The following is a 115,343-nucleotide window of genomic DNA, read 5'->3' on the forward strand; positions in this document are numbered from 1 at the left end:
GTGATCGAGGTTCCGTACGCGAGATACCGTCCGCTCGGGAGTTCGTCCGACGTCGGCGGGCGGCAGTCCCCCGAAACGCCGTGCAGGGCGACTGGCGCACCGGCCTCGAATCGGAGTCGGCAGACCCGGGGGGAGAACGCGCCCGCTCGCTCCGTCTCGTCGTCGAGTTTTCGAAGCCGTTCCGGAACGGCGAACTCGAACGTCGTCGGCGTCGGTCCGATGGTGACGAGTTCCGACGACTGAAACTCGCCCCAGAACGGCCGGGCAGCCGCTGATTCGGCCGCCGAGAGCGTCACACGGACGGTCGCGTCGTCGCGGTTCGGGACGAATCGAACCTCGCACCCTGTCGGGTGACGAACGCGTTCGCGCGCGTCGACGTTCAGGTCGTTCCCGACGGACGTCGGGACGCGACACAGTTGTGTGCCGTCGGTCGCCCAGTCGGCGGGAATCGTCTCCGCGACGTTGTGGAGCGACACGGAGGGATGCGTATCGGAGTACATGGCGGTATTCGACGTACGAAGGTGTCGATAATAAGTGTGCAAGAACCCCGGACGTGTCGGTGCGCTTTTCGCGCGCCCCGCCGTGGGTGCTACCATGTCCAATCCGTCCGACTACAGCATCAGTGTACAGAGCGTCGTGTTCCGTTCCCGGTCGCTCGGCGACCTTCTCGACGCGCTCGAATCGACCGATATCGACCGACTGGAACTCTGGGGGGAGCACCTGTCCCCCGAGGACGACGAGGCGACCATCGCGGCGGGCAGACGCCGAATCGAGGAGTCGTCGGTGGCGGTCGATGGGTACGGCGTTATCGATATCGAAGACACCGGGGAAGCGCGGGACAGCTTCGCGCCCGCCGCCGACCTCGGCGCGGAGTACGTCACCGTGAATTACCCGCCAGCGCGGGACGACATCACCGAGGAACTCGTCGACCTCGCGGAGGCGTTCGACCTCGATGTCGGAATTCACAACTACTCGACCGTCCACCACGACGACCTCTCGACGGTGTTTTCCGGCATCGACGACGTTCGGTCCGTGGTGGACCGATACGACCACCCTCGACTCGGCGTCTGCATCGACACCGGCCACCTCGTCGTGGTGGACGAGTCTCCGGCCGACGTGATTTCGACGGTCGGCGACCGAATCGTCGCCGTCCACCTGAAGGACACCAGCGACGACGAGATAGAGGACCTCCCCGGTGCCGGAACGCTCGACCTTCCGACCGTTCTCGGCCTGTTCGACGACCACGGTGCCGTGGACGCCCCGCTCGTCGTCGAGTACGAACTCCCGGACGACCGGGTGCTCCCCGCGCTCCGGGAGGCCGAGGAGAACGTCCGTACCGCTGTCGAGGGCGGACGATAAGCGCCGCTTCCGTTGGCGGATTTCCGTCTCAGTCGAGTTCTGATGGTGGGGAGAACGTCAGTTCCGTCACGGCGGCCTCCAGTTCGACCGCGAATATCCGGGTGCCGTCCTCGCCTCCCGCGAGGTCCTCGCCGTCGAACGACCACCCCTCGGGAACCGAGACGAGCGCTTCGACCGGCGGAGCGTCCGCGCGTTCGATTGTCAGCGTCCCGTCGTCCCACGACGTCGAACGAATCGCGCCGGACTCGCCCGTGAGCGCGTCGCGCGTCCCGGTGACTCCCGGTCGGTCAGTGGGTTCGGACAGGTGGACGAGGAGAGCGTCGTGCGGGGCGAGCGTGCGCTCGATTCCCGCCCCGTCGAGCGAAACGGCGCGCTCCTCGAACGCGTCCCACGCGACGGGTGAGCTGACGCCGACCTCCTCGGGCGAGACGGAGACGGTCGCCGGTTCGTCCGTCCAGTTGAACGCCGCGATCGTCGCACCGTCGCCGAACGGGTGGTCGCAGACGAGGCGATCCGGGAACTCCTCGCTCCCGACGCCGACGACATCGCCGGTTCGGGCGGGCGGAAGCGTTCGTTCGAGGAGGTTGCGTCCCGCGTCGTCGATTTCCTCGATGGCGTCGCTGAAGACGTTGAGGCCGCCGGTGAGCGCGACGACGGCCGCGAACGCCCGCCGCTCGGCGTCGGTCAGGTCCGTCGTCGTCCGCACGAGTTGACAGTCCGGGTCGTTGAGCCACAGGCGACGGTGAGTGAACTGGCGGTTGAGCGTGTTCCGCACGGCGTTCTTCAGGGCGGGCTGGCTGTCCGACTCGCCGGGCGTCTCCCACACCGGGTCCACGTCCGGGCCGATTCGCATCGCGTCCACGATGCCGACGCTGGGACCGATGGGTGCACCGCATCCGAGGATAAACGTCTCGTCGCCCGCGACGTCGCGGATGATGGACAGCCCGGTCCGGTAGGCATCCGCCCGCGTCGCCGTTTCGTCGTGGTAGTCGCCCGGTAGCGCGGCGGCGAAGAGGAAGTCCAGTTTGAGATAGTCGTAGCCCCACTCGTGGACGACGGTGTGGAACGTCTCGCGGAGCCACGTCTGGACCTCCGGGTGGGTCGCATCGAGGCCGTACAGGTACTCCCCCGACCGAAATCCGGCTCCCACGGGACCGTCCTCGTCGGCGATGAGCCACTCCGGGTGCTCCGTGGCGACGGCCGAATCCGCGGCGACGTGGAACGGCGCGAGCCAGATGCCGGGGGTGTAGCCCGCCGATTCGATGTCCGCGGCGAGCGCGCCCATGTCCGAGAAGTCGTCGTTGACGGACCGCCAGTCGCCGATGGCTGTCGTGTACCCGTCGTCGACCTGCACGAGGGCGACCGGAATCCCCCACTCGTTCAACCCCTCCGCGTTCTCTCGGACGTCAGCCTCGGAGACGTCCGTGAAGTAGTGATACCACGAACACCACCCCGTCGGGACGGTCTCGAGGAAGCGGGCGTCGATTCGCTCGCCGACCGCGGACGCCCACGCGGCGAGGGCATCGGATACGGTCCGCGAGGCGTCCGCCAGAAGCGGGGAACTGGTCAGCGTTTCGCCGCGGGCGAGACGGTAGCCGTCGGCCGGACAAACGGCCGTCACGCCGGAGACGCCGGTCGAATCGTCCGCGATGTCGAACCGCGTGACGTAGCGGTCGTGGTCCAGAAACCCGAGGGTGAGCGACCGCGACCCGTCAGCGACGGCCGTGACGTAGTTGCTCGTCCGCGTTTCCCCGTCGGTCGCCAGGTCGTACATCATCGGTGCGGCGTCCTCGTTCTCCGGCGGGAAGCGTTCCCCGACCGGAAGCGCCCCGGTCGGCGTCCACGACTGGTAGCCGTGTCGGTACACGCGGGCGTCCGAACCGAACTCGACGTTGCCGCCCGCTATCCGGAAGGAATCGACCGTTACGGCCGTTTCGGACTCGTTTTCCAGTTCCATGGTCACGACGACGCCGCTCGGATGCGTATCGAGTTCGAGACGGAGTTCGACGGGTTCTCCGCCGTCGCGTCGGCAACGGTGGACGACGGCGGGCGTCGAATCGTCGAGCGTGGCGTCGGCGGAGCGGGCTTCGGACCCGTCGGGCGTGACGAGTTCGCCGTCGAGAACGACACCGGGAGAACCGGCGAAGACGACGCCGTTGGCGTCGTGAATCGACAGTTGGGCCTCGTCGATGTCGTAGCGGAGCGTGGTCGCGTCTCTCGTCCGTTCGAGCATGGCCCCATGTTTCTTCGACGGGGTATAAAAATATCATCGCCCCCGTCATGTCGCCGACGACGGGTGGCGGTTTCCGTCGCATCGTCGAGAGGGGAAGTATTATATCTCCCCGTCGAAATTTGGTAGCAGTATGCAGACAGCCACCCTTAGTGGGAGCTGGGAGTTTCGACGTTCCGGCGACGAACGCTGGCGCGAGGCGACCGTTCCCGGAGGGATATACGGAGACCTACTGAGCGCGGGCGAGATCGACGATCCGTACGAAAACGACAACGAACTCGACCTGCAGTGGGTCGGTGAATCGGATTGGGAGTACCGTCGGGTCGTGACGGTCGGCGAATCGCTCCTCGACCACGAGCGGGTCGTGCTTCAGTGCGACGGTCTGGACACCGTTGCGACCGTCTACGTCAACGGTGAAATCGTCGGCGGGGCCGAAAACATGTTCCGACGACACGTGTTCGACGTCGCCGACGCCCTAACAGCAGGGGAAAACGAGGTTCGAATCCGGTTTCGCTCGCCCGTCGAGTACGCGGCCGAGCGGGCGGCGGACCACCCGTACGACGTGCCCACGCTTCGATATCCGGTCGACCAGCCCGCTCGAAACTTCATCCGAAAGGCCCAGTGTCATTTCGGCTGGGACTGGGGGCCGTGTCTTCCCACGGTCGGTATCTGGCGCGACCTCCGACTGGTCGCCCACTCGTCGCCGCGAATCGACCACGTAACGCCCGTACAGCGCCACGGCCAAGGGGACGTCGAACTCGACGTTCGAGTCGGACTCTCGGTGCCGACCCCCGGCGAGTACGAGGTTTCCGCGGCGGTCGATGGAACCGACGCGTCGGCGAGTCGGCGGGTGACGCTCGACGGTGACGGGGAAGTCGCGCTGTCGATGACCGTCGAGAAGCCGGAACTGTGGTGGCCCGCCGGTCGCGGCGACCAACCGCTGTACGACCTCGGCGTGACCGTCGAAGGCGACGTCGCCCACTCGGTGGCCGAACGGATCGGATTCCGTGACGTCGAACTCGTTCGACCGCCCGACGGGGACGGTGACGGCGAGGGCTTCCACCTCCGAGTGAACGGCGAACCGATCTTCGCCCGCGGCGCGAACTGGATCCCCGCCGACGCCATGTATCGAAACGTGACCACGGAAACGTACGACGACTTGCTCTCCAGCGCCGTCGATGCCAACATGAACGCGGTTCGCGTTTGGGGCGGCGGCTACTACGAACGAGACGCCTTCTATCGCCTCTGCGACGAGAAGGGACTGCTCGTCTGGCAGGACTTCATGTTCTCCTGCGCGCTGTATCCGGGCGACGACGCGTTCGTGAACTCGGTCGAGGCGGAGGCGCGTTATCAGGTCCGTCGTCTTTCGACCCATCCCTCGGTCGCGCTGTGGTGCGGCAACAACGAACTCGAAGTCGGCGTGGAGAGTTGGTTCGCGGACAGCGACCACATCGACCGACTCGAAGACGACTACGACGAACTGTTCAGGGAAACTCTCGGAGCGGTCGTGGACGAGGAGAACCCGTCCTGTCCGTACTGGTCTGCCTCCCCGTCCAGCGGTCCAGACAGGCTCGACCCGGAGGACGAAGGACGTGGCGACATCCACTACTGGGGTGTCTGGCACGAGGGGAAACCGTTCTCGGCGTTTCTGGAGACGGAACCGCGGTTCGTCTCGGAGTTCGGCTATCAGTCCTTCCCCTCGGTCGAAACGCTGGCCGACGTGGTTCCGGCCGACCAGCACAATCCGACCGCGCCGCTGATGGAACACCACCAGCGTAACGAGGGCGGCAACAAGCGCATCCTCCAGCGGATGGCCGACCACTTCCGCATGCCGTCGGACTTCGACGATTTCGTCTACTTGAGCCAGATTCAGCAGGGGTTGGCCATCCGTACCGCGGTCGAACACTGGCGACGGCGGAAACCACACTGTATGGGGACGCTCTACTGGCAGCTGAACGACCTCTGGCAGTGTGCGTCGTGGTCGTCCGTCGAATACGGCGGCGAGTGGAAGGCGCTCCACCACATCGCGCGGCGATTCTACGAACCGACCTTGGTTTCAATGGTCGAGGACGAGGAGGACCTCGAACTGTGGGTGACGAACGACGGCGGCGAGCCGATTTCCGGGACGGTCCGCGTGGACGCCGTCACGGTGGACGGCGAGCACCTGTTCGAAACCGCGTTCGCCGCCGAGGTACACGGGGACGGGAGCGACCGAATCGGCACTGTCGACGTCGGAACCGCACTCGGCGACGCCGCGCGCTCGGAGGTGCTGTTCCGGGCGACCCCGGTGACTCTCGGCTCTGCCTCGTCCGCGTATCACACGCTCGTCCCGTACAAACGGCTCTCGCTGCCGGACTCCGACCTCGAACTGACGGTGCGCGACGGAAACGCAATCGTTCGCGCCCCCAAAGCCGCGCTCTTCGTCGAGTTGCGAAGCGACGGACGCGGGCGGTTCGAGGACAACTACTTCCACCTCGCGCCGGGAGAGGAGCGGACGCTCGCGTACGAATCCGAGCGTGACGTCTCCGACGAGGAGTTGGAAGAGTCGATTTCCGTTCGCCACCTCGCCGAGACGTACTGACCGAACCGCCTCGCTTCGTTTTCGTTCTCCCCCACTCGGCGGTCCGTGCACGGGTTGCCCGGACTTCCCGCGGCGACACCCGACGCTCACGTTTCCCGTGACCACTCCGGTGGTTCGTCGGAAAGTCCGTCCGGGTACCACGGATACGCGACCGGTGATTCTCGCGTTCCTGGACGATTATTTGCAACCTCGAAACGACGAGATAATGACGTCCCGTCGATGAGCGGCGGAAGTGTTTGACTACATCAAATAATACGAATACTGATTCCGAATACGGCGTCGTGACGAGGGACGGAAACGCTCCGAGAAAGGACAAATCGCGCACCTAAACGGAGAATCTCGCGGGTTTCGTACCGATTCCAGTGGTGTGGGAGCTAGTATGAGCTACGGCTTTTCGTTTGAAATCATCAAATCTATTGTTTCGGCTTCGCTCTCCGTTTGATATACTAAAACAAAAACCGGTGTGCCGTCGGGACGTTCACACGGGCTGACGGGGATTCCAGAACAACAAACGTTCTATTTATTCGTGAACAACCTGCGGTTCGGCCGAAAACGGCCTCGATGAGCCACGGTTCGTCGTGAAACCGCGCGTTTTTCTACGGGTAGCCCCGGTCCGGCTTTCGTTTGAATTTATCAAACCACCTGTGGCGTCCGGGACGTTCGAGCGGTTCGCGTTCATCGACCCGATGGAGAATTACACCACTAGTGATGTAATGGTTACTCGGCGAACCGTTTGGACGGATGTTGACGGTCGGTGACCGTTCCACCGGCCACGCTGGTTCTTCGACGTGCGCGAACGGAAATCCACACACGGGTCGAAAGGAGGCATCGGTATCGCGGCAGGAAGACGGCGGTTTCGAGGAAACGGGTGGAACATCGCCGCCACGGGAATGGTTATTAGGCCACCACCACAACGACCCAACCATGCCGACGGAATCGACCGCGACGTTCGAATCGTCGTTACGAACGTTCGACGTGCCGTGTACAGTGACGACCGTCGATGACTTCCCCGACGCGCTGGACGCGGCAATCGAGGCGCCTGCGGTGGGCGTCCCACTGGACATCGACGGAATAGATGTGGACGACGCGGACGTGACGCGCTCGCCGTCCACGGGACAACTCGCGGACGCGAAGACGGGCGTCACACCCGCCGCGCTCGGCGTCGCAGCACACGGAAGTCTCCTTCTGCAGTCGTCCGCAGAGGGGACCGAACCCGTCAGTCTCTATCCTCCCCGTCACGTCGCCGTGGTTCGGGAGAGCGACATCGTTCCCGATGTTCGAGACGCGCTCGAACGGCTTGACAGCGAGTTCGACGCCGGTCGGCGGTCCGCCGTCTTCGCCACCGGCGTCAGCGCCACGGGCGACATGGGCGCGCTCGTGGAAGGCGTTCACGGACCGGGCGACGTCCGCGTCATCGTCGTGGAGGGGCGCTGATGAGCGGCGAGAGCCGACGCCGGACGGCGGCGAAAATTCGCAACCTGCTGGAGACGGAGGGAGAGAGCGTTCAGGAGAACACGACGCATTTCAACGAGGGACGCTACGACGCGATTCAGGAGTTCGACGGGTACGAAGCGGTCCGCGAGGAAGCGCGCGCCATCAAGGAGGACGCCATCGACCGACTCCCCGAACTGGTCGAAACCCTCCGCGAGTCGGTCGAGGAGAACGGCGGCCACCTGTACGTCGCCGACGACGCCGCGGACGCGAACGCGTACATCCGAACCGTCGTCGACGATGCCGACGCGGAATCCGTCGTCAAGAGCAAGTCGATGACGACCGAGGAACTCGACGTCAACGAGGCGCTCGAAACCGACGACGTTGACGTCTGGGAAACGGACCTCGGCGAGTTCGTCATCCAAGTCGCGGACGAAGCGCCGTCGCATCTCATCGGACCGGCGTTCCACCGGACGACCGACGACGTTGCCGACCTCTTCAACGAGTACTTCGACCCGGACGAACCGTTCGAGACGGCGGAACAGCTCACCGACTTCGCCCGGGACTACCTCGGCGAGCGAATCCGCGACGCCGACGTCGGCATGACCGGCGCGAACTTCGTCCTCGCCGACTCGGGGACGATAACGCTCGTCACCAACGAAGGGAACGCGCGGAAGTGTGCGGTGACGCCCGATACCCACATCGCGGTCACCGGCGTCGAGAAGGTCATCCCGTCGCTGTCGGAACTCGGGCCGTTCGTGGAACTCATCGCCCGGTCGGCCACCGGGCAGGACATCGCCCAGTACGTCTCGCTGTTCAGTCCGCCGACCGACTCGCCCACGCTGGATTTCGAGCACCCCGACGAGCCGGGATTCGGACCCCAGCGCGACCGGGAGTTCCACCTCGTCCTCATCGACAACGGCCGCATGGCGATGCGCGAGGACGATCAGTTGCGCGAGACGCTGTACTGCATCCGCTGTGGTGCCTGTGCGAACTCCTGTGCGAACTTCCAGCACGTCGGCGGCCACGCCTTCGGCGGCGAGACGTACACCGGTGGCATCGCCACCGGTTGGGAGACCGGCGTCCACGGCATCGAGAGCGCGGGCGAGTTCAACGACCTCTGTACGGGGTGCTCGCGCTGCGTGAACGCCTGCCCGGTCAAAATCGACATCCCGTGGATAAACACGGTCGTCCGCGACCGGCTCAACCGAGAGCACGACTCGTCGGAGTTCGACTTCCTCGTCGAAGGGCTGACGCCGGACGAGGAACCCGCGGGTCTCGACCTCCAGAAGCGCGCGTTCGGCAACTTCGAGACGCTGGCGAAGGTGGCGAGCAAAACCGCCCCCGTCTCGAATCGACTGCTCGGGTCGGCCCCCGTCAGGGCCGCGATGAGCCGACTCGCGGGAATCGACCGCCGCCGCGACCTGCCGACCTTCCAGGGTGAATCGCTCGTCGAGTGGTTCGCGGCGCGTGGCGGGAGCCGCGTCCACGACGCCGACCGAACCGCCGTCCTGTACCCCGACGTGTACACGAACTACGTTCTCGTGGACCGCGGGAAGGCGGCGGTGGCCCTCCTCGAATCCCTCGGCGTCGAGGTCGTCGTTCCCGACGTCCCCGGAAGTGGCCGCGCACCGCTCTCGCAGGGAATGGTCGACACCGCGGAATCGAAGGCCCACCGCGTGTTCGACCGCCTCCGTCGGCACATCGACCGCGGCCGCGATGTCGTCGTCATCGAACCGAGCGACCTCGCCATGTTCCGACGGGAGTACGAGAAGTTGCTCCCCCCGCGCGCCTTCGAAACCCTCTCCGAGAACAGCTACGAGGTGCTCGAATACGTGTTCGGACTGCTGGAAAACGGCGCTGACGCCGACGCGCTTGCGAGTCCGGGCACGAAACTCGCCTACCACAGCCACTGTCAGCAGCGAACGCTCGGAGTGGACGCTTACACCGAGGCGGTCTTCGAGCGCCTCGGCTACGACGTCGCTACGTCGGACGTGGAGTGTTGCGGCATGGCCGGGAGCTTCGGGTACAAATCGGAGTACTACGAGTTGAGCATGGACGTCGGGGAGACGCTCCGCGACCAGTTCGAGGACGAGACCGACCGGACCGTCGTCGCCTCCGGAACCTCCTGTACGGAGCAGCTCGTGGATCTCCTGTCCGCCGACGTGCGCCACCCGGTCGAAGTCATCGAGGCATCGCGGCGGTAGCCCTCCGCTCCTCGAAGACTAGTCGGCCGACGAACGCGAGTGATGGCGACGCGCGATAGAACGTCGGGTGAAAGCGCGGCTGACCGTGCCGACCACGGACCGACCCCGATTTTCGGCGACCGTCGCTATCGAAGCGTTCTCGGCCCATATCCGGCAGTGAACACGGTGGTAATCGCCGACTATAACCGAGGATTGCGCACGCTACCACGGGTAATCCGAGCGAACTTGCGGACGCACTCGTGGTACTGGTATCGGTACCGAGACCTGATATCGAGAACGGAATCCCAAGATGTCAGATTGTAGTATAACTCGGTCGAGAGCGGTTCTGGAATACGCTCAATCGATATTCGAACTACCGATGGATACAGGCCGTCTATACGGCGTTTTCCTTCACAAAAAGGAATTGTCCGCTCCGTTCACTCTCCATATTATCTGGTTTTTTATACGTTTTGGGGAACCTAGCAGGATGCACTCACGAGACCGAATTCAGTAAGTGGTCACACATTGGTAACAAATCGGACCATCGTGTTCTGAGACTTTTCGCATTTCTCTGCACCCCAAGTTAATCCGTTCCATCCGCTATTTTTAGCCGCCTCTTTCGATTAGTAATGTGGTCGAAACAAAGATACCTCCGCTCGATGGTGGATGTATGCTATCCGAAACAACTGTCGTCGATCAACAGTTCGAAGAAACCGTTCGCTCGCTGTTCGAAGATGCGGATTCCGTCCTGATAGTGAATCCCGCACCGCCCGTGTTTCGAGCGCTCATACTGACGGCGGTCGAATCCGACATCGACCTTCCCGACCTCAAGGTGCTCGCCAGTTCCGAAGTGCTGAAATCGGCCGTCGAGGACTTCATCCTCGCGAGTCGCGTCGCGGATTTGGTCGAACAGGAGGTACTGACACTCCGCACGACCTCGGATATCGCACGGAATTCCCTGCTCGTCAGCGAGGACCTCGTCGTGACGGTGATAACCTTGGACGGGAAACTGACGGGGCTGCAGTCGTCTGACGAGGAGTTGGTCGAAAACGTTCGGACGACGTTCATGGACGAGTGGGAGACGGGCGATACGTTCAGTTTGCGGACCCCGCCGTTCTCCCGCGTGAAAGAAACGCTCGACGAAGACTTCGGGGAGGACGTCAAGGACGATTTCATGATGATCGTCGAGTCGGTCGATACGATTCCGGGGGAGGACGACGAGCTCGATGAGGTCGCCATCGCGCTGCTGGTCGGAGCGAACAACGAGGAACTGCTCTACGACATCAGCAAATGGGGCGAGGACACCGGCGTCGCGAGTAAAGCAACGTTTTCGCGGACGAAAACGCGACTCGAAGACCGCGGCCTGATAGAGACGGAAAAGGTTCCCATCGACGTCGGCCGTCCGCGACTTCGGTTGGTCTTGGTACCGAACGACCTGCAGAACATCGACAATCTGGCCGAACAGGTGACCGCGTAGCGCCGACCGCCGCCCGCACCGAACGCCCGTCGGTCGCACTCGACGGGCGAAAACACACGAGGAGTGGAACGTACCGTGTCCGACGGATGAACGGAAGGCCCGGTTCTGACATCGAAAACGTACCGCGTCTCGACGTCTTCGACGCACCGCGGTCGAACGGGACTTCTGTCCGCTCCTCTCCCTAGCATTACAATAATAGTGCTGTAATTCTTGGCGTGCGGAAGGAGGGATCACCGTTCCTCGGTCGCTTCGACCGAAATACGTTCTGATATGGAGAACGTATTAACGGTCCACCCGAGGGACCTCGGTGTCCGATTTTCCATCGATCCCGTCGAATACCGCTGTCTCTCCCGGCTATCAACCGCTTTTGAAACCTGGCGAAAATCGGGGTTGGCACCCGGACCGTTCTGGTATTGGGAACGGACCATTCACGAGTCGCGTGGCGGTATCACGTCGGGGAGCTGATTTCCGGAGAAAGACGTCTCTATCCGGTCGCGTCGCCGGTTGTCGTCTGGTCAGACCGTAACCGTTCCGTTCACGAGCCGCCCGATTCGGTCGATGTCGATGATAACTTCGTCGCCTTCGGTGAGGGTGAACGACTCCGGGGGCACGAGTGCGGTTCCCGTGAGCAGAACCAACGTTTCGGGGAGGCTGTTGTGCCGTCGAAGGTACGAGACGAGTTCCTCGCAGGTGGTCGCCATCTCCCTCGTCGTGGTCGATTCCTCGTACATCGTCTCACCGTCGCGTCGTATCGAGAGGGACATCGAGAGGTCGTGCGGGTCGCCGACCGTTTCCGCCGAAGCGATGCAGGGTCCGATGGCACAACACCGGTCGTACACTTTCGCCTGTGGAAGGAACAGCGGGTTTTCTCCCTCGATATCCCGACTGGAGACGTCGTTGCCGACCGTGTAGCCGACGACTTCGCCGCGGTGCAGGACGATGCCGAGTTCGGGCTCCGGGACGTCCCACTCCGAATCCCCGCGCACGCCGACATCCTCCCACGGACCGACCGTCCGCGACGGCGTTGCCTTCATGAACAGCTCCGGTCGCCCGCTGTCGTACACGTCGATGTACACCTCCGGCTTGCCGCTCTCGGCTTTGCGCGCCTCTTCGCTGATCCGGTACGTGACGCCCGCCGCCCACACCTCGTCGGCGACGATGGGTTGGCGGATGTTCCGGTCGGCGTCGTCAAACTCGATGCGGTCGGCGTCGTCGAGGCGGTTTCGAGCGACGGTATCGATGGACGTGTCGTTCGCGTTCGCTGCGCGGGCGAGCGCCCTGAACGAGCTGAGGTCAGCTGAGACGGACGTGAGGTCGTATGCGGTTCCGTCGTCGTCGATCACGACCAACGTATCCGCGGATGAGCGAGGCTCTCCCCCGGGGAGTCGGTAATAGCGCATACACAGTGATGAGCGGAAGGTGTTAAAAGAGTATCGCCGTGGAGAAACCCGTTTTGCCGGTGACGAAACGGGCCCCTTCGACATTTTGACGACCCGCGTGAGCCACTGGCTCACTGGCACGGCGAGGCTCACGCTTCGTCAAACGACGCAAAGCAAAGCTTTGCTGGCTCGACGAATCTATGCCTCGTCAAACAGCGCGGAGTAGAGCTTTGCTGGCTCGACAAAGCTCACGCCTCATCAAACAACTCCTCACCTTCGACCATGTGCTTCTCGACGGCGTTCATGTCGAGCGTCACGCCGAGGCCCGGTTCTTCGGGAATTTCCATCCTACCTTCCCGAATGAGGTCGTCCTCCTCGACGAGGTCCTCCCACCAACCGAGTTGGTAGGAATGGTATTCCACGGCGAGGCTGTTGGGTATCGCCGCGGCGACCTGTGCGGACGCCATGGTTCCGATGGGCGAGGAGACGTTGTGCATGGCGACCGGGATGTAGTACATGTCGGCGAGGTCGGCAATCTTTCGCGTCTCGCGCATGCCGCCCACGCGCGGGAGGTCGGGTGCGATGATGTCTACGGCCTGCGGTTCGAGCAGCGTCCGCTGGCCGAACTTCCGGTAGACGTTCTCGCCCACGGCGATGGGCGTCGTCGTCGATTCCGTGACCTTCTGCTGTACGTCGTGATTCTCCGGCGGAATCGGGTCTTCGAGCCACCACACGTCGTACCCTTCGAGTTCGCGGGCGAGGCGCTTCGCGCTCCCGCTCGTGAACGACCAGTGGCAGTCGAACGCCACGTCCGCGCGGTCGCCGACCGTTTCACAGACTCGCTCGACGATTTCGACTTTGTGGTCTATCTCGGGACCGCGAAGGTGGCGGTTCGCGCGGTCCTTCTCGTACCCCGAAGGAACGTCGAGGTCGAACTTGATGGCGTCGTAGCCGAGTTCGGAGACGACGCGTTCCGCCTCCGCCGCGTTCGATTCGGGTTCCGACTCGTCTCCAGCGTGGCAGTCACAATAGATTCGCACCTCGTCGCGGTACTTCCCGCCGACGAGTTGGTAGGCCGGGAGTTCGACGAGTTTTCCCGCGAGGTCGTGCAGGGCGATTTCGATACCGGAGATGGCCGAGATGGTTTTCCCGGAGATGGAGCCTTCGCCGGACATCTTCTGGACGAGATGCTCGTAGAGTCGGTCGATGTCGAGCGGATTCTCGCCGATGAGAAACGGCTTCATCCGCTCGATGATGGCCGTGTCGCCGCCGCCCCAGTAGGATTCGCCGGTTCCCACGACGCCAGCGTCGGTGTAGACGCGAACGAGAATCCACGGGTAGTTTCCGTCCACCATCGTCGTCTGTACGTCGGTTATCTCCGCATCGCGGACCCCGCCGCGTCGGTTGGTGAGGCCCATCGTCTCGGCGGAGAGGTCACGCATCGTATACTCCGCGTTCGGGTCGCGGAGCTTCGCTTGATCAACCATTGCATGCGAGGGGTTACCAGAGGTCGGTAGTAAAGGTTGCGACTCGGGAGATATCGTCCGAATCGGTCACTCGACCGACACCCGTCTCTCGGTTTCGGCGGCCTCGTAGATGGCGGCGAGCGTCCGCATATCGACGAGGGCGTGTTCGCCGTCGGGCGTCGGCTCGACCCCTCGAACGACCCGGTCGGCGAAGTAGTCGAACTCCTCGGTCATCTCGTCGCCGAACAGGTCGCGGCGGCCGTCGTCGATCTCCATCTCGCGGCCGTCCGCCAGTCGGAGCGTGAGCGTCTGTGGAGTGGCACCCAAAAACGCCGGGTCGAGGCGCAGTTCGCCCTCGGTACCGATAACTCGGAACCCGCCCGATAGGTGCGCGTTCTGGCTGACGGTGCAGGCGGCGTACGTGCCGTCGTCGAACCGGAGCGAGAAGGTGGCGTGTTCGTCCGGAACGTCGTCGAACGCCTCGTGTTCGGAGTGCATCTGTGCGGTCACGCTCATGGGGTCGGCGTCGAGGACGAACCGAGCGGTGTTCAGCGGATAGATACCGAGGTCCATCACCGTCGAACCGTATCCGGCGAGGTCGGGGTCGAGTCGCCACTGGTCCGGGTTGCCCGAAACGACGTCGAGCATCTGCTGTTCCATGTGGCCGTGGACGGCCACCGGGTCGCCGATGGCCCCGTCGCGGACGAGTTCGCGCATCCGGCGAACCTGCGGGTCGGTCTGCATTCGGTAGGCGACCATCAACGGAACATCTTCGGCGGCCGCGACGAGTTCCTCGGCGCGGTCGAGCGTCGCCTCCATCGGCTTTTCGCAGAGCACTGCTTTCCCGTGGTCCGCGGCGGCGGACACGTACTGCAGGTGAGATGCGTTCGGCGTACAGACGTACGCAGCGTCGTACTCGTCGGTCGCGTCGCCGTTCACGAACTCGTCGTACGTGAGGGCGGCGCTGACGGTCGAGCTATCGTGGGCGACGGTCTCGGCCTTTTCGTGGGAGCTGCTGACGGCGACGGTCGTCTCGCAGAACTTCGATTCTCGAATCGCCGGGACGGCCTGCTCGCGCGTCCACCAACCGAGACCCACGAGGGCGACGCGGAGCGTGCCCGATTCCAGTTCTTCCCAATCCCGTTGTCTGATACCGCTCAGGTAGTCGTCGACGGTCATACTCGGACGATTCAACCCAGTCGGCAAAAAACTAGTGATGGCCGTAGTAAAATTCCCGTCAAACGTTCGTCGAACCGTAACAGTCGTATGGCAGAAGTGAGAATAATGGCCTGATGTCGAAGACGACGTACAACTACGTTAACGGCGAGTGGATCGAATCGGAGTCGGGTGACACCATCGAAGTCGAGAACCCCGCGAACCCGAACGAGGCAGTGGGACGCTATCAGTCGTCCAGCGCGACCGACGCGACGGCCGCGGTCGAAGCCGCCGCTGCAGCGGCCGACGACTGGGCATCGACGCCGGGACCGGAGCGCGGCCGAATCCTCCGCGCGGCCGGGACCCTGCTCGAAGAGCGCAAGGACGAGCTGACGGACGTGCTCGTCGCCGAGGAAGGGAAGGCCCACGCCGAAGCCGGTGGGGAGGTCCAGCGGGCTATCGACATCTTCCACTACTTCGCCGGGAAGGCGGCCGACCTCGGCGGAACGATGAAGAGTCCGAGCGCACCGAACCAGAACCTGTACACGAGAACGGAACCGGTCGGCGTCGCCGCGCTCATCACGCCGTGGAACTACCCCATCGCCATTCCGGCATGGAAGCTCGCACCGGCCTTGGCGACCGGGAACGCGGTCGTGCTCAAACCGGCGTCGGCCGCACCCGGCGTCGCAATCGAACTCGCGCGGGCGCTGGACGAAGCCGGACTCCCCGACGGCGTGCTGAACGTCGTCACCGGGTCGGGGAGCGCCGTCGGCACGGAATTCATCGAACACGATGCGGTGGATGCCGTCTCGTTCACCGGTAGCAGCGAAGTCGGCGAGATGGTGTACGACCGGGCGACCGACGCGGGCAAACGCGTCCAGACGGAGCTCGGCGGCAAGAACCCGACGGTCGTCGCGGCCTCGGCCGACCCGGCGGAGGCCGCCGATATCGTCGCGGGCGGCGGATTCGGGACGACCGGTCAGTCCTGTACCGCGTGTTCCCGCGCCATCGTCCACGAGGACGTGTACGACGAGTTCGTGGCCGAACTCGTGGACCGCGCCGAATCCATCGACGTCGGTCCGGGTGCCGACCACGAGATGGGACCGCAGGTGAGCGAAAGCGAACTCGAATCGACGCTCGACTACATCGAAATCGCCGAAAACGAGGGGGCGACGCTCGCGGCGGGGGGCAACACTCCCGACGGTGAAGCGGTCGAGACCGGATACTTCGTGGAACCGACCGTGTTTACCGACGTGGACTCCGAGATGCGAATCGCACAGGAGGAGGTCTTCGGGCCGGTTGTCGCCGTCATCAAGGTAAGCGATTTCGACGAGGGTCTCCACGTCGCGAACGACGTTCACTACGGCCTCTCGGCGAGCATCGTCACCGACGACCACACGGAAGCCAACCGCTTCATCGACGAGGTGGAGGCGGGCGTCGTGAAGGTCAACGACAAGACGACGGGACTCGAACTTCACGTTCCCTTCGGCGGGTTCAAGCGATCGTCCAGCGAGACGTGGCGCGAACAGGGCGACGAGGGACTGGAGTTCTACACCATCGAGAAGACGGTGTACGACAGTTACTGAGGTGCCACTCGGTACCGTCGTTCGGTTCGTCCCTTTTCGGCGTGACGTTCGTTCCCTCGATTCGGTTCCGGTCGTCGAAACCTGTCCGTCCTCGGGGTCGATCCCGTCGAGGGTCCCGACGAAGTCGGAGACGTGTTCGTACCTCGCGTCGAATGAATCGGCTCATCACGTTTCGACGGCCGAACCGAGTGAATTGGCGACGGATATCGGCGCGGCATCGTCCGAGAAATAAGTTTGGATGCCGTATTGGCGGGAATCGCTGGCGAACGCCGCGGGCGTTCCCGGCTTCCCGAACTGGAGGAACAACTCCAGTTCGGTGACGGCTCGAACCACACCTGTTCTACCGTGCGTTTAGGCGGTACCGTTGTCGTGGACTACTCCATCGTTGCCGAGGGAAGCGAGTAACCGAGCGCGGAAATACCGCGATACCTCCCGTCCAAACCATTAAGAGATGTGATTGCGAGAAATTAACTGATGCACACTGAATCGGATCGTGGAGAGCCTCGTATCGCCGACGAAGGGCGAGTAGAAGAGCTCCTCGAAGAGATGACGATAACGGAAAAGGTCGCACAACTGGGGTCGGTGAACGCGAACAAACTGCTCGACGACGATGGAAGCCTCGACCGGAAGGCGGTGGAGGAACTCCTCGAAAACGGAATCGGTCATCTGACGAGACTCGGCGGGGAAGGAAGCCTTCCACCACGGGAAGCCGCGAAACGGACGAACGAACTCCAGGACTTTCTCGGGAGCGAGACTCGACTCGGCATCCCCGCGATTCCCCACGAGGAGTGTCTGAGCGGCTATATGGGACCGAGCGGAACGACGTTCCCGCAGATGCTCGGCGTCGCGAGTACGTGGTCGCCGGACCTCGTCGCGGAAATAACGGACACCATCCGCGGTCAGTTGGAAGCGATCGGGACGACGCACGCGCTCTCGCCGGTGCTCGACATCGCTCGGGACCTTCGGTGGGGACGCGTCGAGGAAACGTTCGGCGAGGACCCGTATCTCGTCGCAGCGATGGCCCGAGGATACGTGAACGGCTTGCAGGGTGATGGCGACGGCATCTCTGCAACGCTCAAGCACTTTGCCGGTCACGGCGCCGGGGAGGGAGGGAAAAACCGCAGTTCGGTCAACGTCGGACGCCGGGAACTACGGGAAACCCACCTGTTCCCGTTCGAGGCCGTCATCAAAACGGCCGACGCCGAGTCCGTAATGAACGCCTATCACGACATCGACGGCATCCCGTGCGCGAGCGACGGGTGGTTGCTGACGGACGTTCTCCGTGGCGAGTGGGGATTCGACGGGACAGTGGTTTCGGACTACTACAGCGTCGAGTTCCTGCAAAGCGAGCACGGCGTCGCGGCATCGAAGCAAGCGGCGGGGGTGATGGCCGTCGAGGCCGGTCTCGACGTCGAACTCCCCTACACGGACTGCTACGGCGACCATCTCGTGAACGCCGTCGAAGACGGGGACGTGGCCGAAGCGACGGTGAATACGGCGGTTCGTCGGGTCCTCCGTGCGAAGGCCGAGAAGGGACTCCTCGACGATCCGACCGTCGACGTCGACGCCGCCGCCGCCCCGTTCAACACCGAGAACGCGAGAGACCTCACCACCCGCGCCGCCCGCGAATCGATGACCCTCCTGAAGAACGAGGACGATTTTCTCCCCTTCGACGGGGAGGAACTGGAGACCGTGGCCGTCGTCGGTCCGAAAGCCGACAACGCACAGGAACTCATGGGCGATTACGCGTATCCGGCCCACTATCCCACGGAGGAAGTCGACCTCGATGCCACGACCCCACTCGACGCCATCGAAGCACGCGGCGAGCACGCCGGATTCGATGTTCGATACGAGCAGGGGTGTACGACGACCGGGTCCTCGACCGAAGACTTCGATTCGGCGGCCGAGGCGGCCGAAGCCGCCGACGTCGCCGTCACGTTCGTCGGCGCGCGCTCCGCCGTCGATTTCTCCGACATCGACGAGAAGCAAGCCGACCTCCCGAGCGTTCCCACCAGCGGCGAAGGTTGTGACGTGGTCGACTTGGACCTCCCCGGCGTCCAGCAGGAACTCGTGGAACGCGTCCACGAGACCGGAACGCCGTTGGTCGTCGTCGTCGTAAGCGGGAAACCTCACTCCGTCGAGTGGATCGCTGAGGAAGCGCCCGCGCTCCTCTACGCGTGGCTTCCGGGCGAACGCGGGGGTGAAGGAATCGCCGAAGTGCTGTTCGGCGAACACAACCCCGGCGGCCGCCTCCCAGTCTCCATCCCGCGGTCGGTCGGCCAACTGCCGGTTTACTACAACCGAAAACCCAACACCGCGAACGAAGAGCACGTCTACACGGAGAGCACACCCCTGTACCCGTTCGGTCACGGTCTGAGCTACACCGACTTCGAATACGGCGACCTCTCGCTATCGACCGACTCGATCGCTCCGTCTGGGCGGGTGAGCGCCGAAGTTACGGTCAGCAATACGGGCGACCGAGACGGACACGAAGTCGTCCAGTTGTACGCGAGCGCGAAGTCCCCGAGTCAAGCACGACCGGTTCAAGAACTGGTCGGGTTCGAACGGATATTCCTCGCCGCTGGCGAGTCGAAACGCATCATCTTCGAAATCGACGCCTCGCAACTCGCGTTCCACGACCGGGACATGAATCTCGCCGTCGAGCGAGGTCCGTACGAACTCCGCGTCGGTCGCTCGGCGAGCGATATCGTCTCCACGGCGGCGTTCGACGTTCCGACGACGAAAGAAGTACCGGCGGCCGGCCGAACGTACTTCACGACGACGCGAGTCGAACCCGTGGAGTAGCACGGTATACCGTTTCGAAACGGTGTTCGAAGTTTCGTTCTGGTATTCAGAATGCGCATGCCGTTTCGGGAGGCCGGTGGTCGTCCGGTTCGTCGGTCCAGTTTCACCGTTTCCCCTCGCTCGACCGGACCGAGGTGCTTCAGTTCGCATCCGTCAGTGAGCCTCGCGCTCGATTCGGATACGGTGCGATGTCAGCACTCCCGAGCGTCATCTGAAAGGTACAAGTTACCAAATCACAAACTTTATTGCGGGATTCGAATAACCTCCGTACGTGATTCAGAGGCAATGAAAGCAGTTACTAGCGCCTTCGTCGGAACCGGACCGGACCCCGAGACACAGAACAACCAAGGATTCGCGATGGCGTATCGTCACGCCGCGGCGTACGACCACGCGGGGGCGGAGTTGGTCGCCTGTGCCGATATCGTCGAACCCAACGCGAAAGCGTTCGCCGACTACTGGGGTATCGAAGCGGACGGCGTATTCGAGGAGTACCTCGACATGGTCACCGAGGTCGAACCCGACATCGTCAGCGTCTGTACGCCCCCGCCGACGCACGCCGACATCGTGACCGACATCGCACGGAGCAACGCGGTGCAGGCGATACACTGCGAGAAACCCATGGACAGGACGTGGTCGAACGTCGAACGGATGGTCGAAGTATGTGACGAGGAGGGCGTCAAATTGACGTTCAATCACCAACGCCGCTTCGGCCGAGGATATCGAAGGGCCAAGGAATTGCTCGATGCCGGCGAAATCGGAGACCTCCAGCGGGTCGAGTGTGCGGCTCCCAACATCTACGACTACGGGTCCCACTCGGTAGACCTCTGTAACTACTTCAACGACGAGGGAAGGGCCGAGTGGGTCATCTCCCAGCTCGACTACCGGGACGAAGACCTGTGGTTCGGTGCCCACAACGAGAACCAGACGCTCGCCTCTTGGAGATACGAGAACGGCGTCTACGGACTCGCAACGACCGGAATCGGAGCGGATCTGGTCAACTGTCACAACCGCCTGGTGGGCAGCGAGGGCACCATCGAAATCGGACACGGCTTCCCGAACAACGAAACCGACGACCAGATCCTCCGCATCAAGCGCGACGGGGACGACGGGTGGGAACACGTCGACTGTGACGGCGAGGGTCTCCACGGCCTCGACACTCGGGAGTTCGGTCGGGTCTTCATCGACCGTGCGATAGCCGACGTCGTCGAAGCGGTCGAGAACGATTCCACCTCCGAACTGAACGCGGAGAACGCGCTCAAGGCGACGGAAATCATCTTCGGCGCGTGGGAATCGTCACGACGACACGGCCGCGTCGAGTTGCCGCTCGACATCGAGGACAACCCCCTCGATGCGCTCATCGAAGACGGAACGCTCACTCCGGAACCCGCCGAGGAGTGACCGATGCCAGAACTGTCGGTTTGCGTCGAGATGGTCTTCGAAGGAGTACCGTTTACGGAGCGGATCGGTCTCGCCGCGGCGGCCGGCGCGGACGCGGTGGAGTTCTGGGGATGGCGCGACAAGGACCTCGATGCGGTCGCCAACGCGTGTGACGAACACGACCTGAACGTCGCAGCCATGCTCGGCAGCGACGTCCCGCTGACGGACCGGGCCCGAACCTCCGAGGCCCGCCGGTCCATGCGCGAATCCATCGAAACGGCCGCACGCCTCGGCTGTTCGACCCTCATTATCACCGTGGGACAGGAACAGGCGGATATCGATCATTCAACCCAACGAGGTGCTATCGTGGCTGCTCTCGAGAGCGTCGCCCCCGACGCCGCCGACGCGGGCGTTACGCTCGCCGTCGAACCGTTGAACACGGCCGTGGATCACCCCGGTTACTTCCTCGAATCGTCGGCGGAAGGATACGACATCGTCGATGCGGTCGGCGATTCGAACGTTAAACTCCTCTTCGACGTGTACCATCAGCAGATCACGGAAGGAAACGTCATCGCCAACATGACGAGTCACCTCGACCATATCGGGTACGTCCACATCGCGGACGTTCCCGGTCGACACGAACCCGGAACGGGGGAACTCGACTATGAGAACATCCTCCCCGCGCTCGCCGCTGCGGGGTACGACGGCTACATCGGGTGCGAATTCTCCCCCGAAGGTGACGACGCCGCGGCCGTGAGCGACTGTCGTACTATCCTAAACGGGTAGCGGTTCTCGTTTTCCTTCGAAGGGCTGTTCGACGAGGAGCGAATCATCCTAAGGGAAAAGATTATTGTCCTCTATAGTAATGATAATCCGTGTCACTATGCCGAAGGCAACTGATTCATCGATCGGCGACGCTACTGACGAGACGATAACCGGTACCCCCGACGAGGGAGACTACTCCCGGCGCGGTTTCATGGAGGCCGCTGCATCCATGGGTGCAGCCGGTGCCGCAGCCGGATTGTCCGGATGTACTGAACAGTTCGGCGGTAGCGGCGGTGATAGCAAAACGAAGGGTGAAAAGGACTTCATCTTCTGGACGATGCGCGGATACATCCCGGAAGTGACGAAGAACATCAAACAGGCCGCCAAGGGCTTCGAAAAACACTCGGATTCGCCGGTCAACGTCTCGACGAACGTCATCGTGTGGAATCAGGTGTTCCCGAAGTGGAACGCGTCCATTCAGGGACGGACGACGCCGAACGTCTCGGAGATGGCCAACGAACACGCCGTGAACTTCGGAAGTCTCGGTGCGACGGCACCCGTCACGGACATTTACGATTCGTACGACGACTGGTACGGGCCGATGGAAGCGTGGGCCAGTTGGGACGACAAGAAGTGGGGCGTCCCGTGGTTCGTCGAGACGCGACCGATGTACTATCGGAAGGACCTCCTCGAAAAGGCGGGTCACAGCAAGCCGCCGAAGGACTGGAAGGAGCTCGTTAAAATAGGGAAAGACGTGGTCAAAGAGACCGGAAATCCGGGGTACATCGAACCCGGCGCTCGCGACTTCACGACCGGTCAACACATGTTCGCCTACACCGCGAACGCGGGCGGGAAGTTCTACAGCAAGAAGGACGGGAAGTGGCAGGTGGAACTCGATTCTGCCGGGTCCCTGTTCGGTCACCTGTTCTACGCCAGCCTGAAGAAGGCGTGGAATCTCACGGCCGATGGTTGGACGAGCCAGGATTCGAGCGCGACGGACAAGTTCTTCCGCGAGCGGGACGCCGGGATGGCGCACCTCGGCGCGGAGGACGCGCGTCTCGCCCGGACGAAGGAACACGCCGGCCTTCGGGATAACGTGGGTATCCAGCCGATGCCCGAGGGACCGCTTGGCAAACAGTGGTCGTTCCGCGGCGGTTCCTGTCTCAGCCCGTTCACCGACGACGTTTCCAAACACGATGTCGGGAATCTCTCGAACGAGTTCGTGAAGTACATGATGCAACCGGACAACCAGTCCGACTACTTCGCGGCGTCTGCACCCGTCTTCATGCCGGTACGAAAGAGTCAGGAACAGATGGACCTCTTCACGAAGAACCCGACGAAGCTTCCCGACGACTGGCTTGACGCATTCGTCACCCAAGCACAGGAGACTCGGCGATACGGCGTCTACGGCGGCGGACAGGACACGCCGTTCCTCGGATCGGTCGAAGGTTCGACGACCGGATACAGCCAAGCGATTTCGGCCATCCTGGGCTCGAACAAGGACCCGAAGGAAGCGTTAGTCGGCATGGCCAACAGCGTTCGAAACGAGGCGAACAAGAAACTGGACTACACGCTCAAGAACAAGTCCGAGAAACCGAGCCTCGACGACGCCCCGAAGGAGGTGCAGGATTGGATCACCGGTTCCAACAACACGCCGAAGATCTGGAATCCCTACGAATGACGACAGGGTGGGTACACCCACCGTTCCCGACACCACATCCATGAGGCCCGTCGGGTTTGGTCTGGGTTGATAACCTTCGCCATCCGATCCACTGAAACGACGATTTCTCGGTTCGGAGAGCTGTATCTGATGGGAAAAATCCCGTCGATAACGACGGAATATTTTTATAGACAACTGTTCCCTATCAACATGGTATATGGGACGAATAGTTTTCGATTCCGTTCAAAAGGTCTACGGCAGCAAAACGGTTGCCGTCGATAATTTCGAACTCGAGGTCGCCGACGGAGAATTCCTGACATTAGTCGGGCCGAGCGGCTCGGGCAAATCGACGACGCTCCGAATGCTCGCCGGGCTCGAAGAGATAACGGCTGGGGAGATATCCATCGACGACGAAGTCGTGAATTTCCTCCCGCCACGTGACCGAGATATCGCGATGGTGTTCCAGAACTACGCACTGTATCCGCACCTCAGCGTGCGTGAGAACCTCGCGTTCGGGCTCAAGCGTTCGACGACGCTCGACAAGGCGGAAATCAACCGACGCGTCGAGGAGACGGCGGATCTGCTTGGCATCCCGGAACTCCTCGACAACAAACCCCGTCAGCTGTCCGGCGGACAGAAACAGCGCGTGGCGACGGGACGCGCTATCGTCCGCGAACCGGAGGTGTTCCTCTTCGACGAACCGCTGTCGAACCTCGACGCCAAGCTCCGCAAACACATGCGGACGGAGCTCAACCGCATCCAGCAGGAACTCGGGACGACCACCATCTACGTCACGCACGATCAAGAGGAGGCGATGACGATGTCGGACCGAATCGCCATCCTGAACCACGGCGAACTCCAGCAGGTGGGTAGCCCACGGGAGGTGTACAACGACCCCACGAACCTGTTCGTGGCCCAGTTCATCGGGAGTCCGAGCATGAACATCTTCGACGGAATCATCGAGGCCCGACAAGGTGTCTCCCGATTCACGGGCCAGATCGACCACGTCTTATCGGACGATATCGCCGAGACGGCCGAACGAACCGCTTCGGACCGATTCGTTCTCGGCATCCGACCGGAAGACCTCGAACTGTGCGAATCATCCCACCGGAACGCGAGCGCGGTCACCGTCGAGCTGGTCGAACCGCTCGGCCGGGACAATCTTCTGTACTTTGAGCCGTCGGCGATGGAGGCGGACGTGGACGAAGAACGGGAATACGTGATGTTCGTCCCGCCCGATGTAAATCCCGACGTCGGCGATGAGGTGCACATCACTTTCGACGATGACGACATTCACCTGTTCGACGAGGAGACAGGTAACAACCTCCTCGTCGAGGGGCGGACGCAGCGGGAAGACCCACCGGTTCGATAGCCGTTTGAGGAAAACGGACGGCTCACTGCCGACCAGACGGGACCTACCACTGGACGGCTACACCCGTATTCGTACTCAGCTTCGCTCTCGCCACCACCGACCTTTTTTCGAGTCACGGCGATGCTCCGTCGAGCGGACTGCCGGGGGTCGCGTTGTAGAGGATGCCGTCGATGCGGAGGTAGCTGTTCGTGAACTCGACGCCGCGGACGAATCCGCTGGTCCGAACGAGTTGCGGGTCGAACGCGCCGTGGTCGAACACGTCGTCGACGACGACTCCGTTCGCGGTGATCCCCGCCCGTCCATTCCCGCCCGCGTGACGGCTCCGGAGGTCGAGCACGGTACCGAGCGCATCGCGACCGGCGTTCCGAGCCAGCGTGAGCGGAATCGTCTCTATCGCGTCCGCGAACGCTTCGACCGCGAGCTGTGCCCGTCCGGCGACGCCCGGTGCGAAGTCGCGGAGCGCCACCGCCGCGGCGATTTCCGCCGCCCCGCCGCCGGGAAGCGCTTCCGGGCGCATCACCGCCGCTCGAACGGCGTTCAGCCCGTCCTTGACCCGCCGCTCGGCTTCGCGGGCGACGGAGTCGCTGCCGCCGCGGACGACGAACGACACCGCCTCGGGGACATCCGGGCCCGTCGCCATCACTGCCAACCAGCTCTCGTCCTGCTGGTCGAACCGTTGGTCGATGCGCACGGGTGCCGTCGCTTCGGCGTCCACCACGTCGGCCGAAACGAGCGGCGTCGATACCGATGCTCCAGTCGCACGGGCGAGGAACTCGATGCGCGAATCCTTCACGTTCTGCACCGTGAGCACGCCACGGCTACCCAGCTCTTGGGCGATATCGCGGTGAATATCCCCGCTCGCGATGACGGCAACCGCGCCCGTCGCGCGAATCGCGGCCGCGATGTCGTCGAACCGGCGTGTGTCCACGGTCCGCACACCGTCGAACCCGTCCGTGTCCGCCGTCACGTTGCCCTGAAACGCCGGGTCCCTGGGTGCCACGTCGCCGCCGACCAGCAGCGCTGGTCCCTCGACCGGCAGTTCTCCGGTTCCCCAGTACGGTTCCTTGGGAACGAACGCACCGGGCACGAGGGACGAATCGGCGACGCTCCCGCCCGGCATCGCCTCCGTTCGGACGAACGAGAGGTCCACCGAACCGGTTTGCGGGTTCGACACGCGGAGGACGGCCTCCACGACGGGGTCGGCGAGACCGTGCAGCGACCAGGATTTCGTACTCCCGTTCGTCATCCCGGTTAGCGCCACGTTCCGAAGGAGGTCGCGGTCGAGCGATGCACCGTTTGACGACGCTAGCGAGACGCTGGAGTCATCCCAGACTTCGAGCGTCCGCTGGGCGGCGATGGAGAACCCCTCGATGACGGTCGTCGGGGCGACACCCTCGGCGACGAGGTCGAGTCCGGCGGTGAGCAGTTCGCTCGTCAGCAGTACCGTCGTTGTCGTCCCGTCCCCGAAGTCGTCCTCCTGTGCCTCCGCCGTTTCGATGAGGTGTTGTGCGACCGGATGGTTCGTCTCCCCCTCGAACTCCTCGATGATGGAAATCCCATCGTTGCTCGCGAGTCCGCGAATCTCGTCGTCTTGCTGTCGGCGAACGACGAGTTTGTCGAGGCCGGACGGTCCAAGCGTGCTCCGGACGAGGCTTCCCATCTCCTCGGCCGCGGTTTCGATGATTTCGCTCGTTTCGGACCGGTCGAAACGAGTGTATCCGGAGATCTGACCGGATGGGGAAGTAGGTGGTTGCTCCATAGAAAACAGAACGGACCCCACCCGACTTTACTTTTGTGAAAATTCGTGTCGTTCTGCCCGCGGGCGTCCGTTACGACTTGACGGCACCCTCCGCCAGTCCCTCGACGAGGTAGCGTTGGAGGAAGACGAACAGCAGGAGGAGCGGCAAACTGACGGCCGTCGAACCGGCCATGATGAGCCCCCAGTTGACCGTGTTCTGTCCGATCCACGAGCCGATTCCCGGCGGCAGCGTCTTCTTGGTCGGGTCGTTGATGAGCACGAGCGCGAAGAGGAACTCGTTCCACGCCAGAATCCACCCGAAGATGAACGTCGTCGCGATGGCGGGTGCGGATAGCGGGAGAATGACACTGATGACCGCCCCGATGCGGGTACTGCCATCGACCATCGCCGCCTCTTCTAGCTGGGCGGGGAGATTCTCGTAGAATCCCCGCAACATCCACGTGGTAAACGGTAACGTGAAGGCGATGTACGCGATGACGAGGCCAGTGAGCGTGTTGAACAGCCCGAGGTCACGGAAGACGAGGAACAGCGGGATGACGATGACCACGTACGGGAACATCTGCGTGATGAGGAGGAACGTCGCGACCACCTTTCGACCGCGGAATCGCAACCGTCCGATGCTGTACGCCCCGAAGATACAGACGACGATGCTGATGAGCGTGGACGCCAGCGAGACGATGGCGCTGTTGATGAACCACGTGAGGAACGTCGTCTGGTTCAGCATCGTCATGTAGTTGTTTAGGCTCACTCCGCTTAGCCACCCCGTGATACCAATTTGCGTTAGCTCCTCGACGGTCGTCACGTTCAATGAGGTGACGACCATCCAGATGATGGGAAACAGGACGATGAGCGTGAGGCTCCACACGAACGCGTGGAATCCGATCGTTTTGAGCCTCGGGTCGTTCAGGAACGACGAGTTCGATTGCGGTGATTTGGTTGCCATATCGTGTTCACCTCACACCTGACCGATATCCTGCCGGTAGAGCTGGAGGTACACCAGTCCGTACCCGAGCATGATGACCATCATGACCATCCCGATGGCGCTTGCCAACCCGACGGAATTCGACAGGAACGCGTTGTTGTACACGTACACCGGGAGCACCATCGACGACATTCCCGGACCACCGCTCGTCAGCACGAATATCATGGTGAAATTGTTGAACGTCCACAGACTCATCAACAGCGTCGTCACGATGATAACCGGCTGTAGGTACGGAAGCGTAATGTGGCGGAACAGCTCCCATCGGGAGGAGCCATCGACGAGCGCCGCCTCGTACAGCGAATCCGGAATCGCCTTCATCGCGGCGAGGAAGCTGATCATGAAGAACGGGAAGTTTCGCCACACCCAACCGAGCATGGCCGAAAACAGCGCGAACTTCGAACTCCCGATCCACGGAATCGCGCCGAGACCGACCAGCCGCAAGAGGCCGTTGAACACCCCGAGATTGTAGTTGTACATCCACTGGAAGTTCAGCGCCACGGCGATGTACGGCATCGCCCACGGCAGCAGGAGCAACCCCTGGACGACGTTTCGCCCTCGAAATTCGCGGTTGAGAAGGACGGCGAACCCCATCCCGACCAGGAGCATGATGATGATCGAGCCGAACGCCCACGAGACGGTGTTGAGCAACACCTGCCAGAACTCCGGCCACCCCGACAGTATCTTCACGTAGTGTGCCGGGCCGACCCACGTCGGCGGGGTGATTCCGTTGTACTCGTTCATACTCAGGTACGCCGCACGGAAGACGGGATAGACGCTTACCAGACCGAGCGAGACCAGGGTCGGTACGAGAAACAACCAACCCCAGACGCTCTCCTTCGACAGGAGGTGGCGATACTTTTGTGGTAGCGAAACTCGGTTGAGAAGCTGATTCCGTAACTGATAGTATTTCACCATGCTACTTCGTCTCATTACATTCCCTGGGGTGGTAATAACATTTTGGTACCGAACGTCCCGATACTCGGTGTCTAGTCGAAACACCCTTGACAGTCTAGTGAAATTGAACGTTGCATGGCGTTCGAAACTGCATACGGGGCCTGGCGCGCTAGGGTCGATTCGACCACCGACGCGTGGCGGGCCTTCCTCGACGCGGATGACTTCGGCGAGGCGGCCGAATCCATCGAATATTACGGCTGGACGGCGCCCGCGATCGGCGTGTTCGCCCACGTCCTCTTTCGGAGCGGGTTTACGTACCTCATCGAGCCGGGAGTGATGAGGGGCGGGGAACCGTTCCCGTCGTTGCTGTCGGCGTTCGTCCTCAATTTCATCTACACGAGTTTCCAGACCCTGTTACTGCTGTTCTTTTTCTTCGGAACGATCGGTGCGATCGCCGGGTTGATCGCCTCCAATCGAAGTCTCGACGTAACCACGTTCAAAGTCGGTGGGTACCTCTCCGTGGTGTTCGTCCCGATTTTCGTGGTCGCCTCAGTTCTCGCGCTCACGATTTCCGGCTCGGACGTCGGCGTCGCCGCCCTTTCCGGCGGTAGTGTCTCACAGGTGGCACCGAAGATCATGGAAGTACGGATGAACATCCGGAGCACACAGCAGATGCAAATGGTTCGCCTGCTCCGGATCAGCGGATGGCTTCTCTGCGCGCTGGTTCTTCGGCCAGTGCTCGCCCGGCGCTATAGTCTCGGTCGGGTTCGAAGCACGCTGGCGCTGCTTCCGACGACCGTCGCCTTCGTCGTATTCACCTCGATGACGTGATCGACGAGAAGCCGGAATCGAGGACCGTTCGATGCCACCGATAACTTGATAATCGTTTCCACGCCACACGAAGGTATGTCGATAGGCGTGTGTTATTTTCCGGAACACTGGCCCCGAGAACGATGGACCACAGACGTCGAGCAGATGGCCGAGGCGGGAATCGAATACGTCCGCATGGGCGAGTTCTCCTGGTCGAGACTCGAGCCGCGACCCGGCGAACTCGACTTCGAGTGGCTCGAAACCGCGGTCGATCTCGTGCACGAGCACGGGATGAAGGCGGTACTATGTACCCCCACGGCGACGCCACCCAAATGGTTAGTCGACCAGCATCCGGACATCCTTCAGGAGGAACCGGACGGGAGCGCCCGTCACTTCGGCAGTCGGCGACACTACTGCTTCAACTCGGAGACCTACCGGGAGCAGACCGACCGCATCGTCACCGTCCTCGCCGAACACTTCGCCGACCATCCGGCGGTCGTCGGCTGGCAGACCGACAACGAGTATGGCTGCCACGACACCATCCGGTGCTACTGCGACGACTGCGCGACGGCTTTTCGGATCTGGCTGCGTGAGAAGTACGGCGGTATCGACACGCTGAACGAATCGTGGGGGACGACGTTCTGGAGCCAGCACCACACCGATTTCGAGGAGATCGACCCGCCGCGTCACACGGTCACCGATCACCATCCGGGGCGGTTGCTCGACTACCACCGCTTCGCGAGCGCGAGCGTCGTATCCTACAACCGATCCCAAGCGGATCGACTGCGGGAGGCGAACGACGACTGGTTCGTCACCCACAACTTCATGTTCGATTTCGGTCAGCTGGACCCATACGACGTCGGCGACGATCTCGACTTCGCCGCGTGGGATTCGTATCCGACCGGATTCCCCCAAGTCGCCGACGACGATCCGGCCGATGCGGACGAACTTCGGGTCGGAAATCTGGACCAGATCGGATTCAATCACGACCGCTATCGCTGCGCCGCACCCGGGAACTTCTGGGTGATGGAGCAGCAACCGGGGGCGATCAACTGGCCGCCCGAGACCACCCAACCGGCAAAGGGTGCGATGCGTCTCTGGGCACACCACGCGGTCGCTCACGGTGCCGACGTCGTCTCCTACTTCAGGTGGCGACGGTGTCTGGAGGGACAGGAGCAGTATCACGCCGGGCTTCGAAAGCGGGACGGGACCGCCGACCGCGGATATCACGACGCGACGGCGGCGGCGGCGGAACTCGCCGATCTCGACCGAGGTTCGGTCACCGCTCCCGTCGCGCTCGTCCTCGACTACGAAAGCCTCTGGGCGCTCGATGAACAGGCGATGTCGCCCGATTTCGACTATTGGAACCACCTCCACACGTACTACCACGCGCTTCGGGGTCGCGGCGTACAAGTAGACGTACTTCCGACCGACGCCGACTTCGAAGACTACGATGCGGTCCTCGCCCCGTCGCTGCACCTCGTCGGCGACGATGTCGAGTCGGCCTTCCGACGATACGTCGAGAGCGGCGGTCACCTGTTGTTCACGATTCGTTCGGGGGAGAAGGACCCGCACAACAAGCTACACGCCACTCGACCGCCGGGACCGCTCGCCGACCTCGCGGGTGTTCGCGTCGATCAACACGAGAGCGTCCCAGCGGACTCGCCCGACGCCCGCCTCTCGTATCGGGGCGAACGGTACGGATATCGAACGTGGGCGGAGTGGATCGACGCCGACGACGCGAGGGTCGTGGGGCAGTACGCGACCGGGATCGGCGAAGGACGTACGGCCATCACCGTGCGTGAAGCCGAACCCGGGTCGGTCGCTTACGTCGGGATCTGGCCGGACGCCGAACTCGCGGACGCCCTCGTCTCCGACGTGCTCACGCGGGCCAACGTCACACACGCGGCCGACCCGCTCCCGGACCGCGTCCGGGTCGCCCACCGCGGCGATCTGACGTGGGTGTTCAATTACAGCAGCGAACCGATAGACGTCGACGTCGGCGATGCAGACGTTCGGTTGGGCGAGGAAACCGTTCCCGGCTACGACCTACTCGTGATCGAGGGGACTCCTACAGACGTAGCGGTGGAAAGGTAAGACGCCGATCAGGCGCTCACCCATCGAACGGCGTTTCGAAGGAGGCGTCGGTACTGCGGGTTTTCGAATGCCTCAGCTGTGTGCCCGAGCGAGACGTAGCAGACGTTTCCGTCGCCGACCGTCCGTACCCAGGTGACCGGATAGTCGTCGAGATCGGGGTGGTCCATCCGAGCGAGGACGCGTATCGCGTCCTCATCGTAATCGACCGTGTACGGTTCGTCGAACACCTCGAAATCCTCGATCCCGGCGGTAACCGGGTGATCGGTATCGGCGATATCGACGCGAAGCGTCGATTGCTCCGGATGCCCGATGAAGTGCCCGCCAAGCAACTCCCGGAGTTCCGGGAACGGTTCGTCCCGGTGGTCGATGCCACCGGATCCGTCGTGGGTACTGGTGATGTCCGCGGCACAGTGTATCCCGAGATAACCGCCACCATCCGCGACGAACGACGAGAGACCGTCTCGCTGAGCGCCGGAAAGGGAGCTGTCGGTGAGGTAGTCGGCGAGGACGTCGTAGTCGTCGAGGCTGCGCAGGGAATCACGGTCCGTCGTTCGAGTCACGGCGATGTCGTCCCCGAGAGCGTTCTCGATACGTGGTGCCATTTCGTCGAATTCGTGGAAGGGAAACGTGTTCTCCCCGATGAGAAGCACGCTGGTTTTGTCGGCCATGACTTCCACTTACGGAAGCGGGGGCATATGATTCGGTCGATTGCGGCAATCTACTCGACCGTCAACCGGTGACCGTGGCGTTCTAAACCGCGGAACGCGGAGAATGGTATCGAAATGACAGATCCACCTGACGTTACGGGGCGAATAACGTTCACCGACGTGCTCTCCACTCCGAGTTCGTTTCTTTTCCCTACGTGGCGACGGTAGTCGCCACAATTCTGCCGAACGGTCAATGGATACGTCGATTCACCTTCTCCGTTTTGCAACAGAGAACGGTTCGGTCCTTCCACCGTCGAAATCAAGACGAAGGACGGAAATCCATCGACGGTGCGACGGTTTCTCGTCCGCCTTCTTCGAGAAGTTCGCGGTCACCGCGACGATGGACATTCCGACGACCGGCCGAACCCATTTCACGGAGACGCGAGTCGAAGACGCCGACTGAATCCCGCCTCGGACCGAACCGCCGAGTGGTCGAAAACGTCGTTCGATGGGACGGTGCGAGAAGCGCGATGCGTTCTCGGGCGAGCGAAGAGCGCCGTTCGGTTTCGGGTGCGCGATTCGAACGGGTTTCGTCGTTTTCTTTCCGTTCTGGTATCCAGAACGTTTATGAGTGATGAATGTGTGCCTTCCATTGACATGGACGCAAAACACCCGGTGAAAACCACCGAAAAAACGCTCGCCTTGGTCGAGGAGTTGATGGAACGGGGTTCGTGTGGCGTGACCGAACTCGCCGAGGGGTCGGGTATGGGAAAGAGCATGGTCCACAACCATCTGACGACCCTCCGGAAGTACGGATACGTCGTGAAGGTCGGGGACGAGTACCAACTCGGGCTGAAGTTCCTCGAAGTCGGCGGCCACACACGGAAATCGATGGAACTCTACGAGGTTGCGGAACCGGAAATCAAAGCGCTCGCTGACGAAACCGGCGAGCTCGCGAATCTCCTCGTGGAAGAACAGGGAAAGGGCGTCTACCTGATGCGAGCCAAAGGCGCGAAAGCGGTCGATTTGGATACGCACGCCGGTCTCCGAACGTACCTCCACACGACGGGACTCGGAAAGGCGATTCTCGCGCACCTACCCGAGGAGCGCGTCGACGAAATCGTCGAACGGCACGGGCTCGAACGCGTCACGCCGCAGAGCATCGGTACGCGAGAGGAGCTGTTCGAGACGCTGGAAGAGGTCCGCGAGCGAGGATACGCCATCGACGACGGGGAACGATTGGAGGGCCTCCGCTGTATCGCAGCACCGGTTCGCACCTCCTCGAACGAGGTGTTGGGTGCCATCAGCGTCTCCGCTCCCGCGAACAGGGTGAGCGACGACGACCTCCACGATGAACTGTCGAAGCGGGTACTCAACGCGGCCAACGTCGTCGAACTCAACATCAACTACTGAACGAAAATCCTCGTTCGAAAAAACGCAGTCCCGACCCGAATTTCCCACCGGTCAGGAGACGTCGATCTGTTCACCAGATTCGTCGGACGCCTCGACGGAGGGGTCGGCGTGGATAGCGTTCGGGCCGAGATTGTAGAACACGTCGACGTCGCCGACGACATCTTCCCAATCTGTACTGTACTCCTCGAACCCGAGTTCCTCGACGGCATCCGCAAGTGCCGCCTTGTCCCGTCCGACGAGCACACGTCGTTCGACCTCGGGCGCGTCCGGGAAGAACATCGACAGGCGGGCGAGCGCGTTGGCGTGCGCTTTGCCCATGAACCGATAACCGAGGACCCCGACGGAGAGTGGTTCGTTCATCTGTTCCCCTTAGACCCAGTAGGCGTCGCCGGGGTTCGATTCGAACACCGCTCGGTCGAGCACGTCGATGGCCTTCTCCAAGCCTTCCGTCGCCGACGTGAGCGAATCCTCGTGTTCGATGGAGAGCGCACCGTCGTACCCCACCATCCGCAGGGTTGAGACGACGTCCTTCCAGAACGCCTCGCCGTGGCCGTAGCCGATGGAACGGAACAGCCACGAGCGGTTCGCCTCCTCGGTGTACGGCGTCGTGTCGAGCACGCCCTTCTCGCGGGCGTTCGCGTCGTACACTTTGGTGTCCTTGGCGTGGAAGTGGTGAATGGCGTCCGCTTCGCCGAGGAGACGAATCGCGTCGGTGATATCGATGTCCTGCCAGAACAGGTGGGACGGGTCGAAGTTGGCGCCCATACGGTCGCCCGTCGCCTCGCGGAGTTCGAGCATCCCGTGCGGTTCGTAGACGAGCATGTTGGGGTGCATCTCGATGGCGATGTCCACGCCGTAGTCGTCCGCGTACGCTTCGAGTTCCTGCCAGTACGGGATGGCAACCTCGTTCCACTGATACTCGTGGGCCTCGTGATGCTCGTCGGGCCACGGCGCGGTGATCCAGTTCGGGACGGAGTCGTCCGGGCCGCCGCCGGGCAGACCTGAGAACGTCGTGACGGCGTCTACGTCGAGTTGACTCGCGAGACGAATGGTCTCGCGAAGCTCCTCGTCGGCTTCGGCCGCCTTATCCTCCACGGGATGCAGCGGATTGTTGTGTGTCGCCAGTGCCGAGACGTACAGGTCGTTTTCGTCGAGCAACGACTGCAATTCGGCTTGGGCCTCTTCGTCATCCAAATACACCTCCCGAGGAAGGTGTGGGTCGCCGACGAACCCTCCGCAGGCGAGTTCGACCGCACCGACTCCCAGATCGGATAAGTACGAGAACGTGTCTTCTATCGATTCTTCGGCTAATGCGACCGTGAGGACTCCGACATCCATGGGTGAGAATCTCACAGTCGATTCAAATAATTTGCGGTGTCCGAACCGAAAATACCGCTCCCTCCGCCGGTCTGGCGGGGGACCACGACGCGGTTTACTCCGCCGGGAGTTCGGCCTCCGCGGACACGCGGGCGTCCGCGAGCAACGATTGGACGTCGATGTGGTCGTCGTCTCGGAGCGTCACGCTGCCCTTCGACCGCCTGACGCCGACGGTCGGTGACCCGACCAGCACACCGTCGTTACCGTTGCCGCTCTCGTCGCGGGCCGTTCTGACCGTCGGTTGGATGTACTCCGACCACATCCGATGGACCAAGCCGAGACTGTTGCCCATGGCGTGGTCGTACTCGCCCATCACGACCGGTCGCGGAGGAGCATCCGCCGGAAGCGTTCGACCGCCTGTTCGTGGTAGGCGGTCGTCTGCGCGAGGATGCCCTCCCACCAGTGGGTCTCACAGTACACCTCGTCCATCACGTCGATGCCGTACTCGTCCTCCTCGTCGAGACCCGCCGTGACGTCGAAGTCTCGAACGTGTACTTCGGGCGTCGAGAACAGGTGGACGCTCCGGTAGATGCCGGAGTAGCGGAACATGTCGATGGTTTCCATCGCCTCGCCGTCCGAGAACCGATACACCTGCACCGTGACCTCGTGTTCCTTGCCCGGCGTCACGTGGTTGGTGATGTCGAATTCACTCGGCGTCATCGACCCCTGCTGGAACCCCGCGTACTGGCCATCTGTCAGACGAAGTAGGTTTGTTTGCCGCCCGCGAACCCCCCCATTCGACTGTCATTCGGCCCCGACCGACCCGTAGGATATCGTCGGGGTAGTGTGCGTCGGTTCGCGGTGCTGTGAAAACGTACTCGGGTCGCTCCCGACGACCCACCGACGGTTGCCGAAGCGACGTGTAGACGGAGCGACCGCATCGGTAGTGTGTTTCAAAAACCGAATTATTTCAATGAATAATAAAACTAACGGTACGTTTTTGAAGGAAATTCGGGATAGTGGACATCTCTCGGTCGGTACGGTGTCATCACCACTCCTTTGACGGTATCGTTACTCTTCTCCGGGTTATTATTTCAAATTTTGGAGGAACTCTAATCCAGTGTCTTTCTTCGCGGCGTCGGCCGCCCGTCGGGGTCCCGCGATTCGACCCCGGATGAGACCCGTCGTTCCGACGGATTTGCGGTTCAGATTTCGGTCACGCGCTCGTGTTTCTCATCGACGGCGGCGGCGTCCTCGGGGAGCAGCGCGGCGACGAGATAGCCCGCCGACTCGCTGAAGTAGTCGATGAGTACCGCGATACGGTCCGAGTCGATGGCCTCGAGCGAGTCGAGGAGGATGAACGGAACGATATCGTAGACCTCGTGGACGAGATAGCCCGCGAGGGCGAACACGAGGCCGGTCACTTCCCGTTCGCTCTCGCTGAGGTGGTCGATGGTGTCCTCGTAGGTCGTTCCCGACTCGGTGCTCCGAATCACGTGGAGGTCGAACACGCTTTTCGTGGACTTCCTGCGCCCTTCTCGAACCTCCCGTTTCGTTCGGTCGATCCAAATCCGTTCGAGGTTGTCGTAATCGAGCAGGTCGAGGACGGTCTCCATGTGCCCGTTGAACTGCTCGACCGCTCGGGTCTCTATCTGCTCGATGCGAGTGCGCAGGTTCGCCAATTCGTCGCTGATCGCTTCCCGCCTGTCCTCCAGTTGCTCTTGTTTCTCGACTTGCGACTCGATAGCCGCGATTTCGTCCTCCACGTCTTCGAGGTCGGATTCGAGTCGGTCGAGTTCGAACTCGATCTGATTCGCTTCCTTGTGAAGGTTCAAAACGTCGCTGTACTCCTCCTGTTCGAGTTCCTCGACCGCTTCTTCGAGGGTTTCGACTTCCTCCATGAGGTTCGCCCGCGTCTCCCGAAGGTCGTCGAGACGGGCTTTTCGGTCCTCTATTTCCGATTCGAGTTGGCGACGTCGCTGCTCCGTTCGCTCGCGCCGGCGACGTGTCTCTTCGATTTCCTGCTTCTCGTCTCGAAGTTCGGAAATCTCGCTTTCGAGCGAGTTACGGTCCGCGAGCTTCTCCTTTCGGAGGTCGCGGAGTCGTTCGATAGTTCCCTCGATAGTTCGCTCCTCGACCTCCGTGCCGCATGTCCAACAGACGACCGTCTTGGTGTCGTCGACGAGTTGGTCGGTGATGGAATCTCCCGAATGAGCATCGTGTTCGCCGCCCCGTAGCGCCGAAAGTAGTTCCGGACTCGTTCCGTCCAACATCTCCTCGTTGAACTGGATGATCGTCTGCAGTTCGGCCATGGTCGACTCCAGCCGCTGTTTCTCCTCCCGTCGTTGCTGGATTCGCTCCGTCACCGCCGACAGGTCCGCCTCCGAGACTTCAGCACCGTCAGCGGCCTCGTCTTCGAGGTCGTCCACTTCGCTTTCGACCGCTTCGATGCTCTCCTCTTCGGTCGTGATGTCGTATCGAACGTCCTCGAGGCGCGAACGGGTTTGGCTCAGCTCTTCGAGCTTCTCGTCGAGCGCTGCCTTCTCGGATTTCGACTCGCCGATATCCGCGTCGGCGGCCTCCAGTTCGGCTTCCTTCTCCGCGAGCGCGGTCCGTTTCTCGGCAATCTCGTCCTGCAGTTGCGTTCGCTCTTCCTCGAGCTCGGGGAGTTGCTGTTTGAGCGATTCGAGGTCGGAGAGCTCGTCATCGAGTTGCTGTCTCTCGTTCTTTAGCTCCTCGATTTCGGCCTGAATCGCGTCGGTATCGACGGGTCGCATGATGAGGTCGCGCAAGTCGTCTCCGCGTGCGACGGCTCGACGGGCCTCGTTCGATTCGAGCAGGAACGCGAAGAGATCGGCGAGTTCGGGGTCGTCGAGATACGGATCACCGCTCATGGAAACCGTTCCGTTCTGCCTTGTCAGCGTTCTGGTGTACGTCTCGTCGCCGAGTGTGAGTTCGGCTCGACCCTCGTCGGCGTCCCCTTTGAGCGACGATTGGTCGCTTCCGAGCGTCGCCATGATGGCCTGGAGCAGTGACGTTCGGTTGGTCGCGTTGCGACCGGTGAGGGCGGTCACTCCCGGAGAAAAGCTGATCTCCGTTTCGTCGATACCGCCGATGTTACGAGCGTGTAGATGTACCTGACTCAACGTTCGGTCCGATAGTTGCATACGCATTCGTTGTCCGTCCCTCAATATAAATGGTACATTTTCCGTGTCAGAACGTTACAGTACTATATTCGTAACGTTCCGTGAGATATCGAGGACGGGACGGCTCCGATGGGGCGAGCTAATCAGTTGTCCGGCGGACAGTCGCAACCGCCGTCTTGGAGAAGTTCGTCCACAGAATACGAGCGACCGCACGTGTTACAGACGACGCGTAGATCGACGAACAACTCGAAATCGCCGAGTGTGAGTTCGCCGGATTTTGCGAGATTTTCGAGCGTGGTTTCGCTCACCGCGCTCGTTCGACTGCGCAGTCGTTGAATCGTCTCCGTATCCTTTTCGAGTCGCGTCTTCCCACTGTCCTCGGCGGGATAGTCCACGCTTCGGTATTTGGTGAGGTAGGTATGGATGGCCTGATGAGAGACGAAATCCTGCTTCAACTTCGTGACATCGAGTCCGTCACGTTCGAGGGAGTTCTCCGTTTCCGTCCGAACGCCGCTACTAATCTCGTCGCTCGTCAGCAGTCGGTAGGTGTTCTTTACTTCGCCGTCGAGGGTCGATATCCCGGCGTCGGTCAGTGCGGCCCGGAGTACTTCGCGATTGAACAGGTCCGCGAGTTCACGGAGACTGTACTGGTCGTTGCCGTCGCCGATCCAGTACGCCTCGAGTCGGTCACCCATGGTATCCAACCCGTATTCGTCGATGACGCGCTGTACTTTACTCGTCCTTCGAGTGGTCTGATTTTCGCTCATGTTTCCTCGTGTTGCGTTCGTTACGTAGCACTGTGGGACGATACGGTAAGATACTTGTCCTTCTCGCCGTCCTCGGTACCGCCCTGGAGACCAAGGTAGGCGGTAAACCGAGCGTGGCTCCGACATACGCCCGTCGCGCACACCGAACCGTTCAGTTCATATCGTAGAATGTGATTTATCCTTCGAGCGAGCGACCCGTCTTGTGGACCTCGTCGAAAGGCTCCCGGGTTCAGTGTGACGCGATACGTGGCTCCCCTCCGTCGAACTTCGGAACGTCACGTTCGAGCAACGATCCGAGCCGAGTAATATTGTGTGTTATGTGCAACACTACTGCTGGAAAAAGCGGTTTTCGAGCCTTAATAAACGGAAATACTAAGCGTCGATTAGATGAGTATGAAAATTTTCTATATAAGTTGCTGTTTTTCACATTTCTCGATTAGTGGTTGTACTTCGTATTTTTATCGACGACAGGTTTCAGAATACCAGAAACGGTCTCACGAGACCGTTCGGGTGGAGATACCACCGTGACGGGCGAATAGAAACGGACCCGTACTGCTCGGACGACCGAAATCGCCATCGCGTCGGTCGTCGCTCCATATGATATTGTCTTATTCTTACAATACTGATGCGTACTTCCCGTTTCGTCGTGGTGATACTCAGTTCGTCGACCGTCGCCGTGGTTTCGTCTCCGAAGCACCATCGAGCGACTCGATTCGGGCCGTCTTGGTCGCGTCTCGCTCTCGAACTCGATCTACTCGTCGAACGTCACTTTCGTCATCACTCCCGCGCTGTCCTCTCGTTTCCACGCCGTGAGAATCGGAACCCGATTTGATTAGCTGTCGAGAAGTAGGAATACCCGTACCATGTCTTCGACACTCCGAACTCGGATCGACCCCATCAAAATCGCGCTCGGTGTCTTCACCGTCCTCGGACTCGCCCTAACGGGAGTTGCCGGATACGCACTCCTGTCCACGGGCGGCGGTTCGGTGTTGATCTCGGCCAACACCGCGGTCGCGCTCCTGTCGGGCACGTCGCTCGTCGTGTTCGTCCTGCTCGCCTCGAAAGCGTTCGAGCGCCGGATGGCCGGTCGAGGCCACTGAACACGGCGATTCGACTCGTTTCCGGGAACGGACGACTGCTCGCGCGGTCGTCCCTCTTTTTTCGACGACAACAGAAATAGGACGGGCGAGCGGTCGAACGACGATTCCTGTCGCTCCGATAGTTCCGGGTTCGATACTCCGTCAGACCGCCACCGAGTCACTGCCGGGTGGCTCAGTGGCTCGCTCTGGACGACCGCTTGCCTCCGTCGTACACGGCGAGGACGGCGAGCACGAACAGCGCCTCCACGATGGCGACGACCACGATGGGGACTTCGATACTGAAGAACCCGAAGAACGTCCGGAGTTCGAGGGCTATCGGGATGCTCATCGCCACGAGGATGAGAGCACCGGCTGCTGTGAGTTTCATGCTATCACCCCCAGTAGCAGGTTGAAGCCGTCTATCAGCACCGGGACGGCGACGGTCCTGCCGAACAGCCCGGCGTCCCTGATGATGCTCGCCAGCGGGATGACGTAGGCGAGAATCACGAGGATGGCCGCGATGGCCGTCCACAGTTTCAGGTTGTCGAGGACGACCGGACTTCCGCTCGCTCCCGAAAGCGGTGCGGGAATCCGGCCGTCGACCGGCATCTCGATGGGGTCCTCGATGGACGAGAGGAGGATGTTGAACAGGAACAACACGACCGACAGGAACAGCAGGGCGGCGCCGATAGCGATTTGCGCGCGGAGTTCGGCCACCGACCCGATGGTCGCCGTGAAGTCGAAGCTCTGGTACTGGGGTTCGGCGGTCCGCCGGGGAATGCCGAGGAGTCCGGCACGGTGCATCGCGTTCGACATGAGCACCATCCCGACGAACCACGTGACGACCTGAAACAGGCCGATGGGACGGCTGTAGAGCCGCCGTCCGGTCAGTTGCGGGACGAGCCAGTAGGCTCCCGCCATCATCGTCAGCGCCACCGCGGTCCCGACTGTCAGGTGGAAGTGGCCGGGAACCCACAGCGTGTTGTGGACGAGGTAGTTGATGTTCATCCCGGCGTTGATCATGCCGGAGAACCCGCCCGCCGCGAACATGAGTCCCGCGAGCGCCATCCCGGTGAACGCCGGGTCGCGCCACGGGAGAACGCCGAGCCACCTGAGATAGCCCTTACCGCCGCGCTGGCGCGCGCCGTGTTCCATACTGGCGACGACCGTGAACGCGGTCAGCAGGCTCGGGAGCAGGAGGAACATCGTGTTCGTCATGGCGATGAACTTGAAGCCCTCCGCGATGCCAGGGTCCAAATACTGGTGGTGGATACCGACCGGCGTCGAGAGCAACAGGAACAACACGAACACCACGCGTGCGAGCGGGTCGCTGAACAGGCGACCGCCCGAGAGTTTCGGCAGCACGGTGTACCACAGCAGGTAGGCCGGCATCAGCCAGAAGTAGACGACCGGGTGGCCGAAGTACCAGAACAGCGTCCGGGTGAGGAGGGGGTTGATGGTGTCGATGAAGCCGAGCGACCACGGGATGAAGAAGAACACGACGGAGATGGCGACGCCGAGGGTCGAGAGGTACCACATCACCATCGTCGTCAGCACCATGAACGTCTGGAGCGGAATGCGCTCGTCGGGGTGCTCGCTTCGCCACTTGCGGAAGGCGAGGAACCAGTCCGCGCCCGCCATCCACGTCCCGATGATGAACATCGCCAATCCGACGTAGAACAGCGGATGCGCTTGTAAGGGCGCGTAGAAGGTGTACAACACGTCCGCGCTCATATCGAGGCTCGGGAACAGACCGGCGACGATGGCGATTGCCGCGAACGTCGCGCCGGTCGTCGTCAGCCCGAACCACGCCCACGTCAACTTGATGTTCGGGAGCGGCGATTCCAAACTCCGTGTGACGGCCCACGTGAAGAGGCCGAGGAGGTAAAAGATGGTGAACACCAGCGCGAGCAGGACGCCGTGCCCCGTGAGGATGGTGTAGTAGTCGGTCGAGGGAAGGATCCGGACGAATCCCGTCCGGTGGAGTCCCTGGATCAGTCCGAAGAACGCGCCGATGCCCAGCGCGACGAACGAAACGAGGAACGTCGCCTTGATGACTTTTGCTTCCTCGGGATACTCGTCTACGTACAGCGACATCTCAAGCACCTCCCGCCGTCGCGTTGAACTCGTCCTCGGGGACGACCTTCAACGTTCCTTCCATGCCGTGGTGGCCCGCGCCACAGTATTCGTTACAGAGGATACCGTACTCCCGCGGACCCGAGACTTCGACGGTGAACGTCGCTATCTGTCCCGGAATCACCATCGTGTTGGCGTTCGTGCCGACCACCTCGAACCCGTGTATCACGTCCGCGGACGTCACGTGGAACGTGAGCGTGCTGTTGGCGGGCACGACGATGGGTTCGTTCGTGCCGGGTTGATACACGAATTGCTTGGCGACGACGTACACGTCGTACTCGTTCGCCCCGGTTTTGTAGACGCCGGGGTTACCGAATTTCGGGTGTTGGTCGACCGCTTTCGGGTCGATGGTTCCGCCCTTGTCGTCGATCATCGAGACGCCAACGCCGACCGCACCGTACGTGACGGTCGCGATGATGCCAACTATCAACAACAGCGACGCGGCGAGCCAGAATTTCTCGTACTCGTGTATCTCCATGTTATCCCACCACCGTGATACCGCGGCCGAGGAACTCGACGAAGTACATGAACACCCACATCGAGACCAAAATCATGAAGTACACGAAAATCAGCGTCAGCGTCCCGATGGGGTCGAAGTCGTCGTGTTCCAACTCCCGTTCGATGCCGTCGGAGGCCGACCCGACGAGGTATCCGCGTGGACGCTCCGCCGAGTCGCTCTCTTGAACCGAACGTTGCTCCAGTTCTGTCGACATACCCCAGGCTACGAAGAGATTTTTTAAATTATGTGTCCGTAATTCTCATCGGCTGGAAATCGGCGAAGTACCATAAGTACAGTAGTCCCAATTACGGGTATGGACCCGTCGAAACGTGATTCTCGGCTCAAAGCCGAGCTGTCGAAGCATTCGCCTCGAAGTGTGAGTATTATCGCTCTCCTTGCACTCGTTCCGGTGGTCGCGTTCGCTTTCGAGAAGAGTCTGTACGCGGGCGTCGTCACGTCTATCAACGTGAGTCTCATCTTCACGAGCATCTACCTGCTCGTCTCGCCGACGGAGGGCGGCCACGGGACCGACGTCGCCGAACCCACGGCTTGACGACGATGTTCGTTCCGCTCCACGGTCACGGCGTGGCGCTCCCGACCGGGAACGTGGACGCCGTGGTGTTTCTCGTCATCGGCTTCCTCGGCGGCGGCCACTGTCTCGGAATGTGCGGCCCGTTGGTGAGCGTCTACGCCGACCGACTGCGGGAGATGGAGGGTACCGAGACCGGGACGCTGACGCTCCTGCAGGTGCGCCAGCACGTCGTGTTCAACCTCGGCCGGACCGCCGGGTACGCCGCCGTCGGAGCCCTTCTCGCCGCGCTCGGCGCGGTCACGGTCGGGTCGATGAGCGCGGTGCTGTCGGTCGGCACCGGGATTCAGGCCACGACCGCACTGCTCTCGGGTGGATTCATCGCCGTCATGGGATTCTCGTACGTCGGCGGGTCGGTCAGGCATCCGTCCATCGGACCGCTGAACGACCTGTTCGGCCGGATAAGCGGCGTGCTGACGCGCCGGGTGGACGATTTCGTCGGCGATGCCCGCATCGCGGGCCTCGGGGTCGTTCACGCGCTCCTTCCGTGCCCGATAACGTACCCCGCGTACGTCTACGCGTTCGCGCTCGGCGACCCGCTCCGCGGCGGGTTCCTGCTCGCGCTCGTCGGTCTCGGAACGCTCCCGACGCTGCTGGTCTACGGCACCGTCTTCGGGTCGCTGTCGGCGAGCAAGCACCTGCACCGTATCTTGGGTATCGCGTTCGTCGTCCTGGGCTACCTGATGCTCGCACACGGACTGATGCTGTTCGGCATCGACGTGCCGCGGGTGGCGCTCCCGCTTCCGTCGCCGAACTATCGACTGGTGGGGTGAAACGGTGAGCGAATCAACCGCCGCGACGGACGACCGACGCGCCCCGGACGACAGAAGCGCAACAGACGAGTGTACGCTCTGTGGATTACCGACCGGCGACGCGCCCGTCACCGACGATGACGTCGCGGGGGGCTACTGCTGTCGTGGCTGTCTCGAAATCGCGCGAACGCTGGACGACGTGGAGGCGGCCGACGCCGACGAGGTGCGAAGCGAGCGGAAAACGGGGACGGAAAACGCGCCCGAAGACGCGGACCACACCTACCTCGCGGTCGATGGGATGCACTGTGCGACCTGCGAGACGTTCATCGAATCGACCGCCGCCGACGCGGACGGCGTGTACGGCGCGGACGCGAGCTACGCGACGGACATGCTTCGGGTCGCCCACGACGCGGACACCGACTTGGAGGACGTCCGTCGCGTCCTCGACCGCTACGGCTACGGCGTCGGCGACCCCGACGACACGGACGACGAGCGCACCGATACGCAACTCGTCCGCTTCCTCATCGGCGGCGGCGTCTTCGGGATGATGGTGATGATGTGGTACGTCCTCTTTTTGTACCCGAGCTATCTGGGCTTCGCGCCGCTCGTGGACCTCGGCGGCTTCGACGGCCTCTACCTGTTCGGCAACGTCTGGCTCATGTCCTCCATCGTCCTCTTTTACACCGGGTATCCGATACTCCGCGGTGCGGTGGTCAGCCTCCGCGCTGGACAGCCGAACATGGACCTGCTCGTGTCCTTGGCGGCCGTGAGTTCCTACTGTTACAGCGCCGTCGCGGTGCTCGTCGGGGGGACCCACGTCTACTTCGACGTGACGGTCACCATCGTCATCGTGGTCACCATCGGGAACTACTACGAGGACCGCATCAAGCAGCGCGCCACGAGCGGCCTCTCCGAGTTGACCAGCGCGCACGTGGACGACGCCACCCGCATCACCGAGGACGACGACCACGAGACCGTCCCCGTCGAGGACCTCGTACCGGGGGACCGCGTTCTCGTCCGACCGGGCGAACGCGTTCCGGTGGACGGGACCGTTATCGACGGCAGCGCCGCCATCGACGAGTCGCTCATCACGGGCGAGTCGATTCCCAAGACGCGACGTCCCGGCGACCCCGTGCTCGGCGGCACCATCGCGTCCGACAACCCCATCGTCGTCGAGGTCGGCACCGACGCGACCAGCACGCTCGACCGACTCGTCGAACGGCTGTGGCAGATTCAGAGTTCGCGGTCGGGCATTCAGCGACTCGCGGACAAACTGGCGACCCTCTTCGTACCGACGGTGCTCGTCCTCGCGGTGGTCACGACGGGTTACCACCTCGTCACGGGTTCGACGGTCGCCACCGCCCTCCTCACCGGACTCACCGTGCTCATCGTCTCGTGTCCCTGTGCGCTGGGGCTGGCGACGCCGCTGGCGGTCGCGTCGGGCATTCGGGAGGCGGCCGACCGGGGAATCGTGGTCGCCTCCGACGCCGTGTTCGAGTCCGTCCCCGACGCCGACGTCGTGGTCTTCGACAAGACCGGCACGCTCACCGACGGCGCGATGACCGTCCGGGACGTCGTGGTCAACGGTGACGCCGACGACGCCGACAACACCGACGCCGACGACACCGACTCGGTGCTCGCTCGTGCGGGCGCGCTCGAACGCTTTTCCGCTCACCCCATCGCGGCGGCCATCGCGGACGCGGCCGAGGAAACGCCCGACGCCGAAGACGTCGAGACGCACGACCGGGGCGTGACCGGCGTCGTAGACGGCGAGCAGGTCGTCGTCGGCCACCCGAGCCTCGTGGAGTCTCGTGGCGTTGCCCTCACGTCGTCGGACAAAGCGACGATAGCCGACGCCCGCGACGCGGGCAGCGTTCCCGTCGTCGTCGCGTGGGGCGGCCGCGTCCGCGGCGTCGTCGTCGTCGGAGACACTCCGCGACCCGAGTGGGAGACGGCCGTCGCGGCTATTGGCGGCGACCGCGACGTGGTGATACTCACGGGCGACGACGAGCGTGCAGTCTCCCGATTCCACGCCGACCCGAACGTCTCGGAGGTGTTCGCTGGCGTTCCCCCACAGGCCAAGCGGGAGACCATCGAACGTCTAAAATCACGCGGGACGGTGGCGATGGTGGGCGACGGGAGCAACGACGCGCTGGCCCTCGCGGCGGCCGACATCGGCATCGCGCTCGGAAGCGGCACCGACCTCGCGGGCGACGCCGCGGACGCGGTGCTCGTGCGCAACGACCTTGATGCCGTCCCCGAGGTGTTCGCGGTCGCTCGCGGCACGAACCGGCGACTCCGGCGCAACCTCGCGTGGGCGTTCCTCTACAACGCGGTCGCCGTCCCGCTCGCGGCGTTCGGGTTGTTGAACCCGCTGTTCGCGGCGGTGGCGATGGGAACGAGTAGCCTCATCGTCGTCGCCAACTCGGCGCGGTCGTTGGACTGAGTGGGTCCCTCGATCGCTCCCGCCATGGGCAATATTGAAGTCACCTTCTAGTCCTATACCCAACATAACGATATTACGATGAGCAGCTATCCGGACACCCAACAGCGGATTAGAGAGGCGGCGTTTCGCGCACTCGCCGAACACGGATACGCGGACCTCTCGATCAAGGATATCGGTAACGAACTGGGTCAAAATCCCTCTATAATCTATCACTACTACGATAGTAAGGACGACCTCCTCCTCTCGATGCTCGACGTCTTCGTCGAGATATTCGTCGGACAGCAGGACGAGCAACAGATTACCGATGCGGAGGATGAACTCAGACGGTTCGTGGGGCAGATACTACACCCGACACCAGCACAAGTCGAACGAGCCATATTTTCCCCACCGACGGATATCGAGACGGCGGTTTCACGGGTGTACGTCGAACTGTGGGCGCACGCGACGTGGGACGATGACTTCCGAAAGGAAACGACGCAAGCGGAAGACAGTCTACGGGCGGTGATCGCTCGAATACTCCGGGCGGGAATAGAAGACGGCCAGTTCCGGTCGGTCGATGCTGAACTGACGGCGGACCACATCTGCTTTCTCATCGAACAAGGACTACACACACAGGCGACGACGAACCGCGATGACGCCGTCGAACGGGTTCTGACGATAATCGACGGAATCGTAGCAGACATCTCTCTCGAAGACTAGTTGTCGCTCTCCCGTAGGCGGTGTGTCATCGATATACCGCCGAGTTCTCGTTTCGAAATCGGAAACGACCTCTGAACCGAATTCGAGAAACCACTACATTCGGAATAACGGCCCTCAAGGTGCTGTTTGTGGGGGTTTGGATCTGTATAACCCGTCTTTCTCCCCTCTCACATCAGATGGAATAACAAAAAAGCCTATAATTGATTAATTGGTCAATTAACTCATGCAGTCCACAGATGCAGTCGTGGGAAAAAGCGAACTGCCGGAAGCGATCCGTAGTCGAAACGGACAGTTGGAACCGTTCGAGTGGTACGCTGAAATGCGTCGAAGCGCTCCCGTACACTTCGACGAGGAGCGACAGCACTGGGACCTCTTTCGGTACGAAGAAACCAATCGGGTTCTTACCGATTACGAGTCGTTTACCGCGAATCGAGCCGGCTCCGAGAACGCCACGGACGATGACGGAGCGATGTTTCAGACGATGATCATGGTTGACCCGCCGGGACACGACCGACTCCGCGGGTTCGTCAACGAGCGATTCCAACCGGGGACGCTCAGGGAGTACCAGCCTCGAATCGAGGAGTTAACCGAAGAGGTACTGGACCAAATCGACGGGGAGAACCGATTCGATTTCGTCGATGAGTTCGCGATACGACTTCCGATAACCATCATCGCGGAACTGTTGGGAATTCCTGCCGAACGCCGCGACGAGTTTAAAGAGTGGTCGGACGCACTCGTCGCACGTCCCGAGGACGGATCCGAATCTTCGATCAAACGGAGCCAAGAGCGGATGCAGTGGGCACAGCAACAGATGGGACAGTACTTCGCCCAGTTGCTCGAAGAGCGCCAAGACGGAAGCGGGGACGACCTCATTACGCTCGCCGCGACGACCGAGGAGCTGAGCAGGGGAGAACAGGTCGGCTTCTGTATGCTCCTTCTCGTTGCGGGGAATATCACGACGACGAACCTCCTGACGAACGCCCTCTGGTGTTTCGAAGAGCGAGGGATAACCGATGCGATTCGAACGGGAGAAATAGATCGGAAACAGGCTATCGAGGAGGTGCTCCGATACCGCTCTCCGATTCAATCGTTGGACCGTGTTGCGCTGGAGGACGTCGAACTGAACGGACGGCAAATTCGGGAAGGAGACGTCGTAACGGCGTGGCTCGGTGCTGCCAACCGCGACCCGGAACTCTTCGACGCTCCCGAGGAGTTCCGTCCCGAACGAAGTCCGAATCGCCACATCGCATTCGGAAAGGGTGTCCACTACTGTTTGGGCGCTCCGCTCGCACGAATCGAAGCGGACGTCGCGTTCGACGTCCTGCTCGACCGGTTCGAAACGATAGAGGCGGATTTGACGGACTTACAGCCGCTCCGTAGCCTGTACGGTCTCGAATCGCTCACGTGTACCATCGAGGAATAATCATGAATGGACTACGCGGAAAGACGGCGGTCGTAACGGGAGCGGGCTCGGGAATCGGACGCGCGTCGGCACTGCGATTCGCCGAGGAAGGTGCAAACGTCGTCGTCGCGGATGTGGTCGAAGAGACCGGCCGCGAAACGGCCGACCGCATCGAGGACGATGGCGGTGACGCGACGTTCGTCGAAGTCGACGTCTCCGATTTCGAGTCGGTCGAGCGAATGGTTGACGTGGCAGTCGATACGTACGGAAGCCTCGATTTCGCTCACAACAATGCGGGAATCCTCACCGGCTTCGTGGAGATGGCCGACATCGAAGAGGGTCTCTGGGACAAACTCCTCGACGTCAATCTGAAAGGTATCTGGGCCTGCATGAAGGCGGAACTCCCCGTCATGGAAGCGCAGGGGAGCGGGGTAATCGTCAACACGGCCTCCGAGGCCGGGTTGGTCGGAATGGGTGGACTCGCCAGCTATTCCGCCAGCAAGCACGGCGTCGTCGGGTTGACTAAAACGGCCGCTCTCGAATACGCCACCCGCGGTATCCGTGTCAACGCGATCGCTCCCGGTCCGACGAACACCAACATCCAGGCCAACACGGAGGGAGAAAGCGGCGACCTGACGTCGATGCCGTTCGATACGTCGGCCATGACCGACGTGCCGATGGGGCGCGGCGCAGACCCCGAGGAAATGGCCGGTGCGGTGGCGTTCCTCTGTTCGTCCGACGCCTCGTACATCACCGGGCACACGCTCCCCATCGACGGCGGTCAGGCGGCCGACTGAGACGACCGTCTTCTCTTTGTCTCTCCCGAACGGCGGTCGGACGCGACGAACGCAATCGTGGATGTTCGGTTGGGATCCGTTCTTGCGCCATTCGCGGACCGACGAGCGCGTGCGCCGCGTTTGAGAGCCCGCACGTCCCAACCAACGATTCACCCGAGCGAGATATCGAGATATAGCATCACGATAGCGCCGAATATCGTCCCCAACGTCGCGATACGCTCGTGTCCCTTCGTGTGCGTCTCCGGGACGATTTCGTCGCTGATGACGAACAGCATGGCTCCGGCGGCGAATCCCATCGCGTAGGGGAGCAAGGCCGAGACGGTTTGGACGGCGTACGCGCCGAGGACCGCGAGGGGTATCTCGACCGCGCCCGAGCGAATCCCCGCGAACGCGGCGTAGAAGCGTTTGTCCAGTCCCGCGTTGATGGCGGCCACCGACACCGCCAATCCCTCGGGGATGTTCTGAATGCCGATGGCGAGCATGAGCGGGACGGCGGTGCCGAGATTTCCGCTTCCGAACCCGACGCCGACCGCGAGTCCTTCTGGCATGTTGTGAAGCGTGATGGCGAGGATGAACAGGACGACACCGGCGAGTCGCTCGTCGTCCACCGCCAAGTCGGCGTCGGGATTGGCGGCATCCGGTCGGCGTTGGCCGGAGAGGAGGATATGTGCGTGTGGTACCAGCACGTCGGACCGGTCCAAAAAGAGGGCACCCACGGCCATCCCTATCAAGACGGGGATCGGGTTGCCGTTGGAGTACGTTTCGATTCCGGGGAGGATGAGGCTCGTGAAGCTCGCGGCGAGCATCACGCCAGCGGCGAACCCGAGCGCGCCGTCCATCGCCCGTTCGGACGGGTCCCGCCAGACGAACACCAACGACGCCCCAAGGAGGTTGAAAAACGCGATAATCAGTCCCCCGACGAGTCCGTTGACGACCGGATTCGACCCGAACAACTCCGCGAACTGCGCAGGTATCACGGCGACCACTCCTCGTCTCCTGAATCCATCGTTGTCAGTCGGATATTCACCGGCCAACCCTCTTGAAGGTTGAGTGGCGTTCGCGTCGAGCGGCGGTTCCTTCTCACCCTGGCTAACGGCGTTCGAAACGGGGGTATCGTTTCATTAGCTATCGGGTCGAGAGAGTACGCATGGACGAAACGGGTGCGATATCGTACGACGACGTTTTGGTGCCGACCGACGGGAGCAAAGCGGCGAAACGCGCGACGGAACAAGCGGTCGAACTCGTGACCGAGAGCGGCGGGACGGTCCATGCGCTGTACGTGATGGACATGGGAGACGCGGATTTCGTGGCCACGCCGAGCGACATCAAGGAAACCCGAAAGCGACTGGAAAAGAAGGGACAGGGATTCGTGGACGCGGTGAAAGACCGGGCCGACGAAAGCGGCGTCGATTGCGTTACCGTCGTGAAGTCCGGAATCCCGGAGGACGAAATCGTCGAGTACGTCCGCGACCAGGACATCGAGTTGGTGGTGATGGGGAGACGGGGGCGTTCTGACCCGGACAAGCCGCTCATCGGTTCGACGACGAAGCGCGTCCTCGGCGTCCTCGACGTTCCGGTTCGCGTGGTCTGACGGCCGAACGGGTCGGAACGCGTGTTGTAAAGCGTCGTCCATACCGTCGAGCGACGGACGGTTCGGTGACCGGGTGGGGGTAAGAATAACGTCGGACCCGGTCGTTACCCGAACGGTTAATGCAGCCGAATCGTCGCACCCTTTTGAAAACGCTGGGAGTCGGCGCCATCGGAGCGCACGCCACCCTCAGAACGGACGCGACCGGCACGGACGAGCAGTCGCCACCCTCGACGTCGCCCCCGGAGCGAGGGACGACGGACGCGGGTCCACCGTCGGAGCGAATCGCGTGGGGACCGCCCGCCGCCGTCGGAAACGGGACGATTCGGACGTTCGTTGCGAGCACCGGTTCCGGGAAACCCCGCTCCGTCGGCGTCCGGTTCTCCGCCGACGCGCTGGAGGGGTTACCGACCGCACCGACCGACGGGAAGTGGAACATCCCGGACGGCAAAGCGCCGTGTTGCGGACACGAAACCGTGCTCGGGTTTCCGGAGACGGCCGCTTCCATCCCGTTCCGCTGGTTCATGCTCAACTGGAATCCGACCGGCCACCCGCCACCGGACGTTTACGCCGTCCCGCACTTCGACTTCCATTTTTGTCTGATGCCGCGGGAAAAGCGAACCGAAATCAGAAACGGCGATTGTCCGCGGGCGTCCACCGCGGTCACGTGCGAGACGCTGCAGCGAGGGACGGAACCCCTTCCGTCCGGTCAACGACCTCCCGACTACGAGTCGCTCGGTGCCGTCGAACCGGGGATGGGGAACCACTTGATGGACCTGACCGCACCGGAGTTCAACGGCGAGCCGTTCACCCACACGTTCCTCTGGGGCACGTTCGACGGCGAACTGATATTCTTCGAACCGATGGTCACGCGGTCGTTCTTCCGCGACCTCTGCACCGAGATTCGACGGCCCATCACGATGCCGACGGCGTTTCCGACGGCGGGCTGGTATCCCACCGCGTACGCGATTCGGTATTCCAGAACCGGGGACAACTACGTGGTCTGTTTGGAATCGTTCCGCTGGTTCGAAAGCGAAACGAACGGCCGCGACCACACCGATGTGATGGGGTGCTGAGGTCGCCGACATCGGGGGTGGGGAGCTAACAGCCTTCGGGGGTGTAAATCCAGATCATGTTGTCGTTCTCGTGTCCCTCGTTGCTCGTGTCCTCGCCGATGATGACCCGTTTGTCTCGCATAACCACGAGGTTGTCCGGGTTGGAGATGACGTTCTCCTCCTCGAAGTCGTCACCGGTCACGAGGTCGGATGCGGCCTTCCCGAGCTTTTTCATGCCGCCGCCGCTCGTCCCGTTTTCGTCCTCCTCGGTCGGGTTGTACCCGCAGTCGGGACAGACGCTGCTCTTCGAATCCGGGCGCGCGTCGTACGGACAGCCGCCGCAGATGTTGGCGTTCGGCCCGCCGACAACCGCGGGTTCCATCCGCGAAACGTCGTAGTCGGCTTCCAGCGGCAGTCGGTAGACCGCACCCCACTCGTCACCGGCGAGTTGGATGTCCCCTTCCTCGTCGTTCATCGTCTCGCTCGTCTCCGAAATCGCCATATAGAGGAAGTCCTCACCCGGAACGGCCCCGGTGCGGATGTTGAGGCCCTCCATCTTGCGGAACTCGTCGGTCGCACCGACGGCCGCGGCCGCCCGCCGGGTTTCGAGGAACGGGACGCGGCGGAGCTCCTCGTCGATACAGCCGATTCCGCCGTCTTCGTACTGTTCCGCCCACGCGTCGACTTCCTCGGGCGTGATGTAGAACGGGTTCCCGTTCTCCTCGACGTAGGCGTCGATGTCCGCGAGGCTCGCGTCGTCGTCCAACGCATCGACCTCCTCTCGAATCGCGAGGTAGTCGGCCTGTGTCACCCCGTCGTACTCGGCTATCCACGATTCGATTTCGTCGAGGTCGGCGTGGCCGAGCGGTATCCAGTCGAGTTCGAAGCCCACCTCGGCGGGGTTGCCGTTCGGTTTCCCCTGTTGGTTCGCTTTCGCAACGTACAGCGTTCCCTTCGAACCGTACTCCGTGACGTCTCCCCGTCCGGCCACGTCCTCGTCGGCGACGAACTTGTAGAAACACTTCCCGGTGCCGTCGGAACTCGTGTACGCGGTTCGCTGGTCGGGCATGACCACCGCGACTTCGTGCGCCGCGCGGCCGAACGTGGTCAGTTTCGTGGCCTCCACGTCGGTCACGTCGTCCGCGGTCGGGTTCCCCATCGCGACGATGTGGCCGTAGCGGTACGGGTTGGCGTAGGTGTCGGAGATGAGCGTCGCCGTTCCGTTCTCGGGGACGTCGACTTCCTCACCGTCCCGCGTCCCGCCGAGATACAACGCCTGTTTTTCGACGCCGTTGAGTCCGAAGCTCCCCTGCACTCCGTCCTCGGAGATGCCGGGGCTGTCGTCGATGGTGGCCGGTTTCGGCCGGTTCCAGAACCGAGTGGCCGGGTGCGAGTACTGCTCTTCCGCGCTCATCGGCACCCCCTCGGGGCTGACGCTCCCGAAGCAGTTGATGTTCGTCCCCTCGACGCGGCGGAGCGGTTCGTCGACGTTTTCTGCACCGACGACCTCCCAGCCCCCGTTTTTCCCGCGCTGACGGAGGTGCAATCGGGTTACCATCCCCGGTTGCGTCTCGAAGTTGGTGAACAGGTAGCCCTCGTCGCTCGCCTCGTCGTCCGGGACGAACCCGTTGAAATCGGGCCAGTACCCGTACTCCGAGTACTCCGACCCGTCGAGGTCGCCGACCGGCGTTCCGTCCGGCGTGGTCGGAATGCCGAGCGACTCACCGCTGTCGGTTTCGTCGCCACCCTGTGCGAGGACTTGGTAACTCCCCCGTGCCAACCGCACGTCGGCCGCCTGCTTCTCGCTTTCCGAGGGTTGAACGCTCGGAAAGTCTCGCGGGAGGTCGTTCATGTTGACCCCGACGACGGCTCCGATGGTTCCCTCGTTGTACGGGTCGTCGTTTTCTCGGCTCGGGTGTTGGACGTTGAAGAAGAACTGCCCCTCTTCCGTGACGTAGAGTCCCGTCACCTCCGCGCCGGTGGCGCTCGTCGCGAACCGATGGAGGGTCCCTTCCTCCTCGTCCTCGTGACCGCGATCCGACGAACTTCCGCTCATCGTCCCCGTTCCGGCGTGGCTGAGGAACGCTGTCGATGCAGTTACGGCGAGTATCCCTCTGCGGGTGACCTTTCTACCCATATATTCGTTAATGTTGTATCTATACATATATCTATTCTAATTATGTGGATATAATACAAGATTTATAGCTGCTGAATCGAGATGCTGCAATTCAATTTCGATTCGGACCCGTCCGAACACCTGCTGTCGGGAACCATCGATGCGAGAGGCGTCCGGCGAAACATCTCAATTTCCAGTACCATCGAGCAGTTCTTCGGCACGAAGATGATGGTGCCCGGCTACGGATTCATGCTGAACAACGAACTCACCGACTTCGATGCCGTCCCCGGCGGACCGAATCAGGTCCAGCCCAACAAGCGGCCGTTGAGTAGCACGAGTCCGACCATCGTCTTCCGTGACGGCGAGCCGTACATGACCGTCGGTTCCTCCGGTGGGAAGACGATTATCACAACCGTCGCTCAAGTGCTGCTTAACGTCGTCGAGTACGGAATGAGTCTCCAATCGGCTATCGCCGCCCCGCGTATCTACGCCGACGTCGACCCGTCGGTCTATTGGGAAGATGGCCTCCCGAAGGGAGTGCGAAAGAAGCTCCGTGCCCGCGGCCACACGTTGAACGACGAGCCCACCCAACTCGGCAACGTCCAGGCGATTCGGGTGCTCGATTCCGGGACGTACCGCGGTGCGGCGGACGGACGACGGAACGGTGCCGTGTACGACGGGTCCGAGTAGCTTTTCCGTCTCTCCTTCCGGTCGCGTTTTCGGCAATAGCGATGCGATATCCGTGTCGAACGGAGATGGGTCCAATTTCATCAAAATTGACAGCAATAATTTAAATAGAATACTAATATTGAATAATTATTAGTGCTGAAAGCAAGTATGATTGGATGGCACTCCCGTGCCGTGTTATCAAGTGCACGACGAACGTACCCACTCAACCGAATTGGACCGCTCGAAGGACATCCCGATTTCACGCCGCCAGTTCGTCAGACTGTCCGCTGCAACGGCCGGTGCAGTGTCGCTCTCGAAGGGTGTCGCCGCCGAATCAACGTCGTCGGCGCCGACGGAACTCTACGATTTCGTCCTCGGGCGCGTCGATGAGGAGTGCGAGATTCCGACGTTGGTCGAACTGCGCCGACCGGCGTTCGACGCGCTCGAACCCTACTCGGACGACTATTTCCGAACGACGACGGACCCGACAATCGCGGCGTGGCTTCGACTGACGCCGACGGAAGCGCGAGACGTGGCCGAACTCGATGCCGTCGATACCCTCAAATTCTCGCCGGGGTCGAATCCGTTCTGGCGACTCGGCGAGTACGCAAACGGCGCCTTCCCACCCGTCGACGACAGCGTCGATTACATCGACTACGAACAGATGGTGGACGGAATCCACCATCTCGAAGCCGAGCACAGCGACCGAGTTCGCGTCCGCTCGTGGGGGCAGAGTCCGGGACACGAGAACCTCTTCGAAGAGACGGCGTCCGACCCCCGAGAATTGTGGGTCGTCGAGGTGACGAACGATATCGACGACGAGACGGCGTTCCAGGAAAAGGAGAAGGTGTTCTTCTCGTTGAGCATTCACGGTGACGAACGGTCGGGTGCGGAGGCCGGTTCCCGGTTCGTCCAGCGACTGCTCGATGGCGACGAGCCGACGGTCGAGGCGATGCTGGACCACGTCGTCCTCCTGTTCGCGTACACGAATCCCGATGGGTTCTCCGCGCGTCGACAGGAGTATCTCGTCAACGACGACCCGATAGGGGACCCCGAACCGGAGAACAACTCCTTCAAACGGGTGACCGGAACCGGTGTCGACCCGAACCGCGGGTATCCGACGGTCGGGTGGGTCAATCCGGCATACTATCCCGCCGAGCCGAACGGAAGGGACCTGCAGGACGATATGCCGGGTGTCGACGACGACGTTCCGACGTCTCCGAAGGAGTACGAGGAAATCGTGCCCGACTCACTCGATATCGTCGAGGCGCTTCGAGGGTACGACAACCTCAACTACGGGTCGGACCTCCACGGGATGTTCTGGTCCTCGAACTTCATCGAGGGACTCATCGTCAACGACCAGTACGACCACGGCGAACTCCACGACATCTACGAACTCAATCGACGGGCGAATGTCCGGGTCCGAGACGAAATCGAGAGCGACCTCGACGCCCGTCGTGAGCAGTTCGAGGCCCTGAACAGGGAGTATCTCATCGACGGCTACGGCGTTCCACCGGAGTACGTTGACCGATACGACACCTCCGTTCCGGAATCGGGGTACGAATACGGCACCATCTTCGACACGATTCAGTATACGACCTCGGGGACGCTCATCAGTTGGATGAGCCACCCGGAGGACCAGGGCGGCCTCGGGGTCACGATGATGGCTCACGAGATGGGGTGGGATAATCGCGTCTTCGACCGGATGGTGTTTCGACCGTGGTTGGTAGACCTGCAAGCGCGTGGGTTCCAAGAGGTGATTCGGACCGTCACCGAACACGCCGCAAACGACGTGACCGCCGACATCCGAACCGGCAACGCGACGACCGCATACGTCGAGACCGATTCCCTCACGCGACGGTCGAGTGCGCTTTCGTTCGAGGATATCGATACGACGACGGCCAGGGAAAAGCTCGGAGTTGGCAAGCAGTGGACCGCATCGAGCGTTTCCGTTCCGGACGGAACGCACGAACTCTCGATAACCGTCGATTCGCCGACCGGCCCCATTCTCACGAAACTCCGCGACGGGAGCGGACGGGTCGTGCGCTCGCACGACTCCGCTAGCGACCGGCCACGACGGACGGCCGAATGGTCGATTCCGACGCCATCCAGCGGCGAGTGGACGGTCGAGGTGAAAACGCTCGGTGGCGAGCGGGAGGGAACGGCGACGGTCGATCGGACGGTCGTCAGCAGTACCGCGGACACCGTGATGTCCCCCGACCCCGAATCGGTCTTCGGGTACGAACAACGGAGCTACAGCGTCTCCCCGCTTGCCTATTTCTCCGATTACGAAGCGTACATGACCGACGGGCGGGGACGGAAAAGCAGTGAGACGCGCGGTCATCACGGACAGCACGGCAACGGCAATATCACCGATGGGATGACAGGGCTAACCGTCGAAGACATCAAAGACGGAGCGCTGTTTCGCGGGCGGAGCAGCCGACTCGCCGTCGAAAACCTCGTCGTTTCTCACGCGGATGGGGCCGATGACGACGCGTACGTCCGGGAACTCGACCGATTCGTCTCGAACGGCGGTACCCTCGTTCTCACCGACGCCGGCGTCTCCCACCTCGGACTCCTCGAAAACGACTTGGCCGCGGGGATTACGGCGGACGACGTTACCACGTTCGAGAGTGAAATCCCTCATTTCGACCGACGGAACGACGACCATCCGTTGTTGATGGGAACGCGGAACGTCCAGCGTGAATTCTTCAACGTCCCCCCGCTCGGCTATCCCATCGCCAACGCCCCCGCGACCGGCGTTGCTCCCACGGCCTTCGAGGATGCGGGCGGAACGGTCGCCGGGGTCACCGACGGTCAAGAGCGGCTTGTGACCGCAGGGTCGATACGCCGCGAGGATGGTTCCGGGATTCACGTCATCGGTGGGATGTTACCGCCCGCGTACCAACGCGTTGCCCATCCCTTCGGCATGCTGGAGTACACGGCTACGTTCCTGTCCCATACCATGCTCACGAACGCGCTCGGATTTACGCAACGTCGATACGTGAACGGTGACCTCGTGGAGACGTTCGGCACGCTCGATTGAGGTCACGAGCACCGCCTTTCGACTTTCCCGACCCGGTCGCGTTCTCGCCCGCGTCGTCGAAAGATACCAAACGAAACGGTGGCGTGGAGGCGTCCACACGGCATCCATTCGAGCGGAGTCAGCATCGACTTACCCGAATTGGGGATGGTATACCGAACTACTGTCAGTTATACAATCACAGGTATTGATATCGTGTGCTATCATTTAGCAATATGTCGATGTCCATTCAAGGTACTGATCAGGAAGCCTGGGAGGACTCGCTCGTCAAATCGAGGGGTGCTCGTCTCGCTGACCTCCTCTTCTTGGAAGAGGGTTTGAAAATGCTCTCGTGGTTTCTCATCGGCGGTGTGTTCGTCACTCTGGTCGTCGTTCGTCTGCTCGGACGGTATCACGTTCCGGTCGAGTTACTTCTCCTCTTCTCCGTGGGACAGGGGTGTTTCCTCGTTGGCATCTACTATCTGACCCAGATATCCGCGCCGTCGAACGACCGTCCGATATTCGATTCGTCGGAGTGACGGGACCCTGTTGGACCGGTCGCCGGTTCCGACGGTCCGTTAGTTCGCACTCTGAGCCCGAAGAGGGTCATCGAGTCGACCACTGCCAAACTACACGGACATCGTATGCGTCGTCGGCTACCGTACCGCCGTTTTCATCCGTGTCGATGGATATCACCATTCACCGTGATTTTATACTACGGTGACACGAGGAACGTAATACGCGAGGTTGTCAGTTCATGATTCCTTCACCGACGTAGCGATTCCCGTCTCTCGCTTCGCTCGTCCACCGAGCCACGTTCAGACCGATAGCAGTGGCTACGACGGCGGACGCACTTCGAAGGGCGGTCAGCCAGCCCCCGATGTCACGAGGGACCATCGCCGCACCGCGTAAGTGGTGAGAGCGTCGCTACCGAGTTCGCTTCCGATGGCTCCGTAGCGGCATCGCTGTCGCACCTACACTCGCCGTATCGCACGCATATCGACCGAACAAGAGGTACATACCCATGAGACAAGCACCAAGACGATTGCCACACGAACGACCATCTCGTCCGGCCGACCGGACACCACCCGCCCGACGTGCTCCGAGAGACACGACCCTCGTGTCTCTGTTCGGACTCACCCTGCTCGGGATGTACGGGCTCGTCCTGAGCGCAGCTCCCGTTCTCGCCGCGGTGGTCGCGGCGTTCACCATACTCCCTGCCATCTCGGTCGTCGGTCCCTACGTCGTCGTTCGAGTCGTCACTCTGGGACTCGAACGCGGGCGAGACGCCCGGCAACCGATACGGAGCATCACCGGGTTGTCCACGGACGCGGAGTCCAGACGAATCGACGACTGAACGCCGCGCCTTCGTATTCTCTCACGTTCCGAATCGACCCCACCGAAACAGTTTAGCGCGATTTTTCCGAACAGCGTCCTATGACGATTGAAGATTCCGTCCCGCAAACGGAGTGCCGTTCCGCTACGAAACGGCAAAGGGACGGTCGAACGATTCTCACCGGTCGGCGAGTCGAGCGGAGACTGCCAGTGAATTGGGCGGGAGCGCCGTAACAGATGGTCGGCGAAGCTCGCCAACCGGAGACGGAGACCGGTCCCCTCGACGGAATCACCGTTCTCGATGCGTCCCGCGTCCTCGTCGGTCCGTTCTGCACGATGCAGTTGGGCGACCTCGGCGCGGACGTCATCAAAATCGAGCGACCGGGGACCGGTGACCAGACGCGAGAGTGGCACCCGCCGACGTACGGGGAGTCGGACGAGAGCGCGTACTACCTCAGCGTGAACCGCAACAAGCGCTCGATGACGCTCGACCTCGCGAGTGACGAGGGGCAAACGGTCTTCCGCGACCTCGCCAGCGAAGCCGATGTCGTCGTCTCGAACTTCCGCGTCGGCACGATGGAGGAGTGGGGACTCGATTACCAGACCCTCCGAGAGGACAATCCCGGCCTCGTCTATTGTGCCCTCTCGGGATACGGCGAGTGGGGGCCGGACAAAGACCGACCCGCGTACGACCTCATCATGCAGGCGGAGGGCGGACTGATGAGCATCACCGGCGAGGCGGACGGCTCGCCCGTTCGAGTGGGCGTGGCCATCGCCGACATCGGCGCGGGGATGTACGCGACCCAAGCCATCCTCGCCGCACTGCTTGAGCGCGAACTCGGGGACGGAACGGGACAGAAGGTCGATGTCTCGCTCCTCGACGGTCAGGTCGCGTGGATGAGCTACATGGCCTCGAACTACTTCGCCACGGGAACCCCGCCCGAACGAATGGGGAGCAAACACCCGACGCTCGCCCCGTATCAAGCGTACCCGACGGCGGATGGGTACGTGGTCATCGCGGTTCCGTCGCCCAACCTCTGGCCGAAGTTCTGTCGTGCCATCGACCGCGAGGACCTCATCGACGACGAGCGATTCCGCGACAACGCCTCTCGCGTCGAGAACCGCGACGAACTCGATGCACTCCTCGAACCGACGTTCGCGGAGTTCACGACGGCAGAAATAGTGGAGACGATGGACGACCACGGCGTCCCGGCGACCGACGTCAAGGATATGCAGGACGTCTTCGACAATCCACAAGTGAATGCGCGAAACATGCAGTGGTCGGTTTCCCATCCGACCGCGGGCGACGTCGAGATGGCGGGTAGTCCGATGCACCTCTCGAAGACGCCGACGCGGGTTCGCGCGCACCCGCCACTCCTCGGCGAACACACGGAAGAAATCCTTTCTGAATTCGGCTATACGGAGGCGGATATCGAGCGACTGTCCGACGAGGGCGTTCTCTGACGCTCGTCACGTCTCGACGCTAGACCCCTTCGTCGGGCGGTTAGGCTTGCTTTATTAGCTCGTCGATGATGGCGTTCGCGCTGGCGAGATTCGTCGCCAGTGGCACGTCGTGAACGTCACACACCCGTAGGAGCGCGTTGATGTCCGGTTCGTGCGGTTGGGCGGTCAACGGGTCGCGGAGGAATATCACGGCCTGACAGTCCCCGGTGGCTACCGCGGCCCCGATCATCATATCTCCGCCGAGCGGTCCGGACGCTTTCGGCTCGACTTCGAGGTTGGTGTTCTCGTTGATTCGCTGTCCGGTCGTTCCGGTCGAGATGCAGTCGACGTCCGACAGTTGGTCGATGTTATCTCGGACGAACTCGACCAAATCGGGTTTCTTCTCGTCGTGTGCGATGAGCGCGATTCGCATACAGTGGCGTATCACCGGCAGTCTCTTTACAATACGGGTGCCGAATCCCCGCCGTCCCTCGGACGAATGCGGTTCTGATAGGCTATCGAACGACGCGCGGCGATTCGAGGACCCTACGCGCGATGGTCGCGTGGCGAATTTCCCGGCAGTCGGTTCGTCGTGTACAACCCTGCGAGGACGAGGATGACACAGCCGACGAGCGAGGCGAGGCCGATGAACACGACGTCGAATCGATAGCCCGCTTCGGTGAGCACGCCGACGGTCGCAGTGCCGTTCGCCTCGACCAGCAGGGAAATACCGGTGAACGCCGCGTAGACGACGCCGCGGTTTTCGTCCGACAGCGAGTTGAGGAAGTAGGTGTCCAAGGCCGGAAACAGGCTGTGTATCGAGTACCCGATGGCGACCGAGACGACGGTTAGCGCGACGATGCCACCGGCGGCGGTGAGCGCGACCACCGACACCACGAATCCGGTCAGTATCCCGAGGATGTACGGGACGATGGGGAGGCGGTCGGCGAGCCGGCCGCCGAACCAGAACGCGGGTAGTCCGGCCGCGAACACGACGGTGAGGAGGAGGTTCGCCGTCGTCGTCGATACCCCCTTCGACGAGTGCAGATAGACGACGTAGAAGTTGAACAAGCCCTGCCACAGGAACCCCGCGACGCCGACCATCAGGAGGCCGACCGCGATGAGCCGCCAGTGGGAGCGCACGGCGGACAGAAACGCGCGGTCCGGGGCGGACTCGTCGGCGATTCGGGACCCTCGAACGATGCTCGCCAGCACGATGCTGAAGACGACTGCGACCGCCGCGAGCAGGACGAACGCCGTCCGCCACGAGGAGACGAGTAAGATTCCGACGACGATGGTGGGTGCGAGCACCGCCGCCAGTTGCGACGCCGCACCGTGGATGCCGACGGTTCGCCCGACCGCGTTCGGATACAGTTCCGCGATTAGCGGCACGGCGGCGACGAAGTAAGCCCCGCTGGCGACGCCGAGGAGAAACGTCCCGACGCGAAGCGAAGCGATGGAATCCGCGACCGCGATGAGTCCCGACGACCCGGCGAGGACGAATCCCGTCGCGAGAACGGCCTGATACCGCGGGACGCGGGTGAGGACGTACCCCATCGGAATTCGCGGGAGTGCGGTTCCGAGCCACACCAACGATATCAACACGCCGATGGTCGCCTGGTCGGTCGAAAAGGCCACCGTCAGGGGTTCGAGCAGCGGTGCGAAGACGGTTCGCCCGAAGTTCATCAGGAATACGAGCCCGCAAAGCGTTCCGAACAGGCGGCGTCTCACTACCGTCTATACCGAGTCGGACGACTCAACCGTTGCGGAAACGGCAGGGGTGACGTTCGTGGCCGACGGGTTGCCGACGAGTTGACGACGAATAGACGACCCGCCGATGCGTTCTCACCGATGTGCCGTGGCCGTCGCTCCCGGTCGGCCCGTTTGAGAATTCAAGCACGATGAGAACGCTGAGCAGTTCGGACTGCGTAGTCATTCGTTCGACGTCATTTCAGACACCATGAATGTACTGGACTCATTCGTCGATGGCGGTTTCGGGTGACGGACTCCGTTAGCCGTCCGGGTCGAAGAGTTCGATCGCCGTTCGCACCGCATCGTCGTCCGTCGATGCGTCTCGCAACACAGCATCGGGCGTCGCCACGATGCCGTCCACGATGTCGGTTGCCATCCGCTCGATGACCGCTCGCTGTTCCGCCGTGAGACCGTCCTCGCCGCCGAGTCGTTCGACCGCTCGCGCGACCTCCCGCCGTTCGAGTTCCGCCCCCTGGCGGTGAATCGCTCGTCGAACCGCCTCGGGGTCCGCTTCGTCTCGGTCGAGTAGTTCGGTGGACGGGACGGACGGACTCCCGTTCCGGGTGTCGTTCACGTCCATGGTAAATCAGCCGACGTACACTCGGGTCACGTGGCCGCCGCACCCGCATTGATCGACGTATTCACACTCGATATCGGAACCGAACTCGTCGACGAGCGCGTCGAAGAGGTACGTTTCGGGGTGGCCGTGATTCGCGTGCGTGACCACGTTCACGTGGTTTCCTCGCGCCGTGTGCTCGACGGCATCGACCGCTTGCGAGCAGACGAGTCCTGTATCGTCGGCGTGTTCTGGCTTTTCGAGATTCACCGACCACGAATTGTGGTGAACCCGCTCGGTGACCGGTTCCGCGTCGTCGTGCGAGATGCCTTCCATAGGTACGGGTTGGATGCCGTCGGCAGAAAACCGTCCCCCGAACATGTTCGTCGTGAGCTATTGGGGGTCCCGACGATATCGTACGGTATCGATGGCAACCGCGAAACTCACGCTCACGCTTCCCGCCGAGACGTGGATCGGCGACGTCTCGACGACGTACCCGGATGCGAAATTCAGGGTGCTGGCCGCCCTTCCCGCCGACGATATCGGCGTCGGATTGCTCGAACTCACGGCCGCCGACCTCCCGCCGATACTCCGCGAGATGGACGACCACGACGGTATCGTCCACTTGGACCTGTTGCGGGCGTCCGACGATACGTGCCTCGTCGAGTTCGAGACGACCGACCCCCTCCTCCTGCTCTCGGTACAGGAGTCCGCGGTTCCGCTCGAACTCCCCCTCACGATAACCGACGGTGACGCGACGTTCGAGGTGACAGCCGCGCGCGACCGGCTGTCCGCGCTCGCGACGCAACTGGACCTGTTCGGCGTCCCGTTCGAGGTGGAGTACGTCCGCGAGATGGCCTCCTCCGAGAGTCTGTTGACCGACCGACAGCGGCGTCTGGTGCGAACCGCCGTCGAATGTGGCTACTACGACTCGCCGCGAACCTGCACGCTCACCGAACTCGCGGCGATGACCGACGTCGCAAAATCGACCGCCAGCGAAACGCTGCACCGCGCCGAGGGGACGATTATCAAACGGTACGTAACCGACGAGGTGGCGGAGTGACCGTCCAGCGGTCGATGCCGGGTTCGGTTGGGACCCGTCGATAGCGGTTCAGTCGTCGTCGTCCGTGAACACCCGACTCGGCACGCGTTGCTCGTCCGGTTCCGGTACCGGCGTCGTCACCTCGCGCTGCACGAACTGCTTTTTGAGCACGTCGTAGGCGAACACGAGCGTGCCGAGGATGAGCATCGTGTCGCCCGGCATCCGCGCCCAGAACAGGAGCTGTACCGCGTCGCTGTTGTAGAACGCGAGGCTCCGCGCGGCGTCGTAGCTCCCGGAGAACGCGGCTTCCAGTTGGAGGAAGCCGACGGGAAGGACGGAGACGAACACCATCACCGCGAGGCCGATATTCCACAGCCAGAACGCCCACCGGAGTCGCCGTTCCGTCCACGCGTCGGGTTTCGTCGTGAGCTGGAGCATGTAGGTCGCCATTCCCAGCGCGAGGAACCCGAACGCACCGAACATGGCGGCGTGGGCGTGGCCGACCGTGAGGTACGTCCCGTGTTCGTAGTAGTTGACGAGCGGGAGGTTGATGAAGAAGCCGAGCACGCCCGCGCCGACGAAGTTCCAGACCCCGCTGGCGATGATGAACATGAACGGGAGCGTGTACGGGAACGACCCGTCGCTCCGCGCGAGCGTCCGGTACTCCCCGATGGCTTCGAAGAGAATGAACACGAGTGGGAGCAGTTCGAGCGTCGAGAAGACGGAGCCGAAGGGCACCCACACGTCCGGTTGGCCGATCCACCAGTAGTGGTGGGAGACGCCGATGACGCCGGTTCCCATCACGAACAGCGCCTGAAACATGACGGCTTTCTCGGCCGACCGCTTTCGCAACAGGTTCATCGACACGAGCGTCAGGCCGACGATGGCGACGATGAAGAACTCGAACGCACCTTCGACCCACATGTGGACGACCCACCAGCGCCAGAACTCGGTCACGACGATGTTCGTCTGCGGCGTGTAGAACATCCCCGCCGTGAACAGCAGGGCGATGGAGCCGCCCGCGTACAGGATCATGTGCGCGAGGCCGAACGACTCCTCCGCTTTCAGGAGCGGTTTGAACCCACGCGCGACGAGGGCGGCCCACAGCCCGAACCCGGCGAGCAAGCCGAACTGCCAGACGCGACCCACTTCGAGGTACTCCAGTCCCTCGTTGCCGATGAGCCACCAGAGCGCGCCGTCGATGTAGCCGTTCGCACCCAACCAGATGCCGGTCAGCCCGCCGACGGCGACGACGAGGAGCGCCCCGAGGAGCACGTTGACGTACGTGCTCTGATTCGCTCGTTCCTGTCCGGTCAGTAGCGGCGGTAAGAACAGCCCCGCGCCGAGCCAGAGTGTCGCTATCCACAGAATCGCGAGGTCGATGTGCCACGTCTTCGCGATGGCGAACGGGAGCAGTTTGACGATGTTAACGCCGAGGAGCGACCCGAGGCCGAAGAATCCGCCCCGCTCGATGTAGTAGTGGGCCAACAGTCCGCCGAGCAACACCTGTGCGACGAACAGGAGGGCGGCGATGGGAACGAACCGCGCCGCCGTCTTCTGACTCGGGAAGACCACGACGTCCTTCGGCGACGGCACCGTGATTCCCTTCGTCTCGGGTTCGGGAAGGTCGATGGACGTGTAGAGCCAGACGCCGATTCCGGCCGCCGCGACGAGCAGCACCATCGCGATGACGCTCCACGTCATCGATGCCGTCGGGGGCGTGTTTCCGGCGGCGGGTTCGTACGGCCAGTCGTTCGTGTACGTGTGGTCGCTCCCCGGCCGTTGCGTGTGGGAAATCCACGCCGTCCACATCGCGAAGTCGGCGAAGTGCCGTGCGTCTTCCTCCGAGGCGATCATCCCGTTCGGAACGCCGCGTTCGAGGTCGCCGTCGTGATACCGTTCGACGTACAGTTGCCGAACGTGCTCGTGGGCGTACAGTTCCGCGGCCGAGTACTGCACGCTGTCGCTCGGCCGACTCGCTTCGAGTTCGGTCGTCACCGTCGCGTTGACGACCGCCCGTTGCTCCGGCGAGAGCGCGCTGACCGGTTTATCGTACTTTTCCTTCGCGTAGTACACCTTCATGTACTCCGTCTTTAACGACAACGCGTTCGCGGTGTAATCCGACCCGAAGTAGGCACCGTTGCCGAGAATCGACCCGTGGTTCATCAGGCCGTCCGACTGGAAGACCCGTTTTCCCTCCTGTACTTGCGCCTTCGTCACGACCGTCTCCCCGTCCGGCCCGACGACCTTCTGCGGAATCGGCGGGGCGTGTTCGTAGGAATACCACGCACCCGCTCCCATCACGATGAGATTCAGTACGAAGACGATAGCGAGCAGTTTGCCGAGCGTCGAGCGCTGTACCTTCATACAAGTCGGGCTTCGACGACGCGAAATATGTAATTCAGCCGTCGTTCTCACCGGTGGGGAACGTCGAAAATATGTTCGGGAAAACGTTCGAGTGGGGTTCGACTCGGTGCGTCGCGGTCCTTTTCCGGTCCAGCCGACGGTTCGAATTTCACCGTTTTGTGGGTGCAGTCACGACGACGACGATTCCGTCGTCCCAAAGGCGACTCGTTCGAGGAGTTTTCGCACGAACGTCCGTCCGTCTGATTCGTTCGGATGGAACAACAGGACGCTGCCGTCGATGCGGTCGCTGATGTCGGTCGAGAAGTGGCCGAACAACAGCGTGTACGGGGTCGAATGGGGAATCGTGCCGAGGACGACGAGGTCGGAGTCCATCGTGGCACCGACCAGCGTCTCAACGCGGTCGTCGGTGCGTATCAACTCCCATTCCGTTGGCACGCTCGACACGTCTTCGAGTTCCCCGTAGAAATCCTCCGTGGCCTCGACCAGTTCAGGCGACGCGTCGTTCGCGACCGCGGTGACGAAGTGGAGAGTTGCATCGCTATGGGTTGCGATTTCCGTCGCCACGGATACCTTCGCCGCGTTGAAGATGCCGGGTTCGACGAGCACCGTCACGGTCGAGATGTCCCCGAGGCCGCGGTTTTGGAGGAATCCGACGTCACAGGGGGCGTGGTTCATGTACCAGTCGATGCCGGTGCCGAGCAACTCCGCGTGCAGGTAGTCGGGTTCCAGTTCGCCGAACACCGCGTCCGCGTCCATCTCGTCGGCGACGTTGACGACCGCGTGTCTCGGATTGTGCGTCACGAGTTCATCGACGACGACCGACGTTTCTATCGACGGCAGCGACTCGGTGACCCGGTTTTCGAATTCGATGTCGGTTTCCGACGATTCGACCATCGACGAGAGCGTCGTCTGCTCGGGGACCGCCTCTATCTTGGCGACTCGAAGCGTCCCGTCGTTCTTTGCGACGACGAACGCGCCCATTCGAACGAGCGCCCGTATTCGGGACGGGTCGGTGTCCTCGCCGACGACGACGAGGACGTTCTCGTGACTGTCGGCGACCGCCTGTTCGGTTCTGTCGAGCGTCTGCTGGCCCATCGACCGTCGGAGTGCGTCGAGGGCGGCCCCCTCGCGGTCCGTCTTGTCCCGCCCGTAGAGGCGGTACCAACCGACGCCGACGACGAAGATGCCGACGGCACCGGCCAGCGGAATCAGTCCCAACTGCGTGAGCAACACGACGGTCCCGACCACGCCGAACAACTGCACCCACGGATAGCCCGGCGCGACGAATTCGGGGTCGTACCAGTCCAGCGAGCTCTCCCGAAACGCGACGAGGGCGACGTTGATGAGGCCGAACACGACGATTTGGAACGCACTGGCCAGCTTCGCTAGCTCGTTGACGGGAACGAACGCGATGAGGACGAGCAGGACGACGCCGGTGAACGCGATGGCGGCGACCGGCGTCTTGAACCGACCGTTGATTCGGCTGAAGCGATTGGGCGCGAGCGAATCGCGGCTCATCGCGAGCGGGTAACGGGACGACGACAGAATCCCCGCGTTCGCCATGCTCGTGAGTGCGAGGACGGCGACGCCCGCGACGGCGAGCCGAGCGGATTCACCCGCGAACTGGACGGCGGCGGCGGCCATCGGCGTCAGGTTGTGGTGGAGCGAGTCGGGCGGCGTGACGCCGACGATGACGAACACCGTGAGCGTGTAGAGGAACATCATCAGGACGACCGACCCGAGGATTGCGCGCGGGATGGTGCGCCCCGGATTTTCGACCTCCTCGGCCACGCTGGCGATTTTGGTGACGCCCGCGTAGGAGACGAACACGAATCCGGTCGCCGCGAGGAGACCGCCGCCGCCGTGCGAGAAAAAGGGGTGGTAGAGGTCCCCATCGACGTACGTGCTCCCGTCGGCGACGAAGCCGATGAGCGAAAGCAACACGACGCTGACGATGGTCGCCTGTAATCTGCCGGTCTGTTTGACGCCCACCACGTTCACGGCGACCAGCAGCAGGGCGATTCCCAGTCCCACGACCGTGAGGAGGCCGGGCGGAATCTCCACGAGCAAGAGGAGGTACGCGCCGAGGCCGACCAGCGCGAACGCGCTCTTGAACACCAGCGAAAACCACGCCCCGATTCCGGCGATGGTTCCGGGAAGCGGTCCCATCGCCCGGTCGATGTACAGGTAGGTACCCCCCGCCTCGGGCATGGCGGTGGCCATCTCCGCCTTCGATATCGCCGCGGGGAGGACGACCACCCCGGCCAAGAAGTACGCCAGTATGACCGCCGGTCCCGCCTTCGCCGCCGCGAGACCGGGCAACACGAAGATACCGCTCCCGACCATCGCGCCGATGCTGATGGTCGTCGTCGATACGAGGCCGAGGTCGCGTTCGAGGTCCTTGGGCATCGGCTTATTTCATCGACACTGGCAGGCGCTGTAACGTTACCGCCCTGCTGGGACGAGACCGCCGGACCACTCGACGCCGCGTCGAAGGTGGTCACTATCTCACTGAGGACGACTGGAAAACAAATGCTGTGTCGTTTCGCAGGTCGTCGTGCCCGCTACATCGTCGTCGTCGTGGTCGTCATCATCTCGGTCGGAGCGTCTATCGTCGGCAGGAGGTCGAATGCCTGCGCCTCGTCGTTCGTCTGGAGGAGTCCGACGGCGAACGCCGAAACCACCGTGCCACCTTCGAGGGTCACGTCGAACGTGGCGACGGCATCGTTCATGCCCGCGGGTCGGATTCCGATGGTGTAGGACCCCGCGGGAACTTCGACGTAATCGCTGGCGTTGCCGAACTCCAGTCCTTCGACGAGGACGTCGCCGTCTGCCGTGATATCGACGGCCGGTGCGTCGGGCGAGAGGTGGACCGCCCGCAAGCGCGCCTGGTCCCCGGACGGTACCTCGTTCTCGTCGACGAACACGAACGCCTGCGGACTGTCGAGTGTTCCCCCGGCGGCTATCGTGTAATCGGTGTTCGCGTCGAGCGTGACCTGCTCGTCGATGACCGCACTCCCCTGCCCTTGCCCTGCCGGTGCGACCTGTATTGTGTGCTTCCCCGCGTCGAGGTCGAGGTAGTCGCTCACGTCCTTGAACGCGACGTTCTGTAGGACGCGATTTCCATCGACGTAGACGTCAACTTCCGGGGCGTCCGGAATCGCGTGGATGACCCGAACGCGGCTCGCGTTCCCGTTTTGGCTGGTGGTCATGTCCTGTGCGCTCGAAATCCCCCCGAGAATCGGTATGCTGCTCACGCCGATGGCTCTGAGTACTTGTCGTCTGGTTTGCTTCATTTTGGTTCCCCCAACCGACACTCAACCAGTTAGTAAAAAATGGTTTTCCCCGGACTAGTTTGGTCGGGTGACCGTTATCCAAGTGATTCTCGACTTTTTATTCACTCTCTTTCCATCGAAATTCGACATCATCGCGTAATTTTTGAACGCTCGATTTTATAACTTTCTCTAGCATAGAATAATTAACAAAGAGGTGGTCCCCCTTGTGTGAAACGCAGAGACTTCATCGCGACGGTCAGTACCGGCATCGGAATCAGCGTGGCTGGGTGTTCCTCGTCGGAGAGCTCACCGAACGAGACGAGTTCCGGTACCGGAACGACCACCACGTCACAGACGACGCAGACGACGGAGGGAACGACCACTACAGAGGCCGCTGAGACGGCCACTACGACCGAAGACACCGATATAGCGACCACGACTGAACGGACCGAGACGGCTACCACGACCGACCAGAAGGAGACGGCTACGACAACCGAACGGGCGGATTCGACCACGACTACCACGAGCACGACTGATGGGCAGCCGAACGCGGATCTCACGCTCGGCGAAACGGCGACGTTCGGAAACGGCCTCGAAGGGACGGTCCGTAACTTCCGATTCAAATCGGAGTACGAGAGCGGCGGGACGACGCAAACGACCGACCAGACGTTCCTCTTCGTGGACTTTACCGTCGCAAACCCCACGAATTCACGTAAGAGCGTTCCGTCGGGAATGTCGATTTACGTGACGATCGGCGGGCGACGATACGATCCGACCGATTCCAAAGGTGCCGTTCGTAGCCTCTACACGACCCGGTCGGTCGGGGCTGGTGCAACGAAATCGGGAACCCTCATTTTCGAAGTCCCGAAGGGAACAACACGGGGTGACGTGACCGCGTCTCTCGAATACTCCGGCTCCGGCGGAAAACGGACTCTTCGGTGGACGAGTGGGTAGGGACGTATCCACCCACGAGATGATTCTGCGTCACCCGAAGTCGCTGCTCTGTTGTTTTCGCGCGTCGACTGGATACAATCGCCAGTCGTGAATCACCAATCTCTCGATTTCGAAACCGGCTTTCCGAACCTACTCGTTGCCGTCTTTCCCCTTGTCGATTGTCCGGTCTGCTTGAACGATTCCGAATGCGGACGCCAGGACCATCCCCACTACGAAAATCGACGAGGTCCGCGATAATAGACCGCGTGAGGTCGGTTTCTTCGGTAAGGAGCGCGTACGCCGCTCGGCTTGCAGTGCGGTGGGGTCGGTCAGGAGGAACGGGAGTACCGCGACCGAGACACTCAGACAGGAGAGCACGAACGCTCCGACGATGGTTCCGAGAATCAAGAACGGTTCCGTCATCACCGTCAATCGGATTCCGAAGACCGTCAGCATCCCTCCGAGGGACATGGCAGAGACGATGCCGACGGCACAGAGAATCGCGATGAGAGATGCGGGTATCGATACCCGAACCACATCCCACAGCAGTACCTTCAGCAGTTGCCATCTGGTGGCACCAGTGGCGCGGTGAATGCCGATGGCTCGTCGACGAGCGTGTACCTCCTGTGCGAAGGTCGCCGTCGTACTCCCGATAGTGGTGAGTCCTGCGAGGACCATCATCCCCGCGATGAGGAGTTTGAAATTCCCGAAGACGACTTCCACGGCTTGCCCGAGTCCACTCCCGCTCGAATAGTCGGTGTTTTGCGCGAGCGCCGACCGTACCCGCACATTACCCGTTACGTCGTACGTATCGGTCGCGAGTACCGTTCCGTTGGAAACGACTTTCGCGATGTACCGACCCGGCGGATACTGCTTCGATGAATCGGTTTCGTTGAGCGTCGCTGGGACGTTTTTCACACCGTATGCGGGAACCGTTCCAATCCGGCTCTGCGTCTCGAGTGGTGTGACGAGCGAGACGTTTCGATTCATGTCTCTCCCCCAGGGATTCGCAACTTGGATGGCGGCTTCGGGTTTCGTATCGACGTTCCCCTCGTTCGGTGTAATGTCGATGTCCGCGACCAAGTGTCGCGAGACGTCCGGCGAGATGAGAATGCGGGTCGTTTTCGTCCGCGCTCCTTTGCGTGCCGTCAGTTCATACGTCCCCGGCGTCGTCGGCAGCGGTATTATCGCCTGTCCTCGGTCGTCCGTCGGTGCGGTGATGTTCCCGATGGTTACCTTCGCGTTCGAGACGTTTTTCTCGGTACTGGTTCGAACGTTGACGCCGAGGTTCGCTCCCGGTGGTGCTTTGCTGGGAGTAATCGGAAGGACGAGTGGGGGTTTTCGATAGACGGTAATCGGCTGTGAATGGGGCCCAACGCTCAGGGAGTAGTTGCCCGGGTGGGAAACGCTCGCGTTCATCCGAACCGTCGTTCGTTCACCCGATTGGAGCGTGACCGATTTGTGGTGTGTCTTTTCACCGAGTGACATCGAGATGGTTCGAGTCCGTTCCGACGTGCCGATGTTTTGAACGCCGACCGTAACTGTGAGTTGCTGGTCGACACCCACCGCCTGTGGGGCAGCCACGTTACTGATGACTATCTTCTCAGCCTCGGACGTCCCCGATTGCCCCCTCTCGGTCCGTGGTGTGCCGCCCGCTGTCCGGATGAATTGAACCGTTCCCGGTTTCGTCGAGACGGTATGTGCGGTTTCCAACGGGACGATGAGTTGGTCATCCTGTATTCCGGGCGCACGATACACGCCGACGACCCTCACCTGTGTGAACGCGGGCGACGTACTGCCCCCAACGAGGACCGTATCTCCGATTGTGATATTTATCGTCCGAGAAAGGTCGCGCCCGATGACCGCCTCTCTCGATGAGCGAGGCGGATGTCCGTCGACGAGCCTCGCGTTCGAAACCGCGGCAAAGTCGGAATAGTTCGCTCCCCTCGCTAGGTAGGGTTTTCCGTCAGCAACCTGTACCGCGATGATTTCCGGGCTCGCATTGAGGCCCTGGTCGCGCAACGCCGTTGCGTACTGGGTATCGATGCGGCTCGCCATCGGGTACGGTGCGCCCGGTTCCGTGACGGTTCCTGTCGAGGCCGTAGCGAGCGGCGCAAGCACCCCAGCAAGCGACCCTGAAAGAAGAACGATGAGGGCAAAGACGGTCAACGTCGTCGCCGTCGGAATCACTGCTCGCCACGAAAGCAATCGAGGGAGTACGCACACCCCCATCCACGATTCCTGCTCCGTTCGTGTGACGGACGGATGTCTGTTGTCGTGGTTGAGCTGTGCTGGTGGTCGTGTCACCGTCGACCACGCAGCGCTCGCGCCTGCGAGGATTGCGGTACCGACCAGACAACACAACATCGGCAGTACGATACGCAGGACCGCTGGTGTGATACTCGGGTCGAGCGAGAAGGTCACCCCGAGGTGTATCGCAATTTTCACGACTGCCCGTATCGCGGCAACGCCGATAGCGAAGCCCAAACCGCAACCAAGCAAGGCCAATAAACCGGACCGGAGCGAAAAGATGCCGACGAGACGCCGCGCTGTCCCACCGGTTGACCGAATAACGGCGATGGATTGGATTCGGTCTCGGACGCACATCTTCGTGATGTTGTAGAGGACGACGAGAATCAGAACGCTCGCAGCGATCGTCGCCGCGGTGAGTGCCCGAAGCACTTCACCCATTCCGCGGAGGAAATACGCAGACAGGGACGGTGTTACCGTTCCCGTTTGCGAGAGGCGCTGGCCTTGCCCGCTCGACGCGGTCGTCTGTACGACGAGTGCACCGGTTTCTCCGTACGTACGAACCGTGGATGGATTTGCGACGTACCACGCATGCGGGAAGATGGAATCGTCCGTCACGTAGGGAACGACCTGAACGGAGACACGGGTTCCCGAATTGGTCCGTACACGCTGGTGGGTCGGTGTCGAGACTGCTCCACGAATGCCGGTGTCCGGTGGTGCTGGAATGGTTGCACGTCGCCACGATACGGAGAGGGCAGACAGTTCGGACGGTGCGTTTGCTGGCACCCCCACTACCGTGTGGTTCGCTCCGTTATACCGGATAGTCGTGAGAGGAAAGACGAGGTCGTTCTCGGTTGCGTTCTGCTGTGCGATTTCGGACGAGGGATACTGGTGTACGACCATCGAGTTGCTCGCGCCCTCCGCGACAGCCGCCGATTGAGTGCTCGCCGCCGAGACCAGGAGTGTCGCGCCGACGAGAAATGCAACAGTGATTGCGATGATGAGTACTGCCAGTCGGTCTCGCCGCGACCAGCGTGTCAAGAGTGCTCGCGTATAGTTCATTTAGAATTCATTTTCCTGTGATGTATGGTTGGTTGTTTACGTTCTACTGATTATCAGATACAGGAAGTATTCAAAATTTACGGATAATAATATTGAAAATTCCTAAAATGCTCTGAGAGTTTCACAAACTCCTACATTTACAAATGTATTAAAAATCTAATTTTACTATCTATATCTCTATATTCATGGTGAGCGCTCAACCAGTAGAGCACTGTCTCCTCCGACAAATGGTTTTTCAGGCCAAGAATGGAGAAATCGCTACCCCATCGGGGATTTTTTATTATGGTAGGGAGTAATGGGAAACCAATGGCTCGTGACGTCGACCTTCAGCTTCTTCTCCCTCGGCAAGTACGCTCTCTTCCTGCGGATTTGGCTGCGATCTGTCTCTTCGTTTTTCTCACGCTCGCTGTCGTTCTGATACCGGGTCTGAACACGACACCGCTCCGTCCCGCCGTCGGTCTCGCATTCGTCCTTTTCCCACCGGGATACGCGTTCATTGCGGCGCTCTTCCCGGAGGACGCGCCAGCCGAATCGACGCCGGTTGAACCGTCGCCCGATTCCGAAGATTCCCGACTGCCACGTCCAGGGACCGGAGTCGATGGTCTCGAACGAGTGGCGCTGTCGTTCGGGACGAGCATCGCAATCGTCCCGCTCATCGGATTGGTACTCAACTTCACCCCGTGGGGGATTCGACTCGTTCCCGTTCTGTTGAGCCTCAGCGCGTTCACGTTGTGCATGACCGCTGTTGGGACGGTTCGACGGAACCAACTGCCGACAGAAGAGCGGTTTTCCGTTCCCTACCGGACGTGGTTCGGGCGTGCACGGGGCGAACTGTTCGAACCCGATACGCGGGCCGATGCCGTGTTGAACGTCGTTTTGGTTCTCAGTATTCTCCTCGCCACGGCGAGTGTGACCTACGCCGTCGCGGTTCCAAAGCAGGGCGAATCGTTCAGCGAGTTCTACCTGCTGACGAAGAACGACGACGGGAAACTGGTCGCCGACAACTACCCGGCAAACTTCACTCGGGGCGAGAGCAAACCCGTCATCGTCGGTATCGAGAATCACGAACACGACCGCGAGCGCTACACCGCCGTCGTGTTGTTACAGAACGTGACAATGAAGAACAATTCGACCGTGGTCAACGACCAGCAACGGCTGCAACGGTTCCAGACCACACTCGGGCAGAACGAGACGTGGCAAACAACCCATACAATCACGCCAGAGATGACGGGTGAGCGACTTCGCGTACTCTACCTGTTGTACAAAGATGGCGCTCCCTCGAACCCCACCGCGAACAACGCCTATCGGGAAGTGCACCTCTGGATTAACGTAACCGCGGGCAACGGAACTACCCCCGCCAAACGAGGCGCGCCGTCGCCATGAGGTGATTCCGTGGGGTATCGACGCGCGCTGTTGACGCGGTGGTCGCGCCGCGACAAGCTCGCCATCCTCGTTATCGCGGTGACGGTCGGCTTCCTGACGGGGACGACCATCGTCGTCGCCGCCGTGAGCACGCAAACGACGAGCATCGCGGCGGAGTACGGAACGGACGGAACCGCCGTCCACTACGATTCCGTCGCCGGTGCGCGGGACGCGGCAGGTGAGAACGCGCTCGTCGTCCCGATGGCGACGGTGGACTTACCGAACGGCAAAACGCGGTACGTCGCCGGTATCTCGAAGCATCAGGCGTCCGCGTTTGAAACCGACTCCGACGTCTCGATACCTGTCCCACCGCCGTCGGGCGTGACGAGTGGTACGAGGACGACGAAGGGGAAACAGCGACTCATGGGGGACCGAGAAACCCTCACCGTCTCCGTCACGCCGCGGACGTCCGGCCAGCAACTGATTCCCTCCGACTGGTACGTCACCCAGCCGGACACGGTCAGGAAACTCGGTGCGTCCGGCGCGTACGTCATCACGCCCGCGAATTCGGGGAGTGGTGAGGCGGACGGCGCTGGAATTCCATCTCACGGGGTCACGCTCCGCTCTGCACTGGCATTTTTCGTCACCGGCACGCGCCAGCTCCTCGCCGTCCTGACGCTGACCGCGGTCGGCGGGACGGTGCTCGTCGGCGTGACCATCTACAGCGTGATGAAGATGACCGTCCGTGACCGACGGCAGTCGATTCGCGTCCTCCGCTCGACCGGTTGTCGGCCGCGCACCGTCCTCTCGCTGTTCGCACTGCGGGCCGGACTGCTCACCGCCATCGGCATCGGTGTGGGTTACGCACTCGGCATCATCCTTCCGAACGTCGCCGTCAACGCGGCCGTCTCGCTCGGCCTCCCGACGTCGCTGTCGGTCCACGTCACTCGATTGGTTCTCACGGTGTTAGTTCCCCTGTACGTCGGGACGCTACTCGTCGCACTCGTTGCAGGAGCAATCGCCGTGTGGCCGACCGTCAGCCCACCGCCTGCGCGCGTCACCGGCGAACTGGAACGGGACCAGACGCGAAAGGCCACGCAATCCCGGTTTCGACGGCTGTTCACGTTGCAACTGCTCGACTGGCGTGCGCTCGCCCCGAGCATGGCGACGCTGACCGTGTTCGTCACCGTCATCCTTCTCATGGGGTCAATTGCTGGCGTCATGACGCCGCTCATGAGTGCACAGGGAACGACGCTCACGGAACCCGGTGCGATACATCCGGTGGCGAGTAACGTTCCGCAACGGTATGCCGATGCGCTCCGGGCGAAAGGAATCGCTGCGAGCGCGGAAATCCTCCTCTTTACTGTCCATGACGGTCAACCGGTCGTCGCCCGCGGCGCGAATTATTCGGCGTTCGCATCGGTTTCCAACGCGACGCTCGAACGTGGAAGTCCGCCTCAGTCCGCGAACGAAGCCGTCGTCGGGGCTGACTTGGCTCGGACAGCAGGGATCGATGTTGGAGACACTGTCTCCCTGGGTGGTAGCACCCAAACCGCACTTACGCGGGTTCATGTCGTCGGCACCTACACCGCGCCCGGGCTGTACGACGATCAGCTCCTCGTGTCGCTTCCCGTCGCTCGACAGCTAGCGGGGAGACCAAACGGCTCCGTCCACATCGTTCGGACGCCCAAACGGCTCGAAGGCCGTCCTGACGCGTCCGTTGAACTCCTCGACGTGTCCGCACCGCCGCGGATCGAATCGACTCACCGCCTGCCGGTGACGGTTCGACTCCGAAACTTTGGGGACGAACCGGCGACACACAACGTGACGGCCACGCTCGGGGACGCCTCGAAAACCGTCCCCGTCCGTCTCGATGCGGGTTCACAGCGCGCGGTGACCGTTCGTTTGCCGACACCGGAGCCGGGGACCGCGACGCTCCGCGTCGGCAACGAGACGCGCTCGATAACCGTCGTCTCCCCCGACGCAATTCGAATCCGCGGGCTTCCGGAGGCCGCACCGCCGAACAGTACGCCCCACGTCCGGGTTTCGACGATGGCCGGGGAACCCGTAACGAACGCCTCCGTTCGCGTCTCCACTCCGAGGAACGGCTTGGACGCGATAGTTCGAACCGACGGAAACGGCAGCGTTGGAATCCCGTTCGGGACCGTCGGGAACTCGACCGTCCGCGTCATCGCCGGAAACCGGACCGTTACGCACACGGTGCAAGTGTCAGGGTCGGCGTCGCGGACGCTCGTCGCCGGTGTTGAGGTTCTGCCGAGCACGCCGAGTCTGTTGTCGCGGACGCGCGCTCGCCTTCGACTCTTCAACCCGTGGAACCGGACCCTCGATCGGGACCTTCGTCTCTCTGGCGGCGGTGCGGACGTACGGCGGACCGTTTCGGTCGCTCCTAGCGACACCGTGGTTAAGACGGTCCGCCTCGGGCAACAGACGCCCGGCTCACACTCGCTGTCGCTCGTCTCTGGCGGGCAACCCATCGCTTCCACATCGTACACCGTCACCGGGGACGACCGACTCGTTACCGCCTACGCGGGTGGTGGCGACGGAGCGGGTGGGACTGGAATCGGTCGAGCGTTGACCACGGCGTTCGGAAACCTGCAACTGCTGCTCGTCGTCCTCGTCTCCCTCGCGGGTCTCATGACCGTCGGGAGTACGACCGCCGTCTTCGCGCAAGCGGTCCACGCGCGCCAACGGGCTATCGGCGTCTACCGAGCGACGGGTGCGTGGCCGACGCGCGTGCTCCGACTCGTCGTCGGGGACGCGTTGCGCATCGGCGTCGTTGCCGTGGGCGGGGCGCTGGTGTTCGGGACGGGCGCGCTGTTCGTTCTCGACCGCCTGAACTACCTCGTCGTCTACGGGGTTCGAATCTCGACGACGCTGACGCCGGGTGTCGTCGTCGGAAGCGTCCTCGGTGGTCTCACCGTCATGCTCCTGAGTGCGGGACTCGTCGCGGCGCTGTTCTCGCGGCGACAACCCGCGCGATTGGTGAAACAATCCGTCGGAGCGACCGAGCCGGGACGGTCGTCGGACGGGAGGGGTGTCCAATGAGGAAGCGGCGTTCGATCGGCCTCGTCGCGCTGGCCGTCGTTCTCATCGCGCTCGCAATGCGCACGATTCCGCTGTACTGGAGTCCGTTAGCGTTCAATACTGACGGATTCAAATTCGCTGGATTCGCTCGCGAAACGATTCGACACGGCTACATTCCTGCTTCGACAACGTCTTTCAATCCTGACGAATACACCTTTTCGGCACTGCTCGCCATCTGTAGTCAGCTGACGGGAATCGAACCGCTGTACGTTGCCCAGCTTCTCACCGCGAGCATCGGCGCGACGGTGTGTCTCTTCGTCGTCGTCGTCACTCGTCGGATTGGCGCTCGGCTTCGGTGGTCGCGGTTCGACGTTCGAATCGCGGCGTTCGTGGCGGGCGTCGTTCTGGCGACGAATGGTATCTTCCTCGGCCGGTCGACGGCGGTGACGAGCGAAGGGTTGGGTCTTGTCTTCGTTATTCTGGGCGTCGTCGCGTTTGCACGTGCGCTCCGAACGAACCGTCGCTCGTGGATGGCGGTGACCGGATTGGTACTCGTCCTCTTTCCGCTCACGCACAACCTCAGCACTATCGTTGGTGGGTTCGCCATCGTTTCGCTGTTGGCGCTCTCGCTTCGCTCGTCGACGGATAGACGCGGGTTGATGATGGTGCTGATGGTCGCCGGATTCTGGACCTACGTCAGCGTCTATTACACTACGTTCAAACTCGACGAGTTGAGCCGAATCTCCTCGGCTCCGGGGTTGTTCGTCGCGTGGATCATCGTCCTCGTCATGCTCACGATTTGGCTCTCGACGACGAGTCCCCGCATCCAGCGGGATTTGCCGTCGGCGGTGCTCCTCGCCGCGGTTGGTCTCGTCACCGCAAACGCTGTGACGCCGATCTTTCCCGGAACGGCGACGACGGGGAAACTGGTGTTCGTGTACGTCCTCCCCATCGCTCTCGTCGGTGTCGTCGCGTCCCGCGGGATTCCGCGGCTCGTCGATGCCGGTCTCGATGGGTCCGTAGTCTTTGCCTTGCTTCTCGGCACGCTGTCGATAATCGGCTTCGCGCTGACCGGCGGGCTGACCGTTCCGTATCAAGACCTCGCGATTCGGGCCCAGACCTTCGTCCACATCCCGTTCGCCGTGTTGGCCGGCCTCGGAGTGGTCCTCTTGGCTCAACGGTGGGACTCGCGTTCGGTTCGGGCCGCGCTCGTTGTGACCGTCGTCCTCTGTACGGTCGTGAGTGCGCCCCTCGCGTTCAGCGGCTTGCGAGCCACGTCCGCCCAACCGCTGGTAACCCAATCGGAGTTCGAGACGGCGACGTTCGCGGCGACGCACACCGACCAATGGGCGAGCGACGGCCACATGACGCGAATCGCGTCGAAATACTACCCCGGCCGTTCGACGCCATCCCAAACCGGCGTGTACGTTTGGCTCCACGACGATGGGCCCGTTCCGAACTGCCCGGTCGTAGCACAGCGCTCTTGGACGACAGTTGGGGCACAGCTGTTTCCGGCATCTCCCGAGACGATAGATCGCCGTTCGTACGTTTCGGTGTCGCAGCGTCGGAATCTCATCTATACTGTGAGTGGGGATGATCCGCTTACGCTTCTGATTCCTCGCGAACGGATGTCCGCGTGTTGATTGTGCCATTATCCCCTGAATACTGGATCGCCGTAACTCCTTGTCTCCTTCATCAGATTGTTAGCTTCAATAGTCCTTTCGAATATTCCGATTATCATATGTATAAAAAATTACCATAATTTCAGATGTAAATTGTTATGAGAAAATAATAAGTGCAATGGGAAGGAGTAATTCACTATGAGACATTATTCAACGACTAAAAACAAAACTATCAGAAGATGTCTTTCTTCACACCGTGAGCTATCTTCCCCGATCCGAACACATGTCTGCTAAAAATATGGAGGCTCCGACCACCAACAGACAACAGCGAACGATCGCCGCCAGTGTTGAGGCATCCACTACGCAGGTCGAACAGACCGGTCTGCTCGTCGGGATTCCAGCGTACAACGAGGAAATCGGTATCGGAAGTACGATACTTGCGGCCAAACAACATGCGGACCACGTGGTCGTCGTGGACGATGGTAGTGCTGATAAGACGGTCGAAATCGCAAAGCAAGCGGGTGCGACCGTCCTCCAGCACGAGACGAACCGTGGGAAAGGCGGTGCCGTGAAAACTCTTCTCGAATTTGCACGCTCGACAGAGTGCGACGCGCTCGTCCTCATCGATGGAGATGGACAACACAAGCCGAGTGATATCCCGCAAGTCATCGAACCGGTGTTGTCCGACGACGCGGATCTCGTCATCGGTAGCCGCTATCTTGAGAAAGACCCTGATGACGAGACGCCGTTCTATCGACGGATTGGGCAACGAACGCTAGACGTGTTGACCACGGGGCGAACCGGGGAAAACCTCACCGATACGCAGAGTGGATTTCGTGCGCTATCCACGGACGCGATAGAGTCGCTCCGGCTACAAACCGAGGGTATCGGCGTCGAAAGCGAAATGATCGATACCGCGATTCGACAGGACCTCTCGATTACCGAGGCCTCCATCGACGTCCGGTACGAGGGTATCGACGGACAAACGTACAATCCGCTCCACCACGGATTGACCGTTGTAACGTTTATCCTCAAGTTAGTTCGTGACCAGCACCCGTTGATTTTCTTCGGGCTCCCCGGATTGGTCTTGACCGTTGCTGGTGCCCTTTACGGCCTCGATGCGATTCTCATCTACCAATCTACAGGAACGTTTTATCCTGCGAAAGTATTGGTGAGCGGATTCGTGACGATTATCGGGACGCTCGGAATCTTCTGTGGACTGATTCTGAACCGGATTTCGAACATGATCGACCGAATTCACGAGGTGGGGGTCTGAGATGACAGACACTGATATCGTAATCGTCCTCGGAACGCGACCGGAAATAATCAAACTCGCGCCGGTCATCCGCGCCTGTGAAACAAACGGCGTCCCGTATTCGGTGATTCACACCGGCCAGCACTACTCGGAAGAACTCGATGCCGTGTTCTTCGAGCAATTGGAACTTCCCGACCCCGACTACAATCTCGGCGTCGGTTCGGACTCTCACGGGGTACAAACCGCGGCAATGCTCGTCGGAATCGAAGAGATACTTCAGGAAGAGAAGCCTGAGACGGTCCTCGTACAAGGGGATACGAACTCGGTACTCGCGGGAGCGATTGCGACGAGCAAGATGGATATCGACCTCGGTCACGTCGAGGCGGGACTTCGAAGCTTCGACCGTGACATGCCCGAGGAAGTCAACCGCGTTATGACCGATCATGCAGCGGATTATCTCTTCGCTCCGACTGATGATTCAGCAGCACTGATACGGGAGGAGGGAATTCCAGCGAAGAGAATCTACGTCACCGGGAATACCGTCGTAGATGCGGTTGAGCAGCACCGAGAGTTCGCACAGAAGAAGAGCTCGGTACTTGAGGAACTCGAACTGCAACGCGGTGAGTACGTCCTCATGACCGCACACCGAGCAGAGAACGTAGACGACCCGAATCGGTTTCGAGAAATCCTCTCCGGTGTCGCTCAAGTCGCAAAACGCTTTGAGGCTAACGTCGTCTACCCGATTCATCCGCGCGCGAAAAATCGGATAGAGGAGTTCGACCTTTCGGTTCCACGGTCGGTTCGACTCGTCGAGCCACAGGATTATCTCGACTTCCTCAACCTCGAATCACACGCCCGGCTCATCCTCACTGACTCGGGCGGTGTTCAGGAGGAGGCGTGCATCCTCGGCGTTCCCTGTGTGACGATGCGGGACAACACCGAACGACCGGAGACAATCGATGTCGGTGCGAACGTCCTTGCTGGAACGGACGCGGACGAAATCCTCGAATCAGCGGCCGAGATGGATCGTACCGCGCCTGACTGGACTAATCCGTTCGGTGATGGAACGGCGGGGGAACGCATCGTGGACATGGTACACCATTCCAAAACGACCGAAGAAATGGAGATCCTTTTACAATGAGCACACTCTGTATTCACGGACTGGGATATATCGGACTCCCAACGGCAGCAATGTTTGCTAACTACGGCCACGACGTGGTCGGATACGACACGAGTGAAGAGGTGGTTTCACGCCTCAGTCAGGGAGACGTCCACATCGACGAACCGGGACTTCGTGCGTTCGTCACGCAGGCAATCGAGTCGGACAAGTTGACGATTAGTAACGAGGTCGTCTCGGCAAAATACCACATTATCTGTGTTCCGACCCCCTTCGACCGGGAGTCGAAGGAAGCCGGACTCGAATACGTCGAGAGCGCAGGTGAAGCTATCGTGCCGCATCTCCGTCCGGGCGATACGGTTATCCTCGAATCGACCGTGCCTCCGGGAACGACTGCCGATGTACTTCGACCGGTTCTCGAAGAATCCACCCTCGAAGCGGGCAAAGACTTCGCTCTCGCTCACTGTCCGGAAACGGTTCTGCCGGGCGATATCATTACCGAACTCAAGCAGAACGCTCGAATCATCGGCGGCGTCAATGGTGTTTCTACCGAGGCGGCGGTACGACTTTACGAGTCGTTCGTCGAAGCCGAAATTCACACGACTGCGGACGCAACGACCGCGGAATTCGTGAAACTCATCCAGAACACGTTCCGGGATGCGAACATCGCAATCGCAAACGAGATCGCAAAGCTCTCCCACGACTACGAAATCGATTCCCGTGAGGCGATTTCTCTCGCAAACGAGCATCCGCGGGTCAATATCCATCATCCTGGACCCGGTGTCGGTGGACATTGCTTGCCCGTCGATCCGTGGTTTCTCGGCCAAAACTCCGAGAAACTCGATCTCATCAAGCACGCTCGGGAGGTCAACGATGGGATGTCCAGCTACATTATCGATATCCTCGACGAGGAACTCGACGGACTTGAGGATTCCACGATAGCGATTCTTGGCGTCGCGTACAAAGGGAACGTCGGTGATACGCGTGAAAGTCCCGGTTTGAAACTAGCACGAGAACTGCAGTCACCGGCTATGCAAGAAGAGGAGCCAGCTCTCGCTGATGGCGGTCCGCAAGCGGACCCCGTGAAGGCCCCGACAGTGACGCTTCATGACCCGCATGTAACCGATCAAACGCTGCAGCTGTCGCCACTCGAAGAAGCCGTTGACGATGCTGACGCCATCGTAGTGACGACGGACCATGACGAGTTCGAAGAGATGGACCCCCATTCTGTCGGTCGGTGGATGGACGGCGACCTCATCGTCGATACGAAGGCGATACTGGACGAACACGATTGGAACACGGAAGGGTTTAGAGTTAGTCGCATCTAACGCAATAATAATGGCACGACAACCGAAAGCGTGGGTTGATTTAGTGAGTCCTTCGCATCCATTTTTCTTCCGGAGTCTCACAGAGTCGCTTCCACCGCTCAAGACAGAGGTGACAGTTCGAGAGAAAACTGAGACTGTAGGATTGGCCGAAGAAGTTGGATTCGATTTCACACGATTGGGTCGTGATTTCGATAATACTCTCCTCCGAAAGTTCGGAATACCCCTTCGAACCCTTCAACTCGTGGCTCAGGCCCCATCTGCTGACGTATCGCTCTCCTCACGAAATGCGATGTGTATCCTCGCATCGAAGGTCCGCGGTATCCCGTCAATTCACTTTACTGACAACGACATTACGGCACATGTGGACGGTCTGGAGTACGAAGAATTGTACAATCGATTGGAGGCGCAAGCAACGTATAACATCGTTCCGTCAGCATTTGACACCAAAGAGTTGACGAAATGGGGTGCTGATTCTGAACAGATTATCACATACGATGGATACAAGGAGGACATTTATATTGCTAACTTCGAGCCTGATTCATCGTTTACTGATAAACTCCCATTTGAAGAGTACATCGTCGTCCGACCCGAGGCGCTAGACGCCGCATATGTTGATTCTGAATTTTCATTGGTTCCACAACTGCTTCAGCACCTCGTTGAATATGACAAGCAGGTTGTTTATTTGCCTCGTGGCCGGGGTGATAAACACTATGCCCATGACTACGAACCCAGTCAAGTATTCGTACCTGAGAAAGCACTCGATGGGTTACAACTTGTATGGCATGCAGATTGTACGATGACCGGATCAGGTACGATGGCTCGAGAAGCTGCGTGTATGAATAAGCCTGCTGTGTCGTTTTTCCCAAATACGCCTCTATCGGTTGATCAGAAGATGATTGAAGAAAATCGTGTATTCCATTCTAGGGAAGTGGGGGAAATTATGGATTATGTGACTAACCTTTCTGAGCAGGATATGAAGCCGGATAATAACAAATCGAAGGAGATACAAAAAGAATTGTGCTCAATAACTCAAGAGCTTATTGCTCATTGCGCTAGCGAAGCGTAGATCTCGAGTAATTTATCCATATGAGCGTCCCAAGAGTATTTGTCCTCAATCATTACTCGGTTGTCTCTTGCTATTGATTCAGCTTCTTCTTTATTGGAACTCACGTCTTCAATCGCTTTTTTGATGGCATCAGCATCTTTCGGTGGAACAAACCGGCCGTTTTGCTCGTCAAACACATCCGGAATGCTTCCTACATTTGTCGAGATAATCATATTGCCGCCAGCCATTGCCTCAAGGATAACAATCGGAAGCCCTTCGGCATATGATGGTAAGACAAAAATGTCGGAATTACTAAGTAGATCATGTTTCTCTGATTCAGAGATAAATCCATGATACGTCACTTTACTATCGTCTGAAACCTGTTCTACATCCTCTGAAAGTGGTCCTTTCCCTGCAATCTCGACTTTTAAATTCTCGTCTGTCTCTAATCGTTGTATCGCCTCCAGAAACTCAGCGACGCCCTTTCGTGGTACTAGATCAGAGACAAACGATATAGTTAAATCATCCTTGCGTTTGAAGGTAGGATCATAATCATTTGGTTCTACAGCGTTATGAAGTACAACGATTCTGTCGTGATCGACTTCTTCTTCTAAAATTGATTTCCAATATTTTGACAAACATACGATGCAATCCGACCATGATAAAATCTTCAGAATGTAGATTTTTAATACCCAATTACTTGATTCAAGAAATTTATCAAATGATGAACCATGGACATGTAATACTATATCGGAATTCCAGTACCATGATGCTATTAGACCAAAGAGTGACTCTCGATAAAAGGATATTCCTTGAGCTACATGAACATGAACTATATCCGGCTTCTCAAGACGAAGAAATTTAAAAATATCTACGAGAATTTTGAACAGTGCAGCTGGGAATACTGCTAAACCTTCCTTTTTGGGAGCTGAGACATCGAATCCTGAAATAGACAGCTTATCCGGGGAATGTCGTATCTGCTCTGAAATGTATTGTGCAATCCCACCTCTCTCTTGTTCTGCGGGTCCAATAACCAACACGTTTAGTCGATTCGTTAGCTCCGGCTTCACCTTATATCAAATGAGACCTAAATATATAAGAGTTAATAAACGTTGAACCGAATCCTGCAGGTGACCAACAATACATAAGTACTAAAGTCGGCTAAAACTAATACTGTTGCTAAGATGGTCTCAATTCGGCAGCTTAAACGGGGTGTTCAAAGTCCAAAGATGGTTTTCCAGCACTTGAACAAGCTCTACTTTAGAAATAGATATGGAAAGGAGTTTGAAAACGGAGTAAATTTCATGGAAGAAGACTGGGATAATCTTCTTCTCCTGGATGCCTGTCGGTACGATATTTTCGAGTCTGTAAATGCAGTCGATGGATCGCTCGAAAAGAGAACGTCGAGAGCCAGTAGCACAGTTGGCTTTCTCAAATCAAACATTCATAATAAAGATCTGTCTGATACGGTCTATGTGACTGCTAATCCTCAACTTGTATGGAAATCGGAGCAATTTTCACCCGATTTCCATAAAGTAGTAAATGTTTGGGAAGAGGATGGTTGGGATGATGATCTCCAAACAGTTCTTCCCGAAACAATGGTCTCGTATGCAAAGGAGGCAGCGGAGGAATATCCAGATAAACGGTTGCTGATTCATTTTATCCAACCTCATTGTCCGTTCATTGGTGAGTTTGGAAGGGAAATGGTTGAAAATAGTAATATCGATTTTTGGCCACAACTTCGTGAGGGAGAACGGGATATTCCTAAAGATGTCCTCCTCAAAGCCTACATCGAAAATCTCGAAGTCGTTATTCCTTATGTTGATGAATTAGTGCAATGTTTAGATGGGAAGTCCGTAGTGTCCTCTGACCATGGCCAACTCATTGCTGAACGATCGTTTCCGATACCGTTTGTCGAGTATGGACATCCTCAGGACACGTATTTACCAAACTTAGTGGAGGTCCCCTGGTTGGTTTGTCCTTTTGATGAGAGACGAACGATTGAGAGAGCAAAGACCGATACTGAAATGCAGTCTGGTAATGTAGAGGAGCGTTTGAAACAGCTTGGTTATAAAGTATAATTAATATATTTCAATAGTATGGAACAAATATAATTTTCTAACATATGACTCTTCACATTTGCTGATTCCAGAATAATAATCGAAGAAACTTTTTGTCTGTGTACCAAATATCTTTGTAAGCTAATGTACACTCACCAAAGGGAGAAGATTGGTATTATCCTTGTTTTATTAGGTATCTCGATAAGTCTTTACCTGTTTAGTGGATCAACAGCAGCGTTTCCACCGCTCCACGCAGCAACGATGGATACCATCATTGATGTTGGACGACTTAAAATTGGAGCGAGTGACACACCTACGTTTCATATCTTTGGGGCAATGATTATGGAGATAACGGCTATTTCACCACTGTATATAATGAAGACCCCTTTCTTAGTATTTGCAATCAGCCCTGTATTCTATTTATTGGTTCAAAAAATAGTCGGTGATCCGATTATTGCGGGACTGTTTACTGCTGTCCGATTAGTGAGTGGTAATACAGGTACACCTAAGCATTTTCTATACTCTCATGGGTTTGGTAAGGTATTATTATTTTTATTTATTGTATTACTTGTAACAATTTACCGACAAGGATACCTTGACAAGCGACGGTTCTGGCTCGAACTGCTATTCATCGTCGCAATTGTGCCACTCTCATATGATATTGAAGCGCATTTTCTCCTTATACTTGGAACTCTCGCCATTATCACTATCGTATACAATAAATTTGAGATGAGTTCTATCTCTTTTACAATCGTATTATTACTTACTACTCTTGGTGTAATTGAGTTGGGTATAAATGGTTTCGTCTACACTAAAGTTGCTCCTTTATTTATTTCACAATCTGTTAAAATGGGTTCTTTTGACAAGTTCTTACTCGCCTATTTTGGGGGTGGTGGTTCCGAACTCACACGTCTCTATTTCAAGCGACCATCGATTCTCACTCCCCTTCTTATTCTCAAATATCTCCTCTTTGGTATCCTTTCTTTATTCTTTTCCATATTCTTTATTGATGGGCTAATCTCTGATAGACATCTCCCGAAAGAGACGACGATTCTTGCATCACTACTTGGTGCAGCTGGACTATGGCTGGGGCTCCGATTATTGATTGGCTCTCTTGCGTTTGATGCCCTCGCGTTTCCAGCTACGATTGTTCTCCTTTGGTTTTATAATAACTCCTCACAAGTTCGGATTCCTATTTCTACCCGCAAATTTGCATATATTGGTATTGTTATACTAATTGTTGTAAATATCTCTGTTGCTGGCGTTCGGGTTACTACTGGAAACGTCTTTGATCGGAATATTTCTAGTGGACAGACCAATTCAATTGAACAATATCTACACAACTACGAAGCAGATGGCGCAAATGTACGGACAGATGTAAAAACCTGGTTCCGTATTGAACTATTCCGTCATGTTCATAGAGATGTAACACGGTCTTCAATGAAGGGTGAAATTCGATCCCTTGAGCTTCGGCATGTCCAGTATTTGGTTGGAGAACAGATGGAAGTGGATTCTAATACTCTTTATATTCTCAATTTAAATCGTGATAAGGTCGCCCTTATGAACTGGGTTCATCTTCAACCATGGAGAGAATCCCATTCAGAGATTGTTTCCAACCCGTGGGTGGATAAGGTGTATGCAAATGGTGAGTCTGAGATATATATTTAACACACATAATATTATTTATATAATATTTCCATCAAATAATATGAGAATACATTAATCATTGGATGAATGTTTCCATTTATCTGCCGTTACGCTTCAAAGTAAACTTATATAGTTCCTTGTATCAAACTATTGCACCATGATTGCTGACCGTATTAAGACGGGAGTTGAACTCATGCGGAGGTTCGGTGTATTAGCTGGTTTGAAGATTGGTGTTAATCAAATGAGACTAAAGAACTACGAGAGAGAGGGAACGAATATCTTTGATCGGGAGTGGGATTTAATGATTATTCTTGATGCGTGCCGTACCGACGTTTTTTCTGAGCTTGTTGAGGAGCGAGCGGTGGACTGGGACGTTTCTTTGGAAGAATCCGTAGGAACAGCAACCTTTGAATGGATTCCAAAAACTTTCTCCAAGTTACCAAGTGACGAATCGGTGGCCTACGTAAGCGCAAATCCCTATTCAACCTTATTGAGCTCAGAAGGCACTCCACAGCCAGAGATTCTTGAGGAGGTTTGGAGATACGCTTGGGATCAAGAATTGGGGACCGTCCGACCTCGTCCCGTTACAGACAAAGCGATCTCTGTTGGGCGTGACTCAAATCCTGATCGATTGATTGTTCACTATCTACAACCACATGCTCCATTTATCGATAGTGACCTCGGTCAAAGTGCAGCCCACTTTGATATTGAGGAAGACGATAGTATTGGAGTCTGGCCACAGGTTCAACGTGGGGACATTCCACGAGATAAAGCGATTAAGGGGTATAGAAAGAATTTAGAAATAGTCTTGGATGACGTCGAATTATTGTTGTCCAATATAAATGCTGACCAAGCAGCCATCTCTTCAGATCATGGAGAAGCATTCGGTGAACATGGTATATATGGGCATCTCGAAGCAACAGATATCGACTGTCTAACCCATGTTCCATGGGCTATGACATCCGCGACCGATCTAAATGAACATCAACCAGCGGAATACTCCGAATCAGAAAATGATCTTGGTGTTGATGAACGCTTATCGGCATTGGGATATGTATGATCTGGCTTCTACCCGTGCAAATGGAAAATAATTAAATATTCATAATGTTGAAATTTTGTAGGGGGGGATTTGGAAATCAAAAAGAATATCTAACATCAAGTAGTATCAAGAGCAACCTGATGAGATCGTGTATTTGGATCACCTTAGAAAGTACTCGATATGATCACACAAGTTTTGATAGTGGTCGAGACACTACACCGTTCCTTAGCAAGTTATCAAAAAGTAATGATGCAGTCTCGTTCCCTGATTGTCACTCACATGATATATGGACACGTAGTTCTACTGCGTCAATACTGACTGGTTTATCACCGAGTCAGCATCGGACTTGGCACAATAATGCAGCACTTCCAGAAACGATACGTACTATACCTGAGGCATTCCAGGATGCTGGTTACAAGACAGTCGGTGTGTCTCCCATTGCTCAATTCAGTCCTAGTACTGGTCTTGATAAGGGTTTCACAAAGTTCCATGATATTAGTGCTGGTACAATCACCGATACAGTGCCATTGCGCGGCCTTTTCCGATATCTTATGAAGATTCGAAAAGAGTCTGCTGGATTCACAACGGATACTGGGAAGCATACAACTGGTCCACTGAATACTGAAATAGTCAAGAAACATATCCGAAAATCCGAATCACCTTTATTCATTTATACACATCTTTCAGATGCTCACCACCCTTATTATCCTCCTCGTGATTATCGTAACTTCTTCAATGATGATCTTCCCATCCCAATTCTGGATGCACTCGAGCTCACGATGGAGGTATCAGAAAATCTCCATGAATACATTGCCACTCAACAACTAACTGAGGATCAACTTGAGTCACTTCGAGTACTATATGACTTGTGCATTAGATTCACTGATGACTTAGTGGAGGAAATCGTAACCGAAGCACGCACGCATCTTGACAACCCCTTAGTTGTTGTAACAGCGGATCATGGTGAACAATTTGGTGAAGAAGGTCTTCTTGCACATATGTTAATTCCAAATCGTGCAGTTACACATATTCCGATGGTCGTTTCTGGCCTTGATTTACCGACCACTGAGTTGGTGCAGCCAGCAGATGTAATGGCAGCAATTACGTCCGAGCTGGAAATTGATCACAAGGTACCTGCTGGGAAAGATCCACGAGATGAGCACCGAAAGTTTGCCATCACGGAACATAGCGGTGAGCGCTCTTGTAAAAAGCTGGACTACATTAGTGAGTCTTCAGATATATTTGATGTGTCTAAATTTAGTAGGAAGGATGTTGTGAGTATTCGGACCGAAAAATGGAGGTTCCAAACAGATGGGAATGAATCTGTGCTACGTACCTCTGGTGAGAATCCTGCTGAAGATAAAGAAGTAGCGACCGAATTAGCCTCATTAATTAACAAGTGGCGTGAAGAGAATCCTCAGCGAAATACCTCTGCAAGAGCTGATTTTTCTGAGTCGCAGCGTAAACAACTTAGCGACCTCGGATATCTGTAACTTCTGGGCTTTTACAATTGCCATCCATCGTATGATTTTACACTCTTTCACAGAGATATTATATCGGTTTGTTTCATTAATTTAGTTATTATTGGAAGGTTTTTATTGTACAATTTGTGATACTTCATCTACATCAACCAATCCTGCAGTGACTGATAAGAATGTCCACGTTATTACTCCAACACCTACAATTGCTATCAGTGAAATCATATTACTTATGTATTTGGATAGTAAGTAAACCACAATCGACATCACTGTTGTAATGGCTACCACCGCCGTGCTATATCTGAATAGCCATAATTTCCTAACTTGTATTTCTAGAGACATATAATATATTGTTGAAACTGTAAATATAGAATGTGTAATTACTGTCGCAATCGCGGCACCGAAGACTCCCATTCTGGGAAGCAGTAATACATTCAGCACAGCATTCGCTACGGAAGTTATTCCTTTTATGATTGCTCGCTCCCTTGCTCGACCGATGAAGTCCAAACTATTCCCAGTTAATACTGAGATAGATAGTAAGACAGCATAAACGGATAATGCTTGGAGAACTGGAACTGCCTCAAGATATTGTTTACCAAAAAACACTCTGATAATTGGTTCTGAGAGAATGATCAGCCCAGCCGCGGCAGGCACATATAAGAGTAACGTATATGAAAGCGCTTCTTCATACATATTGGCTGCTGAATCAAGATTGCCTTTCGTCATCTCTGATTTGATTGCTGGTGAAAATGTAAAGGTAAGAGATGATATTGGAACCTGAATAAAATCTATTAACTGCTTACTAATTGTATAGTACGCGACCGCAGTAGGATTAATAAAGAATCCAACAAGAAATATGTCGATTCTATTGTCAATTGACCTAGCCGCACTTGAGACAACTAATGGAAATGAATACTCAGTGATGCGCTTTCGGAGTTGGGGCTCTATTCTCTCTTGAATTGATTCAAAATAATGTGACTTATATATATAGATGATGCCAATGATACTGCTTATGACTGAAGCGATGATATATCCGGCTAACGCACCAGTCGCTCCCAGTCCTATCAACACTAGTCCGAGAGCAAAGACTGTCCGTCCTCCCCGATCAATTAGGAATATTATTGAGCTACCCTTTATATCTTCAAATCCTTGGAGCGAAAATCGTACGAATGATACTAATGTCGAGAATGCTATGAAGGCTGTGCCAAAAAGAAGAAAGCGGTTTAAATTAGGTTCACTAACCAAGTCAGCAATTGTCTTGTGAACCACTAATAAAATGACACAGACTATTGATATCATTAATAATGTGAAAAGGAATCCAAATCGCAAAATATATGGTATCTGACCCGGGTCCATCTCCCTATATTCAGATATGTATCGGCTAGTTGACTTTCCTATGCCAAGTCTGCTAAAGGTGATAGATATATTTAATATTGCAAGAGTCAAAAATAGCAATCCATATTCGCTTGGACGGAGCAGGCGTGCCAATGCAACTGTCAGTATCCCTCCTGATAGGACAGCAACAATCCTAGCAGTGAATTCAAATTTTAATTTATTGCCCAATCGAGAGATGATACTCATTCGTTTTCAATAAACTCTATCGTCCATTTTGTATGTGTCGACATAGTATTTCAAAGTGCGCGTCGCCAATATAAACTTATTACTGGTGGATCTTTTCTCTTATATAATAAGGAAAAGAAGAACTCGAGTTTATAATACCAATACAATATTATATAAATCTTTTACGAGAAGAAAAAATTCTTGGATACGGTTTACCGTACCGAGGGTATTGCATAGTTAAACATCTCCTCAATAGGTGTTCCTACATCAAGCGCTTAGTTCGATCCTTGTGGATATAATGATGTACAAACGGTCTATTCACTTCTCAAGCTGGCTTAATTAGATAGTGTCTATGCTCATAAATTCTCAATATGTTGATAACACGAATTGACGCAGTGAAAATCGCTGTCGAAGATTCGCGAAGTGAATGTGTGTTTATGTAGACCACTACTGTACGATGATGTGGTTATTCGACGGACAGCAAAATGAAATTCCTCTAGCTGCTATGTTCAAACTTCGATGGTTGAGATTAGTCCCTCACGTAGAGCCTTCGATAACGAGGTATCCAATGCCTTCATTTGTGTGGCTTTTCTCGGTATCAGCACTTTGTTCTTCTTCAACCTTAATATCAACACCATCACTTGTAAGATTTTGATAGCGAAGATTTGCCGTATTGGGGCCATTATACGTTTGCATGCTAGCAATGAACTGCGGTGCTTCATACTGTTGCTGGAAAGAAATACGAGACCACCGGTTGGTGAAGGTTTCTCCGGTTCGCTGTACTTCAAGTGGTGTGCCATTGAGTTGCCCTGAGACTTGTTGGAGTGCAATGTAGCCGACCATTTCATTTGTATGCTCTCCTCTCGCCTCCTCTTCTTGAAGTCGTACCTGGAATGAATTACTAGAAACATCTGACAATCTTGTAATAATTGGATCGGAGTCGTTGAATGTCTGCGCTTGAGTAAGGATAACGGGTATTTCCGTATCAAAGAAACCATCTAGAGAAACATTAACAAATTCGTCCTGGACGGATACATTCCCTGCCTTTATTCGATAGAGATTTCTATTGTTTAGTTGAATTTCGTGTTCACTTGGTTCCATAGAGAGTGTGTGGAACGTCTCGCTGGTATGTGACCCGTCGAGATATTCCCATTCTTCGAGTTTGTATTCGAAGCTGCCATCGACGACGTTCCGTAAGCGGACATGTGTTGGATTCAAACCGTTGGATGACAGCGGCTTTGCGATCGCGATACCATTTGGTTGTACAACTGAGTCAGCTTGCTTCCACTGGTCTTTTTTCTGTCTGCCACTGACAATAGTCTTCGTCATCAAAACTCCCTCAGTACCAGGATTGTACACATCCCCATCAACCGTCCAAGTAGCTGGCCCGTCCGCCTCCGTCGAAACGATGCCGCCAGTTACATAAAAGGCGTAGGCCTTCCCAGCCGGAACGGTTCCAGTAGCTACTTCCGAATTTGGTGGCCGTTGCGGCTCCCCATCTGGTCCCCACTCCGTCGGAATCGCCGCACCATCGTTACCTGCTGGAAGGACGTACTCTCCCGCCGTAATCTCGAACATCGTTGGTACGTCGTTATCCGTATTATCGATACGAACGAGTTGCGACGGCTCCATCGGTACCTCTCCGAGTGGCGGTGGACTCGGCAACGGTGGCGTCGTATTCGGCTGTTCGGGACCGCCATTGATGGCCATCCAATTCGCTATGTAACTAGAGTTCGTCTGCGGACCACTCCCACCTAACACACCGGACACCGGTCCCCACGTATTCGGCTCTTGGCCTATGTAGATGGCATACTCCGAATCGTGGTCGTTGGTGACTTGCACGTCTTCGAGTCGCAAATACTCTAGATTCGCGGGCGTTCCGTCGTACATCGTGCCCTCGTACGTGTATATCGCGTCGTGATTCTTCGTCGAATCATAGCTGATTCGGACCCTCCGGACATCTACTTCCTGGCACGGTGCTACCGCCGTGATCGCCCCGCCGCAGCTGCTATCCGGATACCGATGGTAGAAGTCGCTGTCGGCGATAGTAATCCTTCCATCGTAGCTGTTGACGCCCTCAGAAGGATTCGCCGGGACGTTTGCCTCCACGTTCACGCCGCGTTGGAGCGACCCACCCGACCACGCCTGTATCGGATGTCGGGCATCTTTGATCGAGACGCAGTTACGAACCTCGCTGTTGCCACCGAGTCGCATCCCGCTCTGTGAATTTCGGACGAAGCTGTTCAGGATTTTCATGCCCCCTTCCGGCTTCTTTGCGTAAATAGTGTTCTCTCCCCAGTGTTCGAACCAACAGCGGTTGAACGTGAGCAATCCCTTCCCAGATTCGACGAGGATTGCACGCCGATTGCTCGCCTCATCCGGTGCGCACGACCCTTCGTGAAAGTAGCAGTCCTGGAGCAGCCCACGTGTTCCGTCTTCCGCTGACAACCGGAAGTACGTGCGCGCATCGCCCGAATCGTTCGACCCAATGTTCGTATCAGTGGCCGCTCGCACGTAGCCACGCGTAATGAGCCGCCTCAGTTCCCAGTTTCCTGAATTGGAGTTCATCCGCACGAACGGTGGGACCGGTGTGTCCCGCATGTCGAGTTCGAAACCATCTAACACGAAGCCTCGTGAGTAGACGTCGACCCACGGTAGGTCGTCGCCCGACCGTCCGGGAACGAGGCGTGCACCGTCCGGCGCGATGAGTTCGAGCCTGTCAGTCCCCGACGGGACGATGAGTTCGTTGAGTTTGTAGGTTCCTGGCGGAAAGATGATGGTCGTATCGCTGCCAACTAGGTTTTCGAGAACGCCGTCGATGGCGTTCCCACCGGTATCGTCCGCTCCTTCTTCGACGATGTCGTAGGTCGGCACTCACATCCCTCCCTTCGACGAGTTCCTGCGGTTGATTTGATCGCTCGAGTGTTCACTGATATCTACGGTACTTTCCGATTGCTTGTCACCGGGAACTGTCTCGGTTTCTCTCTGATTGCTCGTGCCATCCGAAAACTCCTGACGAATAATGGTTTTACCCATGTTAGTGGCTCAATTATAATGCTCGCACAAATTGTTATGATGAGCCTGAAAGAAAAATATAGATGATTTGTAAATAGAAGCACGTCCCTAACAAAGTGGTCTACCCTCTATTATTAACCAACAGAAAGAGGTAAACAACAGGTCTGGGATGCATACGGATCTGAACTCGGCTCATCAGCAACGGATACAAACGTATTGCACGGAGAGTTCATCGATTCTTTGTACGATACATTCGTGGTGAGATAGGGGCGAATTCTCATTACCGCCATTCACAGGGAAACCAATAGGGTGTTTCTATTGGAATATGTCATCGATGCCTCTTTTCTCCCCTGTGGCTTCATCATTGGTGTAGGCGGCTGTGCTGGTATCCGTTCGGAAAAAGAAATATCTGCAACTGCTCGCTTATCACATCGCGAATCAGAAAGACCGCTCTATCGACAAACCTCGGAATCTTGCCAAGAGTGTAACCGTCGAATAGCGGGCAAGAAGGTTTATACGGGAATATTTCGGAGTAAATGTCATGGATGGAATTGCGGTGTTCGGCATCGGAAGTACTCACTTCCGGTATACGGTCGGGACACCGGCAGGGGAGTTTCTCACCGAGATTGCAGTCGAACCGACACGACCGCAAATTCTCGCAATGCAGATCGTCCAAGCAGTTCAGAAACTACAACAGAACACCTCTGCGACGATTGTTGCAGTTGCTGTCTCTTGTACTGGTCTCGTTGACACTTCGAACGGAATCATTCGGGAAATGGATACCAAATATGGAACCGAAATCCACGACATCGATCTTCGAAGTGTGATTCGGTCCGAATGTGACCTCCCTCTCTTTCTGGCGAACGACTGTAGTGCATCCGCACTTGGGGAATGGTATTTCGGTGCTGACGATGCATACGATTGTGTAGCTCACGTCACCTTCGGCACCGGTATCGGTGCTGGGGTCGTCGAACGCGGGCGACTCCTCCGTGGAGAATCCGGCCAGGCCGCAGAAGTTGGGCTCTTTCCCGTTGCACCGACGTCCGGTCTCAGTAGTTTCGGCGTTCCGGGAGCGTGGGAGGCGATCTGTTCCGGTGGCGGCATTCCACACTATGTCGCCCACCGACTGCAAACTGACGACCGGGAAACGACGCTTCGAGATGGCCCTCACTCCGAGGCAGTGCATCTTTTCGAGGCTGCAAACGATGGTGATACAGTCGCTAAAGAGTATCTTGATCAGATTGCCCAGTATAATGCGGCTGGCATCGGAACACTTTGCAATGCGTACAATCCCGGCCTCATCACTATCGGTGGAGGCGTTGCGCTCAACAACCAGCAAACAATCTTGGACGGCATTCGAACGTATCTCGATGACTATCTCTATGTCGAGAGACCTGACATCCAAATCACGGAGTTAGGTGATGATATCGGTCTCTATGGGGCGCTCGCACACGGATCTCCTGAAAGAGAAGTCGTGTGAGTTCCGAGGCCAGACAGATGAACTACTTCAGTGTCGAAACGTGGTGAATATGACCCACTTTCTCGGTGGTGTTATTTTAATCACATTCAATCTCCAGTTGATCAGGAACTATCTTCACTGGAGTCTAACTCACTGACATCCAACTCCCCAACGAGATATTTTTCATTGCGCCTGCGAGCCCTGAGACAATTTTATCACGATACTTCCAGCCTGCAATAGTACCGACGAGACCAACGAGTAGGAAACCCCCAACGGCAAGCAAAGCGAGTAGAATCGATGAAAAACCACCTGTCCCGTTTTGGGAGCTTCCCGCGTCGCCCTGCGATTGCGGGAAGTTTCCTGTACTATTGTTCTTTTCTGTCGTTGGTCGGGAAGTCGTAGAATCTGTTGGAGATTGAGTTACTTGTGTGGTTCCTTCTCTGTCGGTGGTTTTGTCGGTCGAACCGGATTCTTCACTCGTGGAAACGGCTGTAGTGGACCATCCGCCCGACCTTGCGTTCTGCGTCGTTGAACTCTGCGACGTCGTTGGTGGAGAACTCGTCGTCGTGGCTGTCGCGGTTGTAGTGGTTGGTTTCGATGTCGTAGTGGTCGGACTGCTCGTGGTGGTGGTAGGCGGCGGTGTGGGGGTCGTAGTGATCGGTGTTGATGTCGTAGTTGACTGCAATGACTGACTCGGTACCTGAGCGGTAGCCAGTGAGTTGGCGAGAAGAGTGCACAGCATCACCATACAGATTAGTACGAGCGATATCACCCCGCTGAGAGCGACGAGGAACGTCACAAGACGGCTCTGGAGATGGGAACGTTTGACGGACGCCGTCACGTGCCATCTACGCGGCACTTGAGGACGAGTAAACGACCTCACATCGCCGATTCCGTTTGGAACTCCTTCCAGTCGTGTCGCTGTTCGAATGTGTGACCGACGCGGAGAACGGTATCGTCGTCGAATCGTTCACCGACGAACATCAGACCGACCGGAAGGCCATCGGACGTTCCACAGGGAACAGAGAGCGCCGGATGACCTGTAACGTCGAACGGTGCCGTATTCGAAAGCATGTTGAGCGCACGGTCGATGACTTCGAGGCGACTCAAGTCGTCGTCCTGTCGGTGGGCGGTTTGTGGGGTAGTCGGCATCGCCAGGACGTCAACGTCGGCGAGTGCGTCGTCATATTCGTCGGCTAACGCCCGGCTGAGGTTCTGCGCTTTCGCATAGTAGTGACTACGGTACTCGTCAGCGAGGTATTGACCGAGGACGAGCGTCAACTTGACCGTCGTGAGGTAGTCATCGGCCTGTACGCGACGTGCCTTGCCGAAGGCGTCCATGAACTGTGTATCATAGTGTCCGTCGCCGAAGTGGCCGATACCGTCGGCGTTGACGGTAGCCGTCGTCTCCTCGATGACGATGCCGTTCCAAATCGGCAAACCATCCCTGTGCATCGGAATCGAGACGTCTGTCACTTCGGCACCAGCGTCGGCGAAGTGATCCAACGCGTCGCGAACCATTTCGTCGACACCTGATTCGCTCTGTTCGTGGCCGAAGCCGTCCTCGACGACGCCGATCGTCAGGTCTTCGGGGTCGTTCGTGAGTGCATTCGTGTAGTCGTCAGTTGGGGCGTGGCCTTGACGCGGGTCCAGTGAGTCCGCGCCAGCGATAACATCGAGGACACGAGCACAGTCTCCGACAGTGGTGGCCATCGGGCCGATGTGGTCGAACGAGCGACCGAGGCCCGCGATGCCCGTGTAGGGAACGAGGCCGTGGGTCGGTTTGTGGCCGACACCGCCGCTCCAAGCCGCCGGGATACGGATCGACCCGCCCTGATCGCCGCCGATGGCCACGTCCACGTCGCCGTTGACGACCGCTGCTATCGACCCGCTCGAAGAGCCGCCAGCGATGTACTCCGGGTCACGTGGGTTCAAGACGGGGCCCGTCGCCGATAACTCACCGCTCCCCGAGAACGCCATATCCTCCATGTTCATCTTTCCGGTGATGGTTCCGCCGGCGTCGAGGAGACGTGTGACGATTGTAGCGTCCCTCGAAGGCACATAGCCCTCGAAGAGCTTCGAACCGCACGTCATCTCGACCCCAGCGACTGCAACGTTATCCTTCACCCCGATTTCGTAATCGGCGAGTGGCCCAGAATCGGCACCGCGGACCTCGCATTTCGTCACAAACGCATTTAGTGGGTCTTCCTCGGCACTCGGTCGATATCCCGGTTCACGGTCAGTGTACTTCCGACTCGGGCGCGGCTCGACGAGTTCGTCGAGGCGTTCGTAGGCTTCGAGCATCCCCGGAATCGCTGTGCGGAAGTCTTCGACTTCCTCGTCAGTGAGGTCGATATAGTGTTCGGCTGCTTTTTCGCGGATTTCCTCGGGCGTCGGTGGCTGAATGTTCGGTGGAACGTCTGACATACCCTCTATAAGGCGGTCTACGACCCCATTAATCACGTGGGTCGGTAACAATTTCCTTGAATTTCTGGTGTACGTGAACGGGATGCCCGCGCGCGGCGTACCGTCTTCCAGTGAGTACAGCTCACTGGCCTCCTTTGCTTCGCTCACGACCGATCAGCCCGGGCGTGCGCCCCGCGACCGTTCCGGGGTATCGTGAATCGGTTTCTCGAACCCGTTCGGCATCTTGTGTCGACCGCAGAATGCCCTCGGCGACTTCGGATGAGGTACCACTCTCCATTCAGTCTTACTGGCAAGTATGATTGTTCAGTATTACTAGTTAGACTGGGTGGTGTAACTCAACTGCGTTCCTGACTGGACGGAGATATCCCGTCTCTACCGTCCGGCCCTGTTTTCACTCGCCGGCACGTGGGAAAGACCATGCCAACCGATCTGTTGTTGCCACAGGTGACGACCCTCGACCAGACCGAACTCAGCGTTCGCGCCGAAGCACTCGGCTACGATGGCCTTTGGCTCGGCGAACTCTGGAGGACGAGCTCTGTCGTCCAGCTCACCGACATCGCCGCCCACACCGAGACGGTCGACCTCGGGACGGCAATCCTCAACGTCTTCTCGCGGACCCCCGCCGTCTTGGCGATGACGGCAGCCACGCTCGACCAGGTCTCCGATGGTCGGTTTCGGCTCGGCGTCGGAACGTCGACGAAAAAGGCCATCGAGGACCTCCACGGCATGGGGTGGGACGACCCCAACCCGGTCCGACGGGCGCACGAGACCATCGAACTAACCAGGGCATTTCTCGGTGACGAGGGGCGTGTGGAGTATGATGGCGACGTCTTTTCGGTTCGGGACTTCCCGTCGCTAGACGTCGATGTACCCATCTATCACGCCGCGCTCGGCCGCGCAAATCGGCGCGTCGTTGCACGGCTCTGCGACGGCTGGATTCCTCACAACGTGCCATTCCCCGACCTCGAGGAGGCCTTCGAGTACATCGCCGACCACGCGGCAGAAGCCGGTCGCGATGAGGACATCGATGTCGCGCCGTACGTCCCCGCCGCCGTCAGCAATGATGTCGAGGCGGCTAAGGATGCCATCCGGGGGCACGTCGCCTACTACGTCGGCAACGGTCGGGGCTACGAGCGATCGGTTGCACGTCGATTCCCGGACGACGCGGCCGCCGTCGCCGAGGCGTGGCGAGAGGGCGACCGCCAGACAGCCATTAGGAACGTCACCGACGAGATGGTCGAGGCGCTCGGTGTCGCGGGAACGCCGGAACAAGCCCGTGAGCAGTTTCAACAGATTTCCGACATCGACTGCATCACCCGACCGTTGGTGACCATCCCGAGCAACGCCGACGAAGGGATGACCGAGCGGACCATCGAAGCGTTGGCACCGTCGAACAACTGACGGCCGCGTTCGGACCCCGTGGAGATGGCTCTCATCGAGCGCGTTTTCGAATAAGAATCCTCTGTCAGCGTTCACGAGCCTCTATCTCGTGATCCAACCAGAATCCGCGGTCAAGTGCCGACGACTAACAGCCACTTCCCGCGCGTGGAAATTAGCGGCGTCAGTCGTCGCTGACGGCGAGGTTGATGTACGGAAGGACGAACGTTATAAGCGTGTGTTCGGCTTTTCGGAGGTGGTTCGATGCGGTAGTTTTCGTGATCCCCATCTCGTCGGCGAGTTCTTCGAGCGTCACTTCCCGCGGGATTTCGAAATAGCCCTTCTCGACCGCGGTGTTCAGGAACTCGCGTTGTCGCGGTGGAATCGATGCGAACAGTTCCTGCCACTCGGCGCGGCTCGGCATGATTTCTCGTCGAAAGTCCCTCGTAATGCGCTCGACCGAGACGCTCCCGAAATCCGAGAGGAGTTCTATCGCCTTTGCCAGTTCGTCGCGGTCACCCAGAAGCAGGTTGAAATATTCACAACCGTTTTCGAGTTTCGTCGGTCCGATGGGGAGATAGCCTTCGTACATGAGGGCCTGGAAGGGCGTGAGTTCGGTGAGACGACCGCGGAGCAATACGGTCGCCGCAAATCGACCTTCGGACGTTTCGTACCGTTCGACGACGTCGATACTATCGACCATCTCGTGCGTTCGAATGACGTCGAGCGTCTCCTCGTAGTCGTTCGTTTCCAGCGCCAACATCCCGATGTACCGGTGGTTACGAAACGTCGATGCGATAAATTCGCCGAAGACATCATATTCGGCGAGTTGGGCGGTCCAATCGCCGTCGTACCGGACTCGCACCTCGGACGTCAACATCGTACTGAGGACAGCGTGCTGGTTTTATAAGTGTTCTTCGTTACCGCATCGCAATCATCCAGCAGCACGACGAGATGTGCGCGAGCGGCGGAACGACAATCACGTCCGCCACGGGGAGAGGAGGGTCGCAACCGAGGCGGAATCACGGAGACGCCGCTCCGTTTTTTCGATAGCCGACGGGGGTAGCGTCGGTGTGACGAGACGGCGGGCTTTCTCCCGTCGCACGTCGTCGGCGAGGGGTTGTTCCCGTGCACCCGGTGGACGCGTGACGTCGGAGGCGTACGTTTCGCTCTCGGTGTCGAGTTCGAGGCGAGCGAGACAGTCGCCCGGGAACCGTCCATCGAGCGCCTCATCGACGCGCAGTTCCACGGCGTCGGAAAGCGCCAGAATGTCGGGGTCGGATAGCACGTCCGACGCGTGTTCGGCCTGCGTGAAGCGTCCGCGGACGAGCGCCGTCGCGACCGGGAACGGATATGAGTACTGCGCTTCTTCCGGGGAATCGGGCGACCGGGTTCGGAGGTGGGTCGCCTCCTCGAAGGTGTGGACGCGAACCGTCTCGACGCTCGTCGGGTCGATAGCGGTCGACTCCGCCAGCGACAACGCGGCTTCGACGCCGGGCTGTACCCACCGACAACACGGATACGGTTTGAGGTACGCCTCCGTGACGTGATGGACGTCGCCGAACGGGGCGACGACGCCGGTATCCACCTCGTCGAAGACCGTTCCGGACCCCGTGAAACCGGACGCGGCGAGTTGGGCCGAGACCGCACCGACGTACGACCCCCATCCGATACCGTCCTTCGTCATGCCGGGGCGTTCGACGCCACGCATGATGGGCGTCCGGGGAGCGTGATACTCGGCGATTCCGAGCGCGTGAGCGGTTCGCTCTGTTGGAAAATCGCGTAGACGGGCGACGGCCGCGGCGGCACCCACCGCACCCCACGACCCGGTTCCGGTGTACACGCCGTCGAGGTGGTGAATCGCCAGTCCGGCTCGGACGCCGATTTCGTAGCCGACGTAGACGGCATCGAGCAACGTCTCGACGGTCGAATCCTCGGATTCCGCAGTGGCGAGTGCCGCGGGGACCACGACCGCGGCCGGGTGCCCCTTCACCTCCCGATGACCGTCGTCGATATCGAGGGCGTTCGCCGCCGTCGAATTAGCGAGCGTCGCACCTTCCGGATGTACCCTCGTCCCGCTGCCGTCGAACAGCGTCGCGGTCGATTCGCCGCCGAACCGGTCGAGGGCGTACCGGCGGACGATATCGATTCCGTCCTGTCGATACCCCGCCGTCATCGCGGCGAGCGTGTCGAGCACGCGGACTCTGACCGCTCGTTCGACCGACGATGGAAGCTCGCGGAGCGTGGCCGAGTGGACGAACGCGACCGCATCGGTCGTGTCCATCGTGTCTACGGACATCTCAGAGGTAGACGACGACGATTTCGTCCTCGACGGTCACCTCGTACGTGTCGACCGGTGGTTCGTCGCCGCTCGAACCGCAGTTACAGTCGTCGGGCGTGGACGGACGGTCGGCTTCACGGTCCGCGGATTCCTCGTCGGCCGATTCGACCGTGGCTTCGAACGACCGGGCGCGGACCTTGTGCGGGTTGAACACGGAGCGGCCGGTTTCGATATCGAACTCCCAGCCGTGCCACGGACAGCGCAGGATGTGGCCGTTGTCCTCCCAATTCACTTCGCCGGTGCGCTCGACGGACGTCGTGCCGGTCACCTTCCCCATACATAGAGGCGCTCGTTGATGCGGACAGTCGTTTTTCAGCGCGTAGTACTCGCCATCGACGTTGAAGACGCCCACCGAGATGCCGTTCAACTCGGTTATCGTTCGTTCTCCGGGTGGTAGCTCCGTCGTCGGACATATCTCGAATCGTTTTTCCATACGTGACACCTCACTTGGTCGGGAGGCTCGCCGGGTCGTCCGGGAGTCCGTAGAGTTCCTGTGCGTTTCCGGCCATCACACCCGCCTCCATTTCCTCGGGCATCGGCGGGAGTGCGTAGAGTGGCGAATCCGTGTCCCAGTGGGGATAGTCGCTGGCGAACATGACCGTCTCCGAGGCGTTCATCATCTTCAGAATCTGGAGGAGGTGCTCTGGGTCGTCCGGTTCTTCGATGGGCTGGGTGGTGAACCGAACCTGATCTTTGACGTATTCGCTCGGCGGCTTTTCGAGGTACGGGACTTGCGCACGGAGCGCCTTCCAGTCTTTGTCCATCCGCCAGAGGAAGTGCGGAACCCAACTGAGGCCTCCCTCGATGACGACGAAGTCGAGGTCCGGGAACGACGGCAGGACGCCCTCCGCGACGAGGCTCACGAGTTGCCCCATCGCGTAGGTGCCGAGAAGCGTGTGCCACTCGAAGTAGGTGCGCGGATATCCGGCACCAGTCGGCGGTCGGGTGACGCCGTGCCCCTCCGTGTACGGGTGGAGCGCTATCGGAAGGCCCATCTCCTCGGCGGCCTCGTACATCGGCCAGTAGTACTCGTGTCCGTAGGGGAGCTGTGCGGCCATCGGCATCACGACTTGGACGACGCGTGGATGTTGACCGAGATTTCGTATCATCTCCGCCATCCGCTTCGGCTTCTGCGGTGCCGCCAGCAGCGAGCCGACGAACGGTCCGCCCTCCGAAAGCCAGCGGTCGATGGCCCACTTGTTGCTCGCGACGGCGAGCTCGGCCGCGTAATCGTCGTTTGGGAGTGCGGAGAGGTTGAGGTACGAGTTGCCCGTCAGAATCGCGTAATCGACCCCGAACTCGTCGAGGTGTTGCTCTTTCATCTTCGGGATGTCCGACCCCGGATGGCTCCCGTCGTCCGGGATGGCGTCGCGTCGGGAGAACTCCGCAACGTTGTCGTAGAGGATTTCCGGTGCCTGTAGTCCCCGGTCTTTGTACTGCTCGGGGAGGTACTGGATGACCTCCGATTCGTCTTTCCACCGTTGATGGATGTCACAGTCGATGAGCGTCGGTGCGCCATCGGTAGACCGCTGCGTTCGTCGTCTCGTCATCGATTGGAAGTAGCAACTCGGGAAATCCCGTTATAGGTCAGGGCGAACTTGTAACGGATATATATCCCCTCCCGAATTTGCGGGTTCCATAAAAGCCCTTGAGATGTAGGTGCGAAGGGCTACCGTGATGGCTTCGCTTCGAACGAGCATGCAACGAGTCCGTACGGGGATGGAACCATGACGACCTCGCGGGTCGCCACGTGTCAGTTCGAGCCGAGTCTCGGCGAGACGGCCGCGAACATCGAATCGATATCGGAACTGGCATCTGAATTGCCGGAGACCGTCGAATTCGCCGTTTTCCCCGAACTCTGCGTAACCGGCTACGACCTCACCGACGTTTCGACCGTCGCCACTCCGGTTCCGGGACCGATAACGGACCGACTCTCGGCCGTCGCGCGCGACTCCGGGGTCGCGCTCGTGGTCGGGCTACCGGAAGCGGACGAAAAATCGGTGTACAACTCGCTCGTGTACGTCGACGAACACGGCGTCGTGGCGACCTATCGAAAACGTCGTCTCTGGGGTGCGGAGGCGGACCATTTCGAGGCGGGAACCGGTCCCGTTACGGTCGAGACGCCGGTCGGCACGCTCGGATTACTGCTCTGTTACGACCTGAACTTCCCCGAACTGACGCTCGAATACGGGCGCGAGGACTGTGACCTGCTCGCTGTGAGCGCGGCGTGGCGACAGTCGTTCGAACGCGATTGGCGGTTGCTGTGCCGCGCACGGGCACTCGACGGGACCTGCTACGTCGTGGGGTCGAATCACGTCGGAACGCAGGCCGGTCGTCGCCACGCCGGGGATAGTTGTATCGCCGGACCGCGCGGCGATATAGTCGCAAAGACGATGGATGGCAACGGGGTCGCTTCTGCTACTGTCTCATTAAGGACGCTCTCGGAAGCGCGCCGAAAGAACCCGGTCCGGAAGAGCAGGGAACGGACGCAGGTGCGGTCGGAGTAGCTATCGGCGATGCTCACTCGTCGTCGGCTTTGGTGGAGTATTTAATAGCCGACCATGTGCGACGAACCGACTATCGAATCGGTGTCCGTCCGATACGATATGAGCGAGACGATACTGCTCCCCTTGCGCAATTACCGACCGTGGGCGGAAGCCGTCGCGGGTGCCGCTGCAGCCGTCGAATCGAGTGACGTGACCGCCCTCCTACTCCACGTGTTTGACGAGGAGGAACGGGCTTCGACGCGGGCGAACATCGACGACGACGGTTCGATGACGGTGGACGACCTCGCGGCTCGAAAGTCGGGAATCGTGGCGGCGCGTGAAATCCTCCAAGACGCGGGCGTGTCCGTCGAAGTCCGAGGACGGGAACAGGTGGAGACTACGGCGGACAGCATTCTCACCGTCTCCGACGAAGCGGACGTGGACCGCCTGTATCTCTACGGGAGAAAGCGCAGTCCGACCGGAAAGGCGGTGTTCGGGAGTACGCTTCAGCGAGTACTGCTCAACGCCACCGTTCCGGTCACCGTCGTTCCGTCGAACGTGACCGGGTGATTCGGTCCCGTCTTATAAATGATGAACTAATACGGGTCAATTATTAGGCCCCTCTTCGCACAAAGACGGGGTATGCCACAGTCAGTCACACGACGAAGGTTCCTCGCGGCAGGAGGTGGTCTCGCCGCTACTGCCGGTATCGGGGGGCTTTCGGGCTGTCTCACCCTCGCCACCGAACTCGGAGGAGGGTCGGTCAAAGTCAGCTCCAAGCGATTCACCGAACAGGAGGTTCTGGGCTACATCGCGTACGAGGCGCTCTCCGCGAACACCGACTTGAACGTCACCGACCAGGTCGGTCTCGGTGGAACGACGACGAACTTTCGTGCCCTCGACACCGACGAGGTACAGTTGTATTGGGAGTACACCGGGACGGCGTGGCAGACGCTCCCGCCCCAACACGACACGGTTATCTCCGACCCCGAGAAGCTCTACCGAAAGGTGAAGGCGGAGTTCGAGCAGAAACACGGGCTGACGTTTCTTCAGCGTGCACAGCTCAACAACACGTACGTCATCCTGGCGAACCCGGACTGGGCGAAGAAGACGGGCGTCGAAACCCTCTCCGACTTCGCGCAGTTCCTCCAGAACGGCGGTTCGAACCTCACGGTCGCGCTGAACGCCGAGTTCCAGAGTCGGGCCGACGGCTGGCCGGGACTGAGCGAGCATTACGGGTTCGCGGACGACCTCGGGAACGTCACCGTGAACAACATCGGCTCCGGCCTGTTGTACCAAGTCATCGGAAAGGGGTCTGCCGACGTCGGCGTCGGCTTCAACACCGACCCACGAATCCTCCAGTTCGGTCTCCGCGTACTCACCGACGACAAGGGATATTTCCCGGTCTACAACGCGGCTCCGTTGGTGGACAGCGAGACGTTGGAGAACCACCCGTCGATTCGATCCCTCCTGAACGCGGCCAGCGACGGGCTCACGACCGACGTGATGCGACGCCTCAACAAGCAGGTGGCCATCGAGAAGAAGAACCCACAGACGGTCGCGAAAGAGTATCTGCAGCGAAAGGAGGTCATCTAAAATCGATGTTCGAAAGTCACCTCGCACTCTCGCACGCGGTCACACCGCTCGCGCTCGAAAGTTACGTGGAGTATCTCTCGAAGAACCAATCGCTCCTCTGGGAGCTACTCATCAATCACATCATCGTCGTCATTGACTCGGTGTGGCTCGCGGTGGTCATCGGCGTGCCGCTCGGAATCCTCGCCACGTTCGACGACCGGCTCGGCAAGGCCATTCTCTGGACCGCGGGGATGCTCATGACGGTGCCGAGCATCGCCCTGTTCGGCCTGCTCATCCCCCTCGTCGGCATCGGGAAGATACCGGTCGTCATCGCGCTGGTTCTCTACGCACAGCTACCCATCGTTCGGAACACGTACGTCGGTCTCACGCAGGTCGATTCCGCGACCATCGAAGCCGGTCGTGGGATGGGTATGACCCGACGACAGCGCCTCCAGCGTATCCAACTTCCCCAAGCGATACCCGTCATCATGGCTGGCGTCCGCAACGCGGTCGTCATCCTCATCGGTATCGCCGCAATCGGCGCGTTCATCGGGGCGAACAACCTCGGGGACCCGATTTTCAGCGGTATCAGCGAGGCCTATCCGGCGGCAATCGTCGTCTCGACTGTGGCGGTCTCGCTGCTCGCACTCGCGTTCGACTACGGTTTCGGCGTGCTGGAACAGCTGTTCCGGCTTCGAAACGGAGAGGACGTTGAACAGGCGCTCGCCACGCGCATCATTCGGCGGTCGATAGCATGAACGACACACACGAATTCACACAGGAGGCATCCAGCATGATCACATTCGAGAACGTCACGAAGGTGTACCCGGACGAAACGGTCGCAATCGAGGACATCACGTTCGAGGTCGAGCGAGGGACGACGACGGTCTTCGTCGGACCTTCCGGCTGCGGGAAGACGACGACGATGACGTTGGTCAATCGACTCGAAGAACCAACCGAAGGGACGGTCTACTACGACGGAACGGACATCCAAGAGTTGGAGAAGGTCGAGCTACGACGGGACATCGGCTACGTCATTCAGGAGATCGGGTTGTTCGACCACATGACCGTCGGCGAGAACGTCGCGACGGTGCCCGAACTTCGGGGATGGGACGAAGACCGAATCGACGGCCGCGTCGACGAACTCCTCGAACTGATGGGTCTTCAACCCGCGACGTACCGCGACCAGTACCCTTCAGCCCTGTCCGGCGGGCAACAGCAACGGGTCGGCGTCGCGCGTGCCCTCGCCGCCGACCCGGACGTGATTTTGATGGACGAACCGTTCGGCGCACTCGACCCCATCACCCGGGCCGAACTGCAGGACGAGTTCCTCGAAATTCAGGAGCGCATCGATACGACCATTCTCTTCGTCACACACGACATCAACGAGGCGTTGAAGATGGGCGATAAAATCGCGGTCTTCGACGTCGGCGAACTCGTCCAGTACGGAACGCCGCGGGAGATATTGGAGAACCCCGCGAACGACTTCGTTAGGGAGTTCATCGGCGACAATCGGGCGCTCAAGGAGTTGCAGATAACCCGCGTCGAGGAAATCATGCGACCGGCAACGGTCGACAGGGAACCGCAGGCGGCCGCGGTCGACGGCGGCACGTCGGACGCCGAGGCGGCGTCGGTTGCTGACGTTCACGTGTCGCCGACCGATAGCGCCGAGGTGGCGCTCTCTCGAATGATAGAAACGGACACCGAAGCTCTCCGTGTGGTCGAGGACGGCGATGTCGTGGGACGAGTCACCGAACGGGACATCCGAGACTACCGGTCTATGACCGAGGTGGGTGCGTAATATGAGCGTCCTCGGAACGCTCGATGCGGCGCTCACGTACATCCTCTCGCACTTCGATACGTTCCTCACGTTGTTGCGGGAGCACCTCGCGCTCGTCCTCGTGTCGGTCGTCCTCGCCATCGTCGTCGCTATTCCGTTGGGTGTCCTTGCCACCCGGAACAAGCAGGTGAAGCGGGTCGTGATGAGCGTCGGAAACGTCGCACAGACGGTGCCGACGCTCGCCATCATCGCGCTCGTGTTTCCCCTACTCGGCCTCGGGTTTCTCCCGTCGCTCGTCGGACTGTTCACCTACGCGCTGTTACCGATTCTCACGAACACGGTTGCTGGCCTCGAAGATGTGGACGAGAGCACGGTCGCGGCGGCCCGCGGCATGGGAATGACGGAGAACCAGATTTTGCGAAAGATCAAGTTGCCGCTCGCGCTTCCCGTCATCTTCGCCGGGATTCGGACGAGTGCCGTCCTCAACGTCGGCACCGCCTATCTCGCGTTCTTCATCGGCGGTGGCGGACTCGGGGTGTGGGTGATAACCGGCATCTCCCTCTTCGATACGCCACAACTCCTCGCCGGGGCGATTCCGGGCGCGCTGCTCGCCATCGGGTTGGACCTCCTCTTCGCGCTCATCGAACGACGGCTCGGGACGAATTCGGCCCAGACACAGACTATTGCGACCGGATAGCTCTTTTTCGTTGTACTGACCGCGGATTGGCGGGGCGACCCCCGGCAACGAACGGTTAGGTGGCTTTCCCGACCGATTTGGCTCCCAAATAGAATACCGTGGGTTATTTTATACCCGATGATTATTACTCGTGTGAGTATCAAATGACCGAAAATGACGACCGGATTCGCACGACGCACATCGGAAGCCTACCTCGACCTCCGGAGCTGCTGGACCTACTTACGAGACGTCAGGACGGGGAAACCGTCGACACCGACGAGTGGGATTCGACCGTCGCGGACGCGACCCGCGATGTCGTTGCGCGACAGGCCGAGGTCGGTATCGACGTCGCTAACAACGGCGAACAGTCCCGCGTTTCGTTCAACTGGTACGTCGCGGACCGCCTGAGCGGCATCGAGGGGAAGCGCGAACAGGAACTCTGGGCGGACCTGCAGGAGTTCCCCGACTACGCCGAAGAGACGTTCAAAACGGACGTCATCGACCTCTCGATGCACCCCATCGTCACCGGTCCGATCGAGTACACGGGCCAGGACGAGGCGGAAGCCGAACTCGCGGGGTTCCGCGACGCGCTCGCGGCCACCGACGCCGATTTCGAGGGGACGTTCGTGACCTCGGCGTCGCCGAGCGTCGTCACCGCCACGCACGTCAACGACTACTACGACTCCTACGAGGAGTTCCTCTTCGCCGCCGCGGACGCGATGTCCGAGGAGTACGAACTCGTCGCCGAGACCGGAATGACCCTCCAGATCGACGCCCCCGAACTCCTCACCGTCGGTCAGACGGCGGCGTACGCGGGCGAATCCCTTGAGGACATCAAAGGGGCGACGCGACTCCACGTTGAGGCGCTCAACGAGGCGCTGTCGAACGTCCCGGCGGAGCAGGTTCGGCTTCACACCTGTTGGGGGAGCTACGAGGGACCCCACCATCTCGATACGGATTTGGTCGAAATGCTCCCGGAAATCTACGAAGCCGATATCACCGGGCTCAGCATCGAGCAGGCGAACCCCCGCCACCAGCACGAGTACCGCGCGTTCGCCGAACACCCGGTTCCCGACGGTTGGACGCTGATTCCGGGCGTCGTCGACGTGAAAACGAACATCATCGACCATCCCGAGACCATCGCTGACCGCCTCGAACGGGTCGCCGATGAGGTCGACGACGCGACGCCGCTGGTCGCCGCGCCCGACTGTGGCTTCGGTACGCAGGCCGGACTCGGAATGGTGAGCCCCGAGATAGCGTGGGCAAAACTGGAGGCACTCGTCGAAGGTGCCGAAATCGCGACCGAGCGTATCGACGGGTGACACGATAGTCAGCGCGTTGAACGCTGGTTATACGCGTGTGAGTCGTGTGATTCGGTGTAGACTGCAAACCGTACCTTCAACTGTTCGGGATTTCCGCGTCTTCAGGCGCGGGAGGATAATTGGTCATCTCGGAGTCCGACCGCCTCCTCTAAGTGCCTGATTCCTCGGTCTCGATGGACGCACTACACACCCGACACATATCCGATTGCCAGCTCACAGTTGCAACCACTGGCTGTTCTTTTTCGCACCGTGGACAGTATGCTTTCTCTTTGAGCACTCGGATTGTTCTTTGAAGTCTAACACGATAAGTTCTTTTTCAGCTTATGTATGTATTAGTAATTTGTTATGTATTCGTCAACTCCCCACCGTAGATTTTGAAGTATTCCTGTGACGGGGGACTATCCGTACTATCACAACATCCGTAAACCACCACGATTAAATTTATCGATTCCTCATCGGTCAATTCTATCACTTGGGTAATCAATCAACTATAATTATATTCTGTCCTTCGAAAGAGTGTCTCCTCGCCACGCTCTTCCCTGTCACCCGCCGTTCTTCGCGGTCCCCTCTCAGTTCCGAAATTCACTGATACAACGGTCATGATGCCGCTCCACCGTCGTCTAGTCGGAGTCGATAGTGCGTCCCCTCTCGGTCAGCGGATCGAATATCGGGTACGTCAGTACGTCTACGGACGGAACTGGTCGGGTGATTCACTCGACCGCATCTACCGCTGGAATACAATCGGTGATGGGACGATATTCGGGACGAGCGGGGGACTATCTCTGTCTGCGTTGGACGTTTCCGGAGTCCGGTTTCGTTTCGAGAATGTGTCCACAGCGTGTGTCGCACTTCTTGGATGGGATACCCTCGCTACCGACGTTCGTATCTCGATAGGAAGCAATGGCGTGGTTGGTGGATCAGGAGTGATGGCGCCAGACCCGGGGACCGTTCAAGCCCGCTGTGCAACCACGCAACGTTAAAACCGTATCCGACGTTCGGTAAATACTTTGTGGTGGTTTCAGAAAATAAGAACGTGTTCGCATCGATAACCTATCCTCGATTTCACCGTGGAACGGAGACTGTGGTACTGTTGGCAGAAGAGACGTCGAACTTGAACTCGAACTGATTCGACTCGGTAGGAGTGATACGGTGCGTACTCACTTTGAAACGGCCGTCGACCCTCTATCCGAGACGGTGGGGTTCGACTCTCTCGCCGTCTCGGTAGACGACTGCACCGTCGTCGATGCTGAAGTGGGTGATCTCTCCCGTGATGGTGTAACTGTCCCGCCAGGGGCCGACTTTGCCGTTGACGGTCGTCCCCGAGAGTTTGTCGGACCAGTCCTTCGAGGCGCCCATCGCCGTGCTCTTATCGACCGTTCCGTCCACGGTGAGTTCGTACTCGCTCCATCGTTCCGTCCCGGTTCCGTCGATGGTGATCGTCCTTTCTTTCGTTGACGAAGACGAAGCGTCGGAAGACGAGGATCCGGTGAGACGGGAGTCGATCCAATCGAGGAGAGAATCCGTGTCGTGGTGCGGGGCCGTCGTATCCCCATCGAGTTCGAACGTCGGGGTGAACGAGACGTCCACGGTACCGGCGACGTCGGCCGTTCGCTCGACTGCGCTGTCGTAGTCCCCACCCTTCGCGTCACCGATGATTTCGGAGCGGTCGCCGACGCCTGCCGATTCGAGATGGTTCCGCATCTCTCCGTACGTGACCGTCCCCGAGACGAGTTCCTGGAACATCATCTCGAAGAAATCCCAGTACTCGGCAGGACGCTCGTTCCACGCACTCAGTGCGACTTCCGAAATCCGTGGGTCGCTGCTGGAAATATAGTAGGTCGATGAGCCGTGGGAGGTCGTTCCCGGCGGCTGATAGGCGAGCGCGCGAAACTCGACGTTGAGCTGGCCCGTGGTGACGTACTCGTCGATAACGTCCCTGAGGTTGTTGTTGACGAAATTCTGCGTGTACGGACACTTGAAGTTGCCAAAGACGGTCGCCGTCTGGTTGTCTGCATCCGTTCCCATCGTCGCGTACGTGAGGTCGTCCGTATCGTCCGGAACCGGCACCCCGCCGACGGACGGTGTTGCGTTCGCGGTTCCGACCACCCCGAGCCCGAGTGTTGCCGCAGATACTGATTTCATGAATGTGCGTCGCGTTGAGGTCTGTCGCGCCATCGAGTTACTCCAATGGAGGGGGGAGTAAAATGCTAGAAGACCGTTCAAATGTTCATCTGGATTCCGCCGATTTTCGAACTGTTTCGGTGCTGTGGGAGTCGATAAACCGAAGCATATTCAGACGGTATTTTTCGGCAATATCCTGAAACTCCATCCATAAAATAATAGCATAGACTAGTTAGAGAGCATAAATTTAGTTCTTATTGTACAATTCTGTTCACACCTTCCAAAAAATGCCAATCCGTGTTTTCCGTTCCGTTTATCCACTACCGAGCTGAATTTCTGTTCCCTCGGCATGTGAAACGGTAACGAATTAAGACTGGACTCCGGTCGCCTTTGAGGAATTATGGCGATGCTTCCTACCAGGAGCTCAGAGTCAGACATAAAAGTGGACCTCTTCAGCACTATCACCTCAACCCCTACTCGTCACTGTGTGTGACTTTTTACCAATCGATTGGTGGGTGACTCATAGCGTTCAGTATACCAAGATTGGCTGTTTCGGAGTGTATTCGTCAAGGTGATGGAAATAATGAAAGTATTTGTGAAATTATCCCCCAGTGACTATATATTGGTGAGTAGTTAATCGGATGGGATGACAGAACGACACACGATAGGACGGCGAAGGTTTCTCAGCGTCGGTGGGTCGCTCATACTGACGTCTGGTCTATCATCGGTGGGTGGGGCACAGTCTGATAGCCGCGATACGACGTCGACGAACGTATTGGCGCAGATTGGACGATACGAGACGGGCGTGTATAATGACGATGCTGCAGAGATTCCCACGTACGATGCTAAAACGGAGCGTGCGTTCGTCGTGGACGCAAACGAAAGCAGTGTCGATGCTCTCGACATTTCCGATCCGTCGACACCGACACTTATCGACTCGATCCGGACTAAAGATGCATGGGAAAAGGTTGGTCCTGTAAACAGTGCCGCTGCTCGCGGTGGTCTCCTTGCGGTCGCTGTCGCCGCCGACCCGGAGACGCAACCTGGTCGAATCCTCTTTTATAGTACCAGCGACCTCTCTCTTCTTCGTTCGATACCAGTCGGTCGGCTTCCAGACATGGTGACGTTTACCCCCGATGGTAGGAAAGTGCTCGCGGCCTGCGAGGGTGAACCCAACGACTCGTACAGTCGCGATCCACGGAGTTCGGTCAGCATCATTGACGTTTCCCGCGGAGTTCACGACGCGACCGTCACCACAGCAGGATTCCGCAAATTCGACTCGGAAAGAGCGACACTCCGCAAGAAAGGAGTCCAAATCTATGGACCGAACGCATCTGTTTCCCAAGACCTCGAACCGGAATACATCGCGGTTTCTCCCGACTCGAAGACGGGGTACGTTACCCTTCAAGAAAACAATGCGCTCGCCATCGTGGACATTCCTCGTGCGTGTGTCCGTTCAGTCGTCCCACTGGGTTACAAGGATTTCTCACTGCCAGAAAACGCACTCGACGCGATAGACGACGGCATGATCGATATCGAAACGCAGCCGCTCTATGGAATGTACCAACCGGACTCCATCGCCGCATACTCCGTGGGTGGTGAGACGTATCTCGTCACCGCCAACGAGGGTGACCCTCGTGATTATGATGGGTTCTCTGAAGTTGGGCTTTTGGTCGAGGAGAATGGAGCGTTCGGCGTTGACACAGATGACGATGGACGTATCGATGTACCTATCGACGAAACAGAATTTAGTCGAAATGCACTTTCGTCACTAACGGGGCTGGAGGTGACGACCGAGCGCGGTGATGTCGATGCTGATGGGACGCTCGAAGAACTGTACATCTTCGGTGGTCGCTCGTTTGCGATTTGGAAACCAACATGCGACACAGTTGACCTTGTGTTCGAGAGCGGTACGATGATTGAAAGTACTATCGCCACTCTCATCGAGGACGGAACGTTTCCCAAAGCAGCGTTCAACACCGATGATGATTCCATCGAACTGGATGCCGAAAGTCCGATGTCTGGGCCGAAACCCGAAGGTATCGCTGTTGGAGCTGTCGATGATGTTGAATACGCGTTCGTCGGCTTAGAAGAGATAAGCGGTGTGATGGTGTTCGACATCTCTCGTCCCGAAGCTCCCGAATTCGTTCAGTACGAGAATAACCGAATTTTCGACCCCACCGAATTGGGTCTTACCGGTCCAGATCCCGACCTCAACGAAGCGCTCGAGAGTGGTCGACTTGATGCTGGTGCGGCCGGCGACCTAGCACCCGAGGGACTGTTGTTCGTTTCTGCAGAGGACAGTCCCACGGATGCCCCGCTTCTAATCGTCGCAAATGAGGTCAGCGGGACGACGACCATCTACGAACTGACTGGGACGTAACTCCGGTTTCGACCGCCCATTTAACTGTTTTCAGGATCGGATTTGGGTTGACATGCACTAGACGCACCAGTCCGAGTTCGATATCGGTGTCACATATCTAGAACCATGCGGAACCATTAACCGCTATCAAAATAACCACTGGAGTGATGAATATTAATGGCCGTGTTACCGATGGTGATGGTGAGTGCCACCAGTCCGTCGCGTACATCGTCGCCGAAGACGGCGAGAAATCACTGCAGTCGCATGGATGGGAGACGGCGGCGTCGAGACCGGAGCTTCTTTCGCTCGACGACATCAC

At 59.3% G+C, this 115,343-nt stretch carries 90 protein-coding genes and 2 pseudogenes (1 of these 92 running past the window's edge); 52 read left to right on the forward strand and 40 right to left on the reverse strand.

The window, feature by feature from the left end; translation table 11 throughout:
• Positions 1-500, reverse strand: a pseudogene (locus B208_RS0116315) (GDSL family lipase); the annotation flags it as partial.
• A 94-nt stretch (positions 501-594) separates the two neighbouring features.
• Here B208_RS0116315 and B208_RS0116320 point away from each other — a divergent pair.
• A complete protein-coding gene (locus B208_RS0116320) occupies positions 595-1,359 on the forward strand; it encodes a sugar phosphate isomerase/epimerase family protein (RefSeq protein ID WP_018128984.1) in 765 nt (254 codons plus the stop codon).
• Positions 1,360-1,387: 28 nt separating this feature from the next.
• Here B208_RS0116320 and B208_RS0116325 read toward each other — a convergent pair whose 3' ends face one another.
• Positions 1,388-3,592, reverse strand: coding sequence for a glycoside hydrolase family 36 protein (locus B208_RS0116325; protein WP_018128985.1), 2,205 nt, complete (start codon positions 3,590-3,592; stop codon positions 1,388-1,390).
• Positions 3,593-3,722: 130 nt separating this feature from the next.
• On the opposite strand from B208_RS0116325, the gene B208_RS0116330 reads away from it, so the two are divergent.
• The 4 genes from B208_RS0116330 to tbsP all read left to right on the forward strand — a co-directional run bounded on the left by B208_RS0116330 (position 3,723) and on the right by tbsP (position 11,264).
• Entirely contained in the window at positions 3,723-6,170 is a 2,448-nt protein-coding gene (locus tag B208_RS0116330; RefSeq protein ID WP_007983113.1) for a beta-mannosidase, read from the forward strand.
• A 924-nt stretch (positions 6,171-7,094) separates the two neighbouring features.
• A complete protein-coding gene (locus B208_RS0116335) occupies positions 7,095-7,604 on the forward strand; it encodes an LUD domain-containing protein (RefSeq protein ID WP_007983115.1) in 510 nt (169 codons plus the stop codon).
• Positions 7,604-9,808: an LUD domain-containing protein gene (locus tag B208_RS0116340; RefSeq protein ID WP_007983117.1), complete on the forward strand. Its 2,205-nt coding sequence runs from the start codon at positions 7,604-7,606 to the stop codon at positions 9,806-9,808. Before B208_RS0116335 ends, B208_RS0116340 begins: the two co-directional genes overlap by 1 nt.
• Positions 9,809-10,457: 649 nt before the next feature.
• On the forward strand, positions 10,458-11,264 hold the full coding sequence (gene tbsP, locus B208_RS0116345) for a transcriptional regulator TbsP (RefSeq protein ID WP_007983119.1): 807 nt from the start codon (positions 10,458-10,460) through the stop codon (positions 11,262-11,264).
• Between the two features lie 515 nt (positions 11,265-11,779).
• Here tbsP and B208_RS0116350 read toward each other — a convergent pair.
• From B208_RS0116350 to gfo6, 3 genes are all read right to left on the reverse strand, one after another.
• Complete coding sequence (locus B208_RS0116350; protein ID WP_026177898.1) at positions 11,780-12,664, reverse strand: fumarylacetoacetate hydrolase family protein; 885 nt, start codon at positions 12,662-12,664, stop codon at positions 11,780-11,782.
• Between the two features lie 227 nt (positions 12,665-12,891).
• Positions 12,892-14,130 carry a mandelate racemase/muconate lactonizing enzyme family protein gene (locus B208_RS0116355; protein ID WP_007983123.1) on the reverse strand — a complete coding sequence of 413 codons (1,239 nt, stop codon included), beginning with the start codon at positions 14,128-14,130 and terminating at the stop codon, positions 12,892-12,894.
• Between the two features lie 66 nt (positions 14,131-14,196).
• Entirely contained in the window at positions 14,197-15,288 is a 1,092-nt protein-coding gene (gene gfo6, locus B208_RS0116360) for a D-xylose 1-dehydrogenase Gfo6 (protein WP_007983125.1), read from the reverse strand.
• Between the two features lie 113 nt (positions 15,289-15,401).
• Here gfo6 and xacF point away from each other — a divergent pair, with 113 nt between their 5' ends.
• On the forward strand, positions 15,402-16,850 hold the full coding sequence (gene xacF / locus B208_RS0116365; RefSeq protein WP_007983127.1) for a 2,5-dioxovalerate dehydrogenase: 1,449 nt from the start codon (positions 15,402-15,404) through the stop codon (positions 16,848-16,850).
• Between the two features lie 165 nt (positions 16,851-17,015).
• On the opposite strand, the gene B208_RS24465 is transcribed toward xacF, so the two are convergent.
• Complete coding sequence (locus B208_RS24465) at positions 17,016-17,183, reverse strand: hypothetical protein (RefSeq protein ID WP_171970528.1); 168 nt, start codon at positions 17,181-17,183, stop codon at positions 17,016-17,018.
• A gap of 141 nt (positions 17,184-17,324) precedes the next feature.
• Here B208_RS24465 and B208_RS0116375 point away from each other — a divergent pair, with 141 nt between their 5' ends.
• The 5 genes from B208_RS0116375 to B208_RS0116395 all read left to right on the forward strand — a co-directional run bounded on the left by B208_RS0116375 (position 17,325) and on the right by B208_RS0116395 (position 24,829).
• Positions 17,325-19,655: a glycoside hydrolase family 3 N-terminal domain-containing protein gene (locus B208_RS0116375; protein WP_007983134.1), complete on the forward strand. Its 2,331-nt coding sequence runs from the start codon at positions 17,325-17,327 to the stop codon at positions 19,653-19,655.
• Positions 19,656-19,940: 285 nt separating this feature from the next.
• Positions 19,941-21,053 carry a Gfo/Idh/MocA family protein gene (locus B208_RS0116380; RefSeq protein WP_007983136.1) on the forward strand — a complete coding sequence of 371 codons (1,113 nt, stop codon included), beginning with the start codon at positions 19,941-19,943 and terminating at the stop codon, positions 21,051-21,053.
• 3 nt (positions 21,054-21,056) lie between these two features.
• A complete protein-coding gene (locus B208_RS0116385) occupies positions 21,057-21,818 on the forward strand; it encodes a hydroxypyruvate isomerase family protein (protein WP_026177899.1) in 762 nt (253 codons plus the stop codon).
• A 97-nt stretch (positions 21,819-21,915) separates the two neighbouring features.
• A complete protein-coding gene (locus tag B208_RS0116390; protein ID WP_007983140.1) occupies positions 21,916-23,478 on the forward strand; it encodes an extracellular solute-binding protein in 1,563 nt (520 codons plus the stop codon).
• Between the two features lie 196 nt (positions 23,479-23,674).
• Positions 23,675-24,829, forward strand: coding sequence for an ABC transporter ATP-binding protein (locus tag B208_RS0116395; protein ID WP_007983142.1), 1,155 nt, complete (start codon positions 23,675-23,677; stop codon positions 24,827-24,829).
• Positions 24,830-24,941: 112 nt separating this feature from the next.
• Here the strand turns inward: B208_RS0116395 and B208_RS0116400 are convergent, their stop codons facing one another.
• The 3 genes from B208_RS0116400 to B208_RS0116410 form a co-directional block, all read right to left on the reverse strand.
• A complete protein-coding gene (locus tag B208_RS0116400) occupies positions 24,942-26,588 on the reverse strand; it encodes a TCP-1/cpn60 chaperonin family protein (protein WP_007983144.1) in 1,647 nt (548 codons plus the stop codon).
• 70 nt (positions 26,589-26,658) lie between these two features.
• The gene (locus B208_RS0116405; protein WP_007983146.1) at positions 26,659-27,531 is read right to left on the reverse strand and encodes a carbohydrate ABC transporter permease; all 873 of its coding nucleotides are present in this window, start codon (positions 27,529-27,531) and stop codon (positions 26,659-26,661) included.
• 12 nt (positions 27,532-27,543) lie between these two features.
• Positions 27,544-28,311, reverse strand: coding sequence for a carbohydrate ABC transporter permease (locus B208_RS0116410; protein ID WP_232423840.1), 768 nt, complete (start codon positions 28,309-28,311; stop codon positions 27,544-27,546).
• 288 nt (positions 28,312-28,599) lie between these two features.
• On the opposite strand from B208_RS0116410, the gene B208_RS0116415 reads away from it, so the two are divergent.
• Positions 28,600-29,295 carry a hypothetical protein gene (locus B208_RS0116415; protein ID WP_007983150.1) on the forward strand — a complete coding sequence of 232 codons (696 nt, stop codon included), beginning with the start codon at positions 28,600-28,602 and terminating at the stop codon, positions 29,293-29,295.
• Positions 29,296-29,370: 75 nt separating this feature from the next.
• Complete coding sequence (locus B208_RS0116420) at positions 29,371-31,371, forward strand: beta-galactosidase (protein ID WP_007983152.1); 2,001 nt, start codon at positions 29,371-29,373, stop codon at positions 31,369-31,371.
• Between the two features lie 8 nt (positions 31,372-31,379).
• Here B208_RS0116420 and B208_RS0116425 read toward each other — a convergent pair whose 3' ends face one another.
• Complete coding sequence (locus B208_RS0116425) at positions 31,380-32,039, reverse strand: ThuA domain-containing protein (RefSeq protein ID WP_007983155.1); 660 nt, start codon at positions 32,037-32,039, stop codon at positions 31,380-31,382.
• Between the two features lie 636 nt (positions 32,040-32,675).
• Here B208_RS0116425 and B208_RS0116435 point away from each other — a divergent pair.
• Positions 32,676-33,431, forward strand: coding sequence for an IclR family transcriptional regulator (locus tag B208_RS0116435; RefSeq protein ID WP_007983160.1), 756 nt, complete (start codon positions 32,676-32,678; stop codon positions 33,429-33,431).
• An 87-nt stretch (positions 33,432-33,518) separates the two neighbouring features.
• Here B208_RS0116435 and B208_RS0116440 read toward each other — a convergent pair.
• The 6 genes and pseudogenes from B208_RS0116440 to rdfA all read right to left on the reverse strand — a co-directional run.
• Positions 33,519-33,791: pseudogene (locus B208_RS0116440) on the reverse strand (oxidoreductase); the annotation flags it as partial.
• Between the two features lie 9 nt (positions 33,792-33,800).
• Positions 33,801-34,769, reverse strand: a complete 969-nt coding sequence (locus tag B208_RS0116445) for a sugar phosphate isomerase/epimerase family protein (protein WP_007983162.1) — start codon at positions 34,767-34,769, stop codon at positions 33,801-33,803.
• Between the two features lie 94 nt (positions 34,770-34,863).
• Positions 34,864-35,121 carry a hypothetical protein gene (locus B208_RS24765; RefSeq protein WP_018128988.1) on the reverse strand — a complete coding sequence of 86 codons (258 nt, stop codon included), beginning with the start codon at positions 35,119-35,121 and terminating at the stop codon, positions 34,864-34,866.
• Positions 35,121-35,468, reverse strand: coding sequence for a sugar-binding domain-containing protein (locus B208_RS24770; protein ID WP_018128989.1), 348 nt, complete (start codon positions 35,466-35,468; stop codon positions 35,121-35,123). Before B208_RS24770 ends, B208_RS24765 begins: the two co-directional genes overlap by 1 nt.
• Positions 35,469-35,953: 485 nt before the next feature.
• Complete coding sequence (locus B208_RS0116460) at positions 35,954-37,915, reverse strand: archaea-specific SMC-related protein (protein WP_007983164.1); 1,962 nt, start codon at positions 37,913-37,915, stop codon at positions 35,954-35,956.
• Between the two features lie 122 nt (positions 37,916-38,037).
• The gene (rdfA, locus tag B208_RS0116465) at positions 38,038-38,661 is read right to left on the reverse strand and encodes a rod-determining factor RdfA (RefSeq protein WP_007983166.1); all 624 of its coding nucleotides are present in this window, start codon (positions 38,659-38,661) and stop codon (positions 38,038-38,040) included.
• A gap of 863 nt (positions 38,662-39,524) precedes the next feature.
• On the opposite strand from rdfA, the gene B208_RS0116470 reads away from it, so the two are divergent.
• Positions 39,525-39,761, forward strand: coding sequence for a hypothetical protein (locus tag B208_RS0116470; protein ID WP_007983168.1), 237 nt, complete (start codon positions 39,525-39,527; stop codon positions 39,759-39,761).
• 172 nt (positions 39,762-39,933) lie between these two features.
• On the opposite strand, the gene B208_RS0116475 is transcribed toward B208_RS0116470, so the two are convergent.
• The 4 genes from B208_RS0116475 to B208_RS0116490 are packed head-to-tail and all read right to left on the reverse strand — an operon-like array spanning position 39,934 to position 42,589.
• Positions 39,934-40,128 carry a hypothetical protein gene (locus B208_RS0116475; protein WP_007983171.1) on the reverse strand — a complete coding sequence of 65 codons (195 nt, stop codon included), beginning with the start codon at positions 40,126-40,128 and terminating at the stop codon, positions 39,934-39,936.
• On the reverse strand, positions 40,125-41,837 hold the full coding sequence (locus B208_RS0116480; protein WP_007983174.1) for a b(o/a)3-type cytochrome-c oxidase subunit 1: 1,713 nt from the start codon (positions 41,835-41,837) through the stop codon (positions 40,125-40,127). Before B208_RS0116480 ends, B208_RS0116475 begins: the two co-directional genes overlap by 4 nt.
• Before the next feature lies 1 nt (position 41,838).
• Positions 41,839-42,354 (reverse strand): cytochrome c oxidase subunit II, encoded by a 516-nt coding sequence (locus tag B208_RS0116485; RefSeq protein WP_007983176.1) that lies wholly within the window; start codon positions 42,352-42,354, stop codon positions 41,839-41,841.
• A 1-nt stretch (position 42,355) separates the two neighbouring features.
• Entirely contained in the window at positions 42,356-42,589 is a 234-nt protein-coding gene (locus B208_RS0116490; protein ID WP_007983178.1) for a hypothetical protein, read from the reverse strand.
• Between the two features lie 99 nt (positions 42,590-42,688).
• Here B208_RS0116490 and B208_RS0116495 point away from each other — a divergent pair, with 99 nt between their 5' ends.
• From B208_RS0116495 to B208_RS0116520, 6 genes are all read left to right on the forward strand, one after another.
• The gene (locus B208_RS0116495) at positions 42,689-42,928 is read left to right on the forward strand and encodes a hypothetical protein (RefSeq protein WP_007983180.1); all 240 of its coding nucleotides are present in this window, start codon (positions 42,689-42,691) and stop codon (positions 42,926-42,928) included.
• A gap of 5 nt (positions 42,929-42,933) precedes the next feature.
• Complete coding sequence (locus B208_RS0116500) at positions 42,934-43,737, forward strand: sulfite exporter TauE/SafE family protein (RefSeq protein ID WP_049805665.1); 804 nt, start codon at positions 42,934-42,936, stop codon at positions 43,735-43,737.
• A gap of 4 nt (positions 43,738-43,741) precedes the next feature.
• On the forward strand, positions 43,742-46,162 hold the full coding sequence (locus tag B208_RS0116505; protein ID WP_007983184.1) for a heavy metal translocating P-type ATPase: 2,421 nt from the start codon (positions 43,742-43,744) through the stop codon (positions 46,160-46,162).
• A 78-nt stretch (positions 46,163-46,240) separates the two neighbouring features.
• Positions 46,241-46,861 carry a TetR/AcrR family transcriptional regulator gene (locus B208_RS0116510; protein WP_007983186.1) on the forward strand — a complete coding sequence of 207 codons (621 nt, stop codon included), beginning with the start codon at positions 46,241-46,243 and terminating at the stop codon, positions 46,859-46,861.
• 223 nt (positions 46,862-47,084) lie between these two features.
• Positions 47,085-48,284 carry a cytochrome P450 gene (locus B208_RS0116515; RefSeq protein ID WP_026177902.1) on the forward strand — a complete coding sequence of 400 codons (1,200 nt, stop codon included), beginning with the start codon at positions 47,085-47,087 and terminating at the stop codon, positions 48,282-48,284.
• 2 nt (positions 48,285-48,286) lie between these two features.
• On the forward strand, positions 48,287-49,060 hold the full coding sequence (locus tag B208_RS0116520; protein ID WP_007983191.1) for an SDR family NAD(P)-dependent oxidoreductase: 774 nt from the start codon (positions 48,287-48,289) through the stop codon (positions 49,058-49,060).
• 149 nt (positions 49,061-49,209) lie between these two features.
• Here B208_RS0116520 and B208_RS0116525 read toward each other — a convergent pair whose 3' ends face one another.
• A complete protein-coding gene (locus B208_RS0116525; RefSeq protein WP_007983193.1) occupies positions 49,210-50,046 on the reverse strand; it encodes a ZIP family metal transporter in 837 nt (278 codons plus the stop codon).
• A gap of 161 nt (positions 50,047-50,207) precedes the next feature.
• On the opposite strand from B208_RS0116525, the gene B208_RS0116530 reads away from it, so the two are divergent.
• The gene (locus B208_RS0116530) at positions 50,208-50,651 is read left to right on the forward strand and encodes a universal stress protein (RefSeq protein WP_007983194.1); all 444 of its coding nucleotides are present in this window, start codon (positions 50,208-50,210) and stop codon (positions 50,649-50,651) included.
• Positions 50,652-50,794: 143 nt separating this feature from the next.
• Complete coding sequence (locus B208_RS0116535; RefSeq protein WP_007983198.1) at positions 50,795-51,724, forward strand: DUF5602 domain-containing protein; 930 nt, start codon at positions 50,795-50,797, stop codon at positions 51,722-51,724.
• 25 nt (positions 51,725-51,749) lie between these two features.
• Here B208_RS0116535 and B208_RS0116540 read toward each other — a convergent pair whose 3' ends face one another.
• Entirely contained in the window at positions 51,750-53,840 is a 2,091-nt protein-coding gene (locus B208_RS0116540; RefSeq protein ID WP_232423841.1) for an alkaline phosphatase PhoX, read from the reverse strand.
• 81 nt (positions 53,841-53,921) lie between these two features.
• Here B208_RS0116540 and B208_RS0116545 point away from each other — a divergent pair, with 81 nt between their 5' ends.
• The 5 genes from B208_RS0116545 (at position 53,922) to B208_RS0116565 (ending at position 60,309) form a co-directional block, all read left to right on the forward strand.
• Entirely contained in the window at positions 53,922-54,509 is a 588-nt protein-coding gene (locus B208_RS0116545; RefSeq protein ID WP_007983202.1) for a gamma-glutamyltransferase, read from the forward strand.
• 181 nt (positions 54,510-54,690) lie between these two features.
• Complete coding sequence (locus B208_RS0116550) at positions 54,691-57,534, forward strand: M14 family zinc carboxypeptidase (protein WP_232423842.1); 2,844 nt, start codon at positions 54,691-54,693, stop codon at positions 57,532-57,534.
• A gap of 218 nt (positions 57,535-57,752) precedes the next feature.
• Positions 57,753-58,049, forward strand: coding sequence for a hypothetical protein (locus B208_RS0116555; protein ID WP_232423843.1), 297 nt, complete (start codon positions 57,753-57,755; stop codon positions 58,047-58,049).
• A 581-nt stretch (positions 58,050-58,630) separates the two neighbouring features.
• Positions 58,631-58,867 carry a hypothetical protein gene (locus tag B208_RS0116560; RefSeq protein WP_007983208.1) on the forward strand — a complete coding sequence of 79 codons (237 nt, stop codon included), beginning with the start codon at positions 58,631-58,633 and terminating at the stop codon, positions 58,865-58,867.
• Positions 58,868-59,082: 215 nt separating this feature from the next.
• Positions 59,083-60,309, forward strand: a complete 1,227-nt coding sequence (locus B208_RS0116565; RefSeq protein ID WP_007983209.1) for a CaiB/BaiF CoA transferase family protein — start codon at positions 59,083-59,085, stop codon at positions 60,307-60,309.
• A gap of 40 nt (positions 60,310-60,349) precedes the next feature.
• On the opposite strand, the gene B208_RS0116570 is transcribed toward B208_RS0116565, so the two are convergent.
• From B208_RS0116570 to B208_RS0116585, 4 genes are all read right to left on the reverse strand, one after another.
• Positions 60,350-60,721, reverse strand: coding sequence for a methylglyoxal synthase (locus tag B208_RS0116570; protein WP_007983211.1), 372 nt, complete (start codon positions 60,719-60,721; stop codon positions 60,350-60,352).
• 113 nt (positions 60,722-60,834) lie between these two features.
• The gene (locus tag B208_RS0116575) at positions 60,835-62,019 is read right to left on the reverse strand and encodes an MFS transporter (protein WP_268741695.1); all 1,185 of its coding nucleotides are present in this window, start codon (positions 62,017-62,019) and stop codon (positions 60,835-60,837) included.
• Between the two features lie 280 nt (positions 62,020-62,299).
• Positions 62,300-62,620: a hypothetical protein gene (locus tag B208_RS0116580; RefSeq protein WP_007983215.1), complete on the reverse strand. Its 321-nt coding sequence runs from the start codon at positions 62,618-62,620 to the stop codon at positions 62,300-62,302.
• A 6-nt stretch (positions 62,621-62,626) separates the two neighbouring features.
• Positions 62,627-62,932, reverse strand: coding sequence for a CGCGG family putative rSAM-modified RiPP protein (locus B208_RS0116585; protein WP_007983217.1), 306 nt, complete (start codon positions 62,930-62,932; stop codon positions 62,627-62,629).
• A gap of 91 nt (positions 62,933-63,023) precedes the next feature.
• Between B208_RS0116585 and B208_RS0116590 the strand changes: the two genes are divergently transcribed.
• On the forward strand, positions 63,024-63,659 hold the full coding sequence (locus B208_RS0116590; RefSeq protein ID WP_007983218.1) for a helix-turn-helix domain-containing protein: 636 nt from the start codon (positions 63,024-63,026) through the stop codon (positions 63,657-63,659).
• A gap of 48 nt (positions 63,660-63,707) precedes the next feature.
• Here the strand turns inward: B208_RS0116590 and B208_RS0116595 are convergent, their stop codons facing one another.
• From B208_RS0116595 to B208_RS0116610, 3 genes are all read right to left on the reverse strand, one after another.
• The gene (locus tag B208_RS0116595) at positions 63,708-66,005 is read right to left on the reverse strand and encodes a nitric-oxide reductase large subunit (RefSeq protein WP_007983220.1); all 2,298 of its coding nucleotides are present in this window, start codon (positions 66,003-66,005) and stop codon (positions 63,708-63,710) included.
• Between the two features lie 168 nt (positions 66,006-66,173).
• Positions 66,174-68,414 carry an APC family permease gene (locus B208_RS0116605; RefSeq protein WP_007983223.1) on the reverse strand — a complete coding sequence of 747 codons (2,241 nt, stop codon included), beginning with the start codon at positions 68,412-68,414 and terminating at the stop codon, positions 66,174-66,176.
• A 155-nt stretch (positions 68,415-68,569) separates the two neighbouring features.
• A complete protein-coding gene (locus B208_RS0116610) occupies positions 68,570-69,301 on the reverse strand; it encodes a DUF4397 domain-containing protein (RefSeq protein WP_073096659.1) in 732 nt (243 codons plus the stop codon).
• Between the two features lie 207 nt (positions 69,302-69,508).
• Between B208_RS0116610 and B208_RS0116615 the strand changes: the two genes are divergently transcribed.
• Positions 69,509-70,234, forward strand: coding sequence for a DUF4352 domain-containing protein (locus B208_RS0116615; protein WP_007983226.1), 726 nt, complete (start codon positions 69,509-69,511; stop codon positions 70,232-70,234).
• 129 nt (positions 70,235-70,363) lie between these two features.
• Here B208_RS0116615 and B208_RS0116620 read toward each other — a convergent pair whose 3' ends face one another.
• Positions 70,364-73,081 carry an ABC transporter permease gene (locus tag B208_RS0116620; RefSeq protein WP_161599899.1) on the reverse strand — a complete coding sequence of 906 codons (2,718 nt, stop codon included), beginning with the start codon at positions 73,079-73,081 and terminating at the stop codon, positions 70,364-70,366.
• 750 nt (positions 73,082-73,831) lie between these two features.
• Between B208_RS0116620 and B208_RS0116625 the strand changes: the two genes are divergently transcribed.
• The 7 genes from B208_RS0116625 to B208_RS0116655 all read left to right on the forward strand — a co-directional run bounded on the left by B208_RS0116625 (position 73,832) and on the right by B208_RS0116655 (position 84,320).
• Entirely contained in the window at positions 73,832-74,908 is a 1,077-nt protein-coding gene (locus B208_RS0116625) for a DUF1616 domain-containing protein (RefSeq protein ID WP_026177903.1), read from the forward strand.
• A 9-nt stretch (positions 74,909-74,917) separates the two neighbouring features.
• Positions 74,918-77,953 carry an FtsX-like permease family protein gene (locus B208_RS0116630; RefSeq protein ID WP_018128996.1) on the forward strand — a complete coding sequence of 1,012 codons (3,036 nt, stop codon included), beginning with the start codon at positions 74,918-74,920 and terminating at the stop codon, positions 77,951-77,953.
• Entirely contained in the window at positions 77,950-79,575 is a 1,626-nt protein-coding gene (locus B208_RS0116635; RefSeq protein ID WP_007983233.1) for a hypothetical protein, read from the forward strand. Before B208_RS0116630 ends, B208_RS0116635 begins: the two co-directional genes overlap by 4 nt.
• A gap of 277 nt (positions 79,576-79,852) precedes the next feature.
• Positions 79,853-80,830 carry a glycosyltransferase family 2 protein gene (locus B208_RS0116640; RefSeq protein ID WP_007983235.1) on the forward strand — a complete coding sequence of 326 codons (978 nt, stop codon included), beginning with the start codon at positions 79,853-79,855 and terminating at the stop codon, positions 80,828-80,830.
• A 1-nt stretch (position 80,831) separates the two neighbouring features.
• A complete protein-coding gene (gene wecB, locus B208_RS0116645) occupies positions 80,832-81,950 on the forward strand; it encodes a non-hydrolyzing UDP-N-acetylglucosamine 2-epimerase (protein WP_007983237.1) in 1,119 nt (372 codons plus the stop codon).
• Entirely contained in the window at positions 81,947-83,254 is a 1,308-nt protein-coding gene (locus B208_RS0116650) for a nucleotide sugar dehydrogenase (protein WP_026177904.1), read from the forward strand. The genes wecB and B208_RS0116650 overlap by 4 nt, the downstream gene beginning before the upstream one ends.
• 10 nt (positions 83,255-83,264) lie before the next feature.
• Positions 83,265-84,320, forward strand: a complete 1,056-nt coding sequence (locus B208_RS0116655) for a DUF354 domain-containing protein (protein ID WP_073096662.1) — start codon at positions 83,265-83,267, stop codon at positions 84,318-84,320.
• Here the strand turns inward: B208_RS0116655 and B208_RS23375 are convergent.
• Positions 84,299-85,369: a glycosyltransferase family 4 protein gene (locus B208_RS23375; RefSeq protein WP_007983242.1), complete on the reverse strand. Its 1,071-nt coding sequence runs from the start codon at positions 85,367-85,369 to the stop codon at positions 84,299-84,301. The two genes, B208_RS0116655 and B208_RS23375, sit on opposite strands and share 22 nt — an antisense overlap.
• A 234-nt stretch (positions 85,370-85,603) precedes the next feature.
• Here B208_RS23375 and B208_RS24470 point away from each other — a divergent pair, with 234 nt between their 5' ends.
• The 4 genes from B208_RS24470 to B208_RS23380 all read left to right on the forward strand — a co-directional run bounded on the left by B208_RS24470 (position 85,604) and on the right by B208_RS23380 (position 90,538).
• Complete coding sequence (locus tag B208_RS24470) at positions 85,604-86,380, forward strand: hypothetical protein (RefSeq protein ID WP_171970530.1); 777 nt, start codon at positions 85,604-85,606, stop codon at positions 86,378-86,380.
• Positions 86,381-86,503: 123 nt separating this feature from the next.
• Positions 86,504-88,027: a hypothetical protein gene (locus tag B208_RS23945; RefSeq protein WP_139025544.1), complete on the forward strand. Its 1,524-nt coding sequence runs from the start codon at positions 86,504-86,506 to the stop codon at positions 88,025-88,027.
• 136 nt (positions 88,028-88,163) lie between these two features.
• The gene (locus B208_RS23950) at positions 88,164-89,066 is read left to right on the forward strand and encodes a hypothetical protein (RefSeq protein ID WP_139025545.1); all 903 of its coding nucleotides are present in this window, start codon (positions 88,164-88,166) and stop codon (positions 89,064-89,066) included.
• A 119-nt stretch (positions 89,067-89,185) separates the two neighbouring features.
• Positions 89,186-90,538, forward strand: coding sequence for a sulfatase-like hydrolase/transferase (locus B208_RS23380; RefSeq protein ID WP_007983247.1), 1,353 nt, complete (start codon positions 89,186-89,188; stop codon positions 90,536-90,538).
• Positions 90,539-90,640: 102 nt separating this feature from the next.
• On the opposite strand, the gene B208_RS23050 is transcribed toward B208_RS23380, so the two are convergent.
• Positions 90,641-92,104 carry a flippase gene (locus B208_RS23050; RefSeq protein ID WP_007983249.1) on the reverse strand — a complete coding sequence of 488 codons (1,464 nt, stop codon included), beginning with the start codon at positions 92,102-92,104 and terminating at the stop codon, positions 90,641-90,643.
• A 516-nt stretch (positions 92,105-92,620) separates the two neighbouring features.
• Positions 92,621-94,957 (reverse strand): hypothetical protein, encoded by a 2,337-nt coding sequence (locus tag B208_RS0116690; protein ID WP_007983251.1) that lies wholly within the window; start codon positions 94,955-94,957, stop codon positions 92,621-92,623.
• 682 nt (positions 94,958-95,639) lie between these two features.
• On the opposite strand from B208_RS0116690, the gene B208_RS0116695 reads away from it, so the two are divergent.
• Positions 95,640-96,578: an ROK family protein gene (locus B208_RS0116695; RefSeq protein WP_007983253.1), complete on the forward strand. Its 939-nt coding sequence runs from the start codon at positions 95,640-95,642 to the stop codon at positions 96,576-96,578.
• 452 nt (positions 96,579-97,030) lie between these two features.
• Here the strand turns inward: B208_RS0116695 and B208_RS0116700 are convergent, their stop codons facing one another.
• Together B208_RS0116700 and B208_RS0116705 are read right to left on the reverse strand one after the other, a co-directional pair.
• Positions 97,031-97,294, reverse strand: coding sequence for a hypothetical protein (locus B208_RS0116700; RefSeq protein ID WP_007983255.1), 264 nt, complete (start codon positions 97,292-97,294; stop codon positions 97,031-97,033).
• Between the two features lie 142 nt (positions 97,295-97,436).
• The gene (locus B208_RS0116705) at positions 97,437-98,984 is read right to left on the reverse strand and encodes an amidase (RefSeq protein WP_007983257.1); all 1,548 of its coding nucleotides are present in this window, start codon (positions 98,982-98,984) and stop codon (positions 97,437-97,439) included.
• Positions 98,985-99,401: 417 nt separating this feature from the next.
• Here B208_RS0116705 and B208_RS0116710 point away from each other — a divergent pair, with 417 nt between their 5' ends.
• Positions 99,402-100,385: an LLM class flavin-dependent oxidoreductase gene (locus B208_RS0116710; RefSeq protein ID WP_026177907.1), complete on the forward strand. Its 984-nt coding sequence runs from the start codon at positions 99,402-99,404 to the stop codon at positions 100,383-100,385.
• 160 nt (positions 100,386-100,545) lie between these two features.
• Here the strand turns inward: B208_RS0116710 and B208_RS0116715 are convergent, their stop codons facing one another.
• The 4 genes from B208_RS0116715 to B208_RS0116730 all read right to left on the reverse strand — a co-directional run bounded on the left by B208_RS0116715 (position 100,546) and on the right by B208_RS0116730 (position 104,252).
• The gene (locus B208_RS0116715) at positions 100,546-101,241 is read right to left on the reverse strand and encodes a helix-turn-helix domain-containing protein (RefSeq protein WP_007983262.1); all 696 of its coding nucleotides are present in this window, start codon (positions 101,239-101,241) and stop codon (positions 100,546-100,548) included.
• A 99-nt stretch (positions 101,242-101,340) separates the two neighbouring features.
• The gene (locus tag B208_RS0116720) at positions 101,341-102,660 is read right to left on the reverse strand and encodes an MmgE/PrpD family protein (protein WP_007983264.1); all 1,320 of its coding nucleotides are present in this window, start codon (positions 102,658-102,660) and stop codon (positions 101,341-101,343) included.
• A gap of 1 nt (position 102,661) precedes the next feature.
• Positions 102,662-103,135, reverse strand: a complete 474-nt coding sequence (locus tag B208_RS0116725) for a Rieske (2Fe-2S) protein (protein WP_007983265.1) — start codon at positions 103,133-103,135, stop codon at positions 102,662-102,664.
• Positions 103,136-103,145: 10 nt separating this feature from the next.
• Entirely contained in the window at positions 103,146-104,252 is a 1,107-nt protein-coding gene (locus B208_RS0116730; RefSeq protein WP_007983266.1) for an amidohydrolase family protein, read from the reverse strand.
• A gap of 177 nt (positions 104,253-104,429) precedes the next feature.
• Here B208_RS0116730 and B208_RS0116735 point away from each other — a divergent pair, with 177 nt between their 5' ends.
• The 7 genes from B208_RS0116735 to B208_RS0116765 all read left to right on the forward strand — a co-directional run bounded on the left by B208_RS0116735 (position 104,430) and on the right by B208_RS0116765 (position 110,541).
• Entirely contained in the window at positions 104,430-105,209 is a 780-nt protein-coding gene (locus B208_RS0116735; RefSeq protein ID WP_007983267.1) for a carbon-nitrogen hydrolase family protein, read from the forward strand.
• Positions 105,210-105,308: 99 nt separating this feature from the next.
• Complete coding sequence (locus tag B208_RS0116740) at positions 105,309-105,758, forward strand: universal stress protein (protein ID WP_232423844.1); 450 nt, start codon at positions 105,309-105,311, stop codon at positions 105,756-105,758.
• Positions 105,759-105,830: 72 nt separating this feature from the next.
• Positions 105,831-106,784 carry a glycine betaine ABC transporter substrate-binding protein gene (locus B208_RS0116745; RefSeq protein ID WP_007983269.1) on the forward strand — a complete coding sequence of 318 codons (954 nt, stop codon included), beginning with the start codon at positions 105,831-105,833 and terminating at the stop codon, positions 106,782-106,784.
• Positions 106,785-106,789: 5 nt separating this feature from the next.
• Positions 106,790-107,521, forward strand: coding sequence for an ABC transporter permease (locus B208_RS0116750; protein ID WP_007983270.1), 732 nt, complete (start codon positions 106,790-106,792; stop codon positions 107,519-107,521).
• A gap of 35 nt (positions 107,522-107,556) precedes the next feature.
• Entirely contained in the window at positions 107,557-108,564 is a 1,008-nt protein-coding gene (locus B208_RS0116755) for an ABC transporter ATP-binding protein (protein ID WP_026177908.1), read from the forward strand.
• A gap of 1 nt (position 108,565) precedes the next feature.
• The gene (locus B208_RS0116760; RefSeq protein WP_007983272.1) at positions 108,566-109,240 is read left to right on the forward strand and encodes an ABC transporter permease; all 675 of its coding nucleotides are present in this window, start codon (positions 108,566-108,568) and stop codon (positions 109,238-109,240) included.
• 143 nt (positions 109,241-109,383) lie between these two features.
• Positions 109,384-110,541, forward strand: a complete 1,158-nt coding sequence (locus B208_RS0116765) for a cobalamin-independent methionine synthase II family protein (RefSeq protein WP_007983273.1) — start codon at positions 109,384-109,386, stop codon at positions 110,539-110,541.
• Between the two features lie 1,182 nt (positions 110,542-111,723).
• On the opposite strand, the gene B208_RS0116770 is transcribed toward B208_RS0116765, so the two are convergent.
• Entirely contained in the window at positions 111,724-112,683 is a 960-nt protein-coding gene (locus tag B208_RS0116770) for a DsbA family protein (protein WP_232423845.1), read from the reverse strand.
• 784 nt (positions 112,684-113,467) lie between these two features.
• Between B208_RS0116770 and B208_RS0116775 the strand changes: the two genes are divergently transcribed.
• Positions 113,468-115,045: a choice-of-anchor I family protein gene (locus B208_RS0116775; protein WP_232423846.1), complete on the forward strand. Its 1,578-nt coding sequence runs from the start codon at positions 113,468-113,470 to the stop codon at positions 115,043-115,045.
• 146 nt (positions 115,046-115,191) lie between these two features.
• On the forward strand, positions 115,192-115,343 hold the beginning of the coding sequence (locus B208_RS0116780; protein ID WP_007983277.1) for a GH32 C-terminal domain-containing protein. The gene runs 2,005 nt beyond the window's last position; 152 of the gene's 2,157 nt are visible here — the first part of the coding sequence; it begins with the start codon at positions 115,192-115,194; its stop codon lies beyond the right edge, outside the window.

The sequence above is a fragment of the Haladaptatus paucihalophilus DX253 genome, from assembly GCF_000376445.1.
Lineage (GTDB): Archaea > Halobacteriota > Halobacteria > Halobacteriales > Haladaptataceae > Haladaptatus > Haladaptatus paucihalophilus.

Coding starts and splice junctions, on each gene's coding strand:
- B208_RS0116320 (WP_018128984.1), top strand. CDS start 595: ATGTCCAATCCGTCCGACTACAGCATCAGTGTACAGAGCGTCGTGTTC.
- B208_RS0116325 (WP_018128985.1), bottom strand. CDS start 3,592: ATGCTCGAACGGACGAGAGACGCGACCACGCTCCGCTACGACATCGAC.
- B208_RS0116330 (WP_007983113.1), top strand. CDS start 3,723: ATGCAGACAGCCACCCTTAGTGGGAGCTGGGAGTTTCGACGTTCCGGC.
- B208_RS0116335 (WP_007983115.1), top strand. CDS start 7,095: ATGCCGACGGAATCGACCGCGACGTTCGAATCGTCGTTACGAACGTTC.
- B208_RS0116340 (WP_007983117.1), top strand. CDS start 7,604: ATGAGCGGCGAGAGCCGACGCCGGACGGCGGCGAAAATTCGCAACCTG.
- tbsP (WP_007983119.1), top strand. CDS start 10,458: ATGCTATCCGAAACAACTGTCGTCGATCAACAGTTCGAAGAAACCGTT.
- B208_RS0116350 (WP_026177898.1), bottom strand. CDS start 12,664: ATGCGCTATTACCGACTCCCCGGGGGAGAGCCTCGCTCATCCGCGGAT.
- B208_RS0116355 (WP_007983123.1), bottom strand. CDS start 14,130: ATGGTTGATCAAGCGAAGCTCCGCGACCCGAACGCGGAGTATACGATG.
- gfo6 (WP_007983125.1), bottom strand. CDS start 15,288: ATGACCGTCGACGACTACCTGAGCGGTATCAGACAACGGGATTGGGAA.
- xacF (WP_007983127.1), top strand. CDS start 15,402: ATGTCGAAGACGACGTACAACTACGTTAACGGCGAGTGGATCGAATCG.
- B208_RS0116375 (WP_007983134.1), top strand. CDS start 17,325: ATGCACACTGAATCGGATCGTGGAGAGCCTCGTATCGCCGACGAAGGG.
- B208_RS0116380 (WP_007983136.1), top strand. CDS start 19,941: ATGAAAGCAGTTACTAGCGCCTTCGTCGGAACCGGACCGGACCCCGAG.
- B208_RS0116385 (WP_026177899.1), top strand. CDS start 21,057: ATGCCAGAACTGTCGGTTTGCGTCGAGATGGTCTTCGAAGGAGTACCG.
- B208_RS0116390 (WP_007983140.1), top strand. CDS start 21,916: ATGCCGAAGGCAACTGATTCATCGATCGGCGACGCTACTGACGAGACG.
- B208_RS0116395 (WP_007983142.1), top strand. CDS start 23,675: ATGGGACGAATAGTTTTCGATTCCGTTCAAAAGGTCTACGGCAGCAAA.
- B208_RS0116400 (WP_007983144.1), bottom strand. CDS start 26,588: ATGGAGCAACCACCTACTTCCCCATCCGGTCAGATCTCCGGATACACT.
- B208_RS0116405 (WP_007983146.1), bottom strand. CDS start 27,531: ATGGCAACCAAATCACCGCAATCGAACTCGTCGTTCCTGAACGACCCG.
- B208_RS0116410 (WP_232423840.1), bottom strand. CDS start 28,311: ATGAACGAGTACAACGGAATCACCCCGCCGACGTGGGTCGGCCCGGCA.
- B208_RS0116415 (WP_007983150.1), top strand. CDS start 28,600: ATGGCGTTCGAAACTGCATACGGGGCCTGGCGCGCTAGGGTCGATTCG.
- B208_RS0116420 (WP_007983152.1), top strand. CDS start 29,371: ATGTCGATAGGCGTGTGTTATTTTCCGGAACACTGGCCCCGAGAACGA.
- B208_RS0116425 (WP_007983155.1), bottom strand. CDS start 32,039: ATGGCCGACAAAACCAGCGTGCTTCTCATCGGGGAGAACACGTTTCCC.
- B208_RS0116435 (WP_007983160.1), top strand. CDS start 32,676: ATGGACGCAAAACACCCGGTGAAAACCACCGAAAAAACGCTCGCCTTG.
- B208_RS0116445 (WP_007983162.1), bottom strand. CDS start 34,769: ATGGATGTCGGAGTCCTCACGGTCGCATTAGCCGAAGAATCGATAGAA.
- B208_RS24765 (WP_018128988.1), bottom strand. CDS start 35,121: ATGGGCGAGTACGACCACGCCATGGGCAACAGTCTCGGCTTGGTCCAT.
- B208_RS24770 (WP_018128989.1), bottom strand. CDS start 35,468: ATGACGCCGAGTGAATTCGACATCACCAACCACGTGACGCCGGGCAAG.
- B208_RS0116460 (WP_007983164.1), bottom strand. CDS start 37,915: ATGCAACTATCGGACCGAACGTTGAGTCAGGTACATCTACACGCTCGT.
- rdfA (WP_007983166.1), bottom strand. CDS start 38,661: ATGAGCGAAAATCAGACCACTCGAAGGACGAGTAAAGTACAGCGCGTC.
- B208_RS0116470 (WP_007983168.1), top strand. CDS start 39,525: ATGTCTTCGACACTCCGAACTCGGATCGACCCCATCAAAATCGCGCTC.
- B208_RS0116475 (WP_007983171.1), bottom strand. CDS start 40,128: ATGAAACTCACAGCAGCCGGTGCTCTCATCCTCGTGGCGATGAGCATC.
- B208_RS0116480 (WP_007983174.1), bottom strand. CDS start 41,837: ATGTCGCTGTACGTAGACGAGTATCCCGAGGAAGCAAAAGTCATCAAG.
- B208_RS0116485 (WP_007983176.1), bottom strand. CDS start 42,354: ATGGAGATACACGAGTACGAGAAATTCTGGCTCGCCGCGTCGCTGTTG.
- B208_RS0116490 (WP_007983178.1), bottom strand. CDS start 42,589: ATGTCGACAGAACTGGAGCAACGTTCGGTTCAAGAGAGCGACTCGGCG.
- B208_RS0116495 (WP_007983180.1), top strand. CDS start 42,689: ATGGACCCGTCGAAACGTGATTCTCGGCTCAAAGCCGAGCTGTCGAAG.
- B208_RS0116500 (WP_049805665.1), top strand. CDS start 42,934: ATGTTCGTTCCGCTCCACGGTCACGGCGTGGCGCTCCCGACCGGGAAC.
- B208_RS0116510 (WP_007983186.1), top strand. CDS start 46,241: ATGAGCAGCTATCCGGACACCCAACAGCGGATTAGAGAGGCGGCGTTT.
- B208_RS0116515 (WP_026177902.1), top strand. CDS start 47,085: ATGCAGTCCACAGATGCAGTCGTGGGAAAAAGCGAACTGCCGGAAGCG.
- B208_RS0116520 (WP_007983191.1), top strand. CDS start 48,287: ATGAATGGACTACGCGGAAAGACGGCGGTCGTAACGGGAGCGGGCTCG.
- B208_RS0116530 (WP_007983194.1), top strand. CDS start 50,208: ATGGACGAAACGGGTGCGATATCGTACGACGACGTTTTGGTGCCGACC.
- B208_RS0116540 (WP_232423841.1), bottom strand. CDS start 53,840: ATGGGTAGAAAGGTCACCCGCAGAGGGATACTCGCCGTAACTGCATCG.
- B208_RS0116545 (WP_007983202.1), top strand. CDS start 53,922: ATGCTGCAATTCAATTTCGATTCGGACCCGTCCGAACACCTGCTGTCG.
- B208_RS0116555 (WP_232423843.1), top strand. CDS start 57,753: ATGTCCATTCAAGGTACTGATCAGGAAGCCTGGGAGGACTCGCTCGTC.
- B208_RS0116565 (WP_007983209.1), top strand. CDS start 59,083: ATGGTCGGCGAAGCTCGCCAACCGGAGACGGAGACCGGTCCCCTCGAC.
- B208_RS0116570 (WP_007983211.1), bottom strand. CDS start 60,721: ATGCGAATCGCGCTCATCGCACACGACGAGAAGAAACCCGATTTGGTC.
- B208_RS0116580 (WP_007983215.1), bottom strand. CDS start 62,620: ATGGACGTGAACGACACCCGGAACGGGAGTCCGTCCGTCCCGTCCACC.
- B208_RS0116585 (WP_007983217.1), bottom strand. CDS start 62,932: ATGGAAGGCATCTCGCACGACGACGCGGAACCGGTCACCGAGCGGGTT.
- B208_RS0116590 (WP_007983218.1), top strand. CDS start 63,024: ATGGCAACCGCGAAACTCACGCTCACGCTTCCCGCCGAGACGTGGATC.
- B208_RS0116595 (WP_007983220.1), bottom strand. CDS start 66,005: ATGAAGGTACAGCGCTCGACGCTCGGCAAACTGCTCGCTATCGTCTTC.
- B208_RS0116605 (WP_007983223.1), bottom strand. CDS start 68,414: ATGCCCAAGGACCTCGAACGCGACCTCGGCCTCGTATCGACGACGACC.
- B208_RS0116610 (WP_073096659.1), bottom strand. CDS start 69,301: ATGAAGCAAACCAGACGACAAGTACTCAGAGCCATCGGCGTGAGCAGC.
- B208_RS0116625 (WP_026177903.1), top strand. CDS start 73,832: ATGGCTCGTGACGTCGACCTTCAGCTTCTTCTCCCTCGGCAAGTACGC.
- B208_RS0116635 (WP_007983233.1), top strand. CDS start 77,950: ATGAGGAAGCGGCGTTCGATCGGCCTCGTCGCGCTGGCCGTCGTTCTC.
- B208_RS0116640 (WP_007983235.1), top strand. CDS start 79,853: ATGGAGGCTCCGACCACCAACAGACAACAGCGAACGATCGCCGCCAGT.
- wecB (WP_007983237.1), top strand. CDS start 80,832: ATGACAGACACTGATATCGTAATCGTCCTCGGAACGCGACCGGAAATA.
- B208_RS0116650 (WP_026177904.1), top strand. CDS start 81,947: ATGAGCACACTCTGTATTCACGGACTGGGATATATCGGACTCCCAACG.
- B208_RS0116655 (WP_073096662.1), top strand. CDS start 83,265: ATGGCACGACAACCGAAAGCGTGGGTTGATTTAGTGAGTCCTTCGCAT.
- B208_RS24470 (WP_171970530.1), top strand. CDS start 85,604: ATGGAAGAAGACTGGGATAATCTTCTTCTCCTGGATGCCTGTCGGTAC.
- B208_RS23945 (WP_139025544.1), top strand. CDS start 86,504: ATGTACACTCACCAAAGGGAGAAGATTGGTATTATCCTTGTTTTATTA.
- B208_RS23950 (WP_139025545.1), top strand. CDS start 88,164: ATGATTGCTGACCGTATTAAGACGGGAGTTGAACTCATGCGGAGGTTC.
- B208_RS23380 (WP_007983247.1), top strand. CDS start 89,186: ATGAGATCGTGTATTTGGATCACCTTAGAAAGTACTCGATATGATCAC.
- B208_RS23050 (WP_007983249.1), bottom strand. CDS start 92,104: ATGAGTATCATCTCTCGATTGGGCAATAAATTAAAATTTGAATTCACT.
- B208_RS0116695 (WP_007983253.1), top strand. CDS start 95,640: ATGGATGGAATTGCGGTGTTCGGCATCGGAAGTACTCACTTCCGGTAT.
- B208_RS0116705 (WP_007983257.1), bottom strand. CDS start 98,984: ATGTCAGACGTTCCACCGAACATTCAGCCACCGACGCCCGAGGAAATC.
- B208_RS0116710 (WP_026177907.1), top strand. CDS start 99,402: ATGCCAACCGATCTGTTGTTGCCACAGGTGACGACCCTCGACCAGACC.
- B208_RS0116715 (WP_007983262.1), bottom strand. CDS start 101,241: ATGTTGACGTCCGAGGTGCGAGTCCGGTACGACGGCGATTGGACCGCC.
- B208_RS0116720 (WP_007983264.1), bottom strand. CDS start 102,660: ATGTCCGTAGACACGATGGACACGACCGATGCGGTCGCGTTCGTCCAC.
- B208_RS0116725 (WP_007983265.1), bottom strand. CDS start 103,135: ATGGAAAAACGATTCGAGATATGTCCGACGACGGAGCTACCACCCGGA.
- B208_RS0116730 (WP_007983266.1), bottom strand. CDS start 104,252: ATGACGAGACGACGAACGCAGCGGTCTACCGATGGCGCACCGACGCTC.
- B208_RS0116735 (WP_007983267.1), top strand. CDS start 104,430: ATGACGACCTCGCGGGTCGCCACGTGTCAGTTCGAGCCGAGTCTCGGC.
- B208_RS0116740 (WP_232423844.1), top strand. CDS start 105,309: ATGAGCGAGACGATACTGCTCCCCTTGCGCAATTACCGACCGTGGGCG.
- B208_RS0116745 (WP_007983269.1), top strand. CDS start 105,831: ATGCCACAGTCAGTCACACGACGAAGGTTCCTCGCGGCAGGAGGTGGT.
- B208_RS0116750 (WP_007983270.1), top strand. CDS start 106,790: ATGTTCGAAAGTCACCTCGCACTCTCGCACGCGGTCACACCGCTCGCG.
- B208_RS0116755 (WP_026177908.1), top strand. CDS start 107,557: ATGATCACATTCGAGAACGTCACGAAGGTGTACCCGGACGAAACGGTC.
- B208_RS0116760 (WP_007983272.1), top strand. CDS start 108,566: ATGAGCGTCCTCGGAACGCTCGATGCGGCGCTCACGTACATCCTCTCG.
- B208_RS0116765 (WP_007983273.1), top strand. CDS start 109,384: ATGACCGAAAATGACGACCGGATTCGCACGACGCACATCGGAAGCCTA.
- B208_RS0116770 (WP_232423845.1), bottom strand. CDS start 112,683: ATGAAATCAGTATCTGCGGCAACACTCGGGCTCGGGGTGGTCGGAACC.